Source organism: Flavobacteriales bacterium, assembly GCA_016715895.1.
GTDB lineage: Bacteria > Bacteroidota > Bacteroidia > Flavobacteriales_F > PHOS-HE28 > PHOS-HE28.
Window position 1 is genome coordinate 56,111 of record JADJXH010000004.1, and the last position, 115,343, is coordinate 171,453.

Genomic DNA, 115,343 nt, shown 5'->3' on the forward strand with positions numbered 1-115,343 from the left:
GCGGGTCCGAGAACATGCCCTATGACATCGACCCTACCAGCGATGGGGGCTTCGTGATCTGCGGTGAAACGGAACAGGGAAGCAACGACCCTACGCCAGGCCTACAGACCATGTTCCTGATCAAGACCGATAGTCTGGGTTGTGTGGTGCCCGGCTGCCATTTGGTGGGGGTGGAAGAGTATGCCATCGATCTACAGCAGTACTTTTCCGTATGGCCCAACCCTGTGGCCCCTGGCCACACCGTGACCGTGGAGCTGGCCCCACCTGGCGGCGCGGACCTGGGCCCGGTGGAGCTGGTGGTACAGGATGTGATGGGGAGGGAGGTGAGAAGGGAGAAGATGGTGAGAACCGGAGGTGTTTCATCTTTCAGCTTTCCAGTTTCAGCTTTTTCTCCTGGCACCTACCTGCTGCACGTGGTCGGCGAGGGGAAGTGGCTCGCGGGCGGGAAACTGTTGGTGGAATGAGGGTGATGATAAGAGCCAGCCACCTTGTCGCCGTGCGGGCCGTGGCAGCGCGCTATGCCGAGGCCTTGACCTTCATCCAAGAGGGGAACACCAACGCCGCCCAGGCTGCGGTAGCCGAATTGACCGATGGGCACATGCTGCACGAGGCGGCCCTGGCGGAGCGCCAGCGCATGCTGGACCTCATCAGCTTCTGCGCCGGGGTCTTCGGTGATGACCGCAGCATGGCCCAGCTGACCACCACCGAACAGGACCAGCTGGAGGCCCTCATCGACGGGGCGTATGACCGCCCGGCCACCTGGGCGCAGAACCTCTTGTGCTTCGCCTACGACCGATGCCGCACGCCATTGACAGGTGGGGACAGTGACCGGAGGCCGAGCATCCCGTACCAAGCGGCGCAGACTGAAGGTGCCTACCCGGTGCTGACCGTGATGCCCAACCCCGCGACCACCTGGTTGACGATGAACATCCGGCTGACAAGCGACCCGGACCAAACATTTGTGGCGATCCGTGATGTGATGGGTCGGGTAGTGTGGCAGGCCGCACTAGGCACCCAGGAGCAACAAGTGGTATGGGATTGCCGCGGAGTTGAGCCGGGCCCCTACTCCGTGGAGGTGATCAGCGGCGGTGCCTCTGTGGCCGCTGCCAAACTCATCGTACAGCGATGAAAGGCTGTTCAGCGATGTGGGCCGCGCTCTGCGCAGCCCACATCTGCGGTGCGCAGGCGCCGTTCGACCTGGATGTTGGATTTGAAGCTTCCATCGTGAAGAAGAATGTCAACTCGGTACTCCCCCTCCCGAACGGCGATGTAATCCTGTCAGGGCGTATCTTCTTCCCTGGTGATCAACCTTGGGATGAAAAAGCCGGAGTGAGGTTGAAGCATGATGGCACCCGGGATCTCACGTTCACACCCTACCCCCTGATGGGCGGGAAGATCGTACCATGGACCGATAGGATGTACGTTATGAATGGCAACGGTCTACGGCGGCTCTTCTTGGACGGCAGCCTCGACACTTCGTTCAACATCTTGGATGACTACCCGCTTTTCAGCACGGGGCAGGGCGGAGACTACCACGTCTACCCCGACGGCCGCGCCCTATTCACGGGATCCCACTCCGTACAGGACACCGTTCACGGGCTAATTGGTACTGACTTCGGCCTGGTGTGGTTCACCAACACGGGAGATCTGGACACCACCCAGCACCACCGAAAAAGCAACAACGCCATTTACACCCTGGCCGTGGAGCCCGACGGCCAGTTGCTCGTGAGCGGCATCTACAGCACGTACGAGGACCAACCTGCGCCCTGCATCCTGCGCCTGCATCCCGATGGCGAGCGCGATACCACGTTCAATGTGCCTATCGTATGGGGCATGGCCACAGCGATCACTCCGCTAGCCGGGGGACGTGTGCTGGCCTCGGGATATTTCCTTCCGAATGTGGGTGACGACACCTTGCAGATCGTCAGGCTTCTACCGGATGGTTCACTCGACTCGACCTTCAACAATGTCCTCAATGCACCAAGGGATCTCTTTGGTGCGTACGGCGGTCTTTGGCACACAGTGTTGCCCGATGACCGTCTGGTTCTGCACGGGAATTTCTCGTCTGTGGACTGGGAGCCGCGAAGTGGGATTGCTCTGCTCGATAGCAATGGATACCTGTCCAACGACGCCTTCACCGGAGATGGCTGCGGGATCTACAATGACGGTTTCTATCCTCTCCACGCCACCAATGGTATGGTCCCCGATCAGGCCGGCAACTGGTACATCCACGGCAGCTACATCGGCTACGACGACGGCACCACCAACGATCCCCAACAGCGCTTCGTGAGCCGGTTGTACGGGTTGAACGTGGGGGTGCGGGAGGTGGAGGAACCGGTGCAGCTGGAGGTGTACCCCAACCCGGCCCACACGAGCACCACGGTGCGGTGGGCGACGCCGGGAAACTACCAGCTGCGCCTGCTCGATGTCACCGGCCGCGAGGTCCACCGCTCCGCCCACCAAGGCACCGAGGCCGTCCTGGACCTCGGCGGCCTGCCCGCCGGGCCCTATGTGATCCAGATCACCGACCAAACCCACCGCCAATGGAGCCGAACGCTGATCGTGGAGCCCGAAGTGAGCTCCGCACCATGGCCCAGCTGACCACCGCTGAACAGGACCAGCTGGAGGCCCTCATCGATGGGGCGCATGACCGCCCGGCCACCTGGGCGCAGAACCTGCTCTGCTTCGGCTACGGGCTGTGCCGTGCGCCGCTCACCGGTGGAGATCCCAACCGGGCGCCCATGATCCAGCACCTACATCCGCCAGCGCCGAACGAGCGCAGCGCTTGGTTGAAGATCCAGCCGAACCCGGCGAGCACATGGGTTGTCGTGAACTATGGTGCGGAGCCGCAACCTGCGAACGCGTCCATCTCGATCCGTGATCTGATGGGCCGGGAAGTGCATCGAGCCGCGATCAGCGCAGCGACCGGCCAACTGCTTTGGGACACCCGACAGGTCCCGGCCGGTAGCTACGCCGTGGTGCTGCTGGGCGCAGCCAGCGGACCTGTAACCCAACAGCTCATTGTGCAGCCATGAAGTACAGCCGCATTTTGCGGCTGTACTTCATGCTGATGGCCACTTCGGCCATCCTTGGAGCACAGGCGCAACAACCTTTTGATCTGGATACGAACTTCCGATCGGCCATCACTGAACGCAATGTGAACTCCTTGTTGCTAGAACCGGACGGAAAGTTGGTCATCTCCGGTCGTATGCGTTTCCCAGAGTTTCCGCTCAGCGACAGACTACTGGCACGTCTGGATGTGAACGGAGCTTTGGATCTATCGTTCAATACGAGTAACCTGGGAGGAGGTAAGCTAACTCCATGGAATGGCGCCTTCTACGTAGGTACAGCACAAACCGTGAGGCGAATCCTTCCAGGCGGAACGCAGGATCCCACCTTCATCGAGATGAATCTGGGGCCCTATTTCTCATCGGGCCAAGGCGGCGACTACCACGTGTACCCCGACGGCCGGGTGCTGATGACCGGGGTGCATGTGCTCAGCGACAGCATCCGCGGCTTCGAGGGCTTCCACAGCCTGGTGTGGTTCTCCAACACCGGATACCTGGACACCACGGCCACGCACCGCAAGTGCGATGGCAGCATCGACTTCATCCATCCCCTGCCCGATGGCAAGTTCCTGCTCAGCGGCATCTTCACAACTTACGAAGGCCAGCCTGCCGGTCGCATTTTTCGCGTCCATCCCGATGGCGGCTTGGACACAAGTTTCAGTACCACCATTTTTTGGGGTCAAGCGTATGGATGTCACCATCTGGATGATGGCCGGATCTTGGCTGCAGGTCGTTTTCAGATCAACGGAGATCCCGATACGCTCCATTTGATCCGGTTGATGCCCAACGGCACCCTCGATCCCACCTTCAACAATCACCTCTCCTTCGAGATCGACACCCTCGACGGAGTGAGCGCCACGGTAACGGCGGTGCACCCCTTGGGCGATGGGCGAATAGCGCTGCTCGGCGGTTTCGATCGCGTGGGTGGCTTGGTCCGGCGGGGCTTGGTGCTCACCGATACTGCGGGTCAGCTCCTTCCTACAGCGCTCGGCGGCATCGGTAGTGGCACCTACACATACATGAACTTCACCTACGGGAGCATTCGTGACATGGTGCCTGCACCGGATGGGGGCTACTACATCCACGGCTCGTTCGTAGGCTACGACGACGGCACGGTCAACGACAGCACGCAGCGCTTCGTGAGCCGGTTGTACGGGTTGGACGTGGGGGTGCGGGAGGTGGAGAAACCGCTGGCGGTGCAGGTGGTGCCCAACCCCAGCACCGGTCCGGTGCGGGTGGAGCTGCCGGAGGCGATCGGTCCGGCCATGTTGCAGGTGGTGGATGCGCAGGGCCGGGTGGTGCGGGTGCAGCGGGTTGCCAGTCGCCCCGCCGTGCTGGACCTCACCGGCCAGGCCCCCGGGGTCTATGCCGTGCGGGTGCGCACCGAGGCCGGCCGCAGCGGGCATGCGCGGATCGTGCTGCAACCAGGGGGTCGATGAGAAACACGAACCAGGATCATGGCCGCTGCCAAACTCATCGTACAGCGATGAACAGGACTGCCCTCATCGGGGCTGCGCTCTGCGCAGCTCCGAGGTACCGGGCGATGGCGCCATAGCTCGTCACGCGTCCCCGGGGGATCTGGCGCACCACATCCATCACGTCGGCAAAAAAGTCGCGCTTGTCCGCCGGAGTGTCGCGCAGGGGGACGCGCTTGAGCCGCACGAAGGCGGGCTCTTGCACGGCGCCATCACGCACCTGTTTTCCGGAAGGTCCCTTCCCCATGGTTCCGAGGCGATCAGTGCAGCATCACGCGGAAGGTGCTGCGGCCGTGTGCGGCGATGAGCTCCACGACGTAGGATCCCGGCGCGAGCCGGGTCAGGTCGATCCGCGCGAGCGGACCCCCCACCCGCCCCTGCCACCGCTCCCGACCGAGATGGTCGCGGACCACCACCTGCGCCGGGCCGTCCACCGGGATGTTCAGCGGACCCTGGGTCGGGTTGGGCCAGACATGAGGCGGTCGTACTCGGCTTGGGTCATTGGTGCCCGTGCTCCGGTCCACGGTCCAGGTGAACAGCTGCACGCCGCCGTCATTCGCATAGTAGGGCTGCGGCGGGAAGAGCACCAGTGAATTATCGATGTAGCTCAGCACCACCAGGCTGTCGTGCACATCCACGCCCCAGACCACCGCGCTGTCGTTCGGGTGGATGAAGCCACCCACAAGCCGCGGGGTGACCGGCTCGGTGATGTCATAGACCAGCACCTCGCTATCGCCGCCACTGAGGAAGAGCAGGCTGTCCCCGGCGGCGGCGATCAGTTCGTTGGCGTGGCCTTCGCTCCCGAACCAGGATGCGCCGTAGCAGTTCCACGGGTTCACCCACGCCTGCTGGTCCATGTGCGCAACGTCCGCGATGTCCACCACTTCGAACCCGCAGAAATCGGTGGCCACGAAGCACAGGTCGCCGACGACCCGCACGTTGTTGTAGGCGTTCGCCGTGTTGGCCGGATGGAGGGGATTGAAATAGCGGCCGACCTCCATGGGCTGGGTGGGATCGCTGATGTCGATCGCGCGCAGGGCGCCGGCATCGTAACCGAGCAACAGGGTGTCGCCCTTGAAGTCGATGCCCCTGGCGTTGGGCGGATAGTTCACCACGCCCGGCCATGCGGGATCGGGCACAAGGGAGGACACGAACGCGATCTGCGCCGGATCACCGACGTCCAGCACCACGAGCCCGTGGTCCATGGCGCCGAGGTAGGCGAAGCCGTCGCGCACCCGCACGATCGAACTTCCCGAGGTGAACGCCACACTGTCCCATTGGTCCAGCAGCACGGCGTTCATCGGGTCGGTGATGTCCAGCACGGCGAGCCCTGCGGACTGCGTCACCCCTTGGAAGCCGCCCAGGCTCACGTAAAGCAGGGCGCCGTCCTGGTGCAGGTTCGTGGGTTTCAGCCCGCCGAGGTCCGGCGGCGACCACACCTCGATCTCCACCGGGGTGGCGGGATCGCTGATGTCGTAGGTGCGGAGCCCGTGCTCCACGCCGGCGGTGTACAGATAGGGCCGGTCCATCCGATCGATGAGCGCCGAGAAGGTGGAGTACACGAAGGGATGGTGCACGAAAGCCTGCTCGCTGAGCAGGACCGTATCGATCACCTGGGCGCCGACCGGTGGGGCGCAGGCCAGGGCGACGACGACGAGGGCCACCGGGCGCATGCCCACGAAGCTAGCTCGATCGGGCGGGTGCCGGGATCACCCGATGGCGAACCGCACGTAGTGGATCTTCCGTCCCTCGGTGAGCCACATCGACTCATAGAAGGTGCGGATGTTGAGCACGGCCTGTTCCTCGGGCGGGACACGGCCGACGAGGTCGGCGTACACATCGGCGCTGTGCTCCAGCAGGGGCAGCTTGTGCGCGTCGATCTGCTCCAGGGTGTATTCGTACAGCAGCGGGCTATCCGTCTTGAGATGCACCAGCCCGCCCGGTTTCAGCACCTGGCGGTAGCGCTCCAGGAAGATGGGGCTGGTGAGGCGCTTGCGCGGCTTGCCCACCTGCGGATCGCTGAAGGTGAGCCAGATGGCGTCCACCTCCCCGGGGCCGAAGCAATGCAGCAGATGATCCACATGCGTGCGCAGGAAGCCCACATGGGCGATGCCCTGTTCCCGTGCGGTGCGCGCACCGCGCCAGATGCGCGCGCCCTTGATGTCCACGCCGAGGTGGTTGTGCTGCGGATGCAGGGCCGCCAGGCCGGTGGTGTACTCGCCCTTGCCACAACCCAGCTCCAGGACAAGGGGCGCTTCGCGCTGGAAGAAGTCGGTGTTCCATCGCCCCTTCAGCGGGAACCGGCCCTGCATCAGGTCGTCGAAGGTGGGCTGGACCACATGCGCGAACGTGGCGTTCTCCGCGAAGCGGAACTGCTTGTTCTTGCCCATGGCCGCGCGAAAGTAGGTCGCGCGGTCGGTGGCGATCCCCCGGGGTAACACAGGCTTCACGATCGGGTGCGCACCTTCGCCCCCATGGGCGGGTTCAAGGGTGCGCGGGTCCTGGTGGCCCCGCTGGACTGGGGGCTGGGGCATGCGGCGCGCTGCGTGCCCGTGGTGCGGGCGCTGCGTGAGCGGGGAGCGGTCCCCGTGCTGGCGGCCGATGCAGGCCCCCTGGCCCTGCTGCGCGCCGAACTCCCCGACCTGGAGCATGTGCGGCTGCCGGGCATCACCGTGCGGTATGCGGCCGGGCGGAGCCAGCTCTGGAGCATGGCCCGCCAGTTCCCGGCGATGGTGCGCAGCGTGGCGGCGGAGCGCGCGGCCTTCGAGCGGATCGCCCCCGGCCTTCGGCTCGATGCGGTGATCAGCGACCAGCGGTTCGGGGTGCGGAGTGCGCAGCTGCCCTCGGTGCTCATCACCCACCAGCTCTTTCCCTTCACGCCCTTTGCGCAACAGGCGCTCCGCCGGCTGAACCTCCAGCACGTGGCGCGCTTCGACCGCTGCTGGGTGATGGACGAACCGGAAGCTCCCGGCCTTGCGGGGGAGCTCTCCCACGGCCCGCGCCTGCCGGCCAAGGTGCGGTACATCGGTCCGGTGAGCCGCATGGCGGAGCGTGACACCGGGGATCATCCCGCGCATCGCGTGGTGGCGGTCATCAGCGGGCCCGAACCGCAGCGGACCCTGCTGGAGGGGATCCTGCTGGAACAGCTGGTGGCGCTTCCAGGAGATCATCTGCTCGTGCAAGGGCTTCCGCAACGACCGGGCACCCGGCGGGTGGGCCGTGTGGAGGTGGTGGCCCACCTCACCGGCGGGACGCTGCGGGAGGCCCTGCTGGGCGCGCAGCTCATCGTGTCCCGCAGCGGCTACACCACCTTGATGGACCTGGCGGCGCTCGGCCGCAGCGCCCTGATCATTCCCACGCCCGGACAGCGCGAACAGGAATACCTCGGCGAACTGCATGCCCGCACGGGCCGCTTTCTGGTGCAGGACCAGCACGCGGTGGACCTGGCGGCCGCCCTCGCTTCGCCGCCCGCTTCGACCGGCGCCCCGACCGGGCACAAGCTGCTGGGCGCAGCCCTCGACGAGCTGGAGGGCATGCTGCATTGAGGCCCATCCTTCTACATTCGTGGGGATGAACACGCGCGTCCCCCTGGTGACCTTGCTCGCGTTCGCGGCGGCATCGCTCACCGCACAATCCGGGCTTGAGGACCGGCTTCGCGCGCTGCAGGCACGCGACCACGAGCTTCAGCTGGCTCGGGCGTCCCTGGCGGCCCCCATCGACTCCATCAAGCTGGCCATCATCCGGCGGGACCTGCGATCCCAGGCCCTGCCCGCGCTGGCGGCAGGCGACGAAGTGATCGAGCATCCGGGGCACCTGCTGGTATACAGCGAGGCCCATGAGCAGCCCAAGTGGACCGCCCACATCGCCACGCCGGACGTGATCACGGGCAACCTGGCCCGCATCGACACCTTCCTGATGGACACCAAGGTGCGCACGGGCACCAGCACGGTGGAGGACTACTGGTTCAGCGGCTTCGATCGCGGGCATCTGGTGCCCAGCGCGGACATGCGCTGGAACCGGGAGGCGCTGGCGGCCACCTACCTCTACAGCAACATCAGCCCGCAGCGGCCCGAGTTCAACCGCGACAGCTGGAGCGACCTGGAGGACTGGGTGCGGCGTACCGTGCGCTACGGTGGCGAGCGCGTCTTCGTGATCACCGGTCCGGTGCTGCGCGACGGCCTCCCCGCGATGGACAATCCCGGGCACAAGAACGAGGTGAGCATCCCGGAGCTCTTCTTCAAGGTGCTGGCCGACCTGGACGGGCCGGAGCGGAAGATGATCGGCTTCGTGATGCGCAACGGGGTGAACGAATACCCGACCATCAGCTATGCCGTGCCCGTGGACAGTGTGGAGCGCCTCACCGGCCTGGACCTCTTCCCCGCGTTGGACGACACGCTCGAGGCCCGGTTGGAGGCACAGCGCGACCCGCAGGCCTGGTACCACCCCGGCGATCCCTTCCTGGGCGAGGTGGAGCCCCTGCCGGCGCCCCTGCCCAAAGGCATGTTCAACACGGTGCAGGCACGCCACCAGATCGGTCGCGTGGCCACCGTCTGCGGCACCGTGGTCAGCACCCGTCGCACCCAGAAGGCCAACGCGGTGTACCTCAACTTCGACCGGTTGCATCCCGCGCAGGACTTCTACTGCACCATCTGGGACAGCAACGGCCCCAACTTCCACTACGATCCCGAAGAGGCGTTGCTGCGGAAACGCGTCTGTGTCACCGGCAAGGTGACCCTATACGACGACATCCCGCGGATCAGCGTGAACAACGAGAACGAGATCCTGCTCTGGGAGGAGGCGGTGCGATGATCGTGGTCCGGAGGGATCTTCTACATTGGTCATGCGCACGATGTTCCCGGTCGACCGACCGGAGGCCCGGTGAGGGTGAGCGCGCTGTGCAGATGAACAGGTTTCCGGACGGTGCCCGGCCGCGGCGCCCGCACCGGACATGCTTCACCTCAGGAAGACCCTAAGGACGCTGCCGATCGCACTGGCGGTGGGCTGTGGTGACAGCCCCGCGCCGGAACCGGCCGCCGCACCTGTGGAACAGGTCCCGGCACCCCTGTTCGTCGCCCTTCCGCCGGAGCAGAGCGGTGTCCTGTTCGCCAACCGCGTGGAGGAGAATGACGCCCGCAACTACTTCATGTACGAGTACATGTACAATGGGGGCGGCGTGGCGATCGGGGATGTCAATGGCGATGGGCTGCCGGATATCTACTTCACGGGCAACCTGGTGGCGGACCGGCTGTACCTGAACCGCGGGGGGCTCCGGTTCGAGGACGTCACCGGGTCGGCCCTGCCCAAGGAGACCGACCATGGGTGGCATACCGGTGTGGCCATGACCGACGTGAACGGGGACGGTCACCTCGACATCCATGTGTGCCGGGCGGGATGGTTCTCCGATCCACAGGCACGCACCAACCTGCTCTACGTGAACGACGGCACAGGCCGGTTCAAGGAGGTGGGCAGGGAATGGGGCATCGCGGACACCACCCGATCCACCCAAGGGCTCTTCTTCGATCACGACCGCGACGGCGACCTGGACCTGTTCGTGATCAACACACCCATGCAAGGTGCGTCGAAGCTCAACAGCGCTGCGGTGCAGCATGCGGTGGACTCGCGGCGGTCGCCCAGCAGTCGTCTCTACCGGAACGACGGAGGCCGGTTCACGGACATCACCGAAGCGGCCGGCCTGTGGAACATGGCCTACAGCCTGGGGGTGGCCTGCAGCGACATCGACCAGGATGGTGTGCAGGACCTCTACGTGTCCAACGACTACGTGGCCCCGGACTTTCTGTACATGGGGCGGGCGAACGGCACCTACGTCAACGAGGTCCTGGAGCGCACACGGCACATCAGCAACTTCGGCATGGGCTGCGACATCGCCGACTACGACAACGATGGCCTGTCCGACATCGTGGTGCTGGACATGGTGAGCGAGGAGCACGCCCGGAGCAAGCGCAACATGGGCGCCATGTCCCCCACCCAGTTCTGGGGCCTGGTGGCAGCCGGCTACCATCACCAGTACATGTTCAACACGCTGCAGCGCAACAATGGCAACGGCACCTTCAGTGAGGTGGGTCAACTGGCGGGCGTCAGCAAGACCGACTGGAGCTGGGCTCCCCTGTTGGCCGACCTGGACAACGACGGCTGGAAGGACCTCCTGGTGACCAATGGGTACAAGCGCGACATGCGCGACAACGATTACAACGCCAAGGCCAAGGCGATCAGGACCTCCGGCCAGGCCATGCGTCCCATGGACGTGCTGGCGCTCGTGCCCAGCACGCGGGTCCGCAACTATCTCTTCCGCAACAGCGGCGATCTGACCTTCCGGAACGTGTCGGCGGAATGGGGTTTCGCCGACGCCGAGAACTCCAACGGGGCGGCCACCGGCGATCTGGACAACGACGGCGACCTCGACCTGGTGATCAACAACATGGATGCGCCGGCCACGATCCACGTCAACCAGGCCGTTGAACAGGGACGCGGCCACCACCTGCGTCTGCGGTTGGTGGGCGCGCTTGGCAGGACCGTTCTGGGTGCGCGTGCCGTGGTGGAGGCGAACGGGATGAGGCAGATGGCGGAACTGGCCCCCGTACGCGGCTTTCAAAGCTGCGTGGAACCCATCCTCCACTTCGGCCTAGGCGGGGCCTCGAAAGCGGAGCTCGTGGAGGTGTTCTGGCCCGATGGCCGGTACACCCGCCAAGCCGATGTCCCTGCCGATCAGGTCCTGACCATCCGGTATGTGGACGCATCCACCCGCGCACCGGAACGACCCGCCCCCCCGGCCCTCCTCCAGGCGGCCCGGCCCGATGGCGGGCTGCGCTTCATCCATCGTGAGAATCCGTATGACGACTTCGCCGTTCAGGTCCTGCTGCCCCACAAGCGTTCCGAGGACGGCCCCCTGATGGCCACGGCGGACCTCAATGGCGACGGCCGCGACGACCTGTACATCGGCGGCGCGCGCGATCAGGCCGGCGCCCTGTTCCTCTCCGATGGCACCGACCGCTACCGGCAGGTCGAAGGCCCGTGGACCGATCACCAGGACCGGGAGGACCAGGGCGCGTTGTTCCTGGACGCCGACCAGGATGGCGACCAGGACCTGCTCGTGCTCAGTGGGGGCTACGAATCCGATCGCTTCGAGGTCCACTTCCAACCGCGGTTGTACACGAACCGGGGCATGGGGCGGTTCGATCATGCACCCGATGCGCTGCCGGTGGTGATGACCAGCGCGCAGCGGGCCGCCGCCGGCGATGTGGACGATGACGGCGACCTCGACCTGTTCATCGGCGGGCGCGTGATCCCCGGCGCATATCCGCGGAACCCGAGAAGCTATCTGTTGGTCAACGATGGCTCCGGCCGCTTCAGTGATGCCACGGCCGAACGTGCGCCGCATCTGGCCGAAGCCGGCATGTTCACCGATGCCCTTTGGGCCGACATCGACGGGGACGGGGACGCGGACCTGATCACCGCAGGCGAATGGCAGCCCATCGCGATGCACAGGAACGATGGCGGGCGGCTCCTCGCCCACGCGGCGGAGGGCCTGCAGCACAGCGCGGGCTGGTGGAACCGGATCGTGGCGGCCGACCTCGACAAGGACGGCGACCAGGACCTGGTGTGCGGCAACATCGGCTGGAACACCAAGTTCCACGCTACGACCGCACATCCGCTGCACCTGTACGCCAATGACATGGACGACAACGGCAGCCTGGACATCGTGCTCGCCAAGGAGGGTGCCGGCGGCAAGGTGCCGGTCCGCGGACGGGAATGCAGCAGTCAGCAGTGCCGCATGATCATCGATCGCTTCCCGACCTTCAAGGACTTCGCCAATGCCGACCTGGAGCGCATCTACACCCCGGAGAAGATCGGTTCGGCGCAACACCTCATCGCCGAGCAGATGCGTTCGTGCGTGCTGTGGAACGAGGGCGGTGGCCGGTTCCGAGCGGAGCCGCTTCCGATGCACGCACAGACCGCACCGCTCAACGGCATCGCGGTGCGCGACCTGAACGGGGATGGACATGCGGACATCATCGCCGCCGGCAACCACTGGGGCGCCGAGGTGGAGACCATCAGATATGATGCGGGTACCGGCATTGTGCTGCTCGGTGACGGCAAGGGTGGCTTCCACCCGCTGTCGGTGACGGAAAGCGGCCTGTTCGCCTGGCGGAACGCCAAGGACCTTGTGCTGCTGGAGCAAGGTGCGGGGCGTGCACCCTGGGTGGTGGTGTCCAACAACAATGATGTATTGGAGGTCTTCACACCAGGGCCCGCCCGATCGGCATTGGCCACGCGCAGGTGACCTCCCGATGGGGCTACCTTCGCACAGCCTCCATCGCCCATGTCCTTGCGAACCGTCCTCCTGTCGCTGATCGCGCTCCTCATCGGCTGCGGGCCCGTGGATGAGGGGACCGGAATGGCGACCCCATCCGCCCAGGGCCCTCTGTTCGAGGCCCTTCCGACGGACAGCACCGGCATCACGTTCACGAACCGCCTCGAGGAATCGCCCTCGATGAACTACTTCACCTACATCTACGCCTACAATGGAGGCGGTGTGGGTGCGGGCGACATCAATGGCGACGGGCTCACGGACCTCTACTTCACCGGCAACCAGCAGCGCGACCGGCTCTACCTCAACAAGGGCGGCATGCGCTTCGAGGACATCACCGGGACCGCGCTCGGGGCCGACCCGGGAGGCTGGCGCACCGGGGTGGCGATGGCCGACGTGAACGGCGATGGCCACCTGGACATCTACGTGTGCCGCAGCGGGCCGACCACCGACACCGCCCTCACCCGCAACCTTCTCTACCTGAACAACGGCGACCTCACCTTCACCGAAGCCGCCCATGCCCTCGGGGTGGCGGACACCAGCCACAGCACGCAGGCGGCCTTCCTGGACGTGGAGGGTGACGGCGACCTCGACCTCTTTGTGATCAACCACCCCAGGGACCGGCTCACGCGGGTCAGCGTGTCGCAGGTGAAGGCGGGGATCGCCGCTGGCACGGCGCCGAGCAACCGGTTGTTCGTGCAGGAGGACGGGCGCTTCCGCGAGGCCACGCGGGTGCATGGGCTCATGGACTTCAGCTTCAGCCTCGGGGTCTCCGTGGCGCACCTGGACGATGACGACCGGCCCGACCTGTACGTGGCGAACGATTTCGATGTGGCGGACGCGCTGTACACCAACGAAGGCGGCACCTTCCGCGATGTGGTGAAGGAGCGGACGCGCCACGTCAGCAACTTCGGCATGGGCTGCGACGTGGCCGACATCAACAACGACGGCCTTGCCGACATCGTGGTGCTGGACATGATGGCCGACGACCACGTGCGCAACAAGACGAACATGGGCAGCATGTCGCCGCAGGCCTTCTGGTCGATCGTGGCCGCAGGGCAGCAGTTCCAGTACATGGTGAACACGCTGCAGCTGAACAACGGCAACGGCACCTTCAGCGAGATCGCGCAGCTGGCCGGCATCGCCCGCACCGACTGGAGCTGGGCGCCGCTGCTCGCCGACCTGGACAACGACGGCTGGAAGGACCTGATGGTGACCAACGGGTTCAAGCACGACATCCGCAACAACGACTACCAGCAGCAGGTGTACCGGGGCCTGAAGAGCGGCGAGGACTTCTACCGCTCGCTGGACCTGGTGCCCAGCACGCGCATCCGGAACTACCTGTTCAGGAACGAGGGGGCGGACAGCACCGGCCGGGCACGGCTCACCTTCGCCGACAGCTCTCAGGCCTGGGGCTTCACCGAACCCCTCAACAGCAACGGCGCGGCCTACGCCGACCTCGACAACGACGGCGACCTCGACCTGGTGATCAACAACATCGACGCGCCCGCCTCGGTGTACGCGAACCGGGCCCGGGAACGGCATCCCGACCGGCACTACCTGCGCGTCGCGCTCAAGCAGCGCGGGCGCGATGCGCTCGGTGCGCGCGTCATCCTCCGTCACCGGGGCTCCGTGCAGGTCCAGGAGCTCAGTCCCGTGCGTGGTTACCAGAGCGCGGTGGAGCCCGTGCTTCACTTCGGGCTCGGGCCGATCCCCGTCGTCGACAGCATGGAGGTGCGCTGGCCGGATGGCCGCTACACGCTGGTGCGCCATGTGCAGGCCGACCGGCTGATGATGCTGGACGATCGTGATGCGGGACCGCCACCGGCAAGGGGTCCCGAACGGGCCCCGCTCCTCGCTGCGGACCCGGCCCTGATCCCGGACGGCGTGGTGCACCGCGATCCCACCTACGACGACTTCGGCCTGGAGGTGCTGCTGCCGCACAAGATGAGCGAGCTCGGCCCCATGCTCGCGGTCGCCGATGTGAACGGCGACGGCCTCGATGACCTATGGATGGGCGGCGGCCGGGGTCAGGCCCCGGTGCTGATGCTGCAGACCGCCTCAGGCACATTGCAGGTGGCACGCAACGCCCATCCGCTGACGGGTGAAGGCCAGGAGCTGCTGGGGGCGCGCTTCATCGACGGCGATGGGGACGGTGATCAGGACCTGTTGGTGATCGCGGGCTCGAACGAGGACGATCTGCGCAGCGCGGCGTTCCGCCACCACTACCTGCGCAACGACGGCACCGGCCGGTTCACGCGTGTGGAGGATGCCCTGCCCCCGATGATGACCAGCGGCCAGCGTGCCGATGCGGCCGATATCGATGGGGATGGCGACCTGGACCTCTTCCTCGGTGGGCGGCAGACACCGGCCCATTACCCCTTCGCCCCCCGCTCCTACCTGCTGCTGAACGATGGCACCGGACGGTTCACCGATGCCACGGAGCAACTCGCCAGGGACCTCATGGGCCCCGGCATGGTGAGCGATGCGCGCTTCGCCGACCTGGACGGCGACCACGACCCCGACCTCATCCTGGTCGGCGAATGGATGCCGGTGATGGTGATGATGAACGCGGGCGGGCGCTTCACGAACGCCACCGCGGCCGCCGGGCTCGAAGGCACCACCGGCTGGTGGAACAGCCTGTGCGCCACCGACCTCGATGGTGACGGGGATGTGGACCTCGCCGCCGGCAACCTGGGATGGAACAGCAAGTTCAAGGCGGACGCGACGCACCCCGTGCATGTGTACTGGGCCGACATGGACGGCAACGGCCGCTCGGACATCGTGCTCGCCAAGGAGAAGGCCGGGCATCAGATCCCGGTGCGCGGACGCGAATGCAGCAGCCAGCAGTGCCCGGTGATCATGCAGCGCTTCCCCACCTACGAGGCCTTCGCCAATGCCGACCTGCAGGCCATCTACACGCCGGAAAAACTGAGCGGCGCCCTGCACCGCACGGCCACCTGGATGCGGTCCAGCGTGCTGATGAACGATGGCACCGGTCGGTTCAGCATCCGGGCCTTGCCGGTGGAGGCGCAGTTCGCTCCGGTGAACGGCCTGGTGGCGCTCGACGTGAACGCCGATGGCCGGATGGACCTCGTGACCGCTGGCAACCACTGGGGCGCCGAGGTGGAGACCGTGCGCTACGATGCAGGGCGCGGGTGCGTGCTGCTCGGCGACGGCAAAGGGGGGTTCACCCCGCTCACGCCCAAGGCCTCGGGCTTCTTCGCCGGCGGCAATGCGAGGGACCTTGCGGTGCTGCGCATGGGCCCGGACCGCACCCCGGTGGTGATCGTGGCCGACCATGGCGGTCCACCCGCCGCCTTCACCGTGGGCCGCCCGGTCAGCGCGCTTTCCGCAAGGTGAACGCGAAGGTGCTGCCCCGCCCTTCCTCGCTCTTCACGGTGATGGCCTGCCCGTGCGCGTCCACGATGTGCTTTACGATCGCAAGGCCCAGGCCGCTGCCGCCCTCATTGCGCGAACGGCTTTTCCCCACCCGGTAGAACCGCTCGAACAGGCGGGGCAGGTGCTCTTCGCTGATGCCGATGCCGTTGTCGCTCACCTCCACCAGCACGCGCTCATCCAGATCGTCCACGCTCACCACGCAGTGGCCGCCCGGGCGACCGTAGTTCACCCCGTTCACGAAGAGGTTCACGAACACCTGGATCAGCCGGTCCTTGTCGCCGAGGACCATGAGCTCGTCAGGCACCTTGTCCACCAGGGTGATGCCTTTCTCCCGGGCCTGCAGCTCAACGTCCTCCAGGGCCTCTTCCACCACCTCACGAAGGGGGATGCGATGCAGGCGCAGGTCCATCACCCCGCTCTCGAGCTTGGTGATCAGGTCGAGGTCCTCCACGATCTTGATCAGCCGGTCCACCCCGTGACTTGCGCGGGTCAGGAAATCACGATTGACCTTTTCATCCTCCAGCCCCCCCTCCAGCAGGGTCAGGATGTAGCCCTGGATGTTGAAGATCGGGGTCTTGAGCTCATGGGCCAGATTGCCGATGAACTCCCTGCGGAACTTCTCACGCTCCTTGAGCTCGGTGATCTCACTTCGCCGGGCGCTGGCCCATTCCGCCACCTCACCTTCCACCCGGCCGAGCACATCCTCGCCCGGGCCCACACTGACCGGTGCTTCGGACGGGCCGCGGAGCCCCTGAACGGTCTTATAGATGCCCCGGATCCTGCCCTGGATGAAGCGATCGAGCCCGTAGTTCAGCAGCGGATAGGACGCCAGCATGGCCGCACCGCCCATGGCCAGGACCTGTGCCGTGCGCGGCAGGTCGTCCGGACCCGTCACCAGGAACGCGCACACCGCCACCACCGCACCGATCACCAGGGTGAGGAGGACGGTGAGCTGGCGGGCCGTGAACGCGCGCATGGAGGCCGCCAAAGATACCCGGCCAGTGGCGCGGAGCATCGAAAAGCCGCGCCGGACGTGGGATTTAATGCTCCGTTAACATGCCCCCGGACGACCCCGGTACCTTTGGGCACCGCTGACCCGAAGGTGGTCGCCCCATGCCGTTCGGTATTCTCGCATTTCTGAAGCTCGCAGGCTCCCTCGGGCTTTTCATCTATGGCATGAAGGTGATGAGCGAGGGCCTTCAGAAGATGGCCGGCACCGGCATGCGCGCGGCGCTGAACGCCATGACCAGGGCCCGCTGGAAGGGTGTGCTCACCGGAATGGGCATCACCGCCGTGCTGCAGTACTCCAGCGCCACCACGGTGATGGTGGTGAGCTTTGTGAACGCCGGGCTGATGAACTTGCGCCAGGCCATTCCGGTGATCATGGGGGCCAACATCGGCACCACGCTGAAGGCCCTGCTGATCAGCGTGCTGGGCTTCGCCTCGCTGCCCCTCGCCGAGCTGTGCATCCCGATCATCGGCGTGGCCTTCCCCTTGATGTTCCTGCGCAACGACCGCTGGAAGCGTGTGGCGCAGTTCCTGATCGGCTTCGCGCTGCTGTTCCTGGGCCTTGATTTCCTGCGAACCAACGTGCCCGTGCTGAGCCCTGAGGCGCTCTATTTCCTGCGCGACCTGGGGGACAACGGCGTGTTCAGCATCCTCCTCTTCGTGTTCTTCGGTCTCTTCCTCGCGGTGGTCATCCAGAGCTCGAGCGCCGCGCTCGCCCTGACCATGGTGCTTTGTGAGAACGGCACCATCGGCTACCCCATGGCGGCGGCCATCGTGCTCGGCGAGAACATCGGGACCACCATCACCGCCAACGTGGCCGCGTTGGTGGGCAATGTGTATGCGAAACGCGCCGCGCGCGCGCACCTCATGTTCAATGTCGTCGGTGTGCTTTGGGCCCTGCTGCTCTTCAGCCCGATCCTCCGCGGCATCGCATGGGTCGTACAGGAAGGCACCGGCGGCTCACCGTTCACCGATGTGCATGCGGTGAAGTATGGCCTGGCCTGGTTCCATGTGCTGTTCAACACCGTGAACACCCTGCTCCTGATCAGCCTGGTGCCCTTCCTAGAACTGCTCGTGACGCGCATGGTGCCGAGCCGGGGCGAGGCCGACGAGGAGCACCGGTTGGAGTACATCGATACCGACGTACCCCTGCCGGCCGAGCTCACCGAACTGGAGGCACGACGGGAGATCGTGAAGCTCGGGCGCCTGTGCGGCCGCATGCTTGACATGACCCGCGACCTGCTCACCGTCACCGCTGCCGGCGAACGCGAACGACTGCTGCGCCGCATCGCCCGCTACGAGGAGATCACCGACCGGATGGAACTGGAGGTGGGCCGCTACCTGACCAAGACCGGTGCCGAGGTGCGGGACGAAGCCTACAGTTCGCGCATCAGGGCCCTGCTGGCCATCGCCGGTGACCTGGAACGTGTGGGCGACATCTTCTTCCAGATGAGCAAGGCCCTGGAGCGCCGCTCGGACGACCGCCTCTGGTTCACGCCCGAACAGCGCAACAACCTGCTGGAGATCATGGCCTTGCTGGAGAAGGCCTTCGCGGTGATGCACCGCAACCTGGTGGGTGATGGAACGAACGTGGCCCTGGACCAGGCCGTGATGGTGGAGGAGCAGATCAACCAGATGCGCGACCAGCTGCGCAAAGCCCACCTGCGCAGCATCGAGAGCGGCGACTACAACGTGCGCAGCGGTCTGGTGTACACCGATCTGTTCAACAGCTGCGAGAAGGTGGGCGACCACCTCATCAACGTTTCGGAGGCCTTGAGCGGCGAGTTCTGAGGACCCGATCAGGGCAGCACCACCGGGCCGGTGCTGATCGTGTTGCTCTCATGCAGCGCACGGTCCACCAGCTTCACCACGTACCGCACCGTATCGAACGGCGTGTTGGGAATGGTGGGCCAGGGCGTCAGGGCCACGGCCATCTCCCCTTCCAGCGTCTTGTCCTGCCCTGACGGGGTGATCACCGGCACCCGGTAGTAGAGGGGCAGCAGCAGGGCCGGCCGCACCCACACCCCGTTCTGCAGCTCTTCGTAATCGAGGAACAGGTTGTAGAACCACGGCGCCACATCATACGGTGGCAGAGTGTCGCGCTGGCCCAGGCCGATGTCGCCATCCCCGTCGGTGAAGGTGATCACCAACGAGGCGGAATCCCCGTACGTGGTGAACGACTTGAGCTCGATCCGGGGCTCCACGGGGAACTCCTCGGTGCGCTGGCAGCCCGCCGCAAGCAGAAGCAGCGCCAGCGCTCCAGCTACCTTTGAGGACATCGTTCCGAACCCGTGCATCACTCCAAAAGTACGGCACTGAGCGCCGTTGGCCATGACCGCTGACGCGTGGTCGTCCTGGATGGAACGGCCCTTCGCGGTCGACGGTCCCGGAACGTTCAACGCGCTGGCGCTCGATCTATTTCGACTTCACGCCACGCAGAACCCGGTCTATCGGACGTTTCTGAAGGGCCTGCGCATCGGTCCGGACCAGGTGCGCACGGTGGAGGCCATCCCGTTCCTGCCGATCCAGGCGTTCCGCGATCATCGGGTGCTGCTGGAGGGGTTGGCGCCGGTCCTCACCTTCACCAGCAGCGGCACCACCGAGGCCATCACCGCACGGCATCACCTGCCATGGCCGTCGCTCTACGAACGATCGTTCATGACCAGCTTCCTGAACGCCTTGGGAGACCCGCGTTCCTGGCGGATCATCGCGCTGCTGCCAGCCTACCTGGAGCGGCCGGACAGCTCGCTCGTGCACATGGCCCAACGGCTGGTGGAGGCCAGTGGCGACCCCCTCGGCGGCCTGTACCTGAACCAATACGCACAGGTGGCGGACCTGCTCCGTCGGTCGGAGGAGGAAGGGCGCAGCACGCTTCTGCTCGGTGTGCCCTTCGCCCTGCTGGACCTGGCCGAGCGCCATCCCATGCCCTTGCGCAACGTGCACATCGTGGAGACCGGAGGCATGAAAGGACGCCGACCGGAGCTGGTGCGCGAGGACCTGCACCACCGGCTGCGTGAGGCCTTCGGGGTGGATCGTGTGGGCGGCGAGTACGGCATGACCGAGCTGCTGAGCCAGGCGTGGAGCGCGGGCGAAGGCCATTACCGCTGTCCCCCCTGGATGGCCGTGCGCATCCGCGAGGTCAACGACCCGTTCTCACCGCAGCAGGTGGGACGCACCGGTGGCATCGACATCATCGACCTGTGCAACATCGCCAGCTGTCCCTTCATCAGCACCCAGGACCTGGGCCGCATGCACGAGGACGGCAGCTTCGAGGTCCTGGGGCGGTTCGACCACAGCGATGTCCGGGGATGCAACCTGCTGGCGGAGGCCTGAGGCTCACAGTTCCTCGGCCACGACCTCGCGCACACCGGGCACCATCTGCTTGAGCAGGTTCTCCACCCCGCCCTTCAGCGTCACCATGCTGCTCGGGCATCCGCTGCACGAGCCGCGCAGGGTCACCGTCACCACCCCGTCGCGGAACGAACGGAAGGCGATGTGACCGCCATCGCCCTCCACGGCAGGCCTTACATACTCCTCCAGGACGGCGATGATGCGCGCGTCCGTTTCGCCGGCAGGCTCCACATGGTCCATGGCCCTGTCGTTGGCCTCGGCGAGCGCACGAGCGGGCACATCCTCGTACAGCACACGGCCGTCGGTGCGCAGATGTTCCTGGATGAACTCGCGCAGTTCCAGGTGCACCATGTCCCAGCTCACGATGTCGTTCTTGGTCACCGTGATGAAGTTGCCCCCGATGAGCACGGCCGTGGTCATGGGCAGGTTGAACACCTTCTCGGCCAGCGGGGACACTCCCTGGGCCTGCTCGGGGGAGAGGAACTCCAGCACGCGGCCCTCGGGCAGCAGGGGCAGGCTGCTCACGAAACGCATGGTGGCCGGATTCGGCGTCATCTCGGCGTACACCGAGACGGGGGGGCGGGGCGTGGGTTCGGACATAGCAGAGCAAAGCTAGGACGCCAGGAAGCGGTGTTGGGTTCACAAGAAGCTCGCTTGAGAAGATGGACTTGCGGCTGGGACGCGCCTATTTTTGCTGCCGATGAAAGCGCTCCGTCGCAACCGCTGGATGCACGCCGCCCTGGCGGTCCTGCTCATCCTGGCCGCGGCGGCACCCGCCCTGTCGCGCATGACCTGCCTGGAGGCCGGTCACAGCCAGCTCGTCCTGGGTGATCTGCGCGATTGCTGCCCCGAACCCGAGGCCGCGTCCGGCGCCACGGTGAAGGCCCAGTGCTGCATAGCGACCACGGCCCATGCACGGCAGGACGCGTTCGTGCCCGCCCATCCGGTCGTCGCCGTGGCGCTCGATGGCTGGTCCCTGCCGGAGCCCTTGCTGGTCATGGCCGCGCTCTACCGGTCCCCTGAGGTGGCGGGGGGCAGCGGTCCGCCACCACTGGCCGCCCCCCGGCGGCTCGCACGGCTGCAAGTGCTGCGCATCTGATCATCGGACACCCTGTGGTTCCGGCCTTCACGGCCCAGGTCCCATCGTCCGATCGATCACCCATGCATTCCTTCAAGACCCGGTTCCCCCTCGTCCTTCTCCTGCTGTGGACCCTGAGCGCGACCGCCCAGGATGCCACCGTCCGCGGGATCGTGCGTTCCGCGGCTGACGGGCGTGCCCTGCCCTATGCCACCGTGGGCTGGGCGGGCACCGTCGTGGCCACGTCCACCGACAGCGCCGGACGCTTCATCCTGCCGGCACCGGCGGCCTTGCCCGCGGCCCTCATCACACGCATGGTGGGCTTCTCCACCGACACGATGCCCGTCCCCACGGTGCCCGCCGGGGAGTTGGGCATCACCCTTCGTCCTGTGGGGCAGTTGAAGGGCGTGGACGTGGTGGAGCGCACCAAGGGCACGACCCTGAGCACACGGTCGATCCTCAGCCAGGAGCAGCTCGGGGTGAAGGAACTGAAGCGTGCGGCCTGCTGTGACCTCAGCGAGAGCTTCGAGACCAATGCCACGGTGGATGCCAGCTTCAGCGATGCCATAAGCGGATCGAAGGTGCTGCGGATGCTCGGCCTGGACGGCAAGTACGCGCAGCTCAGCGTGGAGAACCTGCCGTTCGTGCGCGGCCTGAGCGCCAGTTCGGGGCTCACGCTCATCCCCGGCACCTGGATCCACGCCATCAACCTCAGCAAGGGAGCGGGCACCGCGGTGAACGGCCCCAACGCGATCACCGGCCAGATCGACCTGTGCCTGTTGAACCCGCTGGATGAGCCGCCCCTTTTCGTGAACCTATACGGCAACAGCCAGGGCCGGGCGGAGGCCAACGTGCATGCCCGGCAGCGCATCGGACCCCACGCCGCCAACCTGGTGCTGGTGCATGGCAACTGGTTCAATGCGGAGATGGACCAGAACCGCGACGGCTTCATGGACATGCCCCGGACGAGGCGCATCAATGTGATGGACCGCTTCATGCATGCCCGCGAGGGCCGCACCACCCAGGTGGCTGTGCGCCATGTGGAGGATGTCCGCGAAGGGGGAAGCACCTTCAAGCACCTCGAGGGGCCGCACGACCATCATGCCGCATACGCGGTGGACATCCGCAATGTGATGACCGACGTGCTGGCCAAGCACGGCTTCGTGTTCCGCAACGACGCCACCCGCAGCCTGGGCTTCGTCAGCGCGCTGCGCCGGCACGAACTGGCCTCGCGGTTCGGGGAGCGCCGTCATGAGGGGCTTCAGCTCAGCGGCTACATCAGCGGCATCTACCAGCAGCTCGCCCGGGGTGGCAAGGACCAGCTGAAGGCGGGGCTGAGCCTGCAGGTGGACGATTTCGAGGAGACCTTCCAGGACAGCAGCTTCGCGCGCAACGAGGTGATGCCCGGGATCTTCACGGAATACACGCTGCAGGCCGGTGATGTGGCCGTGGTGGCGGGCGTGCGGGCCGATCGCAACAGCTGGTACGGAACGGTGGCGAGCCCTCGGCTGCACGCCAAATGGGACATCGGCCCGCTCACGGTGGCCCGCGCCAGCCTGGGCCATGGCTTCCGCAGCACCAACCCGCTGGTGGAGAACGCCGCCGTCCTGGCCAGTTCGCGCACGGTGGTGGTGGAGGACGAAGCCGGGCTGGAGCGGGCCTGGACCTTCGGCGGGGGTGGTCTGCACAAGTTCAAGTGGCTCGATCGCAAGTGGGCCCTGGGCCTTGACGCCTACCACACCCGCTTCACCTCCCAGCTGGTCGCCGATCTGGACCGGTCCCCGAGGCTCCTTGTGCTCTACATGATGAACGGGCCGAGCTATGCCACCAGCGTGCTGGCCGATGTGCAGGTGGAGCTCACCCGTGCACTGGACCTGAAGCTGAGCTACCGCTGGTACGATGTGGCCACCACCTACGATGGTGTGCTGCGCGAACGGCCCTTCACCCCACCGCACCGCGGCCTGGTGGACCTGGCGTGGGAGAGCCCGAACGAACGCTGGCGCGCGGACGCCTCGGTCAACTTCTTCAGCAGCTCGCGCATCCCGTGGACGACCGCGAACCCGGAGCCTTTCCGATTCCCCCGTCGATCGCCTGCCTATGCCACGCTGCACGCCCAGGTCACCTTCAGCTGGCGCACGTGGGAATTCTACCTCGGTGGGGAGAACCTCACCAGCGCCGGGCAGACCCGGCAGATCATCGCCCCCGAAGATCCCTATGGCCCGTATTTTGACGCCTCGCTGATCTGGGGCCCCACCGTGGGCGCCATGGTCTACGGCGGTCTGCGCTACACCCTCCGACCCACGAAGAACCCCTCATGAAAAGCACCATCACCCTCCTGTTCACCCTGTGGGCCGTTCAGGCCTCCGCCCAACACGAGCCCGACGCTCATCTGGACATCGTCAGCAGCACGGTCTGCGACATGTGCGAGCGCACCATCGAGGAGAACCTGATCTACGAGAAAGGCGTGCAGAAGGTGGACGTCGACCTGGCCACCTCCACCGTGCACATCACATACAGGACCGGAAGGAACACGCCGGAAGGCCTGCGCGCGGCCTTGGTGAAGCTCGGCTACAGCGCGGACGGCGTACCGGGCGACGCCAAGGCCTTCTCCAAGCTGCCGGCCTGCTGCCAGAAGGAAGGCTGCGGCAGGCTCCCGACCGAAGCAAAGCCCTGACCATGGCGCTGATCAGAAAGGTGCGCGGGTACGAGCCGCGGTTCGGTGAGGGCTGTTTCCTGGCCGACAACGCCGTGGTGGTGGGCGATGTGGTGATGGGCGACCGCTGCAGCGTGTGGTTCCATGCGGTGGTGCGGGGCGACGTGAACGCGATCCGGATCGGGGACCGGGTGAACATCCAGGACGGTGCGGTGCTGCACTGCACGTACGAACGCGCCGCACTGACGATCGGCGACGACGTGAGCATCGGCCACCGGGCCATCGTGCACGGCTGCACGGTGCATGACAAGGTGCTCATCGGCATGGGCTCCATCGTGATGGACCACGCGGTGATCGGCAGCGGCAGCGTGATCGCCGCGGGCGCGGTGGTGACCCAGGGCACGGTGGTGGAGCCGGGCAGCCTGATGGCCGGGGTTCCGGCACGACGCATCGGCCCGGTGAGCCCCGAGCTGTCGTCCGGTGAGATCGAGCGGATCGCGCGCAACTACCAGCTCTACGCGAGCTGGTTCACGGAGGGGTGAGGCGGCCCTCCGTCCACTGCAGACCGTGCACCGGCCAGGGACCCAAGCCCAGGCGATGGAGCATGGCGCGCAGCCGGGGCTCGTCGCCACTGGTGTATACCTCGATGCCCCCGGCGCCTTCGCCGGCGGCGAGATCCGCCTCGGCGAGCACCTGCCCCAAGCGGCGCGCGATGGCCGGTGCGGGATCGATGACACGGACGTCAGGCCCCACGATGCGCTCGATCAACGGGCGCACGAGCGGGTAGTGGGTGCAGCCGAGCACCAGGGCATCGATCCCCCGTTCCAGCATGGGTGCCAGCCATCCGCGGAGCATGGCCTCCGTGCGCGGGGTATCGAGCTCACCGGCCTCGATCTGCCTCACCAATCCGGGGCAGGCCTGCTGCAGCACGGTGACCCCCTTGGCGAAACGCTCCACGATGCTGGCGAAGACGTCGCCCTGCATGGTGGCCACGGTGGCGATCACACCGACCACGCCGGTCCGGGTGTGCTCCACGGCGGGCTTCACCGCGGGCTCCATGCCCACGATGGGCACCTGCGGCAGCCGTTCGCGAAGGGGCTTCAGCGCAGCGGCGCTGGCGGTGTTGCAGGCGATCACGAGCGCCTTTGCGCCGCGGCCGAGCAACCAGTGCGCGATGCCCTCGCTGAACGCGAGGATCTCCATGTCATCGCGATCGCCATAGGGCACGTGGGCCTGATCGCCGAAATAGAGCAGGCGCTCCGCGGGGAGCGCCTGCCGGATGGCCACGGCCACCGTGAGGCCGCCGATGCCACTGTCGAACACGCCGATGGGACGCTCATCCCGCACGGCGCGAACTTAGGCTACTGGATGCCGAGCTTGGCCTTCACCTTGGGCAGGATGTCCTCGCCCTTCTCATAGTAGAGCACGAAGCCCGCGCTCGTATCGAAGATGTAGGTGAAGCCGTTCTCGGCGGCCACCTCCTGGATGGCCTTGTTGGTCTTCTCCACCATGGGGCGGAGCAGCTCCTCCTCCTGCTTGGCCAGGTCCTCCTGGGCCTTCTCCTGAGCTTCGGTGATGCGTTTCTCCAGTTCACCGATCTCCCGGATGACCATCTCCTTCTCGGTGTTGGTCATGGTGGCCTCCTTGGCCTGTGCGTCGGTCACCTTCTGCTGATACTCCGCGCCCATGGCCTTCAGGCGGTCGTCGAGGCTCTTGGCGAAGGCCTGCATCTTGGTCTCGGCGTCCTTGCGTTCGGGCAGGGTGAGCATCAGGGCCTGGCGGTCGATGTGGCCGAGCTTCGCCTGCGTGAAGGCCGGTGCGGCGGTGGCCATCAGGGCCAGTGATAACAGGAGGGTCTTCATGGGTCCGTTGCTCATCGTGGGGGTTTGATCGAGTTCTCTCCGCCTCGGTCAGGGCTGCTGCCGCCGTCGCGTTGAGGCTGGGCACCGCCATCATCGGGCTGGCGCTCGGGTTGCTCGTCCTCTTCGTTGCGCGTGTTGCCGGCATCGCCTTCCTTGTCGGGTCGGATGCCCAGCTTGCGCAGCACGCTGTCGCTCTTGTCGTACTTCTCGCTGGCGAAGAGCACGTTATTGCTCTTGGCACCGATGTCGAAGATGGCCACGTAAGTGGTGCCCGCGACCTCCTTGATGGCCTGGTAGATGCGGTCCTGGATGGGCTGGATGAGCTCCTCGCGCTTCCTGAACAGGTCGCCATCGGGGCCGAACCGCTTCTTCTGCAGGTCCCGGGCCTCACGCTCCTTCTTCTCGATGTCCTCGCGGCGGCCTGCCTTCATGTCGTCCGTGAGCAGGATCGCTTCGGCGTTGTAGGCATCGCGCAGCTTGCGGATGGTCTCCCAGCGATCGTCGATCTCCTTCTGCCATTGGGAGCTGAGGCGGTCCAATTCGCTTTGGGCGCTCTGGTAGTCGGGCATCTTGCCCAGGATGTACTTCGTGTCCACGAACGCGATGCGCTGGGCGTGGCTGGCGATCGCCGGCAGCAGCAACCCCGCGACGAGCAGGCAGAGCGGAAGGAGGCGCTTCATGGAAGGCGTCGAATTTAGGCGATCGGGCTCAGAGCTCCCCAAGATCGATGCCGATCGTGAAGTGGAACTGCCCCGGGGCCATGGCCGGTCGGTCGGGCACATCGTCGAAGCGCCAGCCGTAATCAAGACCCATGGGCCCGAACATGGGCAGGAAGAGGCGCAGGCCCACGCCGGCCGACCGATAGAGCTGGAAGGGGTCGTACCGGTCGAACACGCCCCAGGTGTTGCCGGCCTCGGCGAAGGTGAGCATGTAGATGGTGGCCGAGGGGTTCAGCGAGATGGGGAAGCGCAGTTCGGCGGTGTACTTGTTGATGAGGAAATTGCCCGTGCTGGGCGCCAGGGAGAGGTCGTCGTAGCCGCGCAGGCCCACGATCTCGCGGCCATCGAGCTGGAACCCGGTGAGCGCACTTCCACCCAGGTAGAACCGCTCGAACGGGCTGTTGCCGAGGTTCTTCGAGTAGCGGCCCAGGAAGCCGAAGCCCGCACGGGTCATCAGCACCAGGTCGTGTCCGCTCTTGCTGCGGGTGATCCGTGTGAACCACTGGGTGGTGAACTTCCACTTGTGGAACTCGGCCCAGTTGTAGCGCTGGTCCGCGGGCTCCGAGGCGAAGTCGCGCCCCGGCTGGAACCACGAGTACGGCGGCGTGGCCTTCAGGCTGAGGGAGATGTCCGATCCGCTGCGGGCGAAGAAGGGCTGGTCCACCGAGTTGCGCGAGAGCTGGATCTGGTAGGACAGGACGTTGCTCTGGCCGTTGTTGAACGCGAAGAGCTGGTTCCAATTGCGCAGGTCGTACAACTGGTAGCTGATGGTCTGCCTCAGCAGGAAGTAGTCGTCCGGCCAGGTCAGGCGCTTGCCCAGGCCCACGGAGCCGCCGGTGATGAGCAACGACTGCCGCAGGGGGTTGGCCACCCGACCATCCTCCGTGTTCACGAATTTGGTCTCGCCGTTGGTCTGGGCCGAATGGAAGGCCGAGATGCTCAGGGCATTGGGTTTCCGGCCCCCCAGCCACGGCTCCACGAAACTGAGGCTGTAGCTCTGGAAGAAGCGGCCGTTGGTCTGGGCCCGCAGGTTCAGGGTCTGACCGTCGCCGGCCGGCAGGGGCTGCCAGGCATCGGGCTTCGTGATGTTGCGCAGGCTGAAGTTGGTGAAGGACAGGCCGAGCGACAGCACCAGCCGTCCCGCTCCCCAGCCGCCGCTGAGCTCCAGGCGGTCGCTGGGGCGTTCCTCCACGGTGTACTCCAGGTCCACCGTTCCCGTGCGCGCGTCCTGGAGCGGGTTCACGCCCATCTTCTCGGCGTCGAAATACCCCAGGTTGGCCAGTTCGCGCTGGGTGCGCAGCACGTCGCTGCGGTTGAACAGCTGCCCCGGCTTGGTGCGGATCTCCCGCCGGATCACATGCTCATTGGTCTTGGTGTTGCCCTTCACCAGCACATTGCGCACCCGGTACTGCTTGCCCTCGCGCAGCCGGATGTCCAGATCGATGCTGTCCCCTTCCGCCACCTCGATCACCTCCGGATAGAACGAGAGGTAGCCGTCGTCCATGTAAAGCGAACTGATGTCGCGACCGGTCTGGTTCATGTACATCCGGCTGTCGAGCACCTTCTTGTTGTAGACGTCGCCCCGCTTGATGTTGAGGATGTCCATCAGCTCGCGGTCGCTGTGCTTGGTGTTGCCGCTGAAGCGGACATCGCGGAAGTAGAAGCGTCGGCCCTCCTCCACCTCGATCTCCACCATCAGGCGCCGGTCGTTCACGAACCAGGTGGTGTCGCGCACGATGGCCGCATTGCGATAGCCCTTCTCGTTGTAGGTGTCCAGGAGGTTCTCCTTGTCCACCCGGTACGCCTTCGCCTGGAACTTGCTGGATGCGAAGGGATTGTACCATAGGCGGCGGCGGGTCTTCTTCATCGCCCGGCGCAGCTTGGCGTCGGTGAGGGCCTCGTTGCCGGTGAACACCACATCCTTGATCCGCACGCGCCTGCCCTTCTTCACGTTGATGATGAGCAGCACGCTGTTCTCCATCAGCGAGTCGGTGCGCTGCTCGATGTCGGCGTCGGCCTTCAGGAAGCCCTTCTCCATGTAGTACGAGCGGATGGTGCCGCGCGTATTGGTCAGGAGGCCTTCGTTCACCTGTTGCCCGCGCGTGAGCTCCATGCGCTCGCGCAGCTTGTCGGCATCGCTCTTGGTGACGCCCTCGAACTTGAACCGTGAGAGCCTGGGCATCTCGGTGACCACGATGTTGAGGAACACCGTGCGGCCGCGGATCTCGGCGGCTTCGATCCGCACATCGCTGAAGAGCTTCTGCTCCCAGATGTTCCGGATGGCGTCGGCGATGCGTGGTCCGGGCAGGGTCACCTGCTGGCCCACCTTCAGCCCGCTGAAGAGCATCACGGCATTGACATCCACGGTGCTGGTGCCCGTGACGGTGATGCCGCCGATCTCGAGCTCGCGGGGCACGGCCGGGTCCATGTACCGCGGCTCGTCCACTTGCGCCGTGGAGGAAAGCCCCAGGAGCACCGGGAGCAGGAGCAGAGCGATCCGCGTGTTCACCGGGGGTTCACCTGTTCACTGATGAGGCCGAAGCGGCGTTCGCGGGACTGGTAGTCCAGGACCGCCTCGAAGAGGTCCTCCTTGCGGAAATCGGGCCACAGCACGCTGCTGAAATACAGCTCGGCATAGGCGATCTGCCAGAGCAGGTAGTTGCTGACGCGCTGCTCCCCACTGGTGCGGATGAGCAGCTCGGGATCGGGCATGCCGGCCGTGGTGAGGTGCGCCGCCACGGCCGCCTCATCGATGTCCTCCGCCCGCAGGCGCCCCTCCCGGACCTCCTGCGCGAGCAGCCGGGCCATGCGCACCAACTCCCATCGGGCGCTGTAGCTCAGGGCCAGGGTGAGGGTGATGCGGTCGTTGTGCGCGGTGCGGGACATGGCCTCCCGAAGCGTGGCGTGGCAGTCGCCCGGCAGGCTTTCCAGGTCGCCGATGGCGTTGAGCCGCACCCCGTTCTCGTTCAGGCTGTCCACTTCGCTCATCAACGTGCGCACCAGCAGGTCCATCAGGGCGTCCACTTCCGCCTGGGGGCGGTTCCAGTTCTCGGTGCTGAACGCGTACAGGGTGAGGTGGCGTATGCCGATCTCGGTGGCGCCCACGAGTGTGTCCCGCACGGCCTTCACCCCGCTGGTGTGGCCCACCACACGGTGTTCGCCCTGGCGTGTGGCCCAGCGGCCGTTGCCATCCATGATGATGGCCACGTGGGCGGGCACCCGGGCGGGATCGATGCGGGCCTTCAGGTCCATGGGGGCCTCCCCCGGCGGGAAGGGCCGCAAAGATCGCACAATGCCCGGATCAGCGCCGTTTCTGGAAATACAGCAGGTCGCACTCCGTGAACTTCGTCAGCACATACGACAGGGTGAGGCCGGTGTACTGATACCAGTCCCGGGTCTGCGCATCGCCCCGGGCCTGCCCGGTGCGGTCCGTCACATCCCGGTCGGCGCTGCGGTCCGCAAGCTCGGCGGCCAGGGGGTTGATGAGGTCGGGGTCGGCGTAGGTGCCGCTCACGTCATCGATGTGGTCGGTGAAGGTGCGGCGCATGCCCCATTCGAGCTGCAGGTCCACATGTCCGCCGAAATTGAACTTCAGGCCGAAGCCGAACGGAATGCCCACCTGGTCCACGCTGTAGGGCTTGGCCGCACCCGGGACCTCGATCGAACCCTGCCCCTCGGTACCCAGGGGTTGCAGATCGTACCAGGTGCCATTGAGCTCCGCGCGCGGACTGGCCCGGAAGTAGCAGATCCCCGCGAACACGAAGGGGGTCCAGCTGCGGCCGTCCTTCCCCAGCCCCCTGTAGTTGAAGAAGTTCACCTCACCAAGCACGGCCAGTTCGAAGAGGCTTGTCCGGAAACTGAGGTTGCGGACCAGCTGCAGGCTGTCCGGCGAATCGCTGTCGTAGGCTTCCAACACCCCGTAGAGGGCCTGGGCACGGAGGGCGTATCGGGTGTCGAAGTTGTACCGGAACATGAGCCCGCCGGCGGGCTTGGTGCGGGCGGGATAGTGCTTGTACGGGTTCAGGTCACCGATGTAGTAGGTGACCCCTCCGGTGATGCCGATCTCGCTGACCGCCTGGGCCTTGAGCCCGATGGCGGGAAGCAGGAGAAGCAGGGCCGACACCGGTCGCATGTGCGGGGTAACGCTTGGGCGGAGCGCCGTGGTATACGGGGAACGCCGGGGCGAAGTTAGGCCGCAGGCCCGGCGGCCGATCGCGCGTCCAGGCCCCAGTTCAGCTTCTGGCGCAGGGTGCTGAAGAAGTCGTGGTCGGGCAGGTGGACGATCCGGGCCACCAGATCCGCCTTCCGCACCCCGATCGGCCTTTGCCCGCTGAGCGTGATGCTGCGGTTGTCCAGGTTCACCAGGTAGTTGAGCTCCCGGGCCTCCACCTCCACCTGCAGCACGCAGGCGTCCGGCAGCACCATGGGCCTGATGTTGAGGTTGTGGGGGCTGATGGGCGTGATGACCAGGTTGCGGCAGGCCGGGTCCAGGATGGGACCTCCGCAGCTGAGGGAGTAGGCGGTGGAGCCGGTGGGCGTGGCGATGATGAGGCCGTCGGCCCAGTACGTGTTGAGGAACCGTTCCTCGGCATGAACATGCACGGCGATCATGGACGAGGTGTCCCGCTTGTGCACGCTGACATCGTTGAGCGCCAGGTCCTGATCACCGAGCTCGGCCTCGCAACCGGTGACCTGCAGCAGCATGCGCTCCTCGAGGATGAAGCGCCGGTGGGCCAGCGACCCGAGCGCCCCGTGCACCTCGTCCGGGCCCAAGGCGGCCAGAAAGCCCAGGCGCCCCAGGTTGACGCCCAGGACGGGGATCCCGCTCCGGGCCACGAGGCCCACGGCACGCAGGAAGGTGCCATCGCCACCCAGGCTCATCAGCAGGTCGGTGCCGGCCGGTGGTGCACCGGCATCGAAGGTGGCATGGAGCATGGCGCTTCCGGCGGCGGAGAGCAGGGTGGCCAGCTGGCCGTCCACCACGGGGGTGAGGCCATGGGCGGGCATGGCCTGCAGCAGACCGGCGATCAAGGGCAGGGTGCTCGGCTCCGGCTGGCGGGCCTGGACCGCGATCCGCATGGGGTCAGAAGGGTTGCGTGAAATGTAGGAAGAAACCGGGCTCTCCCCGGCCGTTGAGGGCTCCTTCGGCCCGCAGCACCTGGTCGTAGGAGGTCACCAGATCAAGCCCCAGGCCCACGGCATGCATCCAGGTATTGGCCAGCGGGTTCACTGCGGCGTATCGGTCGTCCCACACGCGCCCGGCATCGACGAAAGCGTTCAGGTAGAACGCCAGGTGAAGGGTGCGGAAGGCCTCCAGGGGCATGAATCCCAGCCGTTGGATCCGTGGCCGCAGCAGCGTGAACAGGGCGTTGAACCGCCCAAGGGCGAAATGCTGTCCGTCGATCACGTAGTACTCGTAGCCGCGTATGTAGTGGGCATAGCCCAGCCCCTCCTGCAGGAAATAGGGGATCGGCGGGCCCAGGGTGCTTCGCCCGCGCAGGCCGATGGCCAGGGTCCACCGGTCGGCCGGGGTCCACCATTCCTTCACCGTGGCGTAGAGCACCGTGTTGTCCGGTGCGTCGGCCTCACCAAGGCCATACCGGTCCACCCGCAGCTCGGCATACCGGCCTGTGCGCGGGAACACGCGTGAGTCGCGGCGGTCGCGGACCACGGTGTATCCGAGGGTGACGAAGGCCGTGCGATCCCTCCCATCGTTGAAATGGTCGGGCCAGCCCGCAGCCACCGTGTCCACCACACGCGCATCGCGGTAGCCCAGCCGGAACGCGTGGCGCACATCGTGGGCGCGGCGCAGGCCGAGCTCCGCCTCGGCGTTCCACTCGGTACGGGCATTGCCTTCGGCGGGCCGGAAAAGGACGCGCACATTGTCCGCGGTGCCCACGGTGATCTCCCGTTGCTGATGATAGCCGCCGCCCACGGCCAGGCTCCACCGCCCGGAACGCTCCAGGAAGGGCACCTTGTACCGGCCGGCGAAGCGGCGTGTGTAGCCGAATTGAGCGAGGACGTAGGCGGTCTCGTTCATGCCGCGGACGTTGTACCGGTAGAGATAGGCGCCCCAGTTCAAGCGGCCCGGGTCGCGGGTGAGCCACCATGTGTTGAAGTTGGGATCGCCGCCCACCTCCAGGATGGGCGCCGGCCAGAGGTACCAGCGCTCGTTCAGGTGCACCTGCACCACCACCTCCCCGGGACCGAGCGGCACCTGTACGAGCCGCACCGTGTTGAAGAGGCCGGTGTTGAGCAGGTTCTCCGTGCTTCGGCGCACGGCGCCGGCCAACACATCCCCCGCCAGCGTATCGCCCTCGCGGAACGTCAGTTCGCGCAGCACCACACGCTCCCGCGTCACCTTGTTGCCCAGCACCAGCACGGCGCCGATGTGCACGGCGGCGGTGTCCTGCTGCGCGTGTACCGGGGTCCGGGCCGCGACCGATGAAGCGACAACGACCACCAGGCACAGGGAGCGCAGTGCCCTCACAGGTCCAGAAAGCGCATCAGCTCGTCGTAGCGGCCGCGCAGGTCCTCGTGGAACTTCGAGCCCTGGTAGGTGCTCTTCACGAAGTAGTCGTACCGCTCGAATGACCTGAGGATGTCGCTGATGTCCTCGCGGTTCACCTTCAGGGTCACCTCCATGCGCGGGCCCTCGGGAAGGCTGCGGTTGTACACACTGAGGAGCTTGGCGCCGTTGCTCTCCACGATGCCTGCGATGCGCTGCAGGCTGTAGTCGTTCTGGTTCATCTCCAGCACGACCACGCTTCCCGGTTCGCCGATGTTGATGGCCTCGGCCAGTCGCCGCAGCGCTTCGTGCTCGTTGATGGCACCGAGGTAGGTGCCGGTGGGGTCCAGCACGGGCAGCACGGTGAGACCGCGCTCGGCCATGAGCTTCATCACGTCATAGATGTGCTGGCCTTGGCGCACATAGGGCAGTTCCACCTGGCCCATCAGCTCGCGCACCGCGACCTTGGCATCGTTGCGGTCCACCAGGTCGGTATCGCGCACCAGGCCCACCAGCCGGCCGTTCTCGGTGACGGGAAGGTGGCGCACCTTGAACTCCTCCATCCAATCCAACGCACGGCCCACGGTATCATCCGGCCGGAGGGGCGGAAGATCGGGGGCGATGAGGTCGCTGGCGTGCATGGGCCCTGGGCACCGGCGTATTTTCGACGCCGCCTGCCGCGCCCAAGGTAGTGCATCACATGACCCGGCTCAGTGTCAACATCAACAAGGTGGCCACGCTGCGCAACGCGCGTGGAGGCAACAATCCCGACGTGGTGGACACCGCCCTGCTGCTGGAACGCTGCGGTGCGCAGGGCATCACCGTGCATCCCCGTCCGGACGAGCGCCACATCCGGCGCGCCGATGTGCGCGCGCTGCGCCGGGTGCTCACCACGGAGTTCAACATCGAGGGGTACCCCTCGGGGGACTTCCTGGCGTTGGTGGCCGAGGTGCGCCCCGCGCAGGTGACCCTGGTGCCCGATCCACCCGATGCGCTGACGAGCAACTCCGGCTGGGACGCCAGCACGCACAAGGCCATGCTCACGGATGTGGTGAAGCGCCTTCACGCGGACGGCCTGCGCACCTCGCTCTTCATGGGCACCGATCCCGAACAGGTGGGCCATGCGGCGGACACCGGCACGGACCGGATCGAGCTGTACACGGAACCGTATGCGGCTGGATACCACACGGACCGCGACGCGGCGGTGGCCCCCTTCGTGGAAGCGGGACAGGCCGCCGCCCGGCACGGCCTTGGCCTCAACGCCGGGCACGACCTGGACCGGCACAACCTGCGGCACTTCCACCTGCACGTGCCCGGGCTCCTGGAGGTGAGCATCGGCCATGCGCTGGTGTGCGACGCCCTGCACTTCGGCTGGGAGAACACCGTGCAGCTCTACCTCCGCGAACTGCGACCATGACCACCGTACCTCTTCATCACCGCCGCATGGGACAGGGTCGCCCCCTGGTGGTGCTCCATGGGCTGTTCGGCAGCAGCGACAATTGGAACAGCATCGGCAAGGCCTGGGCCGACGAGTTCGAGGTGGTGCTGGTCGATCAGCGCGACCATGGCCGGTCGCCCCACACCGACCGGATCACCTACGCCCTGATGGCGGACGATGTGGCCGCCTTGATCGCCGACCTCGGCCTGAACGAGCCCGTGCTGGTCGGCCACAGCATGGGGGGCAAGACGGGCATGGTGCTGGCACAGCGTCATCCGGGCCTGCTGCACCGATTGGTGGTGATCGACATGGGCCCGCGCGAATACCCGCCCCATCGTCACGCGCACATCCTGCAGGCCCTCACCACCTGTGACCTGGAGCGCCTGCGCACGCGGAAGGAGGTCGAGGACCACCTCTCCACCCTGATCCGCGAGCCGGGGGTCGTGCAGTTCCTCCTGAAAAGCCTGTACTGGTCGACGCCCGAGCAGCTGGCCTGGCGGTTCAATGTGCCACGGCTGGCACACGATATCCACGACATCCTGGCCGCGGCCGGTCCCGAGGAGGTGCGCACCCCCACGCTCTTCATCCGCGGCGGGCAGAGCGACTACATCACCCGCGAGGACCTGCCCCAGCTGCGGGAGCAGTTCCCACATGCGCAGGTGGAGACCATCGACTATGCCGGGCACTGGGTGCATGTGCAGGCACCCGACGAGGTGATCGGGCTCGTGCGCGCCTTCGCCCCATGATGCGGTCCATCGTCCTGTGCCAGGTGCTCGCGATCGGCCTGGGCGCCTTCGGGCAGATGGACACCATCTGGGTGCCCTACGGCCCGGGCTTCGAGTTCCGCGAGGGCATCTACCGCAGTTTCGGGGAGTTCCGGTTGAACGCACCCAGCGCAAGGCTGGAGGAGCTCACCGATCGCCAGGGCCTGCGGATCGATCCACGGGGCGACGATGCCTGGCACCTGCCGGACAGCCTGGGCCGGCCCACGCCCGTGCCCGACCGGACGGTATGGGGTTTCTGCTCCAACAACGTGGTGTACCTGAACACGGCCACGGGTTTCCACCGCATCTGCATGATGGGCGCGCTGAGCCATCTGCTGTACACGCAGGTCATCCGCGACTGGGACCCCTCCTTCTATGGGACCGGGATGCGCACCTACACCATGGAGGCGCAGGGGATGCTGGCGATGGCTTCGGGCGCCTTCCTGCCCTTCAGCGCGGCGGGCATGGACCAGGCGCTGGCCGACGACCCGGAGCTGCTGGCGGAGTTCCGCGCCCTGGGCAAGCGGGCCCGCAACGAGCCCGGCACGCTCTTCGCCTTCCTGCGTCGCTACAACCAGCGCCACGACCTGCTCTTCCCCCGGTATTGACGCCCCCGTGCACCGGGCTACCTTGCGCCGCCATGCGTTCACGCCCCAGCTCCCTGCCTGCGCTCGCGCTCCTGCTCCTGGCCTGCGGCCCTGTGGCCTGCGCGCAATCCGACCAGCGCTTCACCGCGGCCTGCATCGGTTTCTACAACATCGAGAACCTGTACGACACCATCGACTCGCCTGACACCGACGATGCCGAGTTCCTTCCCGGCGGACCGAAGCTGTGGAACGCCGCCCGGTACCGCACCAAGATCGAGAAGATGGGGCGCGTGATCGGCGAGTTGGGTCGCGATGTGCATCCGGACGGGGTGCATGTGATCGGGCTCGCCGAGGTGGAGAACCGCCGCGTGCTGGAGGACCTGGTGAAGGCCGAGGCCATCGCCAAGCGGGGCTACCGCATCGTGCATGAGGACGGTCCCGACCGGCGCGGCGTGGACGTGGCCCTGCTGTACGACCCTCACTATTTCACGTTGCTGAACCACCGCAGCATACCCTTGGTGGACCCCGTGGACACGGCGTTCCGCACGCGCGCCCAGCTTGTGGTGAGCGGGATCATGGACGGTGACACGGTGCACGTGATCGTGGCGCACTGGCCCAGCCGGCGTGGTGGCGAAAAGCGCTCGCAGCCCAAACGCATGCTGGCCGCCAAGCTGGGCCGGGCCCTCATCGATTCGCTGCAGCGGCGGGATCCGGGCGCACGGGTGATCTACATGGGCGACCTGAACGACGACCCGGTGGACAAGAGCGTGCGGGGCGGACTGATGACGGTCGCGCGCCCGGAGCAGGCCACCGGCCGCTCGCTGTTCAACCCCATGGAGCCGCTCTACGAAAAGGGCATCGGCTCACTCGCCTGGCGCGACTCCTGGAACCTCTTCGACCAGATCATCGTGACACCCTCGCTCGCGGCGCGCGCGGATGACCGCTACCGCTATTACGGTGTGCGCGTGTTCAACGAACCCTACCTGCGTCAGCAGGAAGGTCCGTTCAGCGGGTACCCCTTCCGCACCTTCGTCGGTGACACATGGACGAATGGATGGAGCGACCACTTCCCGGTGTACATCATCCTCGTGCGCCCGGTTCCCTGAGCGCGCATCCTCCGCGAGGTGGCTTGAACGGCAAGGGCCCCGGACGTCATGGTCCGGGGCCCTTGCCGTTCATGGATGCGGGTCAGCGCACCACCGGGAAGCTCACACGCCCAAGCGCGTCAGCGCGGCGCACCAGCAGGGTGTACAGCCCTTGCTGGAGCCCCGTGACCGGGAGCGTGTTGCGCAGGGCGCTGAAGGAGCCCTCGAGCACGGCACGCCCGGAGGCGTCAAGTACCTGATAACGCACACCCGGCACCGGCACGTCCACCGTCAGCACGTCGGTGGCGGGTACCGGCCACACCCGCGTGGCGGCCAGCAGCTGCTCGTCGAGCCCGGTGGATATCGCGACATCGGCGGCGAAGCGCGGCTCGATCTTCCACTCGCTGAAGCTGTACGACACCAGGCCGGTGACATCGTAGTTCACACCGAGCGTCGGGGTGTAGGCGTACATCAGGTCATTGACAAGCACGGCGCCCGAGCCGTCGTCGATCGTCCACTGGCCGAAGTTGTTGGCGATGTCGTCGTTGGTGCAATCGGCGTTGGTCACCTGCACCAGCATACCCTCCCATTGCTCCTGACCCACCACGCCGGTGGTGGCCGATAGGACATCCACGGGATTGCCGGGCGACACGATGTTCACGTTGGCGGCATCGCTGAGCTGGGTCTGGTCGAAGTACTCCTCCACGAGGGCCGTGAGGGTGAGGCTGTCACCCAGGGCCACCGGGGAGCTGTCGAACACGAAGATGCCGGTCCAGGGGCCGGAACCGCTTTGCAGCCAGTAGCCGTTCGTGGCCACACCGCAGACCACCCCCCCGGTGTTCACCGTCTGGCCCACCAGGAGCGAGGCTCCGTTCGGGTCGGTCGTGTTCTGGATCTGATAGATGCTCGCATCGGTGGGCGGGTTCACCGCACCGGTCCAGATGCGCACGCTGTCCACTTCCAGGTGGCCGCTGGCCGCCACCGTGTTGCGCACACTGAGGATGAACTCGCCATTGATCGTATCGTTGTCCGCCACGATCTGCTGCGAGTAAGGTGTCCAGCTCGTGGTGTTCACGGTGATATAGGGGTTGTAAGGCGCATAGCCGAAGCCGGTGGCGCGGCCATCGAAGAGGCCGGTGCGGATCTCCCCGTTGCCCCGGGCATAGAAGCTGATGTTGTAGGCCGTGCCGGTGGTCACGCTCTGGCTGGTGGTGGTGAAGCGCTTGTGTGTGCTGGTGGCGCTCACCAGACGGACGGCGTAGGTGCCGAACTGGATGTTCTGGTCGGCCTGCTGGATGCTGTCGGCCGCAAGGTTGGTCTTGCTGCCCACCCAGCCATCGGGCACGTTGCCGGTCCAGCTCTCGAAGCTGGTGGCCACGATCGTCTGCGCCTGGGCGGTAAGCCCCAGCAGCAGTGCAGTAAGGAGGGTAATGTGTTTCATCGGAGAGGGGTTAGAGGGTGCGGAAGAGAGCGGGTCAGTTGTCGGTGATCACGATGTCGTCCAGGTTCCAACGCCGGCCATCGGTATCAGAGCCGGTGTATTTGAAGGCCAGGCGGAAATTGCCACTGATGTACGGGGTGAGGTCAAGGCCTCCCGAAGGGGTCCACGTGGCATTGGTGGCCAGGGCCGGGCTCAGGGCCGTCCATGTGGCCGTGGACGGGGCGCCACCGGTGTAATTGGTGCTCACCAGCACCTCCAGGGGTGCTCCGGAGAAGGCCACCGAGGTCTCGAAGTTGAGCAGCGGGGCGTTGGCGGCGCTCAGGTTGACGGCCGGGCTGATGAGCCAGGTCTCACACGCGGAATACACCCCCCCGCTGTTGTTGGTGATCGACCCATAGCCGGCCGAGGCCGACCAACCCACGGAGCCGCTCACCTGCTGTTGGGTCCAGCCGCCGGAGGTGGTGCTGCCATCCTCGAAATCCTTCAGCAGCAACTGGAGGCCGAAGGCACCGCAGCGTGGGCCGGAGAGCTGCACCAGCGACAGGTCGTGCGCGAAGAGCTGCATGTCGCTGCCGAACTGGCCCACCACCGCAGTGAAGGATCCGTTTCCCTGTGGCAGCACCTGGGCCGCGAAGTTGGCATAGCCGCTGGTCCGGACGATGATCGTGTTGCCATCGCAATCCTCAAGCGTGCGGTTCACGCTGCTCTGGTTGATGGCATCGCTCCAGGTGGTGACCCCGTTGGCCTCGTCCGCGATGAACTGCACGCTGTCCAGCCGGATCAACTGGCCCTGAAGCGCGGGGGTGATCTGGGCGACGGACACCACCTTGGGCGCCACGGGCACGAGGGTCTCCTGCTTCACCACGTTGTTGTCCACATCCACCGAGTCGAGCTGGAGCAGGCCTGCATAGCTGCTGAGGGTGACACCCTTGAGGTAGATGCGGATGCGGTCGCCGGTGTACAGTCCGCCACTGTTCCTTAGGCGCAGCACGATGCCCGCGGTATCGTCCTGCATGTAGATGTTCTTGTAAAGGTTGCCGTTGGTCTCATCGGCGGTGACCACGCCGTACACCGACGAGTCGCCCGTGAAACGATGAGGCAGGTAGGCGAAGGTGGTGGCATGCAGGTCGCGCAGCCGCTTGATGCTGAGCACGGAGCCCGTGGGCAGGGTGCGTTCCGGCGGGGTGTCAAGCTCCTTGTCGCAGCCGCTCAACAGCAGCATCAAGGCCAGGCCGGTGGCGGCTGACAGGGTATGGGTCAGGTGCTTCATGATCAGAAACCGATGCTCAGCATGGCGAAGTAGGTGCGACCGAACAGGTAGCTCAGGCGCGGGGGGAACTTGTCGATGTCCATCCGTTCGTACCGCAGCTGTTCGAAGCCGCCCACGACGAAGTCCTGGTTGTTCAGCAGGTTGCTCACGGACACGTTCAGGGCGATGCGGTACTTGCGCTGCACCAACCACGACTTGCCGCCGAACAGGTCCAGGGTGAAGGCGTTGTCGAGCTTGGTCTGCTCCAGCAGTTCGTTCCACTGCGGGTCCTCCACCACCAGGCCTTCGAGGGCCTCGGCGGTACGTCGGTCCGGGTTCGGGTCCAGGTAGATGTCGGCGAAGTAGTTCGCCGTCAAGCTGATGAACCAGAACTTGGGGCTGTTGTACCGGAGGCCGAGCGAGCCGGCGGTCTGGGGCATCCCGCCCACGCGGTAGTTGGTCCAGTACACGGTCCGATCGGTGGCGAACACCTCCTCGCTGTTGTCCCGGGTGATGGTGGCCTGTGGACGGCTTGTGTACACGAACCGGCCGGTGCCGAGCACGGCGTTCACGCTGAGCGTGGAGGTGACGTTCGCTTCCAGGCCCAGCTCCAGGCCGGTGTGCCGTTGGTCCACCCCGCGCATGGTGTAGTTCACCAAGGTGAGGTACTCGTCGTGGAAGAACGAGCGGGCCCACACCTGATCGGCGATGTTGGCGAAGTACGCGGTGGCGCGTCCCTTGAGCCGGGGGAAGCGCACCACGTAGCTCAGGTCGGCGCTGGTCACCTTCTCGGTGGTGAGGCCGGGCACCACGGCATCACGGGTGCGTGGCGACAGATAGGCCCAGCGGGCCAGTGGCGGACGCGTGAGGTAGGCCCCGTTGAGGGTGACGAACTGCCGGCCGCTGAACTTGTACACCACGCCGGCCTTCAGGCCGTAATGAAGGAAGCCCTGCACCTCCGACCTGCCGAACGAGTTGTCCGGGAAGCGGCCGTTGACCATGAAGCCTTCCCGGAAGAACGACTGGTGTCCCAGCATCCCGGACACATAGGCCTCCACCTGCTGCCAGCGGCGCTCGAACTGCACGAAACCCGTGGCCTGGCGCACATGCATGTCGTAGTCGTGCCCGAACCGCTCGCCCACGGTGATCACCGCGTTGGGGCGGTTGAGGTCGTTCTGCGCCACGGCGGGATCGGCGGACACCTGATCGGCGAACTGGTCCACATCCACCCAGAAGTCGCCGCCGAGCAGGTCGTCCACCACGCGGTAATTGTGCGTCACATGGTCGTGATACCCCAGGCTGGCGGTGAGCTGTGTGCGCTCATCCAGGGCTTTGGACCACACGCTGTTGAGGCCGAAGCGGCGCGGGTCGTTGCGCTGGTCCTCCACGATGTACTTGCTGCGGTTGCCGGTGATGTTGAGGCCGGCGATGCCATCGGCGTTCTGCACCGTGTACAGGTTCTTGCTGTTGGCGAAATAGAGCTGGTCCCAATCGATCTGGCCGGTGCTTCCGTTCTGCCAGGCCTCGGTGAGGCGCGCGGCCTCCGCGGGATCCGTCTCCGTGTAGTAGCTGGGCAGGTAGCGGTAGTAATCCGGGCGCGGGTCCCGCGCATCGAACCAGTTGATGTTGGTCTGTGCGTCACGCCCGGCGGTGTAATAGAGGCTCGTGGTCCAGGTGGTGTGTTCGTCCGGGGTGAAGTAGTGCGTGAGGATGGCCATCGGCTTATGGTCATAGCTCACGCGGGCGTTCCGCTTCTCGCCGTTCTGATAGCCCCAGAAGGGGTTGTAGTAGTTGTCGCCGGTGAGGTCGTAGGCCTCCTGCACGGCGAGGCCCTGGCGGCCCTGGCGGATGGGGGCGCCGAAGCCGGTGAAGCCGATGCGATGCCGGTCGTTCAGCTTCTTCTCCACGCTGAGGAAGTAGGCCGCGGCGTTGAAGAAGGTGCCTTCGGCGTACCCCTCGTTGGCGTAGCGCCAGCTGGCGGAGGCGCTCACCGCCCAGCCGTTCTTCATCATCCCGGTGCTGTGGGTCAGCATCACCCGATGGTCGTAGGCGCGGTTGCTGAGGGCGTAGGAGATGCGCGTGCCGCGGCGCTGATCGCTGGCCCGGGCATTGATGGCCGAATACCCGCCGATGCCGGCGAACACCAGGCGCGAGGCCGACAGGCCGGTACGGATCTCCATGTAGCGCGTCACATCGTTCAGGCCGCCCCATTGGCTCCACGTGGCCCAGCCGGCCTCCGGGTCGTTCACCATGATGCCGTTGATGAGCACCGAGGTGTTCTCCCCGTCGAGCCCGCGGATCCGGAAGCGCGCCGGCCCCCAGCTCAAGCCTGCGGTGGAGGCGAACACATCACGGGATGACTGCAGGATGCCTGAGATGTCCTGGGAACCGAGCTCGGACTCCAGATCGCTGGAGGTGACCGTGTACACCGGCACACGCTCCTGCATGGCACCTGATGAGTCCCGACGCACCCCGATGTCCAGGGAGTCCACGACCTGGGCGGAGAGGGAGCTGGGAAGAGCAAGGAGCAGAAGGGAGAAGGCGAGCGAACCGGACACCGGCTTGACGCGTCCTAACGTCCCCAAGGGTCGAATGGCCGGCTTCACACGATCGGATAAGGGCGGCAAAAGTACGGTTTGCCCGCCGCATCCCCGGGTTACGGGGATGTTAACGATGGCCCCTCCGGGTTCGACGTCGTTCAACACGGCGCTGTGCATGACAAGTCACTGGATTTCAGCGACTACAAACCGTACCTTCGCCGGTTGACCCGCAGGCGCTCCTGCCCCACCCATGAGGCACCCCATCCTCCCTTGGCCACCGACGCTCCGCCTGGCGGGCGCAGTGCTTGCCTTGGCACTGGGTGGCCCGGTCGGCGCGAACCACTACTCCGGGGGCAGCATCACCTACGAGTGTTTGGGCGGCAACCAGTACTTGGTGAACCTGGACCTTTTCGTGGACTGCTCCGGGGTGGACCCGATCCCGCAGAACCTGACCTTCCAGAGTGATTGCGGCACCACGTTCACGCTGAACGCGCTCCCGGTCCCGCCGGGTACGGAGGTGTCGCAGCTCTGCCCCTCCTCCCTGCCCAACAGCACCTGCAATGGCGGGGCCCTTCCAGGCATCGAGCACTACCAGTTCCAGACGGTGGTGAACCTGGCCGCCTGCGACGACTGGACGATCAGCTGGTCGATCTGCTGCCGGAACACGACGGTGAACCTGGTGGGCACACCGGGCATGTATCTGGAGGCCGTCCTGGACAACGCCACGGCCCCGTGCAACAACTCGCCGGTCTTCTCCGACCTGTCCATCCCATACGTGTGCGCAGGCCAGACGGTCAACTATAACTACGGGGTCACCGAACCGGATGGGAACACCATGGTGTTCTCGCTGATCAATGCACGGTTCGCGGCGCCGGCACCCACCGCCGTACTATATGCGGGAGCGTATACCGGAGCTGCTCCGATCAACGGGATCACGCTTGATCCGACCACCGGCCAGCTCACCTTCAATGCCGCCCTTCAGGGCAATTACGTGGTCACGGTGCTGGTGCAGGAATTCGATGCCAACGGGGTCCTCATCGGTTCGGTCATGCGCGATCAGATGTTCGTGGTGATGAACTGCACGGGCGATGCGCCCACCACGGCAGGGCTCGTGAACAACACGGCAGGGCTTCTCCTCGGAAGCAATTCGATCGAGGTCTGCGACGGGGAGGCGTTCTGCGTGGACGTGGTCTTCGTCGATGCGGATCCCGGCACGGTGCTGACCTTGACCTCCAACGCGACCGCCCTGCTGCCCGGAGCCACCTTCACGGTCACAGGCACGAATCCGTCAACGGGCACGCTTTGCTGGACGGGTGACATCTCCAATACACCGGTGAACGTGTATGTGGAGGCCAGTGATGGGAATTGCCCCATCGAGAACGTCGCATCCACCTCCATCAACATCATCTCCACCCAGGGCGGTGGTCCGTTACCGGATGCCGGAACGAACGGGGTCCTGAACCTCTGCGCCACCAGCGGCAATGCGAACCTGTTCGCCAGCCTGGGTGGCACACCGGACGCAGGCGGCACCTGGCAGGGACCGGGCGGTGTGCCGCACAGCGGCACCTTCGTACCGGGTACCGATCCGGCCGGGCTCTACACCTACACGGTCGGGAACTCGTGCCTGAACGCGACGGCCACGGTGAACGTGGTCGTGAACCCGGCGACCAACGCCGGCACCAACGGCAACCTCACGGTCTGCAGCGATGGGGCTGCGGTGAGCCTCTTCGCACAGCTGGGTGGCGCCCCACAGGCCGGCGGTGCCTGGGCCGGACCCAGCCCGGTGGTGGGCGGCGCCTACGACCCGGCCACCATGACGCCCGGCGTGTACACCTACACGGTGAACGGCGTGGCGCCCTGCACCAACGCCCAGGCCACCGTCACTGTCGTGGAGAACCCGGCGACCAACGCCGGCACCAACGGCAACCTCACGGTCTGCAGCGATGGCGCCGCGGTGAGCCTCTTCGCCCAGCTGGGTGGCGCCCCACAGGCCGGCGGTGCCTGGGCCGGACCCAGCCCGGTGGTGGGCGGTGCCTACGACCCGGCCACCATGACGCCCGGCGTGTACACCTACACGGTGAACGGCGTGGCGCCCTGCACCAACGCCCAGGCCACCGTCACTGTCGTGGAGAACCCGGCGACCAACGCCGGCACCAACGGCAACCTCACGGTCTGCAGCGATGGCGCTGCGGTGAGCCTCTTCGCCCAGCTGGGTGGCGCCCCACAGGCCGGCGGTGCCTGGGCCGGACCCAGCCCGGTGGTGGGCGGCGCCTACGACCCGGCCACCATGACGCCTGGCGTCTACACCTACACGGTGAACGGCGTGGCGCCCTGCACCAACGCCCAGGCCACCGTCACTGTCGTGGAGAACCCGGCGACCAACGCCGGCACCAACGGCAACCTCACGGTCTGCAGCGATGGCGCCGCGGTGAGCCTCTTCGCCCAGCTGGGTGGCGCCCCACAGGCCGGCGGCAGCTGGACCGATCCGCTGGGCAACGCGCACAACGGCAGCTTCGATCCGGCGGTGGATGCGGCCGGTTTCTACACCTACACCCTCGCTGCGGTGGCACCCTGCCTCGGCGACTTCAGCACCGTTACGGTCACCGTGACCTCGACGCCGGATGCTGGTGTGGATGGCGCGATCACCGTGTGCGACCAGGGCGCGGCCGTGGGCCTCTTTGCGCAGTTGGGCGGCACACCCGATGCCGGCGGCAGCTGGACCGATCCGCTCGGCAACGCGCACAGCGGTTCCTTCGATCCCAGCACCGACCCAGCAGGCGTTTACACCTACACCCTCGCTGCGTTGGCGCCCTGCCTCGGCGATGCGAGCACTGTCACGGTCACCGTGACCTCGACGCCGGATGCTGGTGTGGACGGTGCGATCACCGTGTGCGACCAAGGTGCTGCCGTGGGGCTCTTCGCGCAGTTGGGCGGCACGCCCGATGCCGGCGGCAGCTGGACCGATCCCTTGGGCAACGCGCACAGCGGCAGCTTCGATCCGGGCACTGATCAAGCAGGTGTCTACACCTACACGCTGGCGGCCACCGCGCCGTGCCTGGGCGATGCGAGCACCGTCACGGTCACCGTCACCAGCACGCCGGACGCTGGTGCGGACGGCGCGATCACCGTCTGCGACCAAGGCGCGGCCGTGGGGCTCTTCGCGCAGTTGGGCGGCACGCCCGATGCCGGCGGCACCTGGACCGATCCGCTGGGCAACGCGCACAGCGGCAGCTTCGATCCGAGCACCGATGCGGCCGGCGTCTACACCTACACCCTCGCTGCGTTGGCGCCCTGCCTGGGCGATGCGAGCACCGTCACGGTCACCGTCACGAGCACACCGGACGCTGGTGCGGATGGCGCGATCACCGTGTGCGACCAGGGTGCGGCCGTGGGCCTCTTCGCGCAGCTCGGCGGCACGCCCGATGCCGGCGGCAGCTGGACCGATCCGCTCGGCAACGCGCACAGCGGTTCCTTCGATCCCAGCACCGATGCGGCCGGTGTCTACACCTACACCCTCGCTGCGTTGGCGCCCTGCCTGGGTGATGCGAGCACCGTCACGGTCACCGTCACGAGCACACCGGACGCTGGTGTGGACGGCGCGATCACCGTCTGCGACCAAGGCGCGGCCGTGGGCCTCTTCGCGCAGCTCGGCGGCACGCCCGATGCCGGTGGCAGCTGGACCGATCCCCTCGGCAACGCACACAGCGGTTCCTTCGATCACAGCACCGATGCGGCCGGTGTCTACACCTACACCCTCGCTGCGTTGGCGCCCTGCCTGGGTGATGCGAGCACCGTCACGGTCACCGTCACGAGCACACCGGACGCTGGTGTGGACGGCGCGATCACCGTCTGCGACCAGGGTGCGGCCGTGGGCCTCTTCGCGCAGCTCGGCGGCACGCCCGATGCCGGCGGCAGCTGGACCGATCCGCTCGGCAACGCGCACAGCGGCAGCTTTGATCCGGCGGTGGATGCGGCCGGTGTCTACACCTACACGCTGGCGGCCACCGCGCCGTGCCTGGGTGATGCGAGCACCATCACGGTCACCGTGACCTCGACGCCGGAAGCTGGCGTGGATGGCGCGATCACCGTCTGCGACCAGGGTGCGGCGGTGGGCCTCTTCGCGCAGCTGGGCGGCACGCCCGATGCCGGCGGCAGCTGGACCGATCCGCTCGGCAACGCGCACAGCGGCAGCTTCGATCCGAGTACCGATGCGGCCGGTGTCTACACCTACACGCTGGCGGCCACCGCGCCGTGCCTGGGTGATGCGAGCACCATCACGGTCACCGTGACCTCGACGCCGGAAGCTGGCGTGGATGGCGCGATCACCGTCTGCGACCAGGGTGCGGCGGTGGGCCTCTTCGCGCAGCTGGGCGGCACGCCCGATGCCGGCGGCAGCTGGACCGATCCGCTCGGCAACGCGCACAGCGGCAGCTTCGATCCGAGTACCGATGCGGCCGGTGTCTACACCTACACCCTCGCTGCGTTGGCGCCCTGCCTCGGTGATGCGAGCACCGTCACGGTCACCGTGACCTCGACGCCGGACGCTGGTGTCGATGGCGCGATCACCGTGTGCGACCAGGGTGCTGCCGTGGGGCTCTTCGCGCAGCTCGGCGGCACGCCCGATGCCGGCGGCAGCTGGACCGATCCGCTCGGCAACGCACACAGCGGCAGCTTCAATCCCAGCACCGACCCAGCAGGCGTTTACACCTACACCCTCGCTGCGTTGGCGCCGTGCCTCGGTGACTTCAGCACCGTCACGGTCACAGTGACCTCGACGCCGGACGCTGGTGTCGATGGCGCGATCACCGTCTGCGACCAAGGTGCTGCCGTGGGGCTCTTCGCGGAGCTCGGCGGCACGCCCGATGCCGGCGGCAGCTGGACCGATCCGCTCGGCAACGCACACAGCGGCAGCTTCGATCCCAGCACCGACCCAGCAGGCGTTTACACCTACACCCTCGCTGCGTTGGCGCCGTGCCTCGGTGACTTCAGCACCGTCACGGTCACAGTGACCTCGACGCCGGACGCTGGTGTCGATGGCGCGATCACCGTCTGCGACCAAGGTGCTGCCGTGGGGCTCTTCGCGGAGCTCGGCGGCACGCCCGATGCCGGCGGCAGCTGGACCGATCCGCTCGGCAACGCACACAGCGGCAGCTTCGATCCCAGCACCGACCCAGCAGGCGTTTACACCTACACCCTCGCTGCGTTGGCGCCCTGCCTCGGTGATGCGAGCACCGTCACGGTCACCGTGACCTCTACGCCGGACGCTGGTGTCGATGGTGCGATCACCGTGTGTGACCAAGGCGCGGCCGTGGGGCTCTTCGCGCAGCTCGGCGGCACGCCTGATGCCGGCGGCACCTGGACCGATCCGCTCGGCAACGCGCACAGCGGCAGCTTCGATCCCAGTACCGACCCTGCAGGTGTGTACACCTACACCCTCGCTGCGGTGGCGCCCTGCCTCGGCGACTTCAGCACCGTCACGGTCACCGTGACCTCGACGCCGGACGCTGGTGCGGACGGCGCGATCACCGTGTGCGACCAGGGTGCGGCCGTGGGCCTCTTCGCGCAGCTCGGCGGCACGCCCGATGCCGGCGGCAGCTGGACCGATCCGCTCGGCAACGCGCACAGCGGTTCCTTCGATCCCAGCACCGATGCGGCCGGTGTCTACACCTACACCCTCGCTGCGTTGGCGCCCTGCCTGGGTGATGCGAGCACCGTCACGGTCACCGTCACGAGCACACCGGACGCTGGTGTGGACGGCGCGATCACCGTCTGCGACCAAGGCGCGGCCGTGGGCCTCTTCGCGCAGCTCGGCGGCACGCCCGATGCCGGTGGCAGCTGGACCGATCCCCTCGGCAACGCACACAGCGGTTCCTTCGATCACAGCACCGATGCGGCCGGTGTCTACACCTACACCCTCGCTGCGTTGGCGCCCTGCCTGGGTGATGCGAGCACCGTCACGGTCACCGTCACGAGCACACCGGACGCTGGTGTGGACGGCGCGATCACCGTCTGCGACCAGGGTGCGGCCGTGGGCCTCTTCGCGCAGCTCGGCGGCACGCCCGATGCCGGCGGCAGCTGGACCGATCCGCTCGGCAACGCGCACAGCGGCAGCTTTGATCCGGCGGTGGATGCGGCCGGTGTCTACACCTACACGCTGGCGGCCACCGCGCCGTGCCTGGGTGATGCGAGCACCATCACGGTCACCGTGACCTCGACGCCGGAAGCTGGCGTGGATGGCGCGATCACCGTCTGCGACCAGGGTGCGGCGGTGGGCCTCTTCGCGCAGCTGGGCGGCACGCCCGATGCCGGCGGCAGCTGGACCGATCCGCTCGGCAACGCGCACAGCGGCAGCTTCGATCCGAGTACCGATGCGGCCGGTGTCTACACCTACACGCTGGCGGCCACCGCGCCGTGCCTGGGTGATGCGAGCACCATCACGGTCACCGTGACCTCGACGCCGGATGCTGGTGTCGATGGCGCGATCACCGTGTGCGACCAGGGTGCTGCCGTGGGGCTCTTCGCGGAGCTTGGCGGCACGCCCGATGCCGGCGGCAGCTGGACCGATCCGCTCGGCAACGCGCACAGCGGTTCCTTCGATCCCAGCACCGATGCGGCCGGTGTCTACACCTACACGCTGGCGGCCACCGCGCCGTGCCTGGGTGATGCGAGCACCATCACGGTCACCGTGACCTCGACGCCGGATGCTGGTGTCGATGGCGCGATCACCGTGTGCGACCAGGGCGCCGCCGTGGGGCTCTTCGCGCAGCTCGGCGGCACGCCCGATGCCGGCGGCAGCTGGACCGATCCCCTCGGCAACGCGCACAGCGGTTCCTTCGATCCGAGCACCGATGCGGCCGGTGTCTACACCTACACGCTGGCGGCCACCGCGCCCTGCCTCGGCGATGCGAGCACCGTCACGGTCACCGTCACCAGCACACCTGATGCGGGCATCGACGGTGCGGTCACCGTCTGCGACCAAGGCGCCGCCGTGGGGCTCTTCGCGCAGCTCGGCGGCACGCCCGATGCCGGCGGCACCTGGACCGATCCCCTCGGCAACGCACACAGCGGTTCCTTCGATCCGGGCACCGATCAGGCAGGCATCTACACCTACACCCTCGCTGCGTTGGCGCCCTGCCTCGGCGATGCGAGCACCGTCACGGTCACCGTCACCAGCACACCTGATGCGGGCATCGACGGTGCGGTCACCGTCTGCGACCAAGGCGCCGCCGTGGGGCTCTTCGCGCAGCTCGGCGGCACGCCCGATGCCGGTGGCGCCTGGACCGATCCCCTCGGCAACGCACACAGCGGTTCCTTCGATCCGGGCACCGATCAGGCAGGCATCTACACCTACACCCTCGCTGCGTTGGCGCCCTGCCTCGGGGATGCGAGCACCGTCACGGTCACCGTCACCAGCACACCTGATGCGGGCATCGACGGTGCGATCACCGTCTGCGATCAGGGCGCGGCCGTGGGGCTCTTCGCGCAGCTCGGCGGCACACCCAATGCCGGCGGCACCTGGACCGATCCCTCGGCAACGCGCACAGCGGGAGCTTCGATCCGAGCACCGACGCTGCGGGCGTGTACACGTACATACTGGCGGCCACCGCACCGTGCTTGGGTGATGCGAGCACCGTCACGGTCACCGTCACGAGCACGCCGGACGCTGGTGTGGACGGTGCGATCACGGTTTGTGATGCGGGTGCGGCCGTCGGGCTCTTCGCGCAACTCGGCGGCACGCCCGATGCCGGTGGCAGCTGGACCGATCCCCTCGGCAACGCGCACAGCGGCAGCTTTGATCCGAGCACCGATCAGGCAGGCATCTACACCTACACCCTCGCTGCGTTGGCGCCCTGCCTCGGCGATGCCAGCACCGTCACGGTCACCATCACGAGCACGCCGGACGCTGGTATCGATGGTGCGATCACCGTCTGCGACCAAGGCGCGGCCGTGGGCCTCTTCGCGCAGCTGGGCGGCACGCCCGATGCCGGCGGCAGCTGGACCGATCCCCTCGGCAACGCGCACAGCGGCAGCTTTGATCCGAGCACCGATGCGGCCGGTGTCTACACCTACACCCTTGCTGCGTTGGCGCCCTGCCTCGGCGACTTCAGCACCGTCACGGTCACCGTCACAAGCACGCCCGATGCGGGCATCGACGGTGCTGTCACCGTCTGCGACCAGGGCGCCGCCGTGGGGCTCTTCGCGCAGCTCGGCGGCACACCCGATGCCGGTGGCAGCTGGACCGATCCGCTCGGCAACGCGCACAGCGGTTCGTTCGATCCGGGCACCGATGCGGCCGGTGTCTACACCTACACCCTTGCTGCGTTGGCGCCCTGCCTCGGCGACTTCAGCACCGTCACGGTCACCGTCACAAGCACGCCCGATGCGGGCATCGACGGTGCTGTCACCGTCTGCGACCAGGGCGCCGCCGTGGGGCTCTTCGCGCAGCTCGGCGGCACGCCCGATGCCGGCGGCACCTGGACCGATCCCCTCGGCAATGCGCACAGCGGGAGCTTCGATCCGAGCACCGACGCTGCGGGCGTGTACACGTACATACTGGCGGCCACCGCACCGTGCTTGGGTGATGCGAGCACCGTCACGGTCACCGTCACGAGCACGCCGGACGCTGGTATCGATGGTGCGATCACGGTTTGTGATGCGGGTGCGGCGGTCGGCCTCTTCGCGCAGCTCGGCGGCACACCCGATGCTGGCGGCACCTGGACCGATCCCCTCGGCAACGCGCACAGCGGTTCCTTCGATCCGGGCACCGATCAGGCAGGCATCTACACCTACACCCTCGCTGCGTTGGCGCCCTGCCTCGGGGATGCGAGCACCGTCACGGTCACCGTCACCAGCACACCCGATGCGGGCATCGACGGTGCGATCACCGTCTGCGATCAGGGCGCGGCCGTGGGGCTCTTCGCGCAGCTCGGCGGCACACCCAATGCCGGCGGCACCTGGACCGATCCCCTCGGCAACGCGCACAGCGGGAGCTTCGATCCGAGCACCGACGCTGCGGGCGTGTACACGTACATACTGGCGGCCACCGCACCGTGCTTGGGTGATGCGAGCACCGTCACGGTCACCGTCACGAGCACGCCGGACGCTGGTGTGGACGGTGCGATCACGGTTTGTGATGCGGGTGCGGCCGTCGGGCTCTTCGCGCAACTCGGCGGCACGCCCGATGCCGGTGGCAGCTGGACCGATCCCTCGGCAACGCGCACAGCGACAGCTTTGATCCGAGCACCGATCAGGCAGGCATCTACACCTACACCCTCGCTGCGTTGGCGCCCTGCCTCGGCGATGCCAGCACCGTCACGGTCACCATCACGAGCACGCCGGACGCTGGTATCGATGGTGCGATCACCGTCTGCGACCAAGGCGCGGCCGTGGGCCTCTTCGCGCAGCTGGGCGGCACGCCCGATGCCGGCGGCAGCTGGACCGATCCCCTCGGCAACGCGCACAGCGGCAGCTTTGATCCGAGCACCGATCAGGCAGGCATCTACACCTACACCCTCGCTGCGTTGGCGCCCTGCCTCGGCGATGCCAGCACCGTCACGGTCACCATCACGAGCACGCCGGACGCTGGTATCGATGGTGCGATCACCGTCTGCGACCAAGGCGCGGCCGTGGGCCTCTTCGCGCAGCTGGGCGGCACGCCCGATGCCGGCGGCAGCTGGACCGATCCCCTCGGCAACGCGCACAGCGGCAGCTTTGATCCGAGCACCGATGCGGCCGGTGTCTACACCTACACCCTTGCTGCGTTGGCGCCCTGCCTCGGCGACTTCAGCACCGTCACGGTCACCGTCACAAGCACACCGGACGCTGGCGTGGATGGCGCGATCACCGTGTGTGATCAGGGTGCGGCGGTGGGCCTTTTCGCGCAGCTCGGTGGCACGCCCGATGCCGGCGGCAGCTGGACCGATCCGCTCGGCAACGCGCACAGCGGCAGCTTTGATCCGGGCACTGATCAAGCAGGCGTCTACACCTACACCCTCGCTGCGCTGGCGCCCTGCCTCGGAGATGCGAGCACCGTCACGGTCACCGTGAGCTCGACGCCGGATGCTGGCATCGATGGCGCGATCACCGTGTGTGATCAGGGTGCGGCGGTGGGCCTTTTCGCGCAGCTCGGCGGCACGCCCGATGCCGGCGGCAGCTGGACCGATCCGCTCGGCAACGCGCACAGCGGCAGCTTTGATCCGGGCACTGATCAAGCAGGCGTCTACACCTACACCCTCGCTGCGCTGGCGCCCTGCCTCGGCGATGCGAGCACCGTCACGGTCACCGTGACCTCGACGCCGGACGCTGGTGTGGACGGCGCGATCACCGTCTGCGACCAGGGTGCGGCGGTGGGCCTTTTCGCGCAGCTCGGTGGCACGCCCGATGCCGGCGGCAGCTGGACCGATCCGCTCGGCAACGCGCACAGCGGCAGCTTTGATCCGGGCACTGATCAAGCAGGCGTCTACACCTACACCCTCGCTGCGCTGGCGCCCTGCCTCGGAGATGCGAGCACCGTCACGGTCACCGTCACGAGCACACCGGACGCTGGCGTGGATGGCGCGATCACCGTGTGTGATCAGGGTGCGGCGGTGGGCCTTTTCGCGCAGCTGGGCGGCACGCCCGATGCCGGCGGCAGCTGGACCGATCCGCTGGGCAACGCGCACAGCGGTTCCTTCGATCCCAGCACCGACCCTGCAGGTGTGTACACCTACACGGTACCTGCGACCGCACCCTGCCAATCGATGAGCAGCGTGGTGCTTGTCGCGGTGGAGGATGCTCCTGATGCGGGCTTGAACGGTGCGTTGACGGTCTGCGCCGGCGACCCGGCCGAGCTGCTGTTGCCCCAGTTGGGTGGCACGCCCGATGCGTCGGGCACGTGGACCGATCCGAACGGTACGGCTTTCGGCGGCCTGTTCGATCCCGGCGCCGACCCTGCGGGCACGTACACCTACAGCGTAGCGGGCATCGTATGCGCCGCGGCCATCGCCACGGTGCAGGTGACCGTGCTGGCCGGTCCGGATGCGGGTGCGGACAACACCCTTACGGTGTGTTCCACGGGAGCGGTCACGGACCTCTTCACCGCCTTGGGCGGCACACCGGATCCGGGCGGCACATGGACCGATCCGAACGGCGGCGGTTCCAGCTCCAGCTTCGACCCCACCAACGATCAGGCCGGCACCTACACCTATACAGTGAGCGGCAACGGCCAATGCCCGGATGACGCGGCCACGGTGACCGTCGTGGTGCAACCCGCCGCCTTCGCCGGCACAGCGGGTGCGCTGAGCCTGTGCTCGAACGGTGTGGTGACCGACCTCTTCGCCCTGCTGGGTGGCAGCCCACAGCCAGGTGGCAGCTGGACCGACCCGAACGGTGCGCCCATTGGGTCCTTCTTCGATCCCGCGACCGGCACACCGGGCACGTACACCTATCTGGTGAGCGGTCTGCTTCCCTGCCCCGATGCCAGCGCCACGGTGCTGGTGGACGTCACCGAGGCCCCTGACGCCGGCCAGGATGCCGTGGTGACCTTGTGTTCTGCGGACGGTCCGCTCGCGCTCACCGGCCTGTTGGGCGGATCACCCGACGCGGGCGGCACCTGGAACGGCCCGGGTGGAACGAGCATCGGCGCACAGGTGGATCCGGCCACCGCCGCGAACGGGAGTTACCTCTACGTGGTGGCCGCAGCAGCACCCTGCACGAACGATACGGCCGTCCTTGCTCTGACCGTCCAACAAGCGCCTGATGCCGGCACGGACAACACGGTGAGCGCCTGTGCGGACGCGGCCCTGATCGACCTCGCTCCCCTGCTGGGCCCTGATGCGGACGCGGGCGGCACCTGGACCGACCCGAACGGTCTGCCGATCACCGCGGTGATCGATCCGGCCTCGGCCATCAGCGGCATCTACATCTACACCGTGAACGGCGCGCCGCCCTGCACCGACGCGCTCGCCACGGTGCAGGTCTCGATCATTCCCGTCCCCGACCCGCAGGTCTTCATCACCCTGAGCGATGGATGCGCCCCCGCACTGGCGGACCTGAGCACCGACCATCAGGGCCCGGGCAGCTTCCAGTGGGATCTGGGCAACGGCCTCACATCGGACAGCGCGACCGTCACAGGGGTGCTGTACGATCAGCCGGGCACCTACACCATCACCCTCACCATCGATGCGGGCAATGGCTGCAGCACCACGGTGGACCTGCAGGACGCCGTGGCGGTGTTCGAGCGGCCGGAAGCGGCCTTCACGATGCTGCCGCCCGTGGTGAGCACCCTGGACCCGTCGGTGTACTTCAACAACACGAGCACGGGAGCCTCGGCCTACAGCTGGGACTTCGGCGGCCTGGGCAGCTCCACCGCCACCGATCCGGTGTTCGACTTCCCGGACGCCCTGGAGGGGCTCTACGACATCTGTTTGGTCGCGTACGCTGCGCCCACCTGCGCGGACACGGTGTGCCAGCCCATCACGGTATCGCCCGAACTGGTGGTGAACGTGCCGAACGCTTTCACACCGGATGGCGACAACACGAACGACACGTTCAAGCCGGTGACGATCGGGGTGGACCCGGACCAGTACGTCTTCCGCATCACCGACCGCTGGGGCCAGGTGCTGTTCAGCACCAACGATCCAGAAGGCGCATGGGACGGCCGGTACCCCAATGGTGAGGAGGTGCAGCAGGGGGTGTACATCTGGCAGCTCGAGGCCAAGGGCAGTGCCACCACCGCCCGCATCGCCCGCACAGGCCATGTGACCCTGGTCCGATAGGTCCCCGGCTATCTTTGGCCCTCATCCTGCACGGTGCCCGAACGGCTGGTCATCATCCCCACGTACGACGAGCGCGAGAACATCCGGGAGATCCTGGACGCGGTGCTCGCCTTGTCGCCGGCGTTCCATGTGCTGGTGGTGGATGACAACAGCCCGGACGGCACGGCCGCGCTGGTGAAGGAGCACCGCGCCACCGACCCTTCGCGCATCCATCTGCTGGAACGCAGGGGCAAGCTGGGCCTGGGCACCGCGTACATCGCCGGCTTCAAGTGGGCGCTGCAGCACGGCTATGCGTACGTGTTCGAGATGGACGCCGACTTCAGCCACGACCCGAAGGACCTGCCCCGCCTCCATGCCGCGTGCGCGGAAGGCGGTGCGGACATGAGCGTGGGATCGCGCTACGTGAAGGGCGGCCGCGTGCACGACTGGAGCTGGGACCGCGTGCTGATGAGCAGCATGGCCTCCCTGTATGTGCGCGCCGTGCTCTGGCTGGGCGTGCGCGACACCACCGCGGGCTTCGTGTGCTACACCCGCCGCGTGCTGGAGGCGCTGCCCTTGGACGAGATCCGCTTCGTGGGCTACGCCTTCCAGATCGAGATGAAATACCGCGTGAAGCGCCTCGGCTTCCGCATCGCCGAAGTGCCCATCACCTTCCGCGACCGGCGCATGGGCAAGAGCAAGATGAGCATGGGCATCTTCAACGAAGCCTTCTTCGGCGTGCTGCAGATGCGCCGACGCATCCCATGAGCAGTTCCACCCTCATCCGCGGCGCCTCGGTGGTGAACGAGGGCCGCACCGTACAGGCCGACGTGCTGTTGCGCGGCGGCCGCATCGAACGCATCGCACCCGAAGGCATCGGTGCCGCCGCCGGGGCCCTCGACCTGGAGGCCACCGGGCATTGGTTGCTGCCGGGGGTGATCGACGACCAGGTCCACTTCCGCGAGCCCGGCCTTACGCACAAGGACGACATCGCGCACGGTTCGGCCGCTGCGGTCGCCGGGGGCGTCACCAGCTACATGGAGATGCCCAACACCCAGCCGCAGACCCTCACCCAGGAGCTGCTGGAGGAGAAATACCGCCTGGGCGCCACACGTTCGGTGGCCAACTACTCCTTCTACATGGGTGTGGGCAGCACCAACCTGGACGAGGTGCTGCGCACCGACCCCCGCACCGTGTGCGGCCTCAAGGCCTTCCTGGGCAGCAGCACCGGCGACATGGTGATCACCGACGAGCGCGTGCTGGACGAACTGTTCCGCAAGGCCCACATGCTGCTGGCGATCCACGCGGAGGACGATCCCACCATCAAGGCGGAGCTGGACAAGGCGCTGGCGCGCTACGGGCCGGACATCCCCATCACCGAGCACCCGCACATCCGCAGTGCCGAGGCCTGCCACCGCTGCAGCAGTGCCGCCGTGGAGCGCGCACGCGCGTTCGGCACCCGCCTCCATGTGCTGCACATCAGCACGGCGCGCGAGCTGGAGCTCTTCGAGCCGGGGCCCTTGGAAGGCAAGCGCATCACCGCCGAGGCCTGCGTGCACCACCTGTGGTTCGACGAGGAGGCCTACCGCAGCAAGGGCGCCCTGGTGAAGTGGAACCCCGCCATCAAGACGGCGGCCGACCGCGAGGCCATCCGTGCGGCCGTGCGCGAGGGCCGCATCGACGTGGTGGCCACGGACCACGCGCCGCACACCCTGGAGGAGAAGGCCCGGCCCTACACCCAGTGCCCCAGCGGTGGCCCGCTCATCCAGCACAGCCTCGTCGCCATGCTGGAGCTGGCCCGGCAGGGCGTGTTCACCGTGGAACAGGTGGTGGAGAAGCTCTGCCATGCACCGGCCCGGATGTTCGCCATCGCCGGACGCGGCCACATCCGCGAAGGCTACGCCGCCGACCTGGTGCTGGTGGACCCCGACGCACCGTGGACGGTGGACCGGGCCGGGCTGGAATACAAGTGCGGCTGGTCGCCCTTCGAGGGGCAGCGCTTCCACGCCCGCGTGCTGCGCACCTGGGTGAACGGCCACCTGGCCTATGCCGACGGACGCGTCCGGCACGAGGTCCGCGGCGAACGCCTGCGCTTCGACCGATGAGCGTCCTGCACATCATCCACGGCCGCCTGTTCCGTGCAGCGCTTCGGCCGCTGCACCTGCATCGATGGACGAAGGCCTGGCCCCTGCTTCTGGCCCTCTCCGCCTGCACACCTGAAGGGCCGCCGCCGGACGTGCTGCCGCGCGACCGCTTCGTCACCGTGCTCGCCGAGGCCCAGCTCATCGAGGCGCGCGTGAACCGCGAAGGCGCTGTGGAGCACCGCAGCAACGAACGGGTGGACGCGTACTACACCGAACTGTTCACCCGCGAGGGCATCACCCGCGAGCAGTTCCGCCACAGCTTCGACCACTACGCGCAGGACCCGGCCGTGCTGAAAGGCATCTACGGCGATGTGATCGCCGAGCTCAGCAAGCGCAAGGACGAGGCCATGAACGCACGGCCGGACAGCCTCACGCCGGGCGGGCATCCATGAGGGACACCGTGTAGCGCACCGCCTCTTCCGAGGAGCGCAGGGTGAGGCCCAGCCGGCGCCGCAGCTTGCTGTCGTCGAAGCGCCGTTGGCGCAGGGAGGTGCGCGTCGTATCACGCGTGATGAAGGGCCTCCCGCGGAACAGCAGGGTGCGCAGGCGCTCCACGCGCCAGGCCAGCTCCAGCATCCACGGCCGGATGGGGCGGGTGGGTGCGGGCTTGCCGAAGGCCGCGCAGAACAGGCCGAACAGCCGCTGGTAGGTGATGGCCTCGCCGGCGATCAGGTAGCGCTCCCCCGCGCCCGGCTCACGAAGAAGGCGCACGCAGGCCTCGGCCACATCGCGCACGTCCACCACGCTGGTGCGTCCCGGCGGATACCACCGGGTGCCCCTCCGCAGCCGGTCCGCGATGGTCCTGCTGCTGCGCCCGGGCAGGCCGGGCCCGATGATGAGGCTGGGGTTCACCAGCACCGCATCGAGCCCCTCGGCCACCCCGCGGTGCACCTCCAGCTCGGCCGCGTACTTGCTCACCGCGTACACCGAGCGCTCCTCGTCCTCGGCCCAGGGCGTATCCTCGGTCACCGGTGCCCCATCGGTCGCCGTGCCCAGCGCCGCGATGCTGCTCACGTGGCACAGCCGCTCCACACCGGCCTCCAGCGCGGCGTTCACCACGTGGGCGGTGCCCTCCACGTTCACCTCCAGCAGGGCCTCGTCGTCGCGCGGGTCGAAGCTCACCAGCGCGGCGCAGTGCACCACCTGCCGCACCCCGTCCATCGCCGCGGCCAGGGACACGGGGTCCAGCACGTCCCCTTCGCACCAGTGCACGCGCGCCAGAAGCTCGCCGCCGTCGGGTTCGCGCCCCAGCAGCCGTTCCACGAAGCGTCGGTCGCTGCCGGCCCGCACCAGGGCCCGCACGCGGTGGCCTTCCCGGCATAGGGCCAGCACCACATGGCTGCCCACGATGCCCGTCGCCCCCGTCACCAGCCGCATGGGCGCAAGTTAGCCGCCACCGGGCCCCGGCTATCTTTGCCGCCTTCCGCCATGGCCATCGACTTCCTTCACGAACTGCGCTGGCGCGGCCTGCTGCACGAGGCCACCCCCGGGGTGGAGGCGCTGCTCGCCGCGGGGCCCGTCACCGGCTACATCGGGTTCGACCCCACGGCGGACAGCCTCCACGTGGGCAATCTGGTGCCCATCATGATGCTCGTGCACTTCCAGCGCTGCGGCCACATCCCCGTCGCCCTCGTCGGCGGCGCCACCGGCATGGTGGGCGACCCCAGCGGCAAGAAGGCCGAGCGCCAGTTGTTGGACGAGGACACCCTGCGCCACAACACCGCCTGCATCCGCGCCCAGCTCGCCCGCTTCATCGACCTCGACCGCGGCGGCGCGCAGCTCGTCAACAACTACGATTGGTTCAAGGACATCGGCTTCCTGGACTTCATCCGCGACGTGGGCAAGCACATCACCGTCAACTACATGATGGCGAAGGATTCCGTGAAGAACCGCCTGGAGACGGGCATCAGCTTCACGGAGTTCAGCTACCAGCTGGTGCAGGGCTACGACTTCGTGCACCTGCACCGCACCCTGGGCGTGCGCCTGCAGATGGGCGGCAGCGACCAATGGGGCAACATCACCACCGGCACGGAGCTCATCCGGCGCATGGGTGGCGGCGAGGCCCACGCCATCACCAACGTGCTCATCACCAAGGCGGACGGCAGCAAGTTCGGCAAGAGCGAAGGCGGCAACATCTGGCTCGATGCCGGACGCACCAGCCCCTACCGCTTCTACCAGTTCTGGCTCAACACCAGCGATGCCGACGCCGAGCGCTACGTGCGCATCTTCACCACCTGGGAGCAGGCCGATGTGGAGGCCCGCATCGCCGAGCACGCCAGGGCCCCGCACCTCCGGCTCTTGCAGAAGGCGCTCGCCGAGGACATCACGCGGCGGTTGCATGGGCAGCAGGAGCTGGACAGCGCTGTACAGGCCACGGCCCTCATCTTCGGCCAGGCCGGTCCCGAAGCGCTGAGCAGCTTGTCGGAACAGCAATGGACGGACGTGTTCGACGGTGTTCCACAGGCCGAAGTGCCCCGCGACCTGCTCGCGGCGGGCCTTCCCGTGGTGGACCTGCTCAGCGAGCGCACCGGATTCCTGCCCAGCAAGGGCGAGGCCCGGCGGGCGCTCCGCGAAGGTTCCATCTCCCTCAACAAGGCCAGGGTCGCCGAGGATCGGAACGTCACCGCAGCGGACCTGTTGGGGGGGCGTTTCCTGCTGCTCCAGCGCGGCAAGAAGAACTACTTCCTGGTGAAGGCGGTCGGCTGATCCGATCGACTCCCCTCCCTACACCGTCCTCGCGAGCCCGGCTCTGCGGGCGAAGGGATCTCCCCTTCCCACACCGTCATCGCGAGGCGGGCATTTGCCGCTGAAGCGATCTCCCCGGTTGTGAACCAGCCCCTCTCAAGGGAGACTGCCACGGCGCTCCACCTACCGGCCCATCGCAGCGCCTCGCAGTGACGAGAACTGGAATTGCTCAGCGTCCTCTGCCTCTCTGCGTGAGTTCGTGTCCACCGCTGCCGTCAGGCCGCCACCCAACTTTCTTCCTGGCTCTTTCTCCTTGTTCCTTCTTCCTTCCTGCTCCCACCGCTCAAGGGAGACTGCCACGGCGCCCCACCCACCCGTCCATCGCAGCGCCTCGCAGTGACGGTCTGGAAATGCGCTGCACTCTACCTAACACGTCATCGCGAGACGGGCATTTGCCGCTGAAGCGATCTCCCCTTCCCAGCCGTCATCACGCGGTCCGGTCCAGCGGTCGGAGGCTGGAGGCCTGTGGCCGGAAGCCGGAGGCCGAGTCCACTGTTGCCGTCAGGTCGCCTCTTCTTTCAGCTTTCAGCTTTCATCTTTTCCTCCCTGGCTCTTCCCCCTTCTTCCTTCTTCCTTCCTGCTCGCCTCATCCCACGGTCCGGCGGTCGGAAGCTGGAGGCTGGTGGCCGGAAGCTGGAGGCCGAGTCCACCGTTGCCGTCAGGTCGTCTCTTCTTTCGGGTCTGTTAGATAAAGTGTGTCATCATCGTTATTGCTGATGATGTTGATGTTGTTGGGTTTTGAACGAGGGGGTCCGGGGGAGACTCAGAACCTGTTGATCGGTGTTGATCGCCTGTGGATCGAAGCGTGGGCCGAAGAGCAGGCGTAGCTCGGCGGCTATCTCCCTCCAAGCGAAGATGGGCTTGGCGGCCATTTTCTCCACGATGCGCTGCTGGGCCAGATAGAGCAGCTTGAGCAGGGCCATGTCGTTGTCGAAGACGCGCTTGGTCTTGGTGTACTTGCGCAGCTGAGCGTGGAAGCCCTCGATGGGATTGGTGGTGTAGATGAGCCGCCGGATGCGCTCGCTGTAGCGGTACTGGCTGGCCAGCAGCGGCCAGTTGGTGTGCCAGGAGCTCACCGCCTGCGGGTAGCGTTCCCCCCATTTGTCGCTGAAGACCTCCAGGGCATGCAGCGCTTGCTGCTCACCAGGGGCCCGGTAGATGGCCCGCATGTCCTTGACCACCTCCTTGTAGTGCTTGTAGCTGACGTACTTCAGGGTATTGCGCACCTGGTGCACGATGCAGAGCTGGATATCGCTCTGTGGGTACACCAAGGAGATCGCGTCGGAGAAGCCGCTCAGGTTGTCGATGCATGCGATCAGCATGTCCTCCACGCCGCGTTGGCGCAGGTCGCCCAGCACGCCCAGCCAGAACTTGGCCCCTTCGCTCTGCCCCACGTACAGGCCCAGCAGGTCCTTGTGGCCATCGGGGCCAACGCCCAAGGCGGTGTATACGGCCTTGTTCACCACGCGCCCTTCCTGCTTCACCTTGAAGTGGATGGCATCGAGCCACACGATCGCGTAGCGCGCCTCCAAGGGCCGCTGCCGCCAGGTCTGTACATCGGCGATCACCTGGTCGGTCACCGCGCTGATCGTGGCCTCGCTCACCTCGATGCCGTACAGGTCCCGCACATGGTCGCTTATGTCGCGCTGGCTCATCCCAAGCCCGTAGAGCTTGATGATCTTCATGTCCAGCTCGGCGTTCAGCACGCGCTCGCGCTTGGGCAGCAGCACCGGGTCGAAGGTTCCCTCACGGTCGCGCGGCGTGGCGATCTCCACCTCTCCGTGGGCGGTCTTCACCCGCTTGCGCCCATGTCCGTTGCGCCGGTTACCTCCAGGCGGCTCCTCGGCCAGGTGAGCGCTCAGCTCGCCCCGTAGCGAGGCCTCCATCAGTCGCTTCACCAGCGGGGTCAGCACCCCATCGCTGCCGCTCAAGGGCTTGCCCAGTAGCAATTGCTTCATGGCCTCCTTCTCGAAGGCTTCGTAATCGAACTTGTCCGTCTTGTCCTCCATGGGTCAGGTGTTGAAGTTCGCAATCCGGCCTGACACACTTTACTGAACAGTCTCCTTCTTTCAGCTTTCAGCTTTCCGCTTTCCGCTTTCCGCTTTTCCTCCCTCACTCCACCACCACCTTCCCCCCGCTCAGCCACCGCGTCGCATCCAACAGATGCACATGGTAGAGCCCGGAGGGCAAAGAGGAAACTGGAAAGCTGAACGCTGAAACACCGTCCGGTAGCGCATGCTCCTGCACCAGCCGCCCAGCCGCATCCGTCAGCGCCAGGCGAAGCGGACCGCGCAATGCAAAGCCTGCTGGAAGGTCGATCGCCACGTGCAGCTGCCCCTGCGCATGAACAGGGTTCGGCCACAGCCGCAGCGCATCCCGCAGGTCCGTCACCTGCTCCTGCACCCCGTCGAACACCTGGCAGCCCGGCACCAGGCACCCGAAACTGTCCACCTTCACCAGCCACGCGTCCTGGCTCACCAGCGCGCTGTCAAAGGCCGTTCCTGCCAGGATGAAGCCCCCGTCCAGCGTGCGGCGCACATCGTAGGTGTAGTTGGGCAGGTCCGTGGTCTGGTAGTAGCGCTTCCACAACAGGGTGCCCGTGCTGTCCAACCGCGATAGCATACCCACCTGCACGCCGTTCAAGGTCTGCCCGCCGCTCACCACCAGGTCGCCGTTGTCCATCTCAATGGGCTTGGCGAAATAGACGCCGAACCAGGGCGGGTCCGGGTCCGGCGCGGACCACACCTCATCGCCATTGGCCTCCAGCAGGTACATCACGGGGCGAATGTTAGATCCGCTGCTCACCCGTTCGCCGCCTGCCAGGGCGATCCGCCCGTTGCGCAGCACGGTGGCGAAGCCGATGTTGTCGCTCCACGGGCTGCCGTAGCTGCGCTGCCATTGCAACTGCCCCATGGCGTTCGTCTTCATCACGTGCAGGTCGTACTGCCCGCCGCTCTGCACCTTGTAGCCCGCGAGGATATAGCCACCATCCGCCGTGGTGTCGATGCTGTAACAGGATTCCGCACGCTGCGCATCCCCCAATCGCCGGGTCCAGAGGGTATCCCCAGCTCCATCAAAACGGGCCAGCAGGAACTGATGGGAGGTCTGCACCGAAAGGCCCGCTGCGCAGCTACCACCGTCCCCGGTGAGGCATAGGTCATAGAATGCATCAAAACCGGTCCAGCCGACTCGGGTGGTCCAAAGCGTGTCACCCTCTTGATCCATTCTGCTCAACATCCCATCTTCTTCGTTGGCACCGCCAGTATCCAGGATCCAAGCCGCAAGCCAATCCCCCCCGTCCATGTTCGCCATCGCCGCGCCTGTGCCCAACCAAGCCGAAGGAAAGCTCAATTGGCGAGTCCACGCAGTATCACCATTGGCCTCGACCTGTTGCATGCGTACGTGCCCTGCACCAGCAGTATTCCAAACCATGAATGTTCTGTACGTGGTATCCGGATAGACCAACAAACTTCCACATACATCCGGGCTACCAACTTCGCTCCCATCGTACGTGCGCATCCACCGCTGGGTCTGTGCCCACGTGGTGGCCCCCAAGGCCAAGGCCAGCACCGTCGTTAGGGTCCGGTATTTCATCGGGGTAGGATCACCACGCGGTGCTGTTCACGGCGGCCGTCGCTCAGCACCAGATCGGCGATGTAGGCACCGCTAGCCAAGGTACGCGTGCCGGTGTTCCCGTCCGCTCCAGGGAGACTGCCGCGGCGCCCCACCCACCGGCCCATCGCAGCGCCTCGCAGGGTCGGTGCGGAGGTGCCCTGCGTCCTCTGCCCCTCTGCGTGAGTTCGTGTCCACCGCTGCCGTCAGGTCGCCTCAGCCTCTTGACTCAGAGGACTCCCGACTCAGAAGACTCCCGACTCCCTCCGCACCCTTTTCTACAACGTCATCGCGAAGCGGGCTCTACCGCTGAAGCGATCTCCCCATCCCAGCGGTCATCACGCGCTCCGGTCCGGCGGTCGGAGGCTGGAGGCTGGCAGCCGGAAGCTGGAGGCCAAGTCCACCGCCGCCGTCAGGTCTTCTCTGCTTTCAGCTTTCAACTTTCAGCTTTCCGCTTTGCCTCCCTCACTCCACCCCGTCTTCGCGCAAGCCTACGGCGGAGACACCACCACCTTCCCCCCGCTCAGCCACCGCGTCGCATCCAGCAGATGCACATGGTAGAGCCCTGCTGGCAAAGAGGAAACTGGAACGCTGAAAGATGAAACACCGTCCGGTACCGCATGTTCCTGCACCAGCCGCCCGGCCGCATCCGTCAGCGCCAGGCGCAGCGGACCGCGCAATGCAAAGCCTGCTGGAAGGTCGATCGCCACGTGCAGTTGCCCCTGCGCCTCAACAGGGTTGGGCCACAGCCGCAGCGGATCCCGCAGGTCCGTCACCTGCTCCTGCACCCCGTCGAACACCTGACAGCCCGGCACCAGGCACCCGAAGCTGTCCACCTTCACCAACCACGCGTCTTGGCTCACCAGCGCGCTGTCAAAGGCCGTTCCTGCCAGGATGAAGCCCCCGTCCAGCGTGCGGCGCACATCGTAGGTGTAGTTGGGCAGGTCCGTGGTCTGGTAGTAGCGCTTCCACAACAGGGTGCCCGTGCTGTCCAACCGGGACAACATCCCCACATGCACACCGTCGATCGTGGTCTGTCCACCGCTCACCACCAGGTCGCCGTTGTCCATCTCAATGGGCTTGGCGAAATAGACGCCGAACCAGGGCGGGTCTGGGTCCGGCGCGGACCACACCTCATCGCCATTGGCCTCCAGCAGGTACATCACGGGGCGAATGTTAGATCCGCTGCTCACCCGTTCGCCGCCTGCCAGGGCGATCCGCCCGTTGCGCAGCACGGTGGCGAAGCCGATGTTGTCGCTCCACGGGCTGCCGTAGCTGCGCTGCCACTGCAGCTGCCCGTTGGCGTTCGTCTTCATCACGTGCAGGTCGTACTGCCCGCCGCTCTGCACCTTGTAGCCAGCGAGGATGAAGCCACCATCTGCCGTGGTGTCGATGCTGTAGGCATTCTCCCCATGTTGGCTGCTTCCTAATCTCTTTGTCCAAAGGGTGTCGCCGAATGCGCTTAGGCGCACAATGAAGAATTGGTTCTCACCATCGCTGTGCAATCCTGCAAGCGCGGCACCACCATCACTGGTCAATGTCATCGCATTATACCCTTGTGATCCGGTCTGTTCAAGCCGAATGCTCCACAGGCTGTCGCCGCTTTCCGTAAAGGCCTGCACGAGTGCATCAGGGTCCTGGTTTCCACCAGGGGTAAGCCCCCCCGCCCACAACCACGTCCCATCCGCTCGCACACCAACACATCTGGACAGTCCGCAGTGCAAGGTGCCTGCGCTATGGCTAGTCGGTTTCCACCACAACAGTTCGCCGCTCGTGTCTAGCCCACATGCAACGGCTACACCTGTGCCGCCGATGTTGTACCGCACGATCGTCCGGTAGGTGCTGTCCGATGCCTGATCCACTCCGCCGATCAGGTCCGGACCACCTGCCCCGTTCAGCAGCCGCATCCAGTGTTCATCTTGGCCCAGCACCATCATGGTGAGCAGCTGTAGTAGCGGGAACAGCACATACCGGCTCATGGTGCGGTCAGGATCAAGCGGAGTTGCTCAACCTGTCCATCCGCTTGTTCAACCACAAGCAAATAGAGTCCCGGTTGTGCCGGTCCCGGGTCATAGTGCCCTTTGTCATGCTTCAGCCGTAGCTCGCGGCCTTCGGTGCTGTACATCCGGATGGACCGTATGACTGTTCCGTCTTCGTGCATCACGCCGAACGTCCCAGTGGTCGGATTCGGGTACGCTGCGAGCGCTGTCCCAGCCCAAGGCTGTTGTACTGCTTCCATGCTCCTTATCCCCGGCAGATCGTCATTCAACTTCCAGGGACAGCGCATATAGGGCTCCCGCGTCACCTGGCGCAACAGCGCCTTGGGGGCCATCGCACCGTAGGGATCGGCTTCGATCAGCTCCCGTAGCCAGGTCACGTAGGCCGGGTCCTCCTGGCTCAGACCTGCCAGCACGCTCAACCGCAGTTGGTACAATTGGGTGGTCAGGCTGGGGTCGCTTCCTTCTTCGGCTAGGAAAAGCCGAACGACCGGGGCCGTCGCACATGCTTCACACCCCGTCACCGGGGTCGTCAACAACGCCAGGTGCCATATCAAGTGTGTGGTCACAAGCATCGGATGCAGCATGGCACTTCCAAGGTAGGTCGTTCGGTCGGGTCCTGCGCATCACCTCGCTATTGAAGGCAGGGTAGCGATCTCCCCTTCCCACACCGTCATCGCGAGGCGGGCATTTGCCGCCGAAGCGATCTCCCCGGTTGTGAGCCAGCCCCTCTTAAGGGAGACTGCCGCGGCGCTCCACGCACCAGCTCGCGCAGCGCCTCGCAGTGACGATGCGGAGGTGCTCTGCGTCCTCTGCCCCTCTGCGTGAGTGCTTGTCCACCGCCGCCGTCAGGTCGCCACAGCTTCCTGACTCAGAAGACTCCCGACTCAGAGGACTCCCGACTCAGAAGACTCCCGACTCAGAAGACTCCCGACTCCCTCCGCATCCTTGTCATCAACGTAATCGCGAAGCGGGCTCTGCCGCTGAAGCGATCTCCCCTTCCCAGCCGTCATCACGCGGTCCGGTCCAGCGGTCGGAGGCTGGAGGCTGGTGGCCGGAAGCTGGAGGCCGAGTCCACGGCTGCCGTCAGGTCTTCTCTGCTTTCAGCTTTCAACTTTCAGCTTTCCGCTTTGCCTCCCTCACTCCACCCCGTCTTCGCGCAAGCCTACGGCGGAGACACCACCACCTTCCCCCCGCTCAGCCACCGCGTCGCATCCAACAGATGCACATGGTAGAGCCCGGAGGGCAAAGAGGAAACTGGAAAGCTGAACGCTGAAACACCGTCCGGTAGCGCATGCTCCTGCACCAGCCGCCCAGCCGCATCCGTCAGCGCCAGGCGAAGCGGACCGCGCAATGCAAAGCCTGCTGGAAGGTCGATCGCCACGTGCAGCTGCCCCTGCGCATGAACAGGGTTCGGCCACAGCCGCAGCGCATCCCGCAGGTCCGTCACCTGCTCCTGCACCCCGTCGAACACCTGGCAGCCCGGCACCAGGCACCCGAAACTGTCCACCTTCACCAGCCACGCGTCCTGGCTCACCAGCGCGCTGTCAAAGGCCGTTCCTGCCATGATGAAGCCCCCGTCCAGCGTGCGGCGCACATCGTAGGTGTAGTTCGGCAGGTCCGTGGTCTGGTAGTAGCGCTTCCACAACAGGGTGCCCGTGCTGTCCAACCGGGACAACATCCCTACCTGCACCCCGTTCAAGGTCTGCGCTCCGCTCACCACCAGGTCGCCGTTGTCCATTTCAATGGGCTTGGCAAAGTACACGCCGAACTCCGGTGGGTCCGGGTCCGGCGCGGACCACACTTCATCGCCATTGGCCTCCAGCAGGTACAGCACGGGGCGTTTGTTGGTCCCGCTGCTTGCGCGCTCGCCGCCAGCCAGGGCGATCCGTCCATTCCGTAGCACGGTGGCGAATCCGGTATTGTCGCTCCACGGGCTGCCGTAGCTGCGCTGCCACAGCAACTGCCCGTTGGCGTTCGTCTTCATCACGTGCAGGTCGTACTGCCCGCCGCTCTGCACCTTGTAGCCCGCGAGGATGAAGCCACCATCTGCCGTGGTGTCGATGCTGTAGGCTACTTCGGATAGTTGCGGATTTCCCAAGGTTCTGGTCCAGAGCGTGTCGCCGTTACCAGCGAAGCGCATCAGATAGAATTGGTTCGATCCCGGGTCTGAATAACCTGCTATCGCAAACCCACCATCAGGTAGGAGAACCATACCATTGGGACCATCATAGACAGAAGTTTCGATCTGCCTGGACCAAAGACTGTCACCCTCGGCGCTGAAGCTGGTCACCAACAGGTCGGACCCGGCGGTTCCGGTCGGGAACAGCACGCCTACCCACAACCACGTCCCATCAGCTCTGATCCCAACGCACCGGGAGAGTCCACATTGAAGTGTACCGGATCCGTAGGTCGTCGGTTGTGTCCATAGCAGCTCACCATTTGTGTCAAGCCCGCAGGCCACTGCATGTCCCGTACTGCCTGTGTTGTACCGCACAATGGTGCGGTATGTACTGTCCGGGTATTGTGCAACACCTCCGATCAGGTCCGGTCCGCCTGCCCCGTTCAGCAGCCGCATCCAGCGATCATCTTGGCCCAACACTATCAGTGTGAGCAGCTGTAGTAGCGGGAGCAGCACATACCGGCTCATGGTGCGGTCAGGATCAAGCGGAGTTGCTCAAAATGTCCATCCGCTTGTTCAACCACAAGCAAATAGAGTCCTGGTTGTGCCGGTCCTGGGTCATAGTGCCCTTTGTTATGGTTCAGGCGTAGCTCGCGGCCTTCGGTGCTGTACATCCGGATGGACCGGATAACTGTTCCGTCTTCGTGCATCACGCCGAACGTCCCAGCGGTCGGATTCGGATACAATGTGAGCGCAGTCCTAGCCCCAGGCTGTTGTACCGCTTCCATGCTCCTTATGCCTGGCAGGTCATCGTTCAGCTTCCACGGGCAACGCATGTAGGGCTCACGCGTCACATGGCGCAGCAGCGCCTTGGGGGCCATGGCACCATAGGGGTCGGCTTCGATCAGCTCCCGCAACCAGGTCACATAGGCGGGGTCCTCCTGGTTCAACCCAGCCATCACGCTCAAGCGCAATTGGTACAATTGGGTGGTCAGGCTGGGGTTACCGCCTTCCTCGGCCAGTAGCAACTGGATCACCGAGTCCGCAGCCGCCAGGTCGCCCACGCACCGGCCCATCGCAGCGCCTCGCAGTGACGAGAACTGGAATTGCTCAGCGTCCTCTGCCCCTCTGCGTGAGTTCGTGTCCACCGCTGCCGTCAGGTCGCCACCCATCTTCCTTACTGGCTCTTCCTTCTTGTTCCTTCTTCCTTCCTGGTCCCGTCTTCGCGCAAGGCTACGGCGGAGACACCACCACCTTCCCCCCGCTCAGCCACCGCGTGGCATCCAGCAGATGCACATGATAGAGCCCGGAGGGCAAAGAGGAAACTGGAAAGCTGAACGCTGAAACACCGTCCGGTACCGCATGTTCCTGCACCAGCCGCCCGGCCGCATCCGTCAGCGCCAGGCGAAGCGGTCCGCGCAATGCAAAGCCTGCTGGAAGTTCGATCGCCACGTGCAGTTGCCCCTGCGCATGAACAGGGTTGGGCCACAGCCGCAGCGCATCCCGCAGGTCCGTCACCTGCTCCTGCACCCCGTCGAACACCTGGCAGCCCGGCACCAGGCACCCGAAACTGTCCACCTTCACCAGCCACGCGTCCTGGCTCACCAGCGCGCTGTCAAAGGCCGTTCCTGCCAATATGAAGCCCCCGTCCAGCGTGCGGCGCATGTCATACACGTATTGGTCCACCACCAGGTTGGTGCTGTACGTGCGGCGCCACACCGGCTCCCCGTCCACAGCCAGCCGCATGGCCATCCCCACCACCGCCCCGTTGAGCGTGTCGGTCGCCGTGCCACCCACCGCACACCCGCCGTCCTCCAGCTCGATCGGTCTGGTGAAGAACACCCGGTTGTTGTCCTCCGGATAGTCCCGGCTCCACAACGTATCGCCGTTCTCCGCCAGTCGGTAGAGCACCGGCTTGGGCAGCCCCACGGCCGCGATCTTCCGCGCACCGGCCAAGAGGTAACCTCCGGCACTGTGGCGGCTGATGAAGCCCGGATTGTCATCCCACGGGCTGCCGTAGCTGCGCTGCCACAGCAGTTGCCCCGTGGCGTTCGTCCGCATCACGTGCAGGTCGTACTGCCCGCCGCTCTGCACCTTGTAGCCCGCGAGGATGAAGCCACCATCCGCCGTGGTGTCGATGCTGTACGCATTCTCCCCATGTTGGCTACTTCCTAATCTCTTTGTCCAAAGGGTGTCGCCGAATGCGCTTAGGCGCACAATGAAGAATTGGTTCTCACCATCGCTGTGCAACCCTGCAAGTGCGGCACCACCATCACTGGTCAATGTCATCGCATTACACCCTTGTGATCCGGTCTGTTCAAGCCGAATGCTCCACAGGCTGTCGCCGCTTTCCGTAAAGGCCTGCACCAGTGCATCAGGGTCCTGGTTTCCGCCCGGGATAAGACTTCCCGCCCACAACCACGTCCCATCCGCTCGCACACCAACACATCTGGACAATCCGCAGAGCAAGGTGCCTGCGCTATGGCTTGTCGGTTTCCACCACAACGGTTCGCCGCTCGTGTCTAGCCCACATGCCACGGCTATACCTGTGCCGCCGATGTTGTACCGCACGATCGTCCGGTAGGTGCTGTCCGATGCCTGATCTACACCGCCGATCAGGTCCGGGCCGCCTGCCCCGTTCAGCAGCCGCATCCAGCGTTCATCTTGGCCCAACACCATCAGTGTGAGCAGCTGTAGTAGCGGGAGCAGCACATACCGGCTCATGGTGCGGTCAGGATCAAGCGGAGTTGCTCAAAATGTCCATCCGCTTGTTCAACCACAAGCAAATAGAGTCCTGGTTGTGCCGGTCCCGGGTCATAGTGCCCTTTGTTATGGTTCAGGCGTAGCTCGCGGCCTTCGGTACTGTACATCCGGATGGACCGGATGACTGTTCCGTCTTCGTGCATCACGCTGAACGTCCCAGCGGTCGGATTCGGATACAATGTGAGCGCAGTCCTGGCCCCAGGCTGTTGTACCGTTTCCATGCTCCTAATGCCTGGCAGGTCATCGTTCAGCTTCCACGGGCAACGCATGTAGGGCTCACGCGTCACATGGCGCAGCAGCGCCTTGGGGGCCATGGCACCATAGGGGTCGGCTTCGATCAGCTCCCGCAACCAGGTCACATAGGCGGGGTCCGCCTGGCTCAGACCTGCCAGCACGCTCAACCGCAGTTGGTACAATTGGGTGGTTAGGCTGGGGTCGCCACCTTCTGCATCCACGAGCAGTTGGATCACCGAATCTGCCGCCGCCAGGTCGCCCAGGGCCAGGTAGTAGGGCACCCAGCGCTGCAGCTCCGCACCCTCCTCCAACACCTCCAACAAACTGTCCAGGGTCTCGTGCTCCAACACATGGTGGATCAGCATGTTCTCGGTGCTGCGCAACACGGCCCGGAGCGTTGCAAGCCGCTGTTCCAGCGCTACGATCGCCGTGCTATCCTCCTCGTGCTCCAGCTCCTCCTCCGTGTCCGTGATCAGGCTTTTGTCGGCATCTCGCCGCTCTTTGAGTTCTCCTTTCGTTGCCAGTAATAGCGCAACACAGACCCTTTCATCAAAACCTCCGCACTCGTTGAGCGAATCCACATTTGATTCGATCGGTAAGCTTGATTGGACATCCGAGTACATGAAACCGGGATTATCGGCTAGTGTATTGTCGTCGAAGTAAACATGGTCCTTGGTGGCCGTATCGGAATCAAGCGTTGAGAATGTGTTGCCAGCTTGTGTGTACGGGAAGTCACAGCTCCCCTGGTCCCGCAGAAGGCCGAAGTTCAGGCTGTCGCCGCTGATCCAGTTGCTCACCACCGCGATGTCGTGCCGCTGCACATCCCCGCCCACGCCGAAGCTGTTGCACTCCAACATCAGCCCGGCACCGTAGTACGCATCACCCTTGTTCAACCCTTCGCACTGCACACCCACATGCACCCCGCCGATCTCGTTCATGTGCGCCAAACTCACGTGCTCGTCCGTGCTGCTCCCATTGCTGCGGTTGATCACCATCCCGTAGCTGAGTCGCGTGGCGCTGCTGTCCAGCGCGGGGGCCCGGATGCTGTTGCCTTCAATGTGCATGTTCCGGCTCATCAGGGTGTAGATGCCCACCGGGTGGTCGTATCCCACGTTCACATCATCGTCCGCATAGCCGTGCTCTGGGCTCGGTGGCACCACGATCGTATTGGCCAGGATCTTCGAGGGGCTCGCCGCACCCACCACCAGGATCGAGTGGATGCAGTCGGTGAACGCGTTGTTCGCGATCCGGTGGGCGGTGTACGAGGTCTCGTCGTTCTCCGTCCACACCCCCTCGCTCAAGCCTTGGAACTCGTTGCTGTAGCAGGTCACGCTGGCGTCAAAGCCATACACCCCCGTACCCCGTCGGTGCGGCGGTGGAGGTGTGCCCGGCCAGGCCGCGCTGAACATGTTCCCGGTGATCAGCACGTTGAACACACCTTCGAGGCTCACATGCTCCGGTGAGGCGCCCTCCGCCGTCTCCCCATGGTCCAGATCGGCCTCGATCAGGGGTCCTTCGCTTAAAAAGGTGTTGTTGCGGATGTCGCACAAGTTCCGCATCGCTCCGCCGTTCCCTGGATTCGTCGTTCGTTTGATCCGCACCGACCGGCCGTTCTGCCGGAACACACAGCCGTCCAGGTTCACCACGCCCCCGTTGTATGCCTGTTCCCCGCTGGGGTCACCGCTGCGGTACACCCGCACCGCTTCCCGCGCGTGCTCGAACACGCAGCCCTCGGCCTTGAAGTAGCCTTGATGGTCAAAGAACAGGTTCTGTGTGGAGTCCTTCGTCCCCCACACCTCCACCCCGTGCCACATCGTCCAGCAGGCGTTGGTGAAGGTCACCTCATCGGCGATCAGCCGCGCATCCCGCTCCACCACCACCTTGCCCTGCGGTCCAAAGGCCAGTTCCACCCCGCTCCCAAGGGTGAGCGTGGCGCCCGGTCGCACGCGCAGGGTGCCCCCGATCTTCAGCGAGCCGTCCGCGTCCGCGTCCCCCGGCAGCGTGCTCACCGTCCAGGTGGTCGTGCTGTCCACCACCACATCCTTCACCTCCATGTACCCATCGTCCAGGCAGGCCATCCGGCAGGGCTTGTCCGGCGCCACCGCGCTCAGGGGCAGCACCGTGCCGCCCTGGTTCACCACGGTGAAGTTGCCGTCCACCACCGGGTCGTCGTAGTACAGGGTGCCGCCCGCCTCCACCACGATCACCGCGTCCATGATCGTCACGCACGGTTCAATGACCAGCGTGTTCCCGTCCGCGATCCGGTAGAACGACACCGAGTCGCCCAAGGTGCTGGGCATTGGCACCAACAGCGGGTCCAGCAGCCCCAGCGGATCCACCGCCTCCACATCCGCGCGGCTCGGGTGAGTGCCGTGTACTGTGCGGAAAGTGGTGCCGCCGGGGAACACCAGCGGCGTGCCCTGGTAGGCACTGTCCATGGCGATCGTCACATCGCTCGGGTTGTAGATCACCTTCTCCTGGGCGTTGATCAGCCGCAGGTCGATCGGCTTGTCGATCACGTAGGTGTGGGGGACCTCGTTCCACGGTGCGCCGCCCCAGAGATCGGCCATCTGCCCGCTCACGCTGTCCACGGCATGGCCGGCATAGCAGCTTCCGTTGCTTGCCAGCAGGGGGGCTTCCAGCATCGCGTATGGCGGTGGCCGGTCGGCGGGGGACACACTGTCAAAGGGTTCGCTCAGGTCGGTCGGGTACAGTTGCCATAGGTCCTCCCAGTTCTGCGGCACCGGGAAATAATTCGCCGTTCCTCCGCTGGCCACGCCGCTCCAGCTCGCATTGGAGGTGGCCTCGTAGGTGTGTCCGGCGCTGTCCGTGCGCACAAAGGGCCGGAAGCACAGGTCGTAGTACTGCTTGGCGTTCGAGGGTCCGTCAATGAACGGATAGTACCGCATCCGTCCGCGGGTGTGGTCATACACCCAGCTCACCGAGTCCAGTGCGACCCCGCCGTCATCGTGCAGGTACACCGTGTGCTTCAGCACCGTATGGGGCAGCACACTGCGGCGGCCCAGGTCCCCGCAAGCGGAAGGCGCGCCACCCGCGATCATCTGGTCCGAGGCCAGCACCTGGTAGTCGCTCATCCAGGCCGACCCGCCCCCTCCGAGCCGGTGAAGTCACCCCGCACCTCCCGCATCAGCGTGCGGGTCGGCTCCGGCAGGTATGGATCCGTGCTGTTCCAGGCCCAACCCGTGCAGCCATAGCCTTCGTCCGTATAGCCATAGCTCAGCAGGTCCGGCATCACCATGGGTCTCAGCACCGTGTCCGGCGGCCCGGTCGGTGGGGTGAAGGGGAAGGACACCACCTCGATCCGGTACGTCGCGTAGCGGTCGGCATCCCCCAGGTTCCAGTGCCCATCGCTTAGGAAGATCTGATACTCCCCCACGTAGTTGCTGCAATTGCCCCCGCAGTTCAAGGGTACCGGAACCTCGAAGACCTGTCCATTGTGGTCCTGGTACGGGTTCACCATGTACTGCCCGCATAGCGGCAGCCCCATCGTCACCGCTACGAGCATCCCGGTGCTCCGTCCATCCATGGGTGGGGGGTTATGGGAATGAAGGTAAGGGTTCCCCGCTATTCCCCCACCGGTTCCCCCAACACGTTCCACCATCCCCTATACTTACCCCCATCTCGATCGACAGATTCCATGGCAAAGCAGAAGTCGGACAAGGTCACACCGCGTGTAGAGGTGGTGCGTGATGGCAAGGGCCGCATTAAAAGCCACCTCCGCGACAAGTGGCTCGTGGAAACGCCCGAAGAGGCGGTACGGCAACAGTACGTGTGCGTGCTGGTGAACGAGTACGGCTATGCGCTGGTCCAGATGGCCGAGGAAATGCGCATCGACGGGGACCGTGGCCACAGCGATGCCCGGGCGGACATTGTGGTTTGGCGCAGCGCGGCCGAGAAGCGCGAGAAAAAGATCCCCCTGGTGGTGGTGGAGTGCAAGGCCGAGAACATCACGGTGGAGCAGAGCACCTACAAGCAGGGCGGTGCTTATGCCAACTACACGAAGTCTCCCTTCTTCGTAGCCCACAACCACCGGTGGTCGAAGTACCTCGCCCACTCCCTCATCGCCTGATGTTCGGCGCACCTCAGGGGTATTGAGATTGGTTAGAACTTAGCCGCACGGACCATGGCACGTAGAGTAGAACGATTGGAGGACTTGGACGCAGTGGTGAGTCGCTTGGATGTTCTTGAAGTCGACGCCGCCGAAGCGTTGGTTGACCGCACGAGGAAGTCAGCATTAGGTCAGTTCCTAACACCTCCACCAACGGCGGTGTTGATGGCGTCGATGTTCAGGACCTATCGCAAGCATGTCAAACTGCTCGACGCGGGTGCGGGTGCGGGTGCACTGACACATGCTCTCGTTCAACGACTACTTGCTGACACTGATCGTCCCAAGCAGATAAGCGCTACTGCGTACGAGCTTGACCCACTGATGCTTGACGGCCTTCGCTCCACGATGAAGGATTGCCAAGACCGGTGTAAGCAGCATGGTGTGCGCTTCGAGTACCACATCCACGCTGAAGACTTCATTGAAGGCGCGGCAGGCATGTTGCGCGATGATCTGTTCGCGAGTGATCGGACCAGCTTCAACACGGCCATTGTCAATCCCCCGTACCGCAAGATCAGTAGCACCTCTCAAGTCAGGTCCTCACTGAGTTCGGTTGGCATTGAAACGAGTAACCTCTACACCGGGTTTGTGGCGCTCATGATCCGCCTGCTGGAACCGGGCGGTGAGCTTGTTGCCATCACTCCCAGGAGCTTCTGCAATGGTCCATACTTCCGGCCTTTCCGGGCTGACCTGATGAGCCGGACCGCTCTTCACAGGCTGCACCTATTTGACTCGCGAACCGCTGCGTTCAAAGGGGATAAAGTGCTCCAGGAGAATGTCATCTACCATGCTGTCGTCGGCAAGCCGGCACCTCCGGATCTGGTCATAAGTAACAGTAGTGGTCGAGCCGGTGACCCCGTCACGATGAGGAGAGTCCCCATGAGCGAGGTGGTGGATCCAGCCGACCCGGAACTCATGATCCACTTGGAGACCAACCAGGATCAAAGTCGGGCTGCTGGTATCGTTCGCCAGATCAGAACAGGTTTAAAGGACTTAGGCTTGAGCGTATCTACTGGTCGCGTAGTAGATTTCAGAGCAGAAGAGTACATAGTTCAGGAACCCTCTGAGAACACCGTACCGCTCATCTATTCAACGCACTTCGACAAGGGGTTCATCTCGTGGCCCATTCCGTATGGTCGCAAACCGAATGCGATCATTTCAGATCCCGCCACAAAGTCGTTGATGGTGCCTCGTGGCACATACGTACTGGTGAAACGCTTCTCATCAAAGGAAGAGCGCCGCAGGATCGTGGCATGCATTTATGACCCCGATCGTATCGATGCTGATGAGATAGGTTTCGAGAACCATCTCAACTACTTTCACCGGAACGGGGCTGGTCTGGATATGTCCTTGGCTAAAGGTCTTGCCGCATATCTGAACTCTACGGTCGTGGACCAGCATTTCCGGCGGTTCAGTGGCCATACTCAGGTGAACGCCACTGACTTGCGCACACTGCCGTATCCGGCCAAGACTACTTTGGAGCGCATCGGTGCGCAGCTCCGGAGCGAGCCTATGGTGCAGAGCTTGATCGATCAATTGGTGGAGCATGAGCTTGGTCGATAACTGGGAGCTCTTCGATCCATCGGCACCACCGACTGTTCGCCGGCTAAATGAGGCGATAGGGATCCTGAAGCACCTGGGCTTCAGGGGCAAACAAGCGAACGAAGCGGCGGCGTACACGCTGTTGGCCATGGTCGCTCTCGACCCAGCCAAGTCTTGGTCTGAATCCACCGCTCCTTTGCGAGGGATCACCCCGATCATCGGCTTCATCGAGAAATTCTATGGTGTGAGGTATGCGCCGAACACCCGTGAGTCGATCCGCGATGATGCTGTCAAGTTCTTCGTGGAGCATGGTCTGCTCGTGCGCAACCCGGACAACCCGCACAGACCAACGAACAGCGGCAAAACCGTGTATCAGGTCGAGGGGAATGCCTTGGCTTTGCTGCGATCTTACCGTACAAAGGACTGGCAACAAAAGCTCACGGATTATCTCGCACGGGTCGAGCACATTCGGAATGAACTCAAGCGCCACCGTGCGTCGCATCGCATACCGGTTACCCTCCCGGGTGGCGCAGCGGTGACCCTCTCGCCAGGTGGGCAGAACCCCTTGATGAAGCACATCATCGAGGAATTCTGCCCCCGATTTGCGCCTGGAGGTGTGATACTTTACGTGGGTGACACAGAGAGCAAGTTCGGCGTGTTCGAGAAGCCGGCATTCGCTGCCCTGGGGATCAAGGTGCCGGCACCTGCCAAGATGCCCGACGTAGTGGTGCATGATCTTGAAAAGGACTGGCTCCTTCTGATCGAGGCCGTCACTACCGCTGGCCCGATCGACGGCAAGCGTCGCGTTGAGCTCCAGCGATTGTTCAGTGGCTCACGCGCCGGCCTTGTGTTCGTCACAGCCTTCATGAACCGTGCGGACTTCCGCAAGTTCTTACCTGACATCTCTTGGGAATCCGAGGTGTGGCTTGCCGATGATCCAGAGCACATGATCCACTTCAACGGGGAGCGGTTCTTGGGTCCCTATCCGGAAGTGAAGCCCTGAGAGGAATTGCCATTGACGTCTCCGATGATCAGCTCATCATCGCTATTGTTTTGCCCCGCCAAGGCAAAGACCTTCAAGAGCCGGAGTTCCTAAAGCACGTGAAGGAGATATACGAGCTCGGATCTTGGCATTCGTGGTCGGGACCCGATAACGACCGGCTCAAGCCGCGCTTCATGAAAGCGTTGAAGGAGGTTGAAGCAGCGTGCAGTAGGTATGTCGCGTAGTAGCTTCGTTTGCCACAATTCGCATTCGCGTGCCGCAAGCATTTACCCCGCTACCTCGGCCGCGCTACCCGATCGTACGCAAGTTCCCTGTAGCCACGCTTGCTCCATACGTGGGTCTCAGCACCGAGGCCCTTGAATGGTGCGCTCGCAACAGGGTCAGTACCGTGGCCAGCGTGATGCGGACCATGCGGCCGCAAGGCAAGGGAAAGGTGATCAAATGCCCGCCTGCGTTTCGTGGAGAGTTCGAGCGGTTGATCAACCCACTTGGGATACCGGCTGATTGGCCGTTGCACCCGAAAGAGTTCGTTCGCATCGAACAACAATTCGCGCACACCACTGCTGTTTATGGGATCATTCGGTGGGCGATGGCCCAAGCGATCGACAGCTGGTCCGCCCTGCAATACCTCATCCATTTCGAGGATGATTTCCTGCGGCACAAGAGGATTGGCCCGGTCGTGCTCCCAAAGGTGCTCGCATGGCGCGACGAGATGCGCCAGCGCCACCCAAAGCCGGCGCAGCCGCTATCAGCCGATGTACTTACGGGAAGGGTTCAATGCGCTTTCCCTCGCCAACAGCCATCCGCCCAGGCGGGTCCTGCAGATCCCGCTTCACCGCGTGGGCCTTTACGCTCGCAGCTCTCGCTCACCTTCCAACTGGACCTCGCAGATCCTCAGCTCGTGGAGAAGTTGAAAGCCGTCAAGGCCATCCTCGGGTGATCGCCATCTCAGCGGGTTCCTCAACGGCATCCTCAACCGCATCCAGGCCCGCCCTATAAGCTGGTCGGCGCTCACCCATGTCGTCGCAGTGGTCCTCGTCCTCTTTCGCAGTCGGCGCGCGGCTCATCAAGGCCAGGGTTTTAGCAGCAAAGTCCATGGCCAGCGTGGCCTGTTTTAGCATCACCGCTACAAGGACCCACCAGGTCCGCTCGTCCCCCCGCCTCCGGCCTCCTGGCCGTCGGTCCAGGCTCCGCTGGCCTTTTTGCATCCGCCATCCAAACCTCCAGGGCCTGGAATCCAAGCCCACCGGCCGCGCACCCTCGCACCGCTCCACCCTCGCCCGTACCAACCCCGGCCTCCGGCCACCAGCAAACCTTCGAACCCTCAACCCACGACCCCCGCTGGCGCGGATCTGGGCTCCGTGCCATACCCGCATTTCAGTCCCTCTTCCATCAGCATCCATCCCGGCATAGTTCCGTCCATCTGTGTCCATCAGCGTCCATCTGTGGTCAACCCCAGCGAGCCTGCGAGCCCTGCATTCATCTGCGTCATCCCGCTGGGGCGGGACAGGTCCCGCGCCATCTGCGGATGATCCAGCGAGCCTGCGAGCCCCGGCATTACCTGCGTCATCCCGCAGGAGCGGGACAGGTCCTGCGCCATCTGCGGACCCTTCCCCGCCCGCCATCCCGGTCCCTCTTCGTCCATCTGTGTCCATCAGCGTTCATCTGTGGTTTCTTCCTCCTGAAAATGACGAACCCCGGACCAGCGGCCCAGGGTTCGTCGGCGGCGAGCGTTCTCCGTCTTAGGCGGCCACAGGCACCGGGGTCCCCGTGCCCTCGCCGCTTCCCGTTCCAAGGTCCACGATCATCCTGCTGTTGTGGTACTCACGGTAGAACTCCGCGTTCGCCAGCCGGTACTGCTCCACAAGGCTGTCCAGCCGCTTCACCAGCAGCTTCGTGGTGTCCTTGATCAGCATCCGCAGCTCCGCCGTGGCACCCTTGCGCTGCGTGATCGCGTTCCGCGGCGCCGTGATCGCCGCCACATACGCGTCGATCGCACCTTGCAGCGCCGTCAGCGTCGCCGGCAGCACACCATAGTCCGCCAGGCTCGCCACCACCGCCGTCGCTTCGGTGTGGATCCCCTGGCAGTGCTGCGCCACCACGCTGTCCCGGTGACGCAGCAGCGTGCTCCGCGTCACGTTCATCTTGTCCGCCAGCACGCTGTCTCCCACCACCGTCGCGTAGGCCCGCACCCCGCCCGCCACCTGCAGGGTCATCGCCACCATCTCGGCCTCGGCCTCCGCTTTCGCGCGGGCGAAACCCCGGATGTCGATCACCTGCTTCTCCACGCAGGCCTCCAACGACGCGATGTTCGCATCGTACTCCGTCGAAGCGGCCACCATCGCCGGCGTTCCGCTCCATACGGCCCCGTGACGTTCCAGCGTCTTTTGAACCGCATAGAACATCGTCAACTGGTTTTCCTGTTTCTTGTCCATTGGTACTGTGTGTGTGTGTTGGTTTGCTTGATGCTCGCCGTTGGCCGGTTCAACGATCCCTGTGGAAGCCCGGGTTCCGTTTTAGGCCAACAGGTTTTTAACTTTCGATTGTTGAAACCATTTCACACGATCAACCTGCGATCCCTTATCAAAAGGGACCGATCGAGTACAAAGCACCAACGCCAGGTCTCACTTTTCCTGTTCATGGTTCCACGGATGCTGCATCTGTTATCCGCGCAGAGGACTTACCGGTTGGGAGGCGTGGGGTGTGCGGCACCATTTTCCAACGGCTCCGGGTCCGGCCGCTCACCAAACAGATGGCACCATCGCCTGGCATACTTCGGCGGTCGCCTGGGGTAGGCCATCAACAGGTCAGGGAGCTCCACGTCAGTGCCTTCACATCAGCGCCATCGGCCTTCGCATCACCTCCATCGGCCTTTGCAACCCCGCCATCGGCGATCGTGTCAGGTCGGTGCTCCCTTGCACGACTTCCGTTCGTCGTTGCATCCCCGCCAACGGCCTTTGCAAGGGCGCCATCGGGGTTTGCATCGCCGCCATCGGCCTTTGCACGGTCGCCATCGGCCTTCGCATCCCTGCCGTTCCCGATCGCATCACCGCCAACGGCCTTTGCAAGGTCGCGATCGGGGTTCGCATTGCCGCCATCGGCCGTTGCAACGCCGTCAACGGCCGTTGCATCCGTTCCATCCCCCTTTGCATCCCCGCCATTCCCCTTCGCGATCCGCACATCTGCCTTCGCATCGCCGCCATCCGCCGTTGTGTCAGCACCACATGCGCACGCCGGCCCCCTAGCTCTTCGTTCTTCCTCCTTCTTCCTCCCCGCACCCGTCTTCCCGACGCCCGCCTCTGCGCCCTCTGCCCCTCTGCGTGAGTTCGTGTCCACCGCTGCCGTCAGGCTGCCACCCAACTTTCTTCCTGGCTCTTTCTCCTTGTTCCTTCTTCCTTCCTGCTCCCACCGCTCAAGGGAGACTGCCACGGCGCTTCACCCAGCGGCCCATCACAGCGCCTCGCAGTGCCGGTCGGGATGCGCTCTGCGTCCTCTACCCCCCGCGTGAGTTCGTGTCCACCGCTGCCGTCAGGTCGTCTCTTCTTTCAGCTTTCAGCTTTCATCTTTTCCTCCCTGGCTCTTCCTCCTTGTTCCTTCCTCCCTCCTGTTAGCCCCTCTCCCTATCTTGCTCCACCCGTGCGCCGCGCCTGCCTCATCCCCGTGTTGCTGCTGGCGCTCACCGCCTCCGCGCAGGACGGCACCTTCCAGATCCTCAAAGGCGGCAAGCCCGTGGGCCGCATCGACGTGAAACGCACGGAGGCGGCGGGGAAGGCGGTGTACCGCATGACCTCCCGCTCCTCCATCGTGGTGCTGTGGACCCACGACGTGCGCAGCGACATGCTCACCGAGTACCAGGGTGGGCAGCTCACGCGCTGCTACAGCACCTACCACGTGGACGATGAGCTCCGCGACAGCAGCTACCTGTACACCGTGGGCGGGCGGCCGCTGTGCTACGTGCATCCGGGCGAGGTCTTCGTGGGCCGCACGGACAACCCCTGGACCGTGGCCCGCATGTACTACGAGGAACCGATCGGCCAGGACAGCATCTTCGTGGAGAGCGAGCTGCGCGACTGCCCCTTGCGCGCGGTCGGCGACGGCCGCTACATCCTCACCATGCCCGAAAAGGGCACCAACCACTACACCTACCGCGACGGTGTGCTGCACGAGGTGCTGGTGGACCGCACGCTCTTCAACCTCCTGTTCCGGCGCACGTGAAACGAGGAAGGGCGCCCCGCAGGACGCCCTTCGCCGTGGATCGTTCCGGAGCTCACTTCACGAAGCGGCGGCTGCCCACCTCCTGTCCGCGCTGGCGGATGCTCACGAGGTAGTGCCCGGCCTCGAGGGCCTGCACATCAAGCTGCAGCAGGGTCTCGCCGTTCACGCCGTGGCGGGTGGCCACGCGGCCGGTGGCGTCCAGCACCACCAGCTCATCGGCCTGCACGTCACCCAGGTCCACGTTCAGCACATCGGCCACCGGGATGGGGAACAGGCGCACACCGTCCATCTCGGCCGTTTCCGGCACGGACACCGCGGCGAGCGTGATGATCTGGTTGATCTCGGCCACCATCTGGTTGTAGCTGAAGTTCCACATGTCCTCCACGATCTCCTTGTCGCTGGGGCGGATCAGGCTCACGGTGGGGAAGCCCAGAGGCCACCACACGCTGCCCTGCAGGGTCAGCGGCGCCTCGTTCACCACGGGATAGGGCGTGCCGGTGAGCCAGTCGCCCTGCGTGGAACCCGTGTTGCCCTGGAGGTCGGCCAGGGTCGTGCTGGCATCGGCCTCGTAGAAGAGGATGCGCAGCTGATCGCTGCCCGGAGGACCGTAGTTGTTGTACAGGTCGCGCAGTGCGTGGCTCTGGTGCAGCGACCAGCAGGGGCCGCACCAGGTGGCGGAGGCGTCCACGATCACCACCTTGCCCGCATTGAGCCAGGTGTACAGGTTGTGCTGTGCGCCGTTGAGGTCGGTGACGGTGAAGTCCGGCGCGGTGCCGAACTGGGCCGAGGCCTAAAGGCCGGCGACGGCGGCGAGGGCGAGTAGTCCTTTTCGCATGGGATGTTGTTTGGCCCGAAGCTAGGCCGCTGCCGCTCCGTTCCCGGCCACAAAGGAGCTTCCATCCTTGGGCGCCTGTGGCCCCTGTTCATCCCTAAAGGCCCACGCGCTGCGCCAGGTAGCGGTGCACCTTGGCCACGCGTTCCACCTGGCCCTTGGCGGCGAAGCGCTCGTAGAAGCCCTCGTCGCGGAACTCGCGGACCACCTCGCCCCAGGGGGCCAGGCGCTGGGCCCAGCGGCGTTCGCGCCCTTCATCGGCCTGCTGGTCCGCGATGGCCAGGTCGGCGCACACGCGCAACATGGCCTTCAGGGTCACGGGCTTGGTCACGTGGTACTTGGGGTGGCCCCAGGCATCGCCCCAGGCGCTGCGGGCCGCGCGCAGGAACTCCTGCACCGTGCGGTAGCGCTTCTCCACCGTGCGGGCGCTGGCATCCACGGTCTCGCCGCGCTTGGTGCTGCGCACGATCCACCGGTGCACCTCGTTGAAGAGCTCGGCCTGCATGATCCACTTCTCCTGCTTGCTGCGGTTGCCCAGGCGGTTGATGCGGTAGCGCAGCGGGCTGTCGGGGTCGCCGTAGAGGCGCTCGATCACCTTCGCGGCCAGCCGCTTGTCGGGCTTCTCCCAGCTCACCTTCTCGTACAGGTCGATCAGGTGGCTCTTGTTGATGCGGGTGGGCGTGCTGTTGATGATCACGAACATCTCCGCGGCGAAGTCCTCGCTCTGCCCATCGAACACCACGCAGGGCACGTGGATGCTGCGGGCCTCCTCGGGATGGCTGCGGAAGAAGAACTCCAGCGCGGCCAGGCGATGCTGGCCGTCGATGATCAGGTACTTCTCGCGCGGCTCCTTCAGGTCGCCCACATGCTGGTAGTGCCCCAGCGGGCTGAAGTCGAGCGTTTCGCTGGTGAACAGCAGCACGGTGCCGGGGATGGGCGGCTGGGTGACGGCGGTCTCGTAGAAGTTGCGGATGGCCTTCACCTTGGCCTTGCTCATGGCGCGTTGGAAGGCGGCGTCGCTGCGCTCGATGCGACCGATGAAGCCGGCCACCTCATCGTCCTTCGTCCCCGGATCGGCGGCGATGGCCGCTTCGCCCTCCGCGTAGTACCGGCTGATGAAGCGCACACGCCGCAGCAGGTCCTCGGCGGGATAGCTCACGAAATAGAACCGGGCGTCCTTCTGGGGGATGCGGGTGGCGATCATACCCCCGAAGGTAGATCGGCCGCGGTGGAGCGTCCAAAAGAGGCCATCTCTCCATCCCGGACCCGCGCCGGAGGCTGATCGCCAGCGGCTGGCGGCTGGCGGCCGGCGGCTGGTGGCTGGTGGCTAGTGGCAGGGGTAAATGAGGACGGGCCCCCGCATCGCAGGAGCCCGCCGCTCGTCCAACTAACCCCCCTACCCTATTTCGATAGCACCTTGAACTCGGTGCGGCGGTTGCGCTGGTGCTCATCCTCGCTGCACTTCTCACACACGCACTTCTCGCTCGGCAGCGATTCCCCATAGCCCTTGCTCGTCACCCGGTCCTTGGCGATGCCCTTGGCGATGATGTGGTCCACGGCGCTCTTGGCCCGCTTCTGCGACAGGCTCAGGTTGTAGGCGTCCTTGCCGCGGCAGTCGGTGTGGCTGCTCAGCTCGATCTTCACCGTGGGGTTGTCGTTCAGCGTCTGCACCAGCTTGTCCAGCTCCAGGGCCGCGTCCGGACGGATGTTCCACTTGTTGTAGTCGTAGTAGATGTTGTCCAGGCGCACCACCTGGTTCACCTCCAGCGGGAACAGGCGGAAGTCCGTGTGGATGATGGCGCTGGGCTTGCCCTTGGTGCTGATGCGCGCGCTCTGCTTGAAGAAGCCCTCCTTCTCCACGCGGATGCGGTAGTCGCTCTCGGGCTTCAGAGCGAAGGCGTACTTGCCCGTGGCATCGGTGGTGCGTTCCTCCAGCAGCTGGTCGTTGCCATCGTACAGCATCACCCTGGCGCCGCTCAGCGGCACTTCGGTCTCCCCGTGCATCACCACGCCCTCGGCGGCGTAGTCGTACTTGGTCATCTCCACCACGATGTCCTCCAGCGGGTCGCTGTCGGTCATCACGCTCACCTCCTGTTGGAAGTAGCCGTTCTTGGTGGCCACGATCACGTACTTGCTGCGGTACTCGGCGTCGATCTTGAACTTGCCGCCGGGCTCGGTCTCCAGCTGATAGCGCTTCACGTGCTCGTTCTTCTCATCCTTCAGCAGGATGGTGGCGCCCTCGATGGGCTGGCGGGTGGCCTTGTCGATCACGATGCCGGCCAGGTACATCATGGGCGGGCGCACCGTGCACCCGTAGACGTCGTCGCTGCCCACGCCGCCGGGACGATCGCTCACGAAGAAGCCGGTGCTGTCGTCGGCCAGCAGCAACAGACCGAAGTCGTTGTAGCGGGAGTTCATCGGGGCCTTCAGGTTGAACACCGTGCCGGGCCCGGTGGGCAGCAGCTTGGTGCGGAAGAGGTCCAGCCCGCCCAGGCCGGGGTGGCCGGTGCTGGCGAAGAAGAAGGTGCTGTCGCGCCCGATGAAGGGATACATCTCGTTCCCCGGGCTGTTCACCTTGGGGCCCATGTTCTGGGGAGCGCCCCAGTTGTTGCCCAGGTTGTCGCAGAACCAGATGTCGGTGCCGCCCTGGCCGCCGGGCATGTCGCTCACGAAGTACATCCGGCGCCCATCGTGGCTTACACAGGGGTGGCCCACGTTGTACTGCGGGTTGTTGTGGTCGAAGGGGATCAGGTTGCCCCACTCCTGGTTGCCGAACTCGCCGGTGGTGATGTCGGTGAAGAAGATGCCGAGCTTCAATTCGCCATCGTCGGCGAGGTCCTTGGTGCCGTAGAAGAAGTTGTTGCGCGTGAAGTAGAGGCGGTCGGCCAGGGAGTCGAAGCTCGCCGTGCCATCGTGGAAGCGGCTGTTCACGTCCTTGCGCATCACCATCGGCTCCTCGGCGGTCTGGCCCTTCAGCAGGGCGCTGTAGAGGTTCAGGAAGGGCTGGTCGTCCCACTTGTAGGCGGCTTTGCCTCCGGTCCCTTCGCCCCGCGCGCTGCTGAACAGCAGCAGCTCCTCAAGCACGGTGAGGCCCAGGTCGGCCTGCGGGCTGTTGATGGGCACGGTGCGGATGCTGGCGCTGCTGCTGTCGCGATTGAGGCGGTCGAAGAGGTCCGGATGCTTCACGTAGGCCTCGGCCCGGGGATCGCCCGGGTTCTGCTCCAGGTAGCGGGCATACATCTGGTTGGCCTCGGTGTACTTGCCGTTGGTGCGCAGCACCTCGGCATGGTCGAAGAGGTCCTGCGGGCTGGGCGATCCGCTGGTGAGCTGCGCGTAGGTGGCCTCGGCCAGGTCCAGGCGGCCCATGCGCTTGTAGGCCATGGCCAGTCGGCGCAGGTCGGTGGCATCGGCCTTGCCCTTGTCGGCCAGGTCCTGGTACACCTTGGCCATGGCGGGATAGTCGAAGTCCTCGGCGTAACGCGCGGCCATGCGCTCCTTGAGCTTCTGGGCACCGGCGGCCAGGGGCAGCACGGCCAGGATGAGCAGGCCGAAGGTGCGTGCGGTGGGGCGGTTCATCGGTCGGTGGGTCTGCGTCATGGCTCAGAAGTAGCGCGGTGAGCGGATGCCCTTCATGCGTTTGCCGAAGTCGAAGCCGATCATCACCTCATGGCTGCCGCCGCTGTAGTTGCGCAGCGGGCTCAGCGGATAGTCGTAGGCGTAGCCGGCCGAGATGCCATCGGTGAAGTAGTACTGGGCCAGGGCGCCCACGGCATCCTCGTGGCGGTACATGGCGCCCAGCCAGAACTTCTCGAAGAAGAAGAAGTTGGCGCTCACGTCGAAGCTGATCGGCGCGCCCTGCACGGCCTTCACCAGGAAGGTGGGCTTGAACTTGTGGTACATGCCCATGTTGAACACGTAGCCGCCGGTGAGGAAGTAGTGCGGGCGCTGGCCCTGCTGCCAGGCGGTGCCGGTGGTGTCGACCGGCGCGTCCTTGAAGAACTCGGTGCGCAGGAGCTTGGGCGTGCTCACACCGAGGAAGAAGCGCTCGCCGTAGTACATCATGCCGAAGCCGAACTGCGGGTCCAGCTTGGTGTTCACGTTCTGCTGGAACACCTGGTCGCCGCTCTGCAGGGGGTTCAGCTCCCCGAACCGGCCCTGCACCAGCGTCATGCCGCCCTTGAGGCCGAAGGCCAGCTTGCGCTCGTTGGCGAAGTGGATGCGGTAGGCCAGGTCGATCATGAAGCCGTACTGGCTCACCGGGCCATGCTCATCGCGCATGATGGTGCCGCCGATGCCCACGGTCTCCCGCGCCAGCGGGGCGTGCACCGTCAGCGTCTGGGTGCTGGGCGCACCCTCGAAGCCCACCCACTGGTGGCGCGTCAGGGCCTTGATGCTCACCCGCTCGGCGGCGCCGGCATAGGCCGGGTTGATCGCCAGCAGGTTGAACATGTACTGCGTGAACTGCGGATCCTGCTGGGCGGCCACGGGGGCCGCGAGCACGAAGGCCAGGAGCAGGGCTTTCCAACGGGAGGCCATGGTCGCCATGGGTTGAACGCCGGAGGGCGCGGTGTTTCGGTGTGGGGTCCTCGGGATGCGCATGATCAGCGGCGGATGTAGATGTAGCCGGTGAAGGGCTCCTCACCGTTGCCGAGGTCCAGGATGAAGTAGTAGGTGCTCTCGGGCAGCTCCTCGCCCCAGTTGAGGCTGTTCTCGCTGCGGCCGTTCCAGTCGTTGGTGTAGGGCGAGCGGTCCAGCACCTTCGCGCCCCAGCGGTTGAACACCTGCAGGCTGTTGTCCGGATAGCTTTCGAGGTTGTGCACCACATAGGTGTCGTTCACCCCGTCGCCGTTGGGGCTGAAGGCGTCGGGCACGATCACCGTCAGGCAGTCCTTCAGGCGCACCAGCACCGAGTCGCTGGTGGTGCCGCACACCCCGTTGTTCACCGTCCACACGAACCAGGTGTTGCCCAGCGCCAGCCCGCTCGCGAAGGCGGCCGGGTCGGCGGGGTCGCTCAGGGTGGCCGTACCGCTCACCACGCTCCAGGCCCCGGTGGCCAGCGCATCGAACACCGGTTCGGCGTCCAGCGCGGTGCCGGTGAACTGGTGCTGGCAGAACTCCTGGTCCTCGCCCGCATCGGCCGCGGCCAGCGCGCTGTTGTACACGAAGAAGCTCATCTGGTCGCTGGTGCTGCCACAGGCGCCGTTGTCGATGGTCCACTCGAAGACCGTTTCACCCAGGCCCAGGTCGGTGACCGCGGTGAAGGGGCTGGTGGGATCGGCCAGCGTGCCGGTGCCGCTGATCAGGGTCCAGAGGCCAACGGCCGGGGCTACGGGTGAACTGGCGAACATGGTGGTGTTGGGTGCGGGTGAACAGAAGCTCTGATCGTCGCCCGCCAGTGCGGCGGCGGCGGTGTTGTCGAAGACCTGGATCAGCACCGTGTCCGTGGTGATGCCCGGGGTGCAGGGGCCGTTGTCGATGGTCCACACCAGCGTGGTGGTGCCCGGGGTCAGGCCGGTGATGCTGCTCGTGGGGCTGGCCGGATCGGTCACCGTGCCGCTGCCGCTCAGCACCGTCCAGCTGCCGGTGGCCGGGAAGATGAGCGCGTTGCCGGCCAGCGTGGTGCTGCTGGTGGGCGTGCACAGCTCCTGGTCGGGGCCCGCATCCGCGGCATCCTGGCTTGCATCGAACACGCTGATGGTCACCTGGTCGGTGGTGGTGCCGTTCGGGCAGGGCCCATTGCTCACCGTCCATTCGAAGACGCTCACGCCCACCTGCAGGTCGGTGATGGTGGTGGTGGCGCTGGTGGGGTCCGTGATGGTGCCCGTGCCGCTCACCAGCGTCCACTGGCCGGTGGCCGGATACGTGGGGTCCGTGGCCGCCATCGTCACCGTGTTCGGGAAGGTGGGGATGCAGATCTCCTGGTCGGGACCGGCGTCGGCGCTCGGCGAGTTCTCGTCGAAGAGCGTCACCTGCATCGTGTCGGTGGTCACCGCGTTGGGGCAGGGCCCGTTGTCGATGGTCCACACGAACACGTTGTCGCCGATGCTGAGGTTGAACACCGCCGTGTTGGGGTCGCTGGCGTCGGCGAGGGTGCCACCGCCCTGCAGCACCGTCCACTGGCCGGTGGCCGGGAAGATGGGGTCGTTGGCGGTGAGCACCGCACCGGTGGTCGGCGTGCACAGCTCCTGGTCGGGGCCGGTCTGCGCGGGCGGCTGGTTCTCGTCGAAGATGAACACGCTCACGGTGTCCGTGCTCGGCGGGCCGAAACCGCACTGGCCGTTGTAGATCTGCCACACGAACACGTTCTCACCCACGGCCATGCCGGTGATCATGCTGAAGGGATTGTTCGGCTCCACGATGGTGCCGCTGCCACTGAGCAGGCTCCAGGTGCCCTCACCCGGGAAGGCCGGGATGTTGCCCTGCATCATGGTGTTCACCTGCGGCGTGCACAACTCCTGGTCGGGTCCCGCGTCGGCGGTCGGCGCAGTGGGGTCGTACACGTAGATCTGGATGGTATCGCTCATGATGCCGTTCTGCGGGCAGGGACCGTTGTCCAGGGTCCACACGAACGTGCTGATGCCCACGGTGAGGTCGGTGATGGCCGAGGTGGGACTGGCGGGGTCGACGATGGTCCCCGCACCACCGATGAGCGTCCAGCTGCCGGTGGCGGGCGCCTGGGGCGGCGCCGCGGCCATCACGGTGCTGGTCAGCGGCAGGCACACCTCCTGGTCCGGGCCCGCATCGGCGGCACTGGTGCTGTCGCTGTACAGGATCACCGTCACCTCGTCGAAGGTGATCGGGTTGGCACAGGGGCCGTTGTCCACCGTCCAGCGGAAGGTGTTCACGCCGATGCTCAGCGTGCTCACCAGCGTACCGGGGTCGTTCGCGTCGGCGAACACGCCCGTGCCCGCGATCACGCTCCAGGTGCCCGTGGCGGGGAAGATGGGCGTGTTGCCCGCCAGCAGGGTGCTATCGGTGGGCACGCAGAGCTCCTGGTCCGGACCGGCATCGGCCGGCGGGTTGTTCGGATCGAAGACGAAGATGCTGACGAGATCATCGCTGATGCCACACACGCTGTTGTCGATGGTCCACTGGAAGATGTTCTCCCCGATGGTGAGGCCGGTCACTTCCGTCAGCGGGTCGTTCGCATCGGCGAACACGCCCGTGCCCTGCACCAGGGTCCAGGTGCCGATGGCCACGCCCACGGCGGTGTTGCCCTGCAGGAAGGTGCTGCTCGCCGGCGCGCAGAGCTCCTGGTCCGGGCCCGCATCGGCCGGCGGCGCGTTCTCGTCGAAGAGGTTGATCACCACGTTGTCCGCGGTGATGCCGTTGGCGCAGGGACCGTTGTCCACCGTCCAGGCGAATTCGTTGAGCCCGATGCCCAGGCCGGTCACCGTGGTGTTCGGATCGCTCGGGTCGGTGATGGTGCCCTGACCGTTCACCAGGGTCCACTGGCCCGTGGCCGGGAAGGTCACCGCACTGCCGCTCAATGTGGCGCTGGTGATGGGCGTGCAGAGGTCCTGGTCGGCGCCCGCGTTCGCATCCGGGTTGCTGTCGTCGAAGATGAAGATGCTCACCGCGTCGCTCGTCACCGGGTTGGCGCAGGGTCCGTTCGTCACGGTCCAGAGGAACACGTTCTCGCCCACCGTCAGGCCGGTCACCGCCGAGTTCGGGTCGGTGGGGTCCACGATGGTGCCCGTGCCGCTCACCAGGGTCCACAGGCCCGTGGCGGGGAAGATCACCGCGCTGCCCGCCAGGGTGGTGGTGGTGTCCGGCGTGCACAGCTGCTGATCGGCACCGGCGTCGGCCACCGGATTGTTCGCGTCGTACAGGAAGATGCTCAGCGTGTCGCTCGTCACCCCGTTCGCGCAGGGGCCGTTGTCCACGGTCCACACCAGCACGTTCTCGCCCACGATCAGGCCGCTCACGGTGGTGGCGGGATCATTGGCATCGGCGAAGCTGCCAGCGCCGGCCAGCACGGTCCAGGTGCCCACGCTGGGGAATATGGTGGTGCTGCCCGCCAGGGTGGCGGCGGTGGTGGGCGTGCACAGGTCCTGGTCAGGGCCCGCGTCGGCGCTGGCGCTCTGCGGATCGAAGACCTGGATGCTCACCTGATCGGTGGTGATGCCATTGGCGCAGGGGCCGTTGTCCACGGTCCACTCCAGGATGGTCTCTCCCACCACCAGGTCGGTCACCACGCTGTTCGGGTCGTTGGGGCTCACCACGGTGGCGGTGCCGCTCACCACGGTCCAGGTGCCGGTGGCCGGGAAGGTCACCGCGCTGCCGCTCAACGTCACCGCGTTGTCCGGTGCGCAGAGCTCCAGGTCGCCACCGGCGTCGGCCACCGGGTTGGCATCATCGAACACGAAGAGGCTCACCACATCGCTGGTGCTGCCGTTCGCGCAGGGGCCGTTGTCCACGGTCCACTGCAGCACGGTCTCACCCACGCCCAGGCCGCTCACGCCGCTGGTCGGGTCGTTCGGATCGTCGATGATGGCACTGCCGCTGACCACGGTCCATGTGCCGATGGCCGGGAAGATCGGTGCGTTGCCCGCGAGCGTGGTGGTGCTCGTCGGGGTGCAGAGCTCCTGGTCGGGGCCGGCGTCGGCGTTGGCGTTGTTCGCGTCGAACAGGAAGATGCTCACGGTGTCCGTCGTGATGGGGTTCGTGCAGGGGCCGTTGCTCACGGTCCACACCAGCACGTTCTCGCCCACGCCCAGGCCGCTCACCACGGCGTCGGGATCACCGGGGTCGTTGATGGTGCCACTGCCGGCGATCAAGGTCCACGTGCCGGTGGCCGGGAAGGTGAGCGCGCTGCCCGCCAGGGTGGCGTTCACGTTGGGTGTGCACAGCTGCTGGTCGGGACCTGCGTTGGCCACCGGGTTGTTCTCATCGAAGACGAAGAGGCTCACCTCGTCGAAGGTGATCGGGTTGGAACAGGGACCGTTGTCCACCGTCCAGCGGAACACGTTCTCACCCACCGGCAGGTCGGTGATGGCCGTGGTGGGGCTGCCGGGCGTCACGATGGTGCCGCCTCCGCTCACCAGGGTCCAGGTGCCGGTCGCCGGGGTGATGAGCGCACTGCCCGCCATGGTGGTGCTCGTGTTCGGCGTGCACAGCTCCTGGTCAGGGCCGGCATCGGCCGGCGGGTTGTTCGCATCGAACACCAGGATGTTCATCTGGTCGTTCGTGTTGCCGTTGATGCACGGCCCGTTGTCCACCGACCAGCGGAAGGTGTTGATGCCCACGGTGAGGTTGTCCACGGTGGTGTTCGGGTCGGTGGGGTCCGCCAGCGTGCCGCTGCCGGCGATCAGGGTCCACACCCCGGTGGCGGGCGGCAGCAGCTCACTGCCGTCCAGCACGGCCGCATCATCCGGCGTGCAGTACTCCTGGTCGGGACCGGCGTTGGCGATCGGGTTCGTGTTGTCGTACACCACCACGCGCAGCGTGTCCACGGTGAGGCCGTTGGCACAGGGTCCATTGCTCACCGTCCAGGTGTACACGTTCGTACCGACCGAGTATCCGGTGAGGTTGGTGAAGGGCGCGTTCTGATCGTCGAAGGTGCCGCTGCCGCTCACCACCGCCCAGGTACCCGTGGCCGGGAAGGTCACCGCACTGCCGTTCACCACGGTGAGGGTGGTGAGGATGCAGAGCTCCTGGTCGGGGCCGGCGTTGGCCACCGGGTTGTTCGCGTCGAAGACGAAGAGGCTCACCTCATCGAAGCTGGGTGTGCCGCACACGCCATTGTCCACCGTCCACCGCAGCACGGTCTCGCCCACGCCCAGTCCGGTCACCTGCGTGTTGGGGTCATTGACCGACACGATCGTCGCGGTGCCGCTCACCACGGTCCACGTGCCCACCGCGGGGAAGACCACCGTGCTGCCGGCCATGGTGGTGGTGCTTGTGGGCGTGCACAGCTCCTGGTCGGGTCCGGCATCGGCCGCTGCGTTGCCACCGTCGAACACCGTGATGCTCACCTGGTCCGTGGTGATGCCGTTCGCGCAGGGACCGTTGTCGATGGTCCACTGGAACACGTTCACCCCCACGCCCAGGCCGGTCACCACGGTCAGCGGATCGTTCGGGTCGAGGATGCTGCCGCTGCCGCTCACCAGCGTCCACGTGCCCGTGGCCGGGAAGGTGATGGCGTTGCCGGCGAGGGTCACCTGGTTGGGCACGTCGGGGATGCAGATGCTCTGGTCCGGACCGGCATCGGCGTTCGCCTGATCCTCATCGTACACGAGCACGGTCAACGCGTCCGTGCTCACGCCACAGGCTCCATTGTCGATGCTCCACTCCAGCTCATTGATGCCGATGCTCAGGCCGCTCACACTGGTGCCGGGATCGGTCGCGTCCGCGAAGGTGGCCGTGCCTTGCACCACGCTCCAGCTGCCCGTGGCCAGGCCGGTAGGCGTGTTGGCGGACATGCTGATGCTGGTGGTCGTGCTGCAGATCGTCTGGTCCGGTCCTGCTTCAGCGGGTTGCGCATTGCCATTGAACAGGTTGATGGTCACCTGGTCGCTGGTGATCGGGTTGGCGCAGTTCCCGTTGCTCACGGTCCATTGGAACACGTTGGGACCCAGGCCCAGGCCGGTCACCTGGCTGTTCGGGTCACCGGGGTCCACGATGGTCCCGCTGCCGCTCACCAGGGTCCATGTGCCCGTGGCTGGTACGATCAGCGCACTTCCGCTGAGCACCGTGGTGGTGATGGGCGTGCAGAGGTCCTGGTCGGGGCCCGCGTCGGCCACCGGGTTCGCGGCATCGAACACGAACACGGTCATCTGATCGTTGGTGAGCCCGTTCGCACAGACCCCATTGCTCACGGTCCAGCGGAACACGTTGATGCCCACGGCCAGGCCGGTCACCAGGGTGTTCGGATCATTGGGGTCCGCGATCGTGCCCGTGCCGCTCACCAGGGTCCAGGTGCCCACCGCCGGCGGGATCACCGCGCTGCCGGCCAGGTTCACCTGCGAGGGGAAGGTGGGGATGCAGATCTGCTGATCGGGCCCGGCATTGGCCACGGGGGTGGCACTGTCGAAGAGGGTGATCGTGACCTCGTCGAAGCTCGTGCCCGCGCACGGCCCGTTGCTCACCGTCCAGCGGAACACGTTCACACCCACACCGAGACCGGTGATGCCCGTGCTGGCACTATTGGGCGAGCTGATGGTGCCCGAACCGCTGACGAGCGTCCAGGTGCCCGTTCCGGGGAAGATCACCGCGCTGCCGTTGAGCGTCGTGCTCGTGATGGGCGTGCACAGCTGCTGGTCCGGTCCGGCGTTCGCCGCCGGCATGGAGGGATCGAAGACCGCGATGGTCACCTGGTCGGACGTGGGTGCACCGCAGGCCCCGTTGTTCACCGTCCACTGGAACACGTTGTTGCCCACCGCGAGGCCGGTCACCGCGCTGGCGGGGTTGCCCGGCGTGCTGATGCTGCCGCTGCCGCTCACAAGCGTCCAGGTGCCGGTACCGGGTGCGGTGACCGCGTTGCCGGCGAGGGTGGCGCTGGTGGCACCGCACAACGCCTGGTCGGCCCCGGCGTTGGCGTTCGCCTGGTTCGCATCGAACACGGTGATGGTCACCTGATCGGAGCTGATCGGGTTCTGGCAGGCACCGTTGTCCACGGTCCACTGGAACACGTTGGCACCCAGCCCCAGGCCGGTGACGATGCTCGTTGGGTTGCCCGGGGACACGATGTTGCCGCTGCCGCTCACCAGCGTCCACACGCCGGTGGCCGGGAAGGTGGGCGTATTGCCTGCCAGGGACACGGAGCCTGTCGAGGAGCAGATCGACTGGTTCGGGCCGGCATTGGCCACCGGGGCATTGGCGTCGAACACACGGATCGTGACCTCGTCATTGGTCAGTCCGTTCGCACAGGGGCCGTTGTTCACCGTCCACCGGAACACGTTGTTGCCGATCCCGAGGTTGGTCACCTGCGATGTGGGGCTGTTGGGGCTCGTGATGGTGCCGCTGCCGCTCACCAGGGTCCATGTGCCGAGCGCCGGTGCGATGGGCGTGCTGCCCGCAAGCTGCGTACTGTTCGTGCTGCTGCAGATCTCCTGATCGGGTCCCGCATTGGCCGAGGGTGAAGCGCTGCTGAAGACCGTCACGCTCACCTGGTCCTGGGTCACGCCGTTCACACAGGGGCCGTTGTTCAAGGTCCACTGGAAGATGTTGACGCCCAGCCCCAGGTTGGTCACCAGGGTGGTGGGAGCGTTCGGGGTGGAGATCGTTCCTTGTCCGCTCACCAAGGTCCACGTGCCTGTGGCGGGAGCGATGGGTGCATTGCCCGTGAGGGTGATGCTGTTCGGGGGCGAGCACAGGGTGAGGTCCGGGCCGGCGTTCGCGCTCGGGCTGTTCTGGTCGAACACCGTCACGGTCACTTCATCCTGCGTGCTGGGTGGTGCACAGGGGCCGTTGCTGATGGTCCATCGGAAGCGGTTCACGCCGATGCTGAGGCCGCTCACACCGCTGGTGGGGCTGTTGGCATTGGCGAACACACCGCTGCCCTGCACCACCGTCCAGGCGCCCGTGGCCGGGAAGATCACGGCATTGCCGGCCAGCGTGGTGCTGGTCGTCGGCGTGCACAGCTGCTGGTCGGGACCGGCGTTCGCCGCAGGCTGCGCGTTGTTGTACACGAAGATGGTCACCTGGTCCGTCGTGGGCGCACCGCAGGGTCCGTTGTTGATCGTCCAGCGGAACGTATTGGCGCCCACGCTCAAGCCGCTGACGGTGCTGGTGGGGCTGTTGGGGTTGGCCACCGTGCCCGTACCGCTCACCAGTGTCCAGGTGCCCACCGCCGGCGATGCGGCCGTGTTCGCGGCCAGGGTGGTGCTGTTCGCCGGCAGGCACAAGGCCTGGTCCGGGCCCGCATTGGCCGCGGCCTGCCCGGGGTTGAAGGAGGTGATGGTCACCTGATCGGTCGCGATGCCGCAGGTGCCGTAGTCCACGCTCCATTGGAACACATTGGCGCCTTGCGACAGACCGCTCACCGCGCTGGTGGGCGAGTTGGCGTCCGCGAACACCCCGCTGCCGCTCACCACCGTCCACGTCCCCGTCACCTGGCTGTACGGAAGTGCTCCGGCCAGCGTGGCCGATCCTCCGCAGACCTGTTGATCGGGCCCCGCGTTGGCGGCCGTGAAGGGCGGGGTGACGATCACCGAGTAGCCGAAGTCGTTCGTGCCGATGAGGGGACACGCGTCATCGGTCACGGTCACCGTGAAGTTGTTGGTGCCGAGGTCCGCCACGGTGGGCGTCCAGTTGAAGGTGCCGACCGGGAAAGGCAGGCCCGCCGTGGTGAAGGTCGCTCCGGGGATGCCGCTGTTCCAGTTCATCTGGACCGTCTGGCCCGCGTTCGCGTCGTTGGAGTTGACGGTGAACGTGATGGGCACACCGGCGCAGACCGAGGTGGTGAAGTTGGCGGAGCCATTGATGCCGCTCGCGGTCGGCGCGGTGTTGCCCGCACACGGGCGCACCACCACCTGCACATCGCGGGTCACGGTACCGATCTGCACGCCGTTGCGGAACTCGCGCACCCTGTAGGTCACCACCGCCACCTGCAGCTGGTTCGGGATCACGGTCATGGTGCCCGTGGTGGCGTTGAGCTGCACGGCACCGGCGCCGCCGCCGTTGCGCACGGGCTGAAGGGCGCTGTAACCGGCCGCATAGTTGAGGTTGTTGCCGTTCGCGCCCCGCGCCGCGATCAGCTCGTAGGTCAGCAGGTCACCGTCGGGATCCACTGCGCCGGGATTGTAGCTCACGCTCTGGCCGAGGCAGTAGAACGGTGTGGGGTTGGTGAGGAAGTCGGCCGAGTTGTTGCACGGCGTCACCGTGTTGTTCAGCGTGGCGTCCAGGTAGAGGTCCTGGTTGCCGGGGTTCTGCAGGGAGGTGACCGCATTGTTGCGGCAGCACAGCGACCAGCTGAACACCCAATCGGTGCCACAGCCCGCCCAGGCGTTGAGGTTCACCAGCCGGGTGTAGGTGTACTTCTCCACACCGTACACGCCACCGGGGTTCAGGCATCGGTCCGTCTCGCTGGCGCAGATCGGCGTGATCACCTGTACCCCCTGGAAGGTGAAGCACTGGTTGAAGTTGGCCCCGCACTGGGTGCTGCGCACGTTGAAGCTCAGGCCGTTGTTGCAGTTGGTGGGTGCCGCCACCCCGTTGCAGTCGCGATAGAAGTCGAGCGTCACCAGGTACTGGTTCGGCGCCACACAGGTGTAGCTGATCTCCCCGCCCATCGCATGGGTGGCACGGGCCTCATGGCCCCAGCCCAGGGCGGCCACGAGAGCCAGGGGGGCCAGAGAGCGACGGAGAAGGGACGGTACGCGCGATGCGAAGGGGGAGCGTCGGGTTCGGGTCATGGACCAGCCTGTTGTGGCCCTTCCGGGAGCGCGACGGCGGGATGGCCGCTCAAGGGTCCGGCCCGGCCATCATTCCGCACCGCGCCTGCCTGCCTTCGATGCCGGATCCATGGCATGCACTACGCCCATGCTCCCATCAGGTGCCGGGCAAACGTAGCCGGGCCCCGGCCGCAGGGCCGATGCGTGGCTTCCGCAGTTGTCAACACGGCGATGTGCGGTGACCGGACCGCGCTCGACCCGGACACGCATCGCGGACGCGATGCCTCAGCAGCTCAGTGCTTCACGATGCGCTCCGTGGATCGCGTGCCGTCCAGATGTTCCAGCTCCAGGAGCCCGGGTCCCGGAGCGAGGTCCCGCACATCGATCGTCGCACGCGTCGACGAGGTGAAGGACCCCTGGTCGATCGCACGACCTTGCGCATCGCGCAGCACCCACCCCTTCAGGCCCGCATCGGGGGAGGCCTCGATGAAGAGCACCTCGTCGGCCGGAACGGGATGCACGCGCACCGCGCGCTTGTCCACGCGCGCGAGGCCCACATTGCCCCCCGACAGCTCCACATCATCCACCCAGAGCACGGACCCGGGCAGCGTACCGGAGAACACGATCAACAGCAGCGTGTCCGGCATGGTAAGCACGGTGGCCGGTGCGGACAGCAGGGTCCATCCCGAGGTGGGACCGGCGACCTCCGCGAAGGCGGACCCCACGGGAGCACCACCGCTCAGGAAGTACGCGGCGATCCGTGCCGTGTCCGGACCTGCTGGCTGGTACTGCACCCACGCGTTCATCGTTCCTGGCATGTCGCTGTAAGGCACGCCACCGTTCACGCCGAACGGGGTCAATGCGCCGTTGGTGAGGATGCCGGGAATGGTGTCGTTGCCCACGCCCAAGGTGGTGACACGCGCGGACAGGGCACCGCTGTGGGCCTGTGTGGACGGGGTCACGGAGCTGAGCTGGAACGGTGCGAGCAGGGGGTTGAACGAGCTCCAACCGTCCGGATCCTCGCTGGTCACCTCATCCCAAAGCTCGAATTCATGGTTGGGCAGCACATCCGGCGTGGGGGTGATGAACGAGGTGAGACGCACGGCGTCCACTTCGATCCACGACCCATCGGCGATGCCCGACGGTGCGAAGGGGTTCGAACTGGCGAAGGCCACCACCACACTGTCCGGCGCGATGGGAACGCCCTGGTTCACGGGAAGATCGAACGTGGTCCAGGTGGATTGCGACCCGCCGATGGTGTGCACGTCCAGGACGGCGAGCACCCCGAAGCTCCAGATGCCCACCAGCACGACGGCCGAATCCCCGGGCTGCAGGTCGTACCGATAGTAGCCCTCGATGGCATCGATCGCGGTGGTGAAGGGCACGCCGGCCACGGGCAGGTCATTGTCGATGTTCCCGAGCAGCGCGAACCCGAACACGGTGTCCGGTCCCTGCACCACGGTCTCCATCCGCACGCCGTAGGTCCCGGACGCGCCGGCCACGCGGGAGGTGTTGTTGAGCCCGGGCGCCTCGGAATTGCTCGTGCGCCAATCACTCGCCTGTTCGAAGAGCACCGTGGTGCTCCACGTCTCGAATCCACCATTGGTGATGGCCTGACCCACCGCGAAGCGGGGGATGAGAAGAACAAGGGCGGGAACGAGGATGCGCGGTGACATGGTCCGGATGTTGATGCGCGAAGCTAACCGCCCCCCCGGATCGGGCTCACTCGCGGACGAATCGCGCCGTGCGCTGCACGAAGGTGACAGGGTCGGTGTATCGGACCAGGTAGAGACCCGGCGCCAGGAAACCCACCGGGACCGAAGCGCCGGCAAGCCGCCCGCTGCTGATGCGCTCACCCGCCGGTGTCAGGATCTCCAGGAGTCCTCCGGGCTCCGCACCCTCCAGCGAGAACCGCTCGCGAACAGGGTTCGGATGCACCATCAGCGTTCGTTCCCGTTCGCGGGTCACGGCCACGGTCGGTCCCAAGGTGGTGGTGCCATCCCTGTCCACCTGCCGAAGCCTGTAGTAGCTCACCCCGGGAAGGGGTCGCTCATCCGCCACGGCGTACACCTGCTCGTGCTGGCTGTTCCCCGCACCCGGCATCTTCAGAAGTTCGGTGTAGGCATCACCGTCCGCCGACCGGTCGATGACGAAGTGATCGTTATCCTGTTCGGTGGCCGTGCTCCAACGCAACCGGACCGACCCATCGTCGGGTTCCGCGGTGAAGGTGAGCAGTTCCACCGGCAGCGGACTGAACCCGCACAGGATCTCCTGCGAGGCGATGCCGGGGCCATGGATCTCAATGCGCACGGTCGTGCACCCGAGCGAAGCAGGGGTCGCCGTGGCGCAATTGGTCATGGCCGTCCAGTCGTTCGAGGAGAGCACCGAACCGGATCCCCCGTTGTTCGGCAGGTCGAAGAAGATGCTCGTGCTGCCGCAGGTCACGCGGCCCTGAAGGGTCCACAGCGACGACGGGATGTTGGAACCGGAAAAGGTGATCGTGTACCCCATGCGCACCCGGTAGTTGTACCCGCCCGGGCAGCTCATCGAGGCGGGTACGATGGCCTGTGGATACACGCTAAGGTGGACCGTGTACCCGTTCGCCGATGTCACCGAACATTGGGAAAAGGCCATGCCCGACAGGACCAGGGTGAGGGCTACCGTGATGAAGGTTCTTCGCAGGATCATACCGGCCATGGTGCGCTTCGGATGAGGGCGTTCTACGCGTTCGCCGGCGGACAGGTTCACGCCGGAACGCACCTTTGTTCGATGACCTCCATCATCCTGTGGTCCATCCTGGCGGTCGCGCTGGCCTCCACGGGCCTGGCCCTGCTCATCGTCGGCTATCGACGCCGTGCGGCCCGGCTGCTGATACCCGGGGTGCTGTCCCTGATGGCCTCGACGGTGTGTGCCGGCGTGGTGGTCGTGAAGGCCGCGCAGCGCGCGGTGCATCATGCGCAGGATGCGCTCGCACCGCGACCCGGAGCCGAGATCTACGCCGCGCTTTTCGGCAAGCCCGGATCGTGTGTGCAGGTCATCGATGCCCAGGACCAGATCATCCCGAAGCTCGACCCGGTCATCCGCCTCCACGTGAACACCTGCCCCACCGAGGTGTGGCGCGTGCTGCGACAATACAGGTACGAGCTGAAGGTGGAAGCCACGAACAAGGACACCAGAGACCGGTTCTCACCACGCACATTCGGCGACAGCGTGCTCACGTTCACCACCACCATTGTGGAGGGGCGCAACTGGCGCACACTGATCATCGCGCGCGACAGCACGCGCATGATCGTGGTGGATGCGGCGGACTAGAGCCCCAACAACACCTCCCCCGGGTCCTTCCCGCCGAACACCAGCTTGTTCGGATCCTCGATCATCTCCTTCACCTTGTACAGGAAGCTCACGCTCTCCTTGCCATCGATGATGCGGTGATCGTAGCTCAGCGCCACGTACATGATCGGGCGGATGACGACCTGACCGTTCACGGCCACCGGGCGCTCCACGATGTTGTGCATGCCCAGGATGGCGCTCTGCGGCGGATTGATGATGGGCGTGCTGAGCATGCTGCCGAACACGCCGCCATTGGTGATGGTGAAGGTGCCGCCGGTCATCTCGTCGATGCTCAGCTTGCCGTCGCGTGCCTTGACCGCGAGCTCCTTGATCTTCGCCTCGATCTCGGCCAGGCTCATGCGTTCGGCGTTGCGCACGATGGGAACCATCAGCCCCTTCGGACTGCTCACCGCGATGCCGATGTCGGCGTAGTCGAAGGTGACGATCTCCTCGCCCTGGATCTGCCCGTTCACCGTGGGGAACAGACGAAGCGCCTCGGTCACGGCCTTGGTGAAGAAGCTCATGAAGCCCAGGTTCACGCCCTTCTGCTCCTTGAACTTGTCCTTGTACCTGTCGCGCAGCGCCATCACCGCGCTCATGTCCACCTCGTTGAAGGTGGTGAGCATGGCGGTGGTGTTCTTCACGCTCACCAGGCGCTCGGCCACCTTCTTGCGCAGGGTGGTCATCTTGGCCCGGCTGTCGTTGCGCGTGCCGCCCCAGCCGTTCATCAGGGCGCTGCCGGCATCCACACCACCGGCGATGTAGGCTTCCACATCGCTCTTGGTGATGCGCCCGTTGGGACCACTGCCCTTCACCTTGCTCGGGTCCACGCCTTTCTCGTCCAGCATGGCCTTGGCCACAGGGGTGGCGTATGCGGCGGGGGCAGGGGCAGCGCCTGCGCCGGGAGCTTCGGCGCGCGAGGCAGCAGCAGCGGCAGGAACAGGCTTCTTGGCCTCCTGCGCCTGCGCCTTGGCTTTATCATCCGCCGAAGCCTTGGCGGAGGTGGACTTCTCGGCCTTCACGCTGGTGTCGATCCGTGCCACCACATCGCCCACGTTCACCGTGGCATCCGCCTCGGCGATCAGTTCAATGCGGCCTTCGGCCTCGGCGCTCAGCTCCAACGTGGCCTTGTCGCTGTCGATCTCGGCGATCACCTGGTCCTTCTCCACCGTGTCGCCGCTCTTCACGAGCCATTGCGCGATACGGACCTCACTGATGCTCTCTCCGGGGCTGGGGACCTTGATGTCTACGGTGGCCATTGGCGGGATGGGGGAATGCGATGCTTGTTACTTGACCCTTGACACGTGCTCAGGCACGCGCCTTCGAATTGGCGGCGGCCTTTCTGCCGCTGGGCGTGCCGCCCGCGAAAGCCTGCTCGATGATCGCCACCTGCTGGTTGGCGCTGCGCTTGCTGCTGCCGGTGGCGGGTGCGCCGCTCGCCGGACGGCTGATGCATTCGAGCTTCACGTCGAGCTCGGGCTGCAGCTGCATCAGGACGTGCGTCCACGCGCCCATGTTGCGCGGCTCCTCCTGCACCCAGAGGAATCGCTCGGCCTTTGTGTACCGCTTCAGCGCACCTTTGATCGCGTCAATGGGCAGCGGATGGAGCTGTTCGATGCGCAGGAGGGCGGTGTCCGTGATGCCGTTCTGCTCGCGGTGCTCCAGCAGGTCGTAGTGCACCTTGCCCTGCGTGAGGATCACGGTGCGCACCTGCTTGGCATCGGCCTTCGCATCGTCGATGAAGGGCTGGAAGCGACCCTTGGCCAGTTCGTCCAACGTGCTCACGCACTTCGGGTGGCGCAGCAGGCTCTTCGGTGTGAAGACCACCAGCGGCTTGCGGAAATCCCAGGCCAGCTGACGACGCAGCACGTGGAAGAAGTTCGCGGGCGTGGTGCAGTTCACCACCAGCATGTTGTCGTCGGCACAGCTCTGCAGGAAGCGCTCCATGCGGGCGCTGCTGTGCTCGGCACCCTGGCCCTCGTAGCCGTGGGGCAGCAGCAGCACCAGGCCGTTCTGCGTGTTCCACTTCTCCTCGGCGCAGCACAGGTACTGGTCCAGAATGATCTGCGCGCCGTTCACGAAATCGCCGAACTGCGCCTCCCAGATGGTGAGCGTGTTGGGGTTGGTGAGCGCATAGCCGTACTCGAAGCCGAGCACCGCGTATTCGCTCAGCAGTGAGTTGTAGATCTGCAGCAGCGCCTGGCCCTCCTGGATATGCTTCAGGTGGATGAACTCCTCTTCGCTGTCCTCCAGCTTCACCACGGCGTGGCGGTGGCTGAAGGTGCCGCGCTCCACGTCCTGGCCGGTGAAACGCACGGGTTTGCCTTCAATGAGCAACGACCCGTAGGCGAGCAGCTCGGCAAGGCCCCAGTCGAGGGTCTCGTCGGCCATCATCTTCTTACGGTCGTTGAGGATCTTCTCCAACTTGCTGAAGAACTTCTTGCCGTTGGGGTGCAGCACGGTGAGCTTCTCCCCGATCATCTTCAGCGTCTCCTTCTTCACGCCCGTGGCGGGCGCATCGATCATGTCATGCACGGTGGCGCGGCGGAAGCCCTTCCAGCGCTCGGCCATGAAGTTGGTGATCCTGCCCACGCGCTGCTGCTTGGCCGCGTTCAGGCGCTCGTCCAGCATGGCCGTGAAGTTGCGCTCCATCTCCTCGGCCAGTTCCTTCGCCTCCTTCACCCCGCTGGCGATCAGCTTGTCCACGTAGATCTTGCGCGGATCGGGGTGCGCAGCGATGGCCTTGTACAGCACGGGCTGCGTGAACTTCGGCTCGTCGCCCTCATTGTGGCCGTGCTTGCGGTAACAGAGGATGTCCACCCAGATGTCGGTCCCGTACTTCTGGCGGTAGTCCATCGCCATCTGCATGGTGAAGGCCACGGCCTCGGCATCGTCGCCGTTCACGTGGAACACGGGGCACTGCGTCACCTTGGCCACATCGGTGCAGTAGGTGCTGGTGCGCGCATCGATGTAGTTGGTGGTGAAGCCCACCTGGTTGTTCACCACGATGTGGATGGTGCCGCCCACTTCATAGGCCTTCAACCCGGCCATCTGCGCCACCTCGTACACCACGCCCTGACCGGCCACGGCGGCATCGCCATGGATGATGATCGGGGCCGTGATGCCCTTCGCGAAATTGTCGTCGTGCTCGATGATGGCCCGGCTTATGCCCTGCATCACGGGCCCCACGCTTTCCAGGTGGCTGGGGTTGGGCGCCAGCGTCAGGCGCACCTCCCTGCCGGTGTTGGTCTTCAGCACGGAGCTGTAGCCCATGTGGTACTTCACGTCACCCTCCACCAGCTCGTCCTCGTAATCCTTGCCCTCGAACTCGCTGAAGATCTGGTCGTAGCTCTTGCGCAGGGTGTTGGCCAGCACATTGAGTCTGCCACGGTGTGCCATGCCGATCACGAACTCGGTGATGCCTTGTTCGGCACCGTGCTCGATCACGGTGTCCAATGCGGGGATCAGCGCCTCGGCGCCTTCGATGCTGAAGCGTTTGGCCCCGATGAATTTCTTGCCTAGGAACTTCTCGAACACTACGGCCTCGTTGAGCTTCTCGAGGATCTCCTTCTTCTGGTCGATGGAGAAGTCGGGGGTGTTGCGCACGCTCTCCATACGCTGCTGAAGCCACTTCACCTTCTCCGGGTTGCGGATGAAGCGGAACTCGGCGCCGATGCTCTGGCAGTAGGTCTGCTCCAGCAGGGCGATGATGTCGCGGAGCTTCGCGGCACCCAGGCCCACCTCGTTGCCGGCGGCGAACACGGTGTCCAGATCGGCCTCGCTGAGCCCGTAGTTGGGCAGATCCAGCGGTGGGCTGTACTTGCGGCGCTCGCGCACCGGGTTGGTGCGGGTGAAGAGGTGGCCGCGCTGGCGGTAGGCGTTGATGAAGTCCAGCACCAGGAACTCCTTGCGCAGGTGCTCATCGCCGCCGGCTTTCAGCTGCACCCCGGGCAGGGTGTCGAAGGAGGTGCGGGCCAGCTCGAAGCCGTCGAAGAAGCGGGCCCAGCCGGGATCGACCGAGGCGGGGTCCTTGACGTATTGCTGGTAGATGCTGTCGAGCGAGGCCGGGTCGGCGTTGCTCAGGTAGGAATGCTTGTCCATCGGCGGCGGACCGGGGAGGCAAAGGTAGCCAGCGGACCGGGCCGCTGTACGACTTTGAGGTTCAGGAGGTTACTCGGAACCCGACAAGGCGGCGTACCGCATCCGGGTCAGCACCTTCTGCAAGGCCCGCAACACCACCTGTCCCGCCAGCTCCGGCAGCCCACCGGCGGCCATGCTGCGTTTCGCATGCGCCTCCGGGAGGTCCACCCGGTACAGCACCACGCCCAGCGCATGCTGCCCCTGCCGGTGCCGCTCCTCCATCACGGGCAGCACCTGCGCGCGCAAGGACTCGAAGGCACCGTCGCCCGGGTCGGGCAGCTGCAGCTCGGGAGCGTTGAGGTCCTTGCGCAACTGGGCCACGGTGGCCGCAAGCACCTCCGCCCGGTCCAGCCAGGGGACCAGACCACCACCCGTTGTTGACAATCCCTCGCTCACGCTGTCGAAAACTACGGCACAGCGCGCCGGAACGTGGCACTATTTTCGACGCCCGCCGACCTCAACCATCCCAGGCACGAACCTCCCATGCGATCCATCCTCATCAGCCTACCGCTCGCGTTCAGCGCGCTCACCATCCAGGCCCAGTACGGCACCTTCGACGCCAACGCGGTGAAGGACGCGTCCACCACGACCACCCTGGTGGTGCTCGATGCGGGTGACAGCCCGTACAACCGGGCCATGATGGACGCCGTGAAGGCGCACTGGACCTTCACCAAGAGCGTGGACTTCATCACGATGAACGACCTGGCGACGCAACCGTTGGGTGCCGACAAGACCTACCTGGTGAAGACCCTTCGGAACGACCCGGAGAAGTTCACGGGCACCTTCCTGACGCTGATGCGCGGATGGAAACAGAAGAAGGGCGAGGTGATGGAAGTGACGGACAACGCCATCGTGAACCTGCCCCCCTCCCAGGACATCGCCTTTCTGCAGATCGATCCGGCCGGCATGGCCACGCACGGCACCAGCGCCTTCCTCAACCTCTACCTGAAGGCGATCCAGGATTACCTGAAGCAGGTGTCCACCGGCAAGATCACGGACAAGGCCACGGCCGACCGGCTCTACGCGGGTCGCAACCGGCTGGTGCGCGATGAGCTGGACCTGTGGATCGCGAAGGAGCACCTGGACAAGAGCCTGCCCGATGCCGCGGCCGTGAAGACGCACTACACGCACAAGGCGCAGGTGATGGACCTCATGCAGCTGAACGCGGCCGTGAGCAAGGGCGAGGGCGGTGTGGCGGTCACCGACGTGCTGCTCACCGGCGAGCACAAGAACAAGCATTGCTTCAAGCGCGTGTTCAAGGTGAGCACGGGCGAGCTGATGTACCTGCGCGACGACGCGGCGATCTTCGGCAAGAAGGAAGGCCTGCTGGACGAGGACCTCAAGGCCATCGAGCGGGCGCGCTGATCACGAACATATCCGTTGTGGGAAGGCGCCTTCGGGCGCCTTTTCCGCTGATGGCCCGGAACATTCAAGGTCGTGAGGCGTTTGGGGAGCATGGACCGTCTTCCACCTGCGGTGCACGCCACCACCGCCGCCCTCTGCCTCAACATCGCCCTGGCGCTCTTCGGCGGCCCCGCATGGCTGATCGGTGGGATGCTTCTCGCCGGTCCGGCCTGGTCCTCTGGCTGGTGTGGTCGGTGCTGCGCGACCGCTCGGTCCCTGTCCGCGACCTGGGGGCCCGGGAGCAATGGGGCTACCAGGACCGCCCCGACATCCGTCCGGTGGAGGAGCGGTGATCGGAGCGGATCGCCGATCCTGTCAACGAAATGTGAACGGCGTGGGCGGCTCCCCGATCGAGCGTTCCCTTTGAAGGCATGAGCACCATCCTCATCACCGGCGGCAGCGGCCTCATCGGCACCGCGCTCACCGATCATCTCCTGCGTGAAGGGCATGTCGTGCGCTGGATCGGTCGCCGTGCCACGCAGCGCCCGGATGTGCGCAGCTTCGCCTGGCATGCGGAACTGGGCGCACCCGACGAAGCGGTCCGGGACGTCGATCATGTGGTGCACCTGGCCGGCGCGCCCATCGCCGATCAGCGGTGGAGCACGCGCCGCGTGGACGAGCTCACCCGCAGCCGCACGGCCGGGCCACAGGCGTTGTGGCGCGTGGCCGAGCGCACAGGCTGGCGTCCCCGCACTTTCGTCAGCGCCTCGGGCACCGGGTGGTACGGCGCGGGCCGATGGGACGCACCGGTCGCCGAGGACGCGCCTCCGGGCACCGACACCATCGGCGGCATCACCGTGGCCTGGGAGCAGGCCGTGGACCGGTGGGCCGCAGAAAGTCGCGTGGTGAAGCTCCGGACGCCGATGGTGCTGGCCTGCACGGGGGGCGCACTGCCCCGGTTGGCGCGGCTGGCACGGCTCGGACTGGCCTCACCCTTGGGCGATGGCCGACAGGTGATGCCGTGGGTCCATCTGAACGATCTGGTGCGGGCTTACGATGCCGCGCTGTTCAACGCCGACCTTCAGGGCGCCTGCAATGTGGCCGCTCCGGAACAGCCGGACAACCGCACCTTCATGCGCACCCTGGCCCGGGTCCTGCACCGGCCGTTCATCCTGCCCGCCGTCCCCGGCTTTGCCCTGCGCATCGTGCTGGGTGGCATGGCCGAGGTGTTGATGGGCGGTGGAAGGGTGAGCACCGGACGGTTGGAGGCGGGGGGCTGGCGGAGCGCACATCCAGGCCTGGAAGGCGCCCTGCGCGACCTGCTGCACTGACTCAGTGCACGCGGTCCAACAGGGCCTGCGCCAATGCGCGGAGGGGCTCCTTGCGTGCGTCGGGCACGTCGATGGTCTCCAGCGCCTCGAGGGCCAGGGCGTGGTGGTGCTCCACCTCGGTCACCGCATCGGTCTCCACCCCCAGTTCGTCCAGCACATGCAGCATGCGTTGCACATCGCGGGCTTCCGGGGTCTTGTCCAGTTCCTCGCGCAGCTCGGTGCGGCCGGCGGCATCGCTCTTCTCCAGCCCGCGGATCAGCAGAAAGGTGCGCTTGCCGGCGCGCAGGTCGCCGCCCCGCTGCTTGCCCACCTTGTCGGGATCGCCGAAGGCGTCGAGCAGGTCGTCCCGCAATTGGAACGCGAGCCCGAGGTGCTCGCCCATGGCGCCGATGCGCATGCGTTCGGCGGATGGTGCCTTGGCCAGGGTGGCCCCCACCTGCAGGGCGCAGCCCAGGAGCACGGCGGTCTTCAGGCGGATCATCTCGGTGTACTCATCCACGTGGACATCGGCGCGGCGCTCCAGGTCCATGTCCCGCTGCTGGCCTTCGCACACCCCGAGGGCATACCGGCTGAACAGCCTCAGCACCTCCGGATCGCGCGCCATCAGCTGGTAGGCCTTCACCAGCATGGCATCGCCGCTGAGGATGGCGGTGTTGACGTTCCATTTGGTGTGCACGGTGGGCATGCCCCGGCGCAGCGGCGCCTGGTCCATGATGTCGTCGTGCATCAGCGTGAAGTTGTGGAAGAGCTCGATGCCGAGGGCCTCGTCGAGCACGTCGTCCGGGTCGTGGCCGAAGAGCTCGGCGGCGAGGAGGACGGCGCTGGGGCGGACGCGCTTGCCGGGCAGCCGCATCAGGTAGGCCATCGGCGCATAGAGCGGATCGTCGGGCAGGTCGTTCACCCAGCCGTCGATGCGCTGTTCGATGCGCGCGCGGTGCGCGGCGAGGATCGCAGTGCTCATCCCTCGGTGAGCCGCATGAGGTACTCCCCGTAGCCGCTCTTGAGCAGGGGACGCGCAAGGGCATGCAGTTGTTCGGCGGTGATCCAGCCCTTCTTGTAGGCGACCTCCTCGATGCAGCCGATGCGCAGGCCCTGCCGCTCCTCGATCACCTGCACGAACTGTCCGGCCTGCGTCAGGCTCCGGAAGGTGCCGGTGTCCAGCCAGGCGGTGCCGCGGTCCATGATCTCCACCTTCAGCCGGCCCTGGCGCAGGTATTCGCGGTTCACGTCGGTGATCTCGTACTCACCCCGTGCGCTGGGCTTCAGTGCGGCGGCGATGTCCACGACATCGTTGGCGTAGAAGTAAAGGCCGGGCACGGCGAAGTTGCTCTTGGGCTTGGCCGGCTTCTCCTCGATGCTGAGGACGCGGTTCTCCTTGTCGAACTCCACCACGCCGTACCGCTCGGGGTCGCTTACGTGATAGGCGAAGACCAGGCCGCCGTCCGGATCGGTGTGCTGGGCGAGCATGCGGCCAAAGCCGCGCCCATAGAAGATGTTATCGCCAAGGATCAGCGCCACCGGGTCGCGGCCCACGAAGTCGCGACCGATCACGAAGGCCTGCGCCAGTCCGTTGGGGACGGGCTGTTCGGCGTAGCTGAAGCTGCAGCCCAGCTGGGTGCCGTCCCCCAGCAGCTTGCGGAAGCTCGGCAGGTCGTGGGGGGTGGAGATGATCAGCACCTCGCGGATGCCGGCCGCCAGCAAGGTGCTGAGCGGATAGTAGATCATGGGCTTGTCGTACACCGGCATCAACTGCTTGCTCACGGCAAGCGTCAACGGGTGCAGGCGGGTGCCGGAACCCCCGGCGAGGATGATGCCTTTCATTCGTCGTCGGTGGTGCTGTCGGAGGCCAGCGCCGCGGTGTTGTCCCGTCCGGGCTCCAGCTTCAGTTCCATCAGGTCGATGTCCTCCTCCTCATCGAGGATCTCGAGAAGGGGCTCTTCGAAGGCCTTCGTCATCAAGGTCTTGTTGAAGGAGATCAGCAGCGAGGGAAGCACCAGCAGGTTGGTGAACATGGCCACCAGCAGGGTGAGGCTGGTGAGGATGCCCAGCGCCTGGATGCCGCCGAAGTGAGAGAAGGCGAACATGCAGAACCCGGCCAGCAGCACCACGCTGGTGTAGATGATCCCCACGCTCACTTCGCGGGTGGCCAGGTCCACGCTGCGCTTCAGGTCGTGGCCGGTGAGGCGCAGCTCCAGCCGGTAGCGCGCCAGGAAGTGGATGGCGTTGTCCACCGCGATGCCCAGTGCGATGCCGAAGACCAGGATGGTGCTGGGCTTGATGGGGATGTGCAGGAAACCCATCAGACCGGCCGTCACCACCAGCGGGATCAGATTGGGGATGAGCGACACCACGAGGATCCGCAGCGAGTTGAACAGCAGCGCCATCATGCCCACGATCAGCACCACGGCCCAGAACAGGCTGATCACCAGGTTGCTCACCAGGTAGCTGCTGCCTTTCAGGAACACGACGCTGGTGCCGGTGAGGGTCACCTTGTACTGGTCGGGGCTGAAGAGGCTGTCCACCTGGGTGCGCAGCCTGCCGAGCACGGTGTCCATGCGCATGGTGCCCACATCGGCCATCTGCACGGTGATGCGGGTGGTGCTGCGCGTGCTGTCCATGAAGGCCTTCGCCATGCCCTGCTTGTTGCCGAGCGTCTCCAGGTAGGGGGCGATGAAGGTCTTGTCCGTGGCGGTGAGCAGGCCGTATGCCGCGGGATCGCCACCGTAGAAGGCCTGGCGCGTGAACTTCACGGCGTCCACGATGCTCAACGGACGGCTGAACTCCGGGTGCGCGGCCAGCGTGTCGCCCAACCGGTCGATGCGCCTGAGCGTGGCGTCCTTGAACACGCCGTTGCGTTTCCCCGTGGACACGAGGATCTCCAGGGGCATCACCCCCTTGAAGTGCTTCTCGAAGAAGCGCAGGTCGGTGAGCACCGGGTTGTCCTCCGGCAGATCGTCCACGATGCGGCTCTCATCGCGCAGGCGCAGCATGCCGAAGAGGGCGAACACGAACACGAAGGCGGTGATCGCATAGATCAACGGGCGCCGGTCCCGCACGGTGCGCACGATCCATTCCACGGCAGCGTCGAGCCATCGGCGCTCCAGGTGCTTGAGGTGCCGGGGCTTGGGTGCGGGCATGTAGCTGAAGAGCACGGGGATCAGCAGCATGCTGAGGGCCCACAGCACCATGATGCCGATGGTGGCGATCCAGCCGAACTCCTTCAGGGTGTCGCTGTAGGTGAAGCAGAAGGTGGTGAAGCCGACGGCGGTGGTGGCGTTGGTGAGGAAGGCGGCGGCGCCGATGCGGCTGATCACACGCTGCAGGGCCTTCATCTTGTTGCCGTGCCGCACGTACTCGTAGTGGTACGCGTTGATCAGGAACACGCAGTTGGGCACGCCGGTGACGATCACCAGCGGGGCGATCACGCTCATGAGGATGGTGATCTTGTAGCCCAGCAGACCCATGGCGCCGAAGCTCCACACCACGCTGATGGCCACCACGCCCATGCAGATCCACATCACCCGCCAGCTGCGGAAGAACAGCAGCAGGAGCACACCGCAGAGGAACATGCTGAGGGCCATGAACAGCGGCATCTCGGCCTTCACCATGCCGGTGCTGCGCACGCGGATGTAGGGCAGGCCGCTGAGGTGCACCGGGAGCCCCTGCTCCGCCTCGAACCGTCGCGCATGGGCCTCGATCCGGTCCACGACGTCACCACGCCGCTCGCTGTTGAAGCGGGCCGCGTTCACGAACACCATCATCAGGCTGGCCTTCGCGCTGTCGTTGTACAGCAGGTCGGCGTAGAAGGGCAGCGCACGCACGCGGGCCCGCAGGGAGTCCATGGCCGCCTGGTCCACCGGTGGGCCCTCCCAAAGCGGATGCAGGGTGAAGCGCTTGAGGCTGTCGTCACGCTGCAGTTCGAAGAGGTGCGCCTCGCTGAACACCGAGTCCACACCGTCCTCCAGCTTGAGGTCATCGCCCAGCGCGCGCCAGGCGGTGAAGGCCTTCGGTGTGTAGAGCCCCTCGCCCTGGGTCCCGATCACCAGCACGTTGCCGTCCTCGCTGAACTGGGCGAGGAACCGCTCGTACTCCACATAGGCGCTGTCCGTGCGTGGCAGCAGGCCTCCATGCTTGAACTGCATGGCCACGTGGCCGGCCTCGTAGCCCATCCAGCCGGTGAGCAGGGCCACCATGACCAACACCGCGATGCGGTTGCGAAGGATCCTACTCGCCAGCCAGGCCCACATGGGTTCGGACAAAAAGGCCCCGGCCATGCCGGAGCCCGCGCAAAGGAACGAGATCCGGGGCAGAGCGCGGGTCCAACCCTCAGAGGATCAGGGACAAGGTGAGCTTCACGGCCGCGTCATCCTCCAGCATGCCGGTCGCATAGGGACCCACGCGGAGGGCCGCCAGCACGCCCAGGCCCACCACCCCGCTGCGCAGCAGCTGGTCCAAGACCAGGCCCACCTCGTGGTATCCCCGATCCGGCGAAGTGAATGTCCAGCCCGCATGCCGCTCCGGGTGGTCCAGCGCCCCCACCGCACCGGACGCGATGAGCATGGGCTGCGGCCGCGAAAGGCGGTGGCGCCACAACACCGGGCCCAGGCCGAAGCGCAGGTGCAGCGCCGCGAACCGGTCGGCCACGAAGCTGTTGGGGGCCATCGTTTCAAAGGCCCATGGCGTGCCCACGCCCAGGTCGTCCGTGGCCGTGCCCCTCAGGTTGAACAGGAACGGTGCGGGAGCGAGGGGATCGGCCGCACCGGCGATCACGCGCCAGGCCAGGCTGCGGACGGGCCAGCGATGGATGTCACCAAGCTGCACGACCACGCGCCACAGGTCCTGTTCCCCGGCCCAAAGGCCGTCCAAGGCCCGCCAGACGTTCACCTGCAGCTCGGGCCGTCCCGCACGCATCACCGCATGGCGGCCGGGCAGTTGGGCCGTGCGTTCACCCGGCGCATAGCGCAGCCCGAAGGTGATGGCACCGGTCACGAAACGGCGGTCGAACCGCGTGATGCCATCCCCCACCGGTGTCGCGAAGCGATAACCGGTGCGATCGGCGCGATCGGATCGTTCCGTGCCGATCCACAGCTTCAGGTCCTCCATCACCCGCACGCCCACGGCGGCCTCCCATCGGTCCACGGCATCCATCCGGGTGATGTACAGCAGGCGGTAGCCCTCCTCGCTCAACAGGGCGGTGGGCCGCTGGAAGCTCCAGCCACCGGTCTCGGCCACGTCGCGCTGGGCCGCCACCCGCAGGTCATGATCGCGGCCGCTCCACGGACGCACCGTCAGTTCGCCGCCGAACTTGGTGGCGGCATCGCCGAAGCCATAGGCCGCAAAGCCGCCCAGCGAGAAGCGACGGCTCACGCGGGCGTTGGTGCGCAGGCCCAGGCCCAGGCGGAACCCCTCGTAGCCGTTGTAGGCGATCAGGCGGTCCAGCGGCAGGTCGAAGGGGCCCCAGGGGATGGCGCCGCGCAACAGGGCGTCCAGCCCGCGCACGGTGCGGTCCAGCCGTTCGGCACGGCCCAGGCTGTCGATGGTGCGGTAGGTCATCCGGTCCTTGGCGTCCAGTGGTACCGTGCGCAGGCTGTCCCACAGGGCGGCGTCGGTGCGGATGTCCATGCGGTCGGCCACCAGGTCGGCGCCGCGGAAGGCCGCTCGCGGCAGGTGCGGGTCGAGCTCGATGTCGGTGAGGTCCACACGCACGCGGCCCACCAGCGCATAGGAGCCCACCTGCAGGCTGTTCAGGTACAGCGTGCTCTCCACCTGCTCCGGGAACCAGGTGTCGCCCACCGGACGGTGCAGCTGGCGCATCCGCATGCCCAGCCCGTTGCGCTGGTCCATCGGCTCGGCCGTCACATGGTGCACGGCAAGGTCGCCGGCGTGCAGGCCCAGCACCCCCTGCAGGCCATCGAAGCGCGCCCCCGTGCGGGGAAAGAAGCGGATGATGAAGACCGTGTCGCCGGCCTGCGCCAGGGTGTCCTCCAGCACATAGCGGTAGCGGTCGGTGGCACCGGGTGCGATGGGGCTGGGAAAGCGCCGCTCGTTCAGTTCGATCAACGGGTCGTACACGGACCAGCTCCGGCTGCTCGCCGCCACGGCCAGCAGGGCGGGGTCCTGCAGGCCGCTCACGCGCATGGCCAGCACCTCCTCGGTGCGCTGCCCGGGCGGGCGGGCGGTGCACCGGGTGGCGCTTTCCATCAGCAGCACGTGCTGGCGTTGGGCGAAACGCACCGCCTCGCGGTCGCTCGGGGCCAGGGAGGCGATGCGCGTGGTGTCGGCCAGCAGCGCGCTGTCCACGGCCAGGGTGAAGACGGTGCGGGCGTAGGAGCGGTAGCGATGGGCGCGATGGCCCGGGCCGTTGTTGCGATCGCGGCGTGCGATGGCCCCTTCGATCAGGGCGATCGCCGGGTTCACGCCCGGCCGGATGTCCACGGCAGGCAGCTGTTCCACTGCGGGGTTCAGGCGGACGAGCAGATCGTTGGTCGTGGTGAGCTGCACCACCACCGGGTGGTAGCCGATGCAGCTCACACGGAGCGCGCTCACGCCCGCAGGCACCTCCAGGGTGAAGCGTCCGTGCAGGTCGGAGCCCACCCCACCCGGGCCGCCGGCCGGCTGCACCGCAGCAAAGGGCACGGGCTCACCGGCCGCATCGAGCACCAGACCGGTGACCACCCGCTGGGCCTGCACGCATGCGCAACAGACCAGCAGCAGGGCCAGTACGACCGGTCGTTTCGGGAGGAACGCACGCATGAGGTACAGCGGTGGGACGTGGGCAGGCCCGGAAAGTAACAGCCGGAAGGGGTGCGCGGCCTGTACCTTGGCGGCATGGCCCTCTCGCCCCTGGCCCCGGCCCGCGATGCCGCGCTGTGGGCTCGCTCGTTCACCGGACGCCGGGCCGCGAACGCCTACCGGATCTGGAGCAGCTTCCGTCGCGCGAGCCGCACGAAGGACCCGCGCATCGACGGCCTGCCCATCCACATCGCCATCGAACCCACGACGGCCTGCAACCTGCGCTGTCCTGAATGCCCCAGCGGCCTGCGCAGCTTCACCCGCCCCACCGGGAACCTGCGGCAGGAGCTCTTCACGCGGGTGATCGACGAGCTGGCGCCCGACCTCTGGGGGCTCACGTTCTACTTCCAGGGCGAGCCGTACATCAACCCCGGCTTTCTGGACATGGTGGCGCACGCCCGCAGCAAGGGCATCTACACCGCCACCAGCACCAACGCGCACTTCCTCGATGAGGCGAAGGCCGAGGCCACCGTGCGCAGCGGGCTCTCGCGTCTGATCATCTCCCTCGATGGCACCACACAGGAGACCTATGCGGCCTACCGCAAGGAGGGGGAGCTGGCGCAGGTGATCGAGGGTGCCGAGCGGATCGTGAAGTGGAAGCGCAAGCTGAAGAGCCTCACGCCCCACGTGGTCTTCCAATTCCTGGTGGTGAAGCCCAATGAGCACCAGATCCCCCATGCCCGTTCATTGGCCCGGCGCATCGGTGTGGACGACCTGTGGCTGAAGACCGCGCAGGTGTACGACCCCAGGGACGACCACCCGCTGATCCCCACGCAGGATAAATACGCCCGCTACCGCCGCAACGCCAGTGGCGTGTGGGAAACGAAGAACGCCCTGGACGACCGCTGTTGGAAGATGTGGCACAGCTGCGTGATCACGTGGGACGGCCGCGTGGTGCCCTGCTGCTTCGACAAGGATGCGCACCATGTGCTCGGCGACCTGCGCACGCGGACCTTCCGGGAGATCTGGGCCGGCGAGACCTACACGGCCTTCAGGCGCAACCTGCTGGCGGCGCGCAGCAGCATCGAGATGTGCAGGAACTGCAGCGAGGGGAGCCCGGTATGGGCGTAGGGCCGGTCGCACACTATTTTTGAAGGACGATGCTGAACTGGCAGGACCACATCACCTCGGAACCGGACGTCATGTTCGGTAAGCCATGCTTCAAAGGCACACGCATTCCAGTGGAACTCATCTTGGAGAAGATCGCCTTGGGAAGACCGATCGAGGAGATCCTGGATGGCTATCCGAAGTTGAGCAAGGCCAGCATCCAAGCTGCACAACTCTTCGCCTTGGACGCCGTCAGGAACGACCTGTTCTTCCCTGAAGCTTGATCCGCGATGCGCTTCGTGGCGGACGAGAGCGTTGATGGCAACGTGGTTCTAGCACTGCGCGTGGCCGGTCACGATGTGGTCTACATCGCCGACCGGATGGCCAGTACGAAAGACGA

General features: G+C 65.9%; 81 protein-coding genes and 1 pseudogene (2 of these 82 running past the window's edge). 37 read left to right on the forward strand and 45 right to left on the reverse strand.

Annotated elements, in window-relative coordinates:
• The 5 genes from IPM49_08950 to IPM49_08970 all read left to right on the forward strand — a co-directional run.
• Window positions 1–464 carry the 3' portion of a hypothetical protein gene (locus IPM49_08950; protein MBK9274652.1) on the forward strand. Its footprint begins 1,072 nt before the window's first position, so only the last 464 of its 1,536 coding nucleotides appear in the window; its start codon lies off the left edge, out of view; its stop codon occupies window positions 462–464.
• A 32-nt stretch (window positions 465–496) separates the two neighbouring features.
• Entirely contained in the window at window positions 497–1,129 is a 633-nt protein-coding gene (locus tag IPM49_08955) for a T9SS type A sorting domain-containing protein (GenBank protein MBK9274653.1), read from the forward strand.
• Between the two features lie 287 nt (window positions 1,130–1,416).
• Entirely contained in the window at window positions 1,417–2,601 is a 1,185-nt protein-coding gene (locus IPM49_08960) for a T9SS type A sorting domain-containing protein (protein ID MBK9274654.1), read from the forward strand.
• The gene (locus tag IPM49_08965) at window positions 2,589–3,035 is read left to right on the forward strand and encodes a T9SS type A sorting domain-containing protein (GenBank protein ID MBK9274655.1); all 447 of its coding nucleotides are present in this window, start codon (window positions 2,589–2,591) and stop codon (window positions 3,033–3,035) included. The genes IPM49_08960 and IPM49_08965 overlap by 13 nt, the downstream gene beginning before the upstream one ends.
• Complete coding sequence (locus tag IPM49_08970; protein ID MBK9274656.1) at window positions 3,032–4,507, forward strand: T9SS type A sorting domain-containing protein; 1,476 nt, start codon at window positions 3,032–3,034, stop codon at window positions 4,505–4,507. Before IPM49_08965 ends, IPM49_08970 begins: the two co-directional genes overlap by 4 nt.
• Before the next feature lie 34 nt (window positions 4,508–4,541).
• On the opposite strand, the gene IPM49_08975 is transcribed toward IPM49_08970, so the two are convergent.
• Genes IPM49_08975 through trmB form a run of 3 tightly spaced genes read right to left on the reverse strand, consistent with a single transcriptional unit; the run spans window position 4,542 to window position 6,933 of the window.
• Entirely contained in the window at window positions 4,542–4,790 is a 249-nt protein-coding gene (locus tag IPM49_08975) for an MGMT family protein (protein MBK9274657.1), read from the reverse strand.
• 13 nt (window positions 4,791–4,803) lie between these two features.
• Window positions 4,804–6,216 carry a hypothetical protein gene (locus IPM49_08980; protein MBK9274658.1) on the reverse strand — a complete coding sequence of 471 codons (1,413 nt, stop codon included), beginning with the start codon at window positions 6,214–6,216 and terminating at the stop codon, window positions 4,804–4,806.
• Between the two features lie 36 nt (window positions 6,217–6,252).
• Entirely contained in the window at window positions 6,253–6,933 is a 681-nt protein-coding gene (gene trmB, locus IPM49_08985; protein MBK9274659.1) for a tRNA (guanosine(46)-N7)-methyltransferase TrmB, read from the reverse strand.
• A gap of 84 nt (window positions 6,934–7,017) precedes the next feature.
• On the opposite strand from trmB, the gene IPM49_08990 reads away from it, so the two are divergent.
• From IPM49_08990 to IPM49_09005, 4 genes are all read left to right on the forward strand, one after another.
• Window positions 7,018–8,088: a glycosyltransferase gene (locus IPM49_08990; GenBank protein ID MBK9274660.1), complete on the forward strand. Its 1,071-nt coding sequence runs from the start codon at window positions 7,018–7,020 to the stop codon at window positions 8,086–8,088.
• 25 nt (window positions 8,089–8,113) lie between these two features.
• On the forward strand, window positions 8,114–9,352 hold the full coding sequence (locus IPM49_08995) for a DNA/RNA non-specific endonuclease (GenBank protein MBK9274661.1): 1,239 nt from the start codon (window positions 8,114–8,116) through the stop codon (window positions 9,350–9,352).
• Between the two features lie 139 nt (window positions 9,353–9,491).
• Complete coding sequence (locus IPM49_09000; GenBank protein MBK9274662.1) at window positions 9,492–12,842, forward strand: VCBS repeat-containing protein; 3,351 nt, start codon at window positions 9,492–9,494, stop codon at window positions 12,840–12,842.
• 39 nt (window positions 12,843–12,881) lie between these two features.
• Complete coding sequence (locus IPM49_09005; protein ID MBK9274663.1) at window positions 12,882–16,232, forward strand: CRTAC1 family protein; 3,351 nt, start codon at window positions 12,882–12,884, stop codon at window positions 16,230–16,232.
• Here the strand turns inward: IPM49_09005 and IPM49_09010 are convergent.
• Complete coding sequence (locus IPM49_09010; GenBank protein MBK9274664.1) at window positions 16,210–17,247, reverse strand: sensor histidine kinase; 1,038 nt, start codon at window positions 17,245–17,247, stop codon at window positions 16,210–16,212. The two genes, IPM49_09005 and IPM49_09010, sit on opposite strands and share 23 nt — an antisense overlap.
• Before the next feature lie 137 nt (window positions 17,248–17,384).
• On the opposite strand from IPM49_09010, the gene IPM49_09015 reads away from it, so the two are divergent.
• Window positions 17,385–19,070, forward strand: coding sequence for a Na/Pi cotransporter family protein (locus tag IPM49_09015; protein MBK9274665.1), 1,686 nt, complete (start codon window positions 17,385–17,387; stop codon window positions 19,068–19,070).
• Between the two features lie 8 nt (window positions 19,071–19,078).
• Here the strand turns inward: IPM49_09015 and IPM49_09020 are convergent, their stop codons facing one another.
• Window positions 19,079–19,558, reverse strand: coding sequence for a hypothetical protein (locus IPM49_09020; GenBank protein ID MBK9274666.1), 480 nt, complete (start codon window positions 19,556–19,558; stop codon window positions 19,079–19,081).
• 52 nt (window positions 19,559–19,610) lie between these two features.
• Here IPM49_09020 and IPM49_09025 point away from each other — a divergent pair, with 52 nt between their 5' ends.
• Window positions 19,611–20,612: an acyl transferase gene (locus IPM49_09025; GenBank protein ID MBK9274667.1), complete on the forward strand. Its 1,002-nt coding sequence runs from the start codon at window positions 19,611–19,613 to the stop codon at window positions 20,610–20,612.
• A 3-nt stretch (window positions 20,613–20,615) separates the two neighbouring features.
• Here the strand turns inward: IPM49_09025 and IPM49_09030 are convergent, their stop codons facing one another.
• Complete coding sequence (locus tag IPM49_09030) at window positions 20,616–21,230, reverse strand: NifU family protein (protein ID MBK9274668.1); 615 nt, start codon at window positions 21,228–21,230, stop codon at window positions 20,616–20,618.
• 100 nt (window positions 21,231–21,330) lie between these two features.
• Between IPM49_09030 and IPM49_09035 the strand changes: the two genes are divergently transcribed.
• The 4 genes from IPM49_09035 to IPM49_09050 all read left to right on the forward strand — a co-directional run bounded on the left by IPM49_09035 (window position 21,331) and on the right by IPM49_09050 (window position 24,903).
• Entirely contained in the window at window positions 21,331–21,729 is a 399-nt protein-coding gene (locus IPM49_09035) for a hypothetical protein (GenBank protein ID MBK9274669.1), read from the forward strand.
• Window positions 21,730–21,791: 62 nt separating this feature from the next.
• On the forward strand, window positions 21,792–24,026 hold the full coding sequence (locus IPM49_09040; protein ID MBK9274670.1) for a TonB-dependent receptor: 2,235 nt from the start codon (window positions 21,792–21,794) through the stop codon (window positions 24,024–24,026).
• Window positions 24,023–24,382, forward strand: coding sequence for a heavy-metal-associated domain-containing protein (locus IPM49_09045; protein MBK9274671.1), 360 nt, complete (start codon window positions 24,023–24,025; stop codon window positions 24,380–24,382). The genes IPM49_09040 and IPM49_09045 overlap by 4 nt, the downstream gene beginning before the upstream one ends.
• Before the next feature lie 2 nt (window positions 24,383–24,384).
• Entirely contained in the window at window positions 24,385–24,903 is a 519-nt protein-coding gene (locus IPM49_09050) for a gamma carbonic anhydrase family protein (protein MBK9274672.1), read from the forward strand.
• On the opposite strand, the gene murI is transcribed toward IPM49_09050, so the two are convergent.
• From murI to IPM49_09095, 9 genes are read right to left on the reverse strand one after another with little or no spacing between them, the layout of a single operon-like run.
• A complete protein-coding gene (gene murI, locus IPM49_09055) occupies window positions 24,890–25,708 on the reverse strand; it encodes a glutamate racemase (protein MBK9274673.1) in 819 nt (272 codons plus the stop codon). The two genes, IPM49_09050 and murI, sit on opposite strands and share 14 nt — an antisense overlap.
• Window positions 25,709–25,722: 14 nt before the next feature.
• Window positions 25,723–26,223 (reverse strand): OmpH family outer membrane protein, encoded by a 501-nt coding sequence (locus IPM49_09060; GenBank protein ID MBK9274674.1) that lies wholly within the window; start codon window positions 26,221–26,223, stop codon window positions 25,723–25,725.
• A gap of 11 nt (window positions 26,224–26,234) precedes the next feature.
• A complete protein-coding gene (locus IPM49_09065; protein MBK9274675.1) occupies window positions 26,235–26,903 on the reverse strand; it encodes an OmpH family outer membrane protein in 669 nt (222 codons plus the stop codon).
• A gap of 28 nt (window positions 26,904–26,931) precedes the next feature.
• Window positions 26,932–29,451, reverse strand: coding sequence for an outer membrane protein assembly factor BamA (gene bamA, locus IPM49_09070; GenBank protein ID MBK9274676.1), 2,520 nt, complete (start codon window positions 29,449–29,451; stop codon window positions 26,932–26,934).
• Window positions 29,448–30,194 carry an isoprenyl transferase gene (locus IPM49_09075; protein MBK9274677.1) on the reverse strand — a complete coding sequence of 249 codons (747 nt, stop codon included), beginning with the start codon at window positions 30,192–30,194 and terminating at the stop codon, window positions 29,448–29,450. Before IPM49_09075 ends, bamA begins: the two co-directional genes overlap by 4 nt.
• 49 nt (window positions 30,195–30,243) lie before the next feature.
• The gene (locus IPM49_09080; protein ID MBK9274678.1) at window positions 30,244–31,074 is read right to left on the reverse strand and encodes a hypothetical protein; all 831 of its coding nucleotides are present in this window, start codon (window positions 31,072–31,074) and stop codon (window positions 30,244–30,246) included.
• Between the two features lie 56 nt (window positions 31,075–31,130).
• A complete protein-coding gene (locus tag IPM49_09085) occupies window positions 31,131–32,021 on the reverse strand; it encodes an NAD kinase (protein MBK9274679.1) in 891 nt (296 codons plus the stop codon).
• Window positions 32,022–32,025: 4 nt separating this feature from the next.
• Window positions 32,026–33,432, reverse strand: a complete 1,407-nt coding sequence (locus IPM49_09090; GenBank protein ID MBK9274680.1) for a BamA/TamA family outer membrane protein — start codon at window positions 33,430–33,432, stop codon at window positions 32,026–32,028.
• Window positions 33,429–34,091 carry a CBS domain-containing protein gene (locus tag IPM49_09095; protein MBK9274681.1) on the reverse strand — a complete coding sequence of 221 codons (663 nt, stop codon included), beginning with the start codon at window positions 34,089–34,091 and terminating at the stop codon, window positions 33,429–33,431. The genes IPM49_09090 and IPM49_09095 overlap by 4 nt, the downstream gene beginning before the upstream one ends.
• 59 nt (window positions 34,092–34,150) lie before the next feature.
• Between IPM49_09095 and IPM49_09100 the strand changes: the two genes are divergently transcribed.
• From IPM49_09100 to IPM49_09115, 4 genes are read left to right on the forward strand one after another with little or no spacing between them, the layout of a single operon-like run.
• Window positions 34,151–34,867, forward strand: coding sequence for a pyridoxine 5'-phosphate synthase (locus IPM49_09100; protein ID MBK9274682.1), 717 nt, complete (start codon window positions 34,151–34,153; stop codon window positions 34,865–34,867).
• Window positions 34,864–35,634, forward strand: a complete 771-nt coding sequence (locus IPM49_09105) for an alpha/beta fold hydrolase (GenBank protein MBK9274683.1) — start codon at window positions 34,864–34,866, stop codon at window positions 35,632–35,634. The genes IPM49_09100 and IPM49_09105 overlap by 4 nt, the downstream gene beginning before the upstream one ends.
• The gene (locus IPM49_09110; GenBank protein MBK9274684.1) at window positions 35,631–36,260 is read left to right on the forward strand and encodes a hypothetical protein; all 630 of its coding nucleotides are present in this window, start codon (window positions 35,631–35,633) and stop codon (window positions 36,258–36,260) included. The genes IPM49_09105 and IPM49_09110 overlap by 4 nt, the downstream gene beginning before the upstream one ends.
• Window positions 36,261–36,292: 32 nt before the next feature.
• Window positions 36,293–37,345: an endonuclease/exonuclease/phosphatase family protein gene (locus IPM49_09115; GenBank protein ID MBK9274685.1), complete on the forward strand. Its 1,053-nt coding sequence runs from the start codon at window positions 36,293–36,295 to the stop codon at window positions 37,343–37,345.
• 82 nt (window positions 37,346–37,427) lie between these two features.
• Here IPM49_09115 and IPM49_09120 read toward each other — a convergent pair whose 3' ends face one another.
• From IPM49_09120 to IPM49_09130, 3 genes are read right to left on the reverse strand one after another with little or no spacing between them, the layout of a single operon-like run.
• Window positions 37,428–38,765 (reverse strand): hypothetical protein, encoded by a 1,338-nt coding sequence (locus IPM49_09120; protein ID MBK9274686.1) that lies wholly within the window; start codon window positions 38,763–38,765, stop codon window positions 37,428–37,430.
• Between the two features lie 34 nt (window positions 38,766–38,799).
• Complete coding sequence (locus IPM49_09125; protein MBK9274687.1) at window positions 38,800–40,035, reverse strand: choice-of-anchor J domain-containing protein; 1,236 nt, start codon at window positions 40,033–40,035, stop codon at window positions 38,800–38,802.
• A 2-nt stretch (window positions 40,036–40,037) separates the two neighbouring features.
• Window positions 40,038–42,572, reverse strand: coding sequence for a TonB-dependent receptor plug domain-containing protein (locus IPM49_09130; GenBank protein ID MBK9274688.1), 2,535 nt, complete (start codon window positions 42,570–42,572; stop codon window positions 40,038–40,040).
• 232 nt (window positions 42,573–42,804) lie between these two features.
• Here IPM49_09130 and IPM49_09135 point away from each other — a divergent pair, with 232 nt between their 5' ends.
• Genes IPM49_09135 through IPM49_09155 form a run of 5 tightly spaced genes read left to right on the forward strand, consistent with a single transcriptional unit; the run spans window position 42,805 to window position 57,824 of the window.
• Complete coding sequence (locus tag IPM49_09135; GenBank protein ID MBK9274689.1) at window positions 42,805–51,789, forward strand: hypothetical protein; 8,985 nt, start codon at window positions 42,805–42,807, stop codon at window positions 51,787–51,789.
• Window positions 51,790–51,835: 46 nt separating this feature from the next.
• Window positions 51,836–55,309, forward strand: coding sequence for a gliding motility-associated C-terminal domain-containing protein (locus IPM49_09140; protein ID MBK9274690.1), 3,474 nt, complete (start codon window positions 51,836–51,838; stop codon window positions 55,307–55,309).
• Between the two features lie 33 nt (window positions 55,310–55,342).
• Window positions 55,343–56,056, forward strand: coding sequence for a polyprenol monophosphomannose synthase (locus tag IPM49_09145; protein MBK9274691.1), 714 nt, complete (start codon window positions 55,343–55,345; stop codon window positions 56,054–56,056).
• A complete protein-coding gene (locus IPM49_09150) occupies window positions 56,053–57,393 on the forward strand; it encodes a dihydroorotase (GenBank protein MBK9274692.1) in 1,341 nt (446 codons plus the stop codon). Before IPM49_09145 ends, IPM49_09150 begins: the two co-directional genes overlap by 4 nt.
• The gene (locus IPM49_09155; GenBank protein ID MBK9274693.1) at window positions 57,390–57,824 is read left to right on the forward strand and encodes a DUF4296 domain-containing protein; all 435 of its coding nucleotides are present in this window, start codon (window positions 57,390–57,392) and stop codon (window positions 57,822–57,824) included. Before IPM49_09150 ends, IPM49_09155 begins: the two co-directional genes overlap by 4 nt.
• Here the strand turns inward: IPM49_09155 and IPM49_09160 are convergent.
• A complete protein-coding gene (locus IPM49_09160) occupies window positions 57,802–58,809 on the reverse strand; it encodes an NAD-dependent epimerase/dehydratase family protein (GenBank protein ID MBK9274694.1) in 1,008 nt (335 codons plus the stop codon). The two genes, IPM49_09155 and IPM49_09160, sit on opposite strands and share 23 nt — an antisense overlap.
• A 57-nt stretch (window positions 58,810–58,866) precedes the next feature.
• Between IPM49_09160 and IPM49_09165 the strand changes: the two genes are divergently transcribed.
• Window positions 58,867–60,138 carry a tyrosine--tRNA ligase gene (locus IPM49_09165; protein MBK9274695.1) on the forward strand — a complete coding sequence of 424 codons (1,272 nt, stop codon included), beginning with the start codon at window positions 58,867–58,869 and terminating at the stop codon, window positions 60,136–60,138.
• A gap of 824 nt (window positions 60,139–60,962) precedes the next feature.
• On the opposite strand, the pseudogene IPM49_09170 reads toward IPM49_09165, so the two are convergent.
• The 9 genes and pseudogenes from IPM49_09170 to IPM49_09210 all read right to left on the reverse strand — a co-directional run bounded on the left by IPM49_09170 (window position 60,963) and on the right by IPM49_09210 (window position 74,452).
• Window positions 60,963–62,186: pseudogene (locus IPM49_09170) on the reverse strand (IS256 family transposase).
• A gap of 103 nt (window positions 62,187–62,289) precedes the next feature.
• Window positions 62,290–63,402 (reverse strand): hypothetical protein, encoded by a 1,113-nt coding sequence (locus IPM49_09175; GenBank protein MBK9274696.1) that lies wholly within the window; start codon window positions 63,400–63,402, stop codon window positions 62,290–62,292.
• A gap of 878 nt (window positions 63,403–64,280) precedes the next feature.
• Entirely contained in the window at window positions 64,281–65,768 is a 1,488-nt protein-coding gene (locus tag IPM49_09180) for a hypothetical protein (GenBank protein MBK9274697.1), read from the reverse strand.
• Window positions 65,765–66,373 carry a T9SS type A sorting domain-containing protein gene (locus IPM49_09185; protein MBK9274698.1) on the reverse strand — a complete coding sequence of 203 codons (609 nt, stop codon included), beginning with the start codon at window positions 66,371–66,373 and terminating at the stop codon, window positions 65,765–65,767. The genes IPM49_09180 and IPM49_09185 overlap by 4 nt, the downstream gene beginning before the upstream one ends.
• A 578-nt stretch (window positions 66,374–66,951) precedes the next feature.
• Window positions 66,952–67,929, reverse strand: a complete 978-nt coding sequence (locus IPM49_09190) for a PQQ-like beta-propeller repeat protein (protein MBK9274699.1) — start codon at window positions 67,927–67,929, stop codon at window positions 66,952–66,954.
• A 503-nt stretch (window positions 67,930–68,432) separates the two neighbouring features.
• Window positions 68,433–69,080: a T9SS type A sorting domain-containing protein gene (locus tag IPM49_09195; GenBank protein MBK9274700.1), complete on the reverse strand. Its 648-nt coding sequence runs from the start codon at window positions 69,078–69,080 to the stop codon at window positions 68,433–68,435.
• A 61-nt stretch (window positions 69,081–69,141) separates the two neighbouring features.
• The gene (locus tag IPM49_09200) at window positions 69,142–70,632 is read right to left on the reverse strand and encodes a hypothetical protein (GenBank protein MBK9274701.1); all 1,491 of its coding nucleotides are present in this window, start codon (window positions 70,630–70,632) and stop codon (window positions 69,142–69,144) included.
• Entirely contained in the window at window positions 70,629–74,000 is a 3,372-nt protein-coding gene (locus IPM49_09205) for a hypothetical protein (GenBank protein ID MBK9274702.1), read from the reverse strand. Before IPM49_09205 ends, IPM49_09200 begins: the two co-directional genes overlap by 4 nt.
• Window positions 73,997–74,452 carry a hypothetical protein gene (locus IPM49_09210; protein ID MBK9274703.1) on the reverse strand — a complete coding sequence of 152 codons (456 nt, stop codon included), beginning with the start codon at window positions 74,450–74,452 and terminating at the stop codon, window positions 73,997–73,999. The genes IPM49_09205 and IPM49_09210 overlap by 4 nt, the downstream gene beginning before the upstream one ends.
• Window positions 74,453–74,563: 111 nt before the next feature.
• Here IPM49_09210 and IPM49_09215 point away from each other — a divergent pair, with 111 nt between their 5' ends.
• The 4 genes from IPM49_09215 to IPM49_09230 all read left to right on the forward strand — a co-directional run bounded on the left by IPM49_09215 (window position 74,564) and on the right by IPM49_09230 (window position 78,516).
• Entirely contained in the window at window positions 74,564–74,995 is a 432-nt protein-coding gene (locus IPM49_09215; protein ID MBK9274704.1) for a type I restriction enzyme HsdR N-terminal domain-containing protein, read from the forward strand.
• A 54-nt stretch (window positions 74,996–75,049) separates the two neighbouring features.
• A complete protein-coding gene (locus IPM49_09220) occupies window positions 75,050–76,594 on the forward strand; it encodes an Eco57I restriction-modification methylase domain-containing protein (GenBank protein ID MBK9274705.1) in 1,545 nt (514 codons plus the stop codon).
• Window positions 76,578–77,576, forward strand: coding sequence for a restriction endonuclease (locus tag IPM49_09225; GenBank protein MBK9274706.1), 999 nt, complete (start codon window positions 76,578–76,580; stop codon window positions 77,574–77,576). The genes IPM49_09220 and IPM49_09225 overlap by 17 nt, the downstream gene beginning before the upstream one ends.
• Before the next feature lie 397 nt (window positions 77,577–77,973).
• The gene (locus IPM49_09230) at window positions 77,974–78,516 is read left to right on the forward strand and encodes a hypothetical protein (protein MBK9274707.1); all 543 of its coding nucleotides are present in this window, start codon (window positions 77,974–77,976) and stop codon (window positions 78,514–78,516) included.
• On the opposite strand, the gene IPM49_09235 is transcribed toward IPM49_09230, so the two are convergent.
• From IPM49_09235 to IPM49_09245, 3 genes are all read right to left on the reverse strand, one after another.
• The gene (locus tag IPM49_09235; GenBank protein MBK9274708.1) at window positions 78,497–78,697 is read right to left on the reverse strand and encodes a hypothetical protein; all 201 of its coding nucleotides are present in this window, start codon (window positions 78,695–78,697) and stop codon (window positions 78,497–78,499) included. The genes IPM49_09230 and IPM49_09235 overlap by 20 nt on opposite strands.
• Window positions 78,698–79,318: 621 nt before the next feature.
• Window positions 79,319–80,011 (reverse strand): hypothetical protein, encoded by a 693-nt coding sequence (locus tag IPM49_09240; GenBank protein MBK9274709.1) that lies wholly within the window; start codon window positions 80,009–80,011, stop codon window positions 79,319–79,321.
• 364 nt (window positions 80,012–80,375) lie between these two features.
• Window positions 80,376–81,005 (reverse strand): hypothetical protein, encoded by a 630-nt coding sequence (locus IPM49_09245; protein MBK9274710.1) that lies wholly within the window; start codon window positions 81,003–81,005, stop codon window positions 80,376–80,378.
• A 207-nt stretch (window positions 81,006–81,212) separates the two neighbouring features.
• Between IPM49_09245 and IPM49_09250 the strand changes: the two genes are divergently transcribed.
• On the forward strand, window positions 81,213–81,791 hold the full coding sequence (locus tag IPM49_09250) for a hypothetical protein (GenBank protein MBK9274711.1): 579 nt from the start codon (window positions 81,213–81,215) through the stop codon (window positions 81,789–81,791).
• Window positions 81,792–81,843: 52 nt separating this feature from the next.
• Here the strand turns inward: IPM49_09250 and IPM49_09255 are convergent, their stop codons facing one another.
• From IPM49_09255 to IPM49_09285, 7 genes are all read right to left on the reverse strand, one after another.
• Window positions 81,844–82,479 carry a hypothetical protein gene (locus IPM49_09255; protein ID MBK9274712.1) on the reverse strand — a complete coding sequence of 212 codons (636 nt, stop codon included), beginning with the start codon at window positions 82,477–82,479 and terminating at the stop codon, window positions 81,844–81,846.
• A gap of 241 nt (window positions 82,480–82,720) precedes the next feature.
• Entirely contained in the window at window positions 82,721–83,827 is a 1,107-nt protein-coding gene (locus tag IPM49_09260; GenBank protein ID MBK9274713.1) for a DGQHR domain-containing protein, read from the reverse strand.
• 197 nt (window positions 83,828–84,024) lie between these two features.
• A complete protein-coding gene (locus IPM49_09265; GenBank protein MBK9274714.1) occupies window positions 84,025–86,220 on the reverse strand; it encodes a carboxypeptidase regulatory-like domain-containing protein in 2,196 nt (731 codons plus the stop codon).
• 3 nt (window positions 86,221–86,223) lie between these two features.
• Window positions 86,224–87,159, reverse strand: coding sequence for a type IX secretion system membrane protein PorP/SprF (locus tag IPM49_09270; GenBank protein MBK9274715.1), 936 nt, complete (start codon window positions 87,157–87,159; stop codon window positions 86,224–86,226).
• Window positions 87,160–87,224: 65 nt separating this feature from the next.
• Window positions 87,225–96,980 (reverse strand): gliding motility-associated C-terminal domain-containing protein, encoded by a 9,756-nt coding sequence (locus IPM49_09275; GenBank protein MBK9274716.1) that lies wholly within the window; start codon window positions 96,978–96,980, stop codon window positions 87,225–87,227.
• A 272-nt stretch (window positions 96,981–97,252) separates the two neighbouring features.
• Window positions 97,253–98,635 (reverse strand): hypothetical protein, encoded by a 1,383-nt coding sequence (locus tag IPM49_09280; protein MBK9274717.1) that lies wholly within the window; start codon window positions 98,633–98,635, stop codon window positions 97,253–97,255.
• Between the two features lie 46 nt (window positions 98,636–98,681).
• The gene (locus IPM49_09285) at window positions 98,682–99,647 is read right to left on the reverse strand and encodes a hypothetical protein (protein ID MBK9274718.1); all 966 of its coding nucleotides are present in this window, start codon (window positions 99,645–99,647) and stop codon (window positions 98,682–98,684) included.
• Window positions 99,648–99,728: 81 nt separating this feature from the next.
• Between IPM49_09285 and IPM49_09290 the strand changes: the two genes are divergently transcribed.
• The gene (locus IPM49_09290; GenBank protein ID MBK9274719.1) at window positions 99,729–100,271 is read left to right on the forward strand and encodes a hypothetical protein; all 543 of its coding nucleotides are present in this window, start codon (window positions 99,729–99,731) and stop codon (window positions 100,269–100,271) included.
• Here IPM49_09290 and odhB read toward each other — a convergent pair.
• The 3 genes from odhB to IPM49_09305 all read right to left on the reverse strand — a co-directional run bounded on the left by odhB (window position 100,268) and on the right by IPM49_09305 (window position 104,825).
• Entirely contained in the window at window positions 100,268–101,548 is a 1,281-nt protein-coding gene (gene odhB, locus IPM49_09295) for a 2-oxoglutarate dehydrogenase complex dihydrolipoyllysine-residue succinyltransferase (protein ID MBK9274720.1), read from the reverse strand. The two genes, IPM49_09290 and odhB, sit on opposite strands and share 4 nt — an antisense overlap.
• 49 nt (window positions 101,549–101,597) lie before the next feature.
• Window positions 101,598–104,390 carry a 2-oxoglutarate dehydrogenase E1 component gene (locus tag IPM49_09300; GenBank protein ID MBK9274721.1) on the reverse strand — a complete coding sequence of 931 codons (2,793 nt, stop codon included), beginning with the start codon at window positions 104,388–104,390 and terminating at the stop codon, window positions 101,598–101,600.
• 69 nt (window positions 104,391–104,459) lie between these two features.
• Window positions 104,460–104,825, reverse strand: coding sequence for a hypothetical protein (locus tag IPM49_09305; GenBank protein MBK9274722.1), 366 nt, complete (start codon window positions 104,823–104,825; stop codon window positions 104,460–104,462).
• Between the two features lie 87 nt (window positions 104,826–104,912).
• On the opposite strand from IPM49_09305, the gene IPM49_09310 reads away from it, so the two are divergent.
• The 3 genes from IPM49_09310 to IPM49_09320 all read left to right on the forward strand — a co-directional run bounded on the left by IPM49_09310 (window position 104,913) and on the right by IPM49_09320 (window position 107,104).
• Window positions 104,913–105,794 (forward strand): hypothetical protein, encoded by an 882-nt coding sequence (locus IPM49_09310; GenBank protein ID MBK9274723.1) that lies wholly within the window; start codon window positions 104,913–104,915, stop codon window positions 105,792–105,794.
• A 173-nt stretch (window positions 105,795–105,967) separates the two neighbouring features.
• Window positions 105,968–106,126 carry a hypothetical protein gene (locus IPM49_09315; protein ID MBK9274724.1) on the forward strand — a complete coding sequence of 53 codons (159 nt, stop codon included), beginning with the start codon at window positions 105,968–105,970 and terminating at the stop codon, window positions 106,124–106,126.
• A gap of 78 nt (window positions 106,127–106,204) precedes the next feature.
• Window positions 106,205–107,104 (forward strand): TIGR01777 family protein, encoded by a 900-nt coding sequence (locus IPM49_09320; protein ID MBK9274725.1) that lies wholly within the window; start codon window positions 106,205–106,207, stop codon window positions 107,102–107,104.
• A 1-nt stretch (window position 107,105) separates the two neighbouring features.
• On the opposite strand, the gene IPM49_09325 is transcribed toward IPM49_09320, so the two are convergent.
• From IPM49_09325 to IPM49_09340, 4 genes are all read right to left on the reverse strand, one after another.
• Window positions 107,106–108,065 (reverse strand): polyprenyl synthetase family protein, encoded by a 960-nt coding sequence (locus IPM49_09325; protein ID MBK9274726.1) that lies wholly within the window; start codon window positions 108,063–108,065, stop codon window positions 107,106–107,108.
• Window positions 108,062–108,925: a glucose-1-phosphate thymidylyltransferase RfbA gene (rfbA, locus tag IPM49_09330; GenBank protein ID MBK9274727.1), complete on the reverse strand. Its 864-nt coding sequence runs from the start codon at window positions 108,923–108,925 to the stop codon at window positions 108,062–108,064. The genes IPM49_09325 and rfbA overlap by 4 nt, the downstream gene beginning before the upstream one ends.
• Window positions 108,922–111,351, reverse strand: coding sequence for an MMPL family transporter (locus IPM49_09335; protein MBK9274728.1), 2,430 nt, complete (start codon window positions 111,349–111,351; stop codon window positions 108,922–108,924). Before IPM49_09335 ends, rfbA begins: the two co-directional genes overlap by 4 nt.
• Before the next feature lie 79 nt (window positions 111,352–111,430).
• Complete coding sequence (locus tag IPM49_09340) at window positions 111,431–113,857, reverse strand: carboxypeptidase-like regulatory domain-containing protein (GenBank protein MBK9274729.1); 2,427 nt, start codon at window positions 113,855–113,857, stop codon at window positions 111,431–111,433.
• A gap of 75 nt (window positions 113,858–113,932) precedes the next feature.
• Between IPM49_09340 and IPM49_09345 the strand changes: the two genes are divergently transcribed.
• The 3 genes in view from IPM49_09345 to IPM49_09355 are tightly spaced (at most 29 nt apart) and all read left to right on the forward strand, a layout consistent with a single transcriptional unit that may run on beyond the window.
• Window positions 113,933–114,967 (forward strand): SPASM domain-containing protein, encoded by a 1,035-nt coding sequence (locus IPM49_09345; GenBank protein ID MBK9274730.1) that lies wholly within the window; start codon window positions 113,933–113,935, stop codon window positions 114,965–114,967.
• Window positions 114,968–114,996: 29 nt separating this feature from the next.
• Entirely contained in the window at window positions 114,997–115,227 is a 231-nt protein-coding gene (locus IPM49_09350; protein MBK9274731.1) for a DUF433 domain-containing protein, read from the forward strand.
• Between the two features lie 6 nt (window positions 115,228–115,233).
• Window positions 115,234–115,343, forward strand: partial view of a DUF5615 family PIN-like protein gene (locus tag IPM49_09355; GenBank protein ID MBK9274732.1) — the start only. 244 nt of this gene lie beyond the right edge of the window; the window shows 110 of its 354 coding nt (coding positions 1–110); it begins with the start codon at window positions 115,234–115,236; the stop codon falls past the right edge of the window.

Bases quoted from the DNA above. Each gene is read 5' to 3' on its own strand.
- IPM49_08960 (MBK9274654.1), top strand. From the start codon at position 1,417: ATGTACGTTATGAATGGCAACGGTCTACGGCGGCTCTTCTTGGACGGC.
- IPM49_08965 (MBK9274655.1), top strand. From the start codon at position 2,589: ATGGCCCAGCTGACCACCGCTGAACAGGACCAGCTGGAGGCCCTCATC.
- IPM49_08970 (MBK9274656.1), top strand. From the start codon at position 3,032: ATGAAGTACAGCCGCATTTTGCGGCTGTACTTCATGCTGATGGCCACT.
- IPM49_08975 (MBK9274657.1), bottom strand. From the start codon at position 4,790: ATGGGGAAGGGACCTTCCGGAAAACAGGTGCGTGATGGCGCCGTGCAA.
- IPM49_08980 (MBK9274658.1), bottom strand. From the start codon at position 6,216: ATGCGCCCGGTGGCCCTCGTCGTCGTCGCCCTGGCCTGCGCCCCACCG.
- trmB (MBK9274659.1), bottom strand. From the start codon at position 6,933: ATGGGCAAGAACAAGCAGTTCCGCTTCGCGGAGAACGCCACGTTCGCG.
- IPM49_08990 (MBK9274660.1), top strand. From the start codon at position 7,018: ATGGGCGGGTTCAAGGGTGCGCGGGTCCTGGTGGCCCCGCTGGACTGG.
- IPM49_08995 (MBK9274661.1), top strand. From the start codon at position 8,114: ATGAACACGCGCGTCCCCCTGGTGACCTTGCTCGCGTTCGCGGCGGCA.
- IPM49_09000 (MBK9274662.1), top strand. From the start codon at position 9,492: ATGCTTCACCTCAGGAAGACCCTAAGGACGCTGCCGATCGCACTGGCG.
- IPM49_09005 (MBK9274663.1), top strand. From the start codon at position 12,882: ATGTCCTTGCGAACCGTCCTCCTGTCGCTGATCGCGCTCCTCATCGGC.
- IPM49_09010 (MBK9274664.1), bottom strand. From the start codon at position 17,247: ATGCGCGCGTTCACGGCCCGCCAGCTCACCGTCCTCCTCACCCTGGTG.
- IPM49_09015 (MBK9274665.1), top strand. From the start codon at position 17,385: ATGCCGTTCGGTATTCTCGCATTTCTGAAGCTCGCAGGCTCCCTCGGG.
- IPM49_09020 (MBK9274666.1), bottom strand. From the start codon at position 19,558: ATGTCCTCAAAGGTAGCTGGAGCGCTGGCGCTGCTTCTGCTTGCGGCG.
- IPM49_09025 (MBK9274667.1), top strand. From the start codon at position 19,611: ATGACCGCTGACGCGTGGTCGTCCTGGATGGAACGGCCCTTCGCGGTC.
- IPM49_09030 (MBK9274668.1), bottom strand. From the start codon at position 21,230: ATGTCCGAACCCACGCCCCGCCCCCCCGTCTCGGTGTACGCCGAGATG.
- IPM49_09035 (MBK9274669.1), top strand. From the start codon at position 21,331: ATGAAAGCGCTCCGTCGCAACCGCTGGATGCACGCCGCCCTGGCGGTC.
- IPM49_09040 (MBK9274670.1), top strand. From the start codon at position 21,792: ATGCATTCCTTCAAGACCCGGTTCCCCCTCGTCCTTCTCCTGCTGTGG.
- IPM49_09045 (MBK9274671.1), top strand. From the start codon at position 24,023: ATGAAAAGCACCATCACCCTCCTGTTCACCCTGTGGGCCGTTCAGGCC.
- IPM49_09050 (MBK9274672.1), top strand. From the start codon at position 24,385: ATGGCGCTGATCAGAAAGGTGCGCGGGTACGAGCCGCGGTTCGGTGAG.
- IPM49_09060 (MBK9274674.1), bottom strand. From the start codon at position 26,223: ATGAAGACCCTCCTGTTATCACTGGCCCTGATGGCCACCGCCGCACCG.
- IPM49_09065 (MBK9274675.1), bottom strand. From the start codon at position 26,903: ATGAAGCGCCTCCTTCCGCTCTGCCTGCTCGTCGCGGGGTTGCTGCTG.
- IPM49_09075 (MBK9274677.1), bottom strand. From the start codon at position 30,194: ATGGACCTGAAGGCCCGCATCGATCCCGCCCGGGTGCCCGCCCACGTG.
- IPM49_09080 (MBK9274678.1), bottom strand. From the start codon at position 31,074: ATGCGACCGGTGTCGGCCCTGCTTCTCCTGCTTCCCGCCATCGGGCTC.
- IPM49_09085 (MBK9274679.1), bottom strand. From the start codon at position 32,021: ATGCGGATCGCGGTCCAGGCCCGCCAGCCGGAGCCGAGCACCCTGCCC.
- IPM49_09095 (MBK9274681.1), bottom strand. From the start codon at position 34,091: ATGCACGCCAGCGACCTCATCGCCCCCGATCTTCCGCCCCTCCGGCCG.
- IPM49_09100 (MBK9274682.1), top strand. From the start codon at position 34,151: ATGACCCGGCTCAGTGTCAACATCAACAAGGTGGCCACGCTGCGCAAC.
- IPM49_09105 (MBK9274683.1), top strand. From the start codon at position 34,864: ATGACCACCGTACCTCTTCATCACCGCCGCATGGGACAGGGTCGCCCC.
- IPM49_09110 (MBK9274684.1), top strand. From the start codon at position 35,631: ATGATGCGGTCCATCGTCCTGTGCCAGGTGCTCGCGATCGGCCTGGGC.
- IPM49_09115 (MBK9274685.1), top strand. From the start codon at position 36,293: ATGCGTTCACGCCCCAGCTCCCTGCCTGCGCTCGCGCTCCTGCTCCTG.
- IPM49_09120 (MBK9274686.1), bottom strand. From the start codon at position 38,765: ATGAAACACATTACCCTCCTTACTGCACTGCTGCTGGGGCTTACCGCC.
- IPM49_09125 (MBK9274687.1), bottom strand. From the start codon at position 40,035: ATGAAGCACCTGACCCATACCCTGTCAGCCGCCACCGGCCTGGCCTTG.
- IPM49_09135 (MBK9274689.1), top strand. From the start codon at position 42,805: ATGAGGCACCCCATCCTCCCTTGGCCACCGACGCTCCGCCTGGCGGGC.
- IPM49_09150 (MBK9274692.1), top strand. From the start codon at position 56,053: ATGAGCAGTTCCACCCTCATCCGCGGCGCCTCGGTGGTGAACGAGGGC.
- IPM49_09155 (MBK9274693.1), top strand. From the start codon at position 57,390: ATGAGCGTCCTGCACATCATCCACGGCCGCCTGTTCCGTGCAGCGCTT.
- IPM49_09160 (MBK9274694.1), bottom strand. From the start codon at position 58,809: ATGCGGCTGGTGACGGGGGCGACGGGCATCGTGGGCAGCCATGTGGTG.
- IPM49_09175 (MBK9274696.1), bottom strand. From the start codon at position 63,402: ATGGATCAAGAGGGTGACACGCTTTGGACCACCCGAGTCGGCTGGACC.
- IPM49_09180 (MBK9274697.1), bottom strand. From the start codon at position 65,768: ATGAGCCGGTATGTGCTGTTCCCGCTACTACAGCTGCTCACCATGATG.
- IPM49_09185 (MBK9274698.1), bottom strand. From the start codon at position 66,373: ATGCTGCATCCGATGCTTGTGACCACACACTTGATATGGCACCTGGCG.
- IPM49_09190 (MBK9274699.1), bottom strand. From the start codon at position 67,929: ATGCGCTTCGCTGGTAACGGCGACACGCTCTGGACCAGAACCTTGGGA.
- IPM49_09195 (MBK9274700.1), bottom strand. From the start codon at position 69,080: ATGGGTGGCGACCTGACGGCAGCGGTGGACACGAACTCACGCAGAGGG.
- IPM49_09200 (MBK9274701.1), bottom strand. From the start codon at position 70,632: ATGAGCCGGTATGTGCTGCTCCCGCTACTACAGCTGCTCACACTGATG.
- IPM49_09205 (MBK9274702.1), bottom strand. From the start codon at position 74,000: ATGAGCGACTACCAGGTGCTGGCCTCGGACCAGATGATCGCGGGTGGC.
- IPM49_09210 (MBK9274703.1), bottom strand. From the start codon at position 74,452: ATGGATGGACGGAGCACCGGGATGCTCGTAGCGGTGACGATGGGGCTG.
- IPM49_09215 (MBK9274704.1), top strand. From the start codon at position 74,564: ATGGCAAAGCAGAAGTCGGACAAGGTCACACCGCGTGTAGAGGTGGTG.
- IPM49_09220 (MBK9274705.1), top strand. From the start codon at position 75,050: ATGGCACGTAGAGTAGAACGATTGGAGGACTTGGACGCAGTGGTGAGT.
- IPM49_09225 (MBK9274706.1), top strand. From the start codon at position 76,578: ATGAGCTTGGTCGATAACTGGGAGCTCTTCGATCCATCGGCACCACCG.
- IPM49_09235 (MBK9274708.1), bottom strand. From the start codon at position 78,697: ATGCTAAAACAGGCCACGCTGGCCATGGACTTTGCTGCTAAAACCCTG.
- IPM49_09240 (MBK9274709.1), bottom strand. From the start codon at position 80,011: ATGGACAAGAAACAGGAAAACCAGTTGACGATGTTCTATGCGGTTCAA.
- IPM49_09260 (MBK9274713.1), bottom strand. From the start codon at position 83,827: ATGATCGCCACCCGCATCCCCCAGAAGGACGCCCGGTTCTATTTCGTG.
- IPM49_09265 (MBK9274714.1), bottom strand. From the start codon at position 86,220: ATGACGCAGACCCACCGACCGATGAACCGCCCCACCGCACGCACCTTC.
- IPM49_09270 (MBK9274715.1), bottom strand. From the start codon at position 87,159: ATGGCCTCCCGTTGGAAAGCCCTGCTCCTGGCCTTCGTGCTCGCGGCC.
- IPM49_09275 (MBK9274716.1), bottom strand. From the start codon at position 96,980: ATGACCCGAACCCGACGCTCCCCCTTCGCATCGCGCGTACCGTCCCTT.
- IPM49_09280 (MBK9274717.1), bottom strand. From the start codon at position 98,635: ATGTCACCGCGCATCCTCGTTCCCGCCCTTGTTCTTCTCATCCCCCGC.
- IPM49_09285 (MBK9274718.1), bottom strand. From the start codon at position 99,647: ATGATCCTGCGAAGAACCTTCATCACGGTAGCCCTCACCCTGGTCCTG.
- IPM49_09290 (MBK9274719.1), top strand. From the start codon at position 99,729: ATGACCTCCATCATCCTGTGGTCCATCCTGGCGGTCGCGCTGGCCTCC.
- odhB (MBK9274720.1), bottom strand. From the start codon at position 101,548: ATGGCCACCGTAGACATCAAGGTCCCCAGCCCCGGAGAGAGCATCAGT.
- IPM49_09300 (MBK9274721.1), bottom strand. From the start codon at position 104,390: ATGGACAAGCATTCCTACCTGAGCAACGCCGACCCGGCCTCGCTCGAC.
- IPM49_09310 (MBK9274723.1), top strand. From the start codon at position 104,913: ATGCGATCCATCCTCATCAGCCTACCGCTCGCGTTCAGCGCGCTCACC.
- IPM49_09315 (MBK9274724.1), top strand. From the start codon at position 105,968: ATGGCTGATCGGTGGGATGCTTCTCGCCGGTCCGGCCTGGTCCTCTGG.
- IPM49_09320 (MBK9274725.1), top strand. From the start codon at position 106,205: ATGAGCACCATCCTCATCACCGGCGGCAGCGGCCTCATCGGCACCGCG.
- IPM49_09325 (MBK9274726.1), bottom strand. From the start codon at position 108,065: ATGAGCACTGCGATCCTCGCCGCGCACCGCGCGCGCATCGAACAGCGC.
- rfbA (MBK9274727.1), bottom strand. From the start codon at position 108,925: ATGAAAGGCATCATCCTCGCCGGGGGTTCCGGCACCCGCCTGCACCCG.
- IPM49_09335 (MBK9274728.1), bottom strand. From the start codon at position 111,351: ATGTGGGCCTGGCTGGCGAGTAGGATCCTTCGCAACCGCATCGCGGTG.
- IPM49_09340 (MBK9274729.1), bottom strand. From the start codon at position 113,857: ATGCGTGCGTTCCTCCCGAAACGACCGGTCGTACTGGCCCTGCTGCTG.
- IPM49_09345 (MBK9274730.1), top strand. From the start codon at position 113,933: ATGGCCCTCTCGCCCCTGGCCCCGGCCCGCGATGCCGCGCTGTGGGCT.
- IPM49_09350 (MBK9274731.1), top strand. From the start codon at position 114,997: ATGCTGAACTGGCAGGACCACATCACCTCGGAACCGGACGTCATGTTC.